Genomic DNA, 115,343 nt, shown 5'->3' with positions numbered 1-115,343 from the left:
CTGTATGCGACGGCGGCGGTACACTTTTTTGAGCTGACGCTGGCTGAATTAGAAAACGAGCATATCGACGCCTGGACGCGCAACAAAGCTTACCAAAAAATGCGCGAATCACGGCGATTCACACCCAAAGAGCAACGTATCATTAGGCAACAAAAAGGAGGACGCCAATGACCAGCAAACCAACCATTTCAGCAGCGGAAATTACCAAAGCACTGGACTTTCGCCATGCCTGCAAGAAATTTGATGCTGATAAAAAGATCTCTGACCAGGATATGGAGCTAATCCTTGAGGCAATTCGCCTCACGCCAACCTCGTACGGTTTTGAGCAATTCGACGTCATCGTCGCCCAAGATCAACAGCTGCGCCAGGATCTGAAAAAATGCGCACCGATTAATAAGCCGCGCTTCGATGCCAGCCATTTCCTCATTTTTACCGCCAAGACGACCGAGGCGCTTGATGGCCACATCGATCACGTGCTCCAGGACGTAAAAGAAATGAATCTGGTCGAGCGCACCGCCTACAAGACCTTCTGGAAGCAGTGGGCCAAGAAAGATTTCAAGCTGATGGACGCGCCTGACGGGCTGCACCAGTGGTCAGCGCACCAGGCGTACATCGCCCTCGGCTTTGCCATGCTGGTGGCAGCGGAGCGGGGGATTGACTCGTGTCCGATTGAGGGATTTGCCATTGATCAAGCGACAGAGGTACTGACAGCCCACCAGCTCATTGACCCAGCCAAAGATCTGCCGGTTCTCATGCTAGCGCTCGGCTACGCCAGTCGTAGCGACCAGCCACACCCGCGCAGCCGCCGGCCACTTGATGAGATGGTACGCTGGTATTAGCTTAGGGGCAGGAGTAATTTTCCTTGTCAGCACCCCTAGCGTTTCCTAATTATCTGTGCTATAATCGGTCAAGATTGTAAATAAACGTAACGAGTAAAGAGATGGCAAAGAAGAAGAAGAACACGAAGCGGAAGTTGATTGGTTTGGTCAGTAATTTGAGCGGCCACCGCACGTACTACACCACGGTCAACACCCAAAACCGTACCACAAAAGGGCAGGGCAAGCTGACGCTCCGAAAGTACGATCCAGTAGCCCGCCAGCACGCAACCTACACCGAGACCAAGAAAAACCTCGGCCGCAACGAAGTCAAGCCGCGTAAGGGCTAATGACATCAAGCGAGAATCACCCCTCAGACAGGGGTGGTTTTTTATTTGCAACACAAATGACCAAATCAGCAGGCCGGTTTAATTTTCATGCGCCGACCTCAGCGCTGCGCCACGATCATATCAAGCAGGGTATTGACATATTCAGCCGAAGCTACCACCGACGACGCGCTATGCTCATTCACCACGCCAGTTTTCATAATGCGCCGCTCACGGATCAAGTCAACGATTCGCTCTGCTCGCACCAGCTCTCCCGTCTCGATATAATATTGCGCTAGCCACAAACTAGCGACCACGCTACTATCTGGATCATCCGCCCGTCGCTTGAACAGACCGTCAACCGCCGCTAATGTTTGTGTCGCCTCACTAACCAATCGCTTGGTCTGATAGGCCTCACTCTCAACACCGAACATATAGGCAGCATATACCGCATCCATCGTCACCTCATCAGCATCACGCCCCGCTAGCTGCGTGCTAATATCGTCAGCGCAGGTTCGCCACTGCACCGCATTGGCTGGGTCGTCATGCTGCTGCGCGAGTTCGCTCGCTTGCTCCAGTGCCGCACGCGACAGCTGCCAAACGAACGCCGCGTCGTCGTCTGCCGCTGGATTGTCCCAATTATCCGTCAAAAATGTCGCTACCTTGGCGGCCACCGATTGATATAGCTGCCGCGAGCGTTCCGCGCCAACTCGCGACGTTGCAAATTGACAGAAGATAAATAGTACCGCCGCCGCGTCCCTCAAGCGCATTGGCGGCCGGTCTTGACGCCACGCAGTATCAGTCGCCACCGGCTCACCATCCGTATAATACGCTGGCGCAAAGTAGCCATCAGTCTCAAATATCCGCCGGCAAGCTTCGAAAAACATCGCCGCCTCATTGCCATACCCCAGCCGGATTAATGGCCACAGCGCGAACGCCGCGTCGCGCAGACGACAATTGCCGGCTGAACCATCAGTCAGTATCAGCCCGTGCTCATCCACGTGGGCTCGCAGTGTCAACAGGGAATTAATAAAGGCCTTACGGTGTGGTAGCGGTAATTTCTGGGCCGCGCGAAAACCGGGACTCAGCCACTTGTGCCAAAAATCCGTCGTCCTCGCCAAGCTCCGTACCAGCCCAACACCGCGTGTCTTTTCATGTAGCCCCAATGCCTCCTTGATCGACTTCCCCGCCGCCAACCAGTAAGTGCAGCGATCCGACGCCAACGCCGCTAGTCGCAGCGAGCAGCCCAGCACCGAGTCGGTCATGCCATACTCATGCGGACAGCCCGCTAGTTCGCCATCCTCCCCGTCACGCCACGCTCCATCAAGGCCAGCGCCAAATCGCCCGACCGTCCACCGATCGAAATCACGCCCATCAAATGCCCGCAGGCCAACAGCAAACGCCCGCCGCCCACGATAATGTAGCAGCGCCCGCGAGGCCTCGACATACTGCGCCGTATCAATCGCTTGACCATCATCGTATAGCTGGAACGCCTGATGCAAAAACAACCTCACCTCACGTGTCTCAGTCCGCAGATTAACCACGTGAATATTACGACCAAATACATTAACCTTGCTATCGACAAAATCATCGCACTCCAGCACCAACCCCAGCCGCTCATGCTTGAACACCGTGTGCGCCACCAGCGCCCCCTGCGGCAGTCGCATCGTCAGCCGCCACGCGCCATCATCAATCCACGAAAACTCGCCGTCCACCCACACGCCGATTCGATGCACGGCTTGATGGTTCTGGACTTCGCGGCCAACGTGCGGGAACGACAGCGAACCCACTCGACCAAATTGATCAAGCTCAACCGCCAACCTGCCATTTGCTAGTAGCACCGACATCAAAATCTCTCGTACCGATGCGCGCTCAGCCGCCAGCGCACATCGCGAATTGCGTTGACATAATAGAGGAAGGCCTCGTACGGCGAATCATACGGGCTGAAATAGGCGTGGACGTCGCCGTCGGTAAACCACTTGGTGCACATATAGTAAAAATGATCAGACGACTGCAGTCGCCGCCAGTCAGTGATCAGCTGCTCATCGCCACTCCTCAGTACATCATCCTCCAGCTCGTACAGATACCGCAGCGCCTCCTTCTGCAAGTCATTGCCATTCCACGCTGTCAAATCGCGCTCGCTATCCGCCCAGGTCACCGTCTCTGGCATGCTGATCTCGCCAACCGGCTGATGGGCCGCCAGCGCTTCCGACACCGTATAAAAGGTATTACCACTAACCCCAAGCCACGAGGCAACAAATTGATCAAAAAAGCTAAAAATACCGCTATCCGACCACTGATGCTCGCCAAAGGTTTCATAATCCATGAACAAATTAACCAGCGGCGCCTCGGCCGTCGCCTCCATCAGCCACGTCCGATATTTTTCCGCCGTCAGTGGCCAGCCCGCCCACGACCGATTACTAAACCGAAAAGCGATATCGTCACTCAGGCGATAATTCTTGAGCAGCAGTCCAATCTTGTCCGTGCCAACCGGCCGATAGACATAATTCGGGCTGCGCCAATCCAGCACGTCATCCCAACCCTCGGCCAGCACGCCGCTAAAGCCAGCCGTCTCCGCCCACTTAGCGAGGTCGTTGTTATACGCTAGCTCGGTATTGGCGAGCACCGTGGTCTCGACGCCAAACAGCTGGTGCAGCTTCTGGCGGTGACGGCAAATTTGCTCCTCAAACTCGGGTCGCGAATAAAAGAACGCCAGGCTATGATGATATGGGCTTGATAATAATTCGACCTTGCCAGTGACAACCAGCCGCTTAAAGCTCTCAATCACCGCTGGGTTAAAGCGCTCCGCTTGCTCAAGGAACACGCCGCTAATGCTCAGCGACAGCTTGAAATCACGATGCCGCCTGAGTAGCTCCTCCAACAGGGCATTCATCCGTAGATACGACTTCTCGGCGACTTTATGAAAAATTAACTCGTTGTTTTGGGCTGAATCATTGGTCTCGAAATAATCATGCCGCGTCGCCACATCAAAAATACTATACCGCCGCACCCGCCACGGCTGATGTACGTGGAGATAGAGGGTGATGCCTCGGCTCATGCCCACCTCCTTTCGGCTGATGCTTGATACAGCGCGACGCACCGCTCCGCAGCATCCTGCCACGACAGCCGAGCGTATTCATCCTTGACATTACGCTTTAATGCCGATTGCAGGCCTGGCGAGCGCGCAATATTGACGATCTCATCTGCCAGCTTATCAACATCCCAGTAGTCAAACCGCATGATGTTATGGAGTACCTCGCCAACACCCGATTGCTGACTGATGAGTAGCGCCGTATCGTGATGCGCCGCTTCCAGCGCCGTCAGCCCAAACGGTTCTGACACCGAACTCATGATGAATATATCAATTAGATAGTAGGCATCGCGCCACTGCTTGCCACGAACAAAACCAGTGAAAATCACCCGGTCGCTCACACCCAGCCGCGCGGCTAACGCCACCAATTCATCCCGCTGCTCACCATCGCCCGATAGCAAAAATGCGATCTTGTCGTAGCGCTCTAGCGCTCTGGCTGCCGCCCGCACAAAATAGGTCAGTCCTTTCTGCACCGTCAGCCGTGTCAACGCACCGACGATGGTATAGCCGTCAGTCTTGAGATCCTCGAGGTATTTATATGTTGTCGTATCGTACTCATGCGGCGGCAGGTCAGCCAGGTCAATCGCATTATATACCACCTCAACTTTATCTGGCGGGATGTGATAATTCTTGACAATCATATCCTTGGTGATACGGCTAACCGCGATAATTCGATCTGCCATCATCAGCCCCTGCTGTTCAATCTCATGCACCAAGGGATTACCCGAATGCTCACCCGAGCGATCAAACTCAGTAGCATGCACATGAACAATCAACGGAGCACCCGACACCTCCTTGGCGATCACGCCGGCCTCCATCGTCAGCCAGTCGTGAGCATGAATGGCGTCCGGTGGATACATCCGAGCGAACTGCCTGACAAACTTGCCATAGCGGCGCTGCAACCGACGCATCGGTTCAAGTTCGTGCCCATCCGTATCCTCGACTTCTGGTGCGACCCCGTGATCATACGCCCCGAGATCATGATAACCCGGCGGTAGCGGCGAGGCCGCGTAAATGTTCATATGGGTAATATTCGGATGCTCGGCCGAGTAGGGCACGACAAAATCAATAGCAATACCATGCGCTGCCAGCGCCTTTGACATCTGGTAACACGCCACACCAAGGCCGCCACAATTGTGCGGAGGAAGCTCCCACCCTAGCATCAAAATTCTCATCTTATTCCCAGTATAGACCGCCGCTTATGCTTTTTCAAGCACATCTGGCAATTTTTTCACGAGATCAAGGCATTATTTTCACAAGCGGTGAATTGATATGCGCTGTCAATTCTACAGCAAGCCATCAAAAAACGACTTTCATCAAGTCGTTACGCCATAAATCGTGGCAGGGGCAGTAGGAATCGAACCTACCTCTGCGGTTTTGGAGACCGCCATTCTAGCCGATGAACTATGCCCCTACACCCCGCGCTAACGGGTTAGCTCATCTATTATACCAGAAAAAGATATTCTGCAAACCAACCCAAACTGACCATTTTGAAAAAATATGATATAAGTTATTGACAAAATAATGCTTGTGTGATAATATTGGGGAAACAACCAGTGAGGAGGATGTTATGAAATTAAGTACAAAGCTTAAGATCGTGGCGCTGTCGCTGGTCGCTGCTTTCGGAGCAGGACTGGTCTACTACGCCAACGCAGAAACAATTGACAATACCCGCGACTGTGACAAGTACGCCGTGGTGTATTGTGGTACCATGTCGGTACAAGAGATGCGCGAACGATATTTCAACAAAGGCGTATCAACAATTTACGGTGCGTTCGGTATTTCCTACGAGATGCTGAGCGGCAACTACGTTAATGGTGCAGTCTACCGTAACGGCGAGGTTCGCCTCGATAACGGCACCGTTGTCGCCACCAACGCACGGACAGCCATCCGTAATATTAGCGGTGGTACACCGATCTCAGGCACCAACGCCAAGGTCGTCCCGGCCAGCCGCATGAGCAGTGCACAGCAAGCTTTCATTCGGCTTGATGAACAGGGTCGCTTTAAGTTCGCCATCATGACGCCATGTGGTAACCCAGTTGTCGCCACCAACGTTGTTGTACCACCAAAACCGAAACCACAGCCAGTGGCTACTTGTAAAGCACTTGACCAGCCAGTCGTTAACCGCGAGACTAACACGGTCGCCCTAAAGGCACATGCAACAGTCGAGAATGGCGCAACTGTCAAGTCATACACCTTTAGCATCACCGATGCTTCAGGCAAGGAAGTCTTCTCACGCAGCAACACTACTTCAGCGCTGACCAGCGAGACCAGCGCTACCATCAAGGAAGCGGGCACTTACACCGCTCGCGTCACAGTCACGACCAGCCTTGGTGATCGCACCAGCAACGACTGTGTCAAGCAGTTCACCATCCAGCCAGAAACGCCGAAGGCTAACCCTGGCATCAAAATCGAGAAAAAGGTTGATGGCGTCAAGCACAAGACCGTCCAAGTTGGCAACGAATTCCCATACCAGGTAACCGTCACCAACACCGGCAACGTTGACCTGAAGAACGCTGTTGTCACTGACAATGCGCCACAAGGCGTCACCTTCCTGCGAGCATCTGAGGGTACCATCCAGAACAATACCTGGAAAGCAACAATCCCTGAGCTCAAACAAGGCGCATCAAAGACCTTTACCATCACAGCAACCATTAAAGAACAAGTTGCCGGTAAAGTCGTCAACACCGCCTGCGTTGATACCCCAGAGATTCCTGGCGACAAAGATAGCTGCGATAACGCAACCGTCGATGTACCAGAAAAAGTTGAAGCATGTAACGTCCAGACTGGTGTCATCGAGAAAGTCGAAAAGGGCAAAGAGAACACGCCACCATACACCACTGATCTGAGTAAATGTGAAAAGATCAAGGTCTGTGACGTCACTACCAAGACAATCCGCGAAGTTACCAAGAAAGAAGCTGAAGACACCAAGCGATTCGTCGGTATTGACAGCGAAGCGTGTAATCCAAAGCCAACCACCCCAACCCCACCAACACCAACCGCACTACCACGAACTGGTATGACCGACATGGTACTCGGTGGTCTGGGCCTCGGTGCACTGGTTACCTCAGCTCTAGCATACGTCGCTAGCCGACGCCACCTGTAAGAGACTGACCGCTCCGAGAATCTAATTCTGAAGCGCGAGGTTTCAGGCGAGAATCCCCCTTGGATAAGGGGGATTTTTTGTGTATACTAACATATATGAAACCTTTGCAACTTTCTTCTCCTCACATCATTGCCATGGTGGGCGTGCCGGGGGCGGGCAAGTCGCAATTCGCGGCTGAGTTTTCTGAGATGTTTCATGCGCCGCATTTGGACTCTGGTATCTTAGCGGCATTATCTGATGACGAGGCGGCTGTTAATTATGCGAGCGGTGCACTACTCAAGGAATTGATGAAGACCCATCAAACCATCGTGTTTGAAGGGGCGACGGAGAAGCGAGCCTGGCGGGTTGAGCTTGCCAAGGCAGCCCGCGCGGCTGGCTATAAGATTCTCTTTGTCTGGGTACAGACTGACCTGGCGACTGCCAAGATGCGCTGGCTCAAGGCCAACGACAATGACGAAGCAACATTTGATGCCAAGATCAAACAATTCTCATCGCCGCACCCCAGCGAGCCATGCGTCGTCATCAGTGGTCGTCACACCTATAACACCCAAGCGCGCACCTTGCTCAAGCGCCTGGCTGACGTTCGCCCGAATACTACAGCCGCTCCGACTCAACCGCAGGCTGCCCAGGCTGATACTCCCAAGCGCCGTCCGCAACGTCCAGTGTTCAGTCGTATTCGCGTTAGCTAGGAGCTATACATGCCAACCATTACCGACGCTGAATTTGGCGATATCACGGTGAGGCGCTCGCACTTGGCGCGTCAGGTGTCACTGAAAGTCGCGCCAAACGGGCAACTGCGGATTAGCTTGCCGACGTACACACCGCTGCTCGCCGCAAAAATGCTCATCAAGTCATCCCGGCCGCGTATTCGCGAGCTCCTGAGCGAGCATCAACAAGGTCACTACTACACGCACGACCAATCAATTGGTAAAAGCCATCACCTGATCATCGAGACGCAGCCTACACTCACCGAACCCACCATCAAATGTTCCGGCACCCGCATCCTCGTCAAGCTACCGCCCGGCACCGACATTACTACTCCAGCCATCCAGCAGCACATTCGCGAAGTCATCATCACAGCGCTACGCAAGGAGGCCAAGAGCTACCTGCCACGGCGGTTGAAATTCCTGGCCGAGGAACACGGCTTTTCCTATCAAGCCGTCAAGCTAACGCACGCCTCGAGCCGCTGGGGCAGCTGCTCGTCGCGCGGCACGATTAGCCTGAATATCGCGCTGATGAACCTGCCGTTTGAGCTGCTTGATTATGTATTGATTCACGAGCTGGCCCATACCCGCCAGATGAACCACTCCGACGCATTTTGGCGAGAGGTCGCAGCTATCGACCCGGCCTACAAAACACACCGAGCGGCGCTGAAAAACCATACACCGCACGTGTAGCATGTGCTATACTAAATCATATGAAACAAGGGATGGGCAGATGGCGCATGGGGCGCAGTCAGCAGCAGCATGCACATGAGAACATGGATGCCGCGCCAGAGCATAGCCAGATGATGACGTTGGTAAACAGCTTGACTGATGCGGTGCTGAGTACCGATGCTCACGGCGTTATTACGATTTATAATGCAGCGATGATCGGCCTGCTGGACACCAATGCCACGCTTCATGGCCATCATATTAACGAGATATTCCAATTACAAACGCTGAGTAAAACGCCGATCAATGTGTTTGAAGAACTGAGTAAGTCGCCGTCAATCCGTACCCGTGATGACCTGATCCTGCCACTCCGCGATGGCGATCAGCTACGGCTGGAGGCGACCTTTGCGCCGATTTTGGGCGGCAGTTCCAGCACTGATGGCTATGTGTTGATTCTGCGCGACGTCACTAAGATAAAAAGTCTCGAAGAGGAGCGTGATGAGTTCATCAGCGTGGTTAGCCACGAACTGCGCACACCGGTGGCGATCGCCGAGGGAGCGCTCGATAACGCTCGACTGCTCGCCGAGAAAGGCTACACCCAAAAGGTGCATGAAGCACTAGTGGCAGCGCACGATCAAGTGATGTTCCTCGCTAAAATGATCAATGACCTTGGCACCCTATCGCGCGCCGAGCGTGGAGCGGCGGACGAGACGGAGACGATTAATCTGATGGAGCTGGCTAGCACGTTACACAGTGAGTTTGCGCCGCGAGCGGCCGAGAAGGGGTTGCGGTTTGACCTCGACGTAAGTGCGCAGATTGGCGTGATCAAGGTTTCGCGGCTGTACTTGACCGAGCTACTGCAAAACTTCATCATCAACGCCATCAAATACACGCCTCGTGGCGAGGTGACGCTACGGATGCACCGGCGTAACGGCGTCGTACAATTTGCGGTAATCGATACCGGGATAGGCATCGGTAAGACTGACCAAAAAAAGATTTTCCAGCGATTTTACCGGGCCGAGGATTATCGAACCCGCGAGACCAGCGGCACCGGACTAGGACTGTACGTTGCGGGCAAGTTGGCGCACAAGCTCGGCTGCACCATCTCTGTCAAAAGCCGACTCAATCACGGCTCGACGTTTAGCTTTGAGCTGGCTGATCCACCCACATCCGCGTGAGACCGCCCTTGCAATCACGGCCCGGACACGCTACAATAGACTTGACAGTCTGCTAAAAAGCAGACTTTTAAATTGGGAGAAACTATGGCTCAAAAAAACGCAGCAGAATCAAAGACGAGGGTTCGCCGCATTACCGCGAAAGATGACGAGACGAAGCAGCCGTCACCACATAAACCAAAATCAACCGCACCCACCAAAAAAACGGTGACAGCGACTGGCACGTCACCCAAACAGCCAAAAACCACGGCCAAAAAATCAGGCGACGTTGGCTACTTCAAGGGCGCGTGGCAGGAGCTCAAATTGGTGCGCTGGCCGACTCGCTCAGCCACCTGGAGCATGACGGCGGCGGTGCTGGTGTTTACGTTGATATTCGTGGTGCTGATATTGCTGCTTGACGCCGGCTTTAACTGGGGCTTTAATCAAATTTTGAAATAGGAAAGGGAATTTATGTCATCAAATCGCTACGATTCAACTCGCTCGTGGTACGCCATTCACACCTACTCGGGCTACGAGGAAAAGGTTGCTGAATCCATCCGCCAGCGCATCAACGGCGTCGACATGGCCGACAAAATCTTTGACGTCATGGTGCCGAAAGAAAAGCAAATTCAGATCAAAAACGGCAAACGCAAGGTTGTCGATGCCAAGATCTTTCAGGGCTATGTGCTGGTCGAGATGAAGCTGACCGACGAGACCTGGTACATTGTCCGCAACACGCCGGGCGTAACTGGCTTCGTTGGTGCTGACACCACGCCAACACCGGTGTCCGACAAAGAAATTACCAAAATCAAAAAGCGCATGGGCGTCGAAGAGCCAAAGCATCAGATCGATTTCTCGGTCGGTGAAGTGGTCTCCATCATTGACGGGCCGTTCAAGGGCTTTGATGGGTCAATCGCAGAAATTGACGCTATCAAGGGCAAGATCAAGGTCATGGTCAGTATGTTTGGCCGCGATACGCCAGTCGAGTTGGACGCACTGCAGGTCAAGAAAGTCTAGCCGCCTGATCATCTGGACGTGCAGCGATACACCGTCAGGCTACCAGACATCTTTGGCTTCAACTACCTCGCTACTTTTGGCGAGGTAGTGTTGCGTAGCAAAGAGGACTAGCGCCACCGTAATCATCCCCAGTAGTACCGCCGCGATCGGCCACTGCCTAGCATCATACATCGCCATGATCAGCACTGGCACCGTCCCGATGCCACACGCCAATATCTTGCCAAATAACAAGGTCGCCAGCGTCACTTGGCTGTGACATAATCGAATGCTGCGCTTCAATAGATACGAGCCGCAGCGCCCCAGCCAATACGGCAGCATCACCACCACACCCAAAACCGCCACTGTCATCACCGACATCAACATCAGCTGCACCACCTGAAGGAGAAACGGTACCGCACGGGGCGTCGTATCGCCCGGCGTAGTGGGCGGGGTGGACGCGGGCTGGACTGTCTCTGGCGATACACCGAGCTGCATGAGTAGGCCACTACGCGCCAGCCACAACAACCCAGCACCGACGATAACCGCATAAGTAAAAATCAACAGGCTGTAAGCGAGCGCCCCAAACATATTGATGAGGCGACGAACTGGCTTGATACTGCGAGCGTTCATGCTTGTATTCTAGCACAATTTTCGTTATAATACAGTGGTTACGCACGGAAAAATAAGAGGAAACTATGGCAAAGAAAGTTATCGGTAATCTAAAATTACGCATCCCTGCCGGACGAGCAACCGCCGGGCCACCAGTCGGCTCAACCCTCGGTCAGTGGGGGCTGAACATGATGGATTTCATCAATCCATTCAACGACGCCACCAAAGATATGATGGGCAAGGACGTTATCGTCCACATTCAGGTGTTCGAAGACCGCACCTTTACGTGGAAGTCGCTTGGTCAGCCAGTCGATGACATGATCCGCGAAAAAGCCGGCATTCAAAAGGGTTCAGGCAAGCCGCACGCCGAGAAAGTTGGCACAATCACTCGCGCACAGCTTCAGGAAATTGCCGAAGCAAAGATGGATCAGCTAAACGCCATCGACATCGAAGGCGCGATGAAAGTCGTTGCTGGTTCCGCTCGCTCAATGGGCGTAGAAGTCGCCGCCTAATTTACACCTGTTCATCCAAAATTGCTCCCTGCCGTGGGAGCAATTTTATTGTGGTATAATCATTTGGTGATTACCAAAAACTTACTTGATACTGCCGTTATCGAGGCGCTACGAGCTGACAAACTCGTCGTGGCACCGACTGACACCATTTATGGCCTGCTCGTTCGAGCTGATAGCCCGAGGGCAGTTGATGAGCTGTACCGCGTACGCCAGCGTGATCATACTAAATCCTGCATCATCCTGCTTAGTAGCGCCGACAACATTCCCGAACTCACCACCAAGCAGCGGCATATCTATGACCAGCTGTACTACGAACGACCGACCACTGTTGCCGCCAAGGTTAGCCCAGACGTTATGCCGCACCTGGTGCGTACTGATGCAACCTTAGCCTTTCGGGTCGTGCCGCCAGAGACAGCATTATCCGAGCTAATTCAATGTGTTGGCCCACTACTCGCACCAAGTGCTAACCCCGCGGGGCAGCCACCAGCCGCCACAATCAACGAGGCGATCGCGTATTTTGGCGATCAGGTGGCTGTCTACGTCGACGGCGGGGAAATTAAGGGGGCAATGCCTTCACGGATCATCACATTTACCAACGACGGGCAAGTGATCACCCTGCGGCAATAATTTCCACTACAGCCAACCAGGCGCCCGACGTCTTGTCTCGTAACCTATGAACTACGACTGCTTGAACGGCCGCACCAGCTCTAGCTCTGGTCGCATCTCGGCGATGCGCATCAGCTCGTTGTACTTGGCGATACGCTCTGAACGCGACATCGAGCCGGTCTTGATCTGACCCGTACCGAGCCCGACCGCCAGATGAGCAATTGTCACGTCCTCGGTCTCACCCGAGCGGTGGCTCATCACCGTATTCCAGCCGGCCTTTTTCGCCATCATCACCGCCTGAATCGTCTCGCTCAGCGTGCCAATTTGATTTGGCTTGATTAAAATCGCGTTACCAGCCTTTTCAGCGATCGCCCGATCCAGTCGCATTACATTCGTCACTAACAAATCATCACCGACCAGCTGCGTCGTCGAGCCAAGCTCCGTCGTCAGCGTCTGCCAGTCGTGCCAGGCTTCCTCATCCAGTCCATCCTCGATTGACACCACCGGATACTCAGTCCGCAACTGCTTGTACATCTTGATCATGCCATTCACGTCGAGCGTGCGATGCTCCGTCTCCAGCCGATACTGGCCATTGCCCTCATGGAATTCGCTCGAGGCCACGTCAAGAGCAAAGGCAAAGTCCTGCTCCAACTTGTAGCCAGCCTGTTGAATCGCCCGTGCCAGCAACTTGACCGGCTCCATATTACCGCCGCGCACATGTGGCGCGTAGCCGCCTTCATCGCCAACAGTCGTCGGGTAGCCCTCGGCCTTGAGTACCTTCGCCAGCGCGTGAAACACCTCGGCGCTCATCCGCATCGCGTCCTCGAACGTCGATGCGCCGACTGGGATGATCATGTATTCCTGAATATCAGTCGCACCGAGCGCGTGCTGCCCGCCGTTCATCACATTGATCATCGGCATCGGCAGGCTCATCGTGCCAGCATTCGCCAGCTGATTGACATAGACGAAAAGCTCAATACCCTTAGACTCAGCCGCCGCCTTGGCAACTGCCAGGCTGACCGCTAGGATCGCATTCGCCCCAAGCCGCCCCTTATTCAGCGTGCCGTCCAGCTGTCGCATCCGCTCGTCAACCCGATGTTGCGCAAATGGATCCATGCCGCGCAGCGCCCGCGCAATCTCGGTGTTGACATGCTCGACCGCCTTGAGCACGCCCTTGCCGCCATACGCCAAGTCGCCATCACGCAGCTCAACCGCTTCGTGCGAACCAGTACTGGCACCTGACGGCACTGCCGCCCGTCCGAATGAGCCATCGCTCAGCCGAACATCAGCCTCCACCGTCGGATTGCCCCGAGAATCTAAAATTTGTCGTGCGTGAATGTCTGTGATTGTGATATTGTTCATGTCTTTAGTATAGCAGAGAAACCGTATGCACCTAAATAAGGTTAACGTAAGCTACGGCGAAAGATGCGGCGAAAGCTAGACAACACGTTACCGAAACCGCTGCGTCGTTGCCCCCTAAGAATGTATGCTTCTTCCCGGCTAAAAGAGCCAGGCTGGTTTACGATATCACTATCACAGAATAAAGCAGTGACCGTACTCCGCCTGCCAGCCCCCGTAGCTGCAACTGGTCCATCACAGACCTGTGTCATATCATCAGCAGTTTTCTGAGCTGCCTCAGCAATGTTTCCTAGTAGTGCTAACTTATTAGCGGCATCTTGACGATCCCTTCCCAATACATTAGCCGCTAGATACTGAGCCTCGGCCGGGAACTGCCCAGCAACCTTGTCCAAACGTTCCTGTGCCTCCATGATCTGCTCCGCCCACGGCTGCAATCTTGACGCGGCATTAGAAAGTTCGGCTTGTAGACGACACAGTGTTGGACAGTTCGAGCAGCGCCTCGGTACACGCAACTCCGGCGGAACAACCCCATCCCCTAGACCAGCACCCTTAACAATCCTCTCGAAATCATTTTCATATCCACCACCCGCGCAATTACTTTCAAATCTACTCATGCTCATACAATATCATATTTAATCTATTTTTACAATATATCCGTCGTACTTCACCGCCCAAGCAGCCTATGCTTGCCTCGATAAAACCAGTAGTATATAACTAATCCCATGGAACACGACCGACTAAAAGCGACCCGAATAGATTTACTCTCAGAGCTGCACAGTCCATCATTTTGGCGCAATGTCGCAAGCATCAACCGAGACCTCGCCGCATATAGCAGTGAAAAACCAGGCGATATACCGCCAGGGTATCACCCCGACAAGCTAACACAAGATTTCTCGACATGTTATTTCGACCCGCAGTACCTCGGCGAAACAGCCACCGTGACAATCGCTCACGAATTACCAGACGGTGGGCTCGGTGTTGAACAGGTGAGTGGCGAGCTAGGACCGTTTACTTATACAACCGTTTCGACTGAAGAGTGCGTTGCCAGTGTCGATATCACCACCGAACAACGCGTCGTCGCACTAGCAATTGGCGAGAGAGCCATCCCGCTGTCACCAGAGACCTTACTACAACTTGATGTCGACAAATTGACCTCAAATGAAAAACCTAGAGATACGCTCTCGTATATTTTGAGCCAAGTCCGTGAAATTGACGTCCTACTAGCGAAACGACGCTATCAGATCGCTTCGCCCGAAGAGCAGGCCATGCTCATCCAAAATACGCTCGACAATATCAACAACTATCTCGACGCCATCGCTAACGATAATACTGTGTCAATCGTAACGCTACACCCCAACCTAAGATATGATAATAACACTATTAGCGCTCAATACATTTCCGTAATAATGGAGGACAATTATCCACATTTTGCAATAATCGACCTCGACGGTGCTTCTCATACTATCTCGCGCGATAATATCATTGACATTGAAATAACTGATGAATCGGTCGACACCAGTGAAAGAATCGACGTTATTAATTTCTTAAATGATGAGGCAGCGCGAAATATAATATATAAAATTGAAGATGCGGCGGCTTATTCTGATGAAGATGATTTTGGCGAACTAATGAAAGACCTCGAGACTGTCGTCGGTAGCGATTTTTGCGAAAACGGTGTATTTTCTGGACAAGGTATTATATACCGACGACTTCCTTCAGGCGATATCCGTGATGAGGTCACCTCATTTACCCAACTGCAATCCGACGGATTTGATATGTTCAAGGTAAATGGCAGGGAGCGACTGGTTATCGTCTTAGAAAATATTGACGACGAATCACCCGACGATTTACTCTTTATCATTCCTGATGACACACACCTCACCAAATGCATTCGTCAGAATAAACCGAATATCGTAACGTCTAAACCCGACCGTGACTTGATTGAAGATCTGCATAACACCGCAGCCCTTGCAACTGAGCTCATTGAAAGCAACGAATTCATCAACGCCCGTCTCGGGCAATAGCAAAAAATGCTCGAGGACGTTATCGACGAGACACGATCAGAGCTAAATCATATTTTTGATACGTTATACCGAGGAAATCTGGTATCCTGTATGGCGAACAAGTATTGGGCAATCGACATCAACGTCTACGAGTCAGGCTCATACTCACCAGAGGAAATCGCTGCACTACCGGCCGCGATGTCTGAACCTAGCGAGGAGCCGTTCGAGGTTTGCGGCGACACCATCAGCCTCGTCATACCAGAGATAGCCGAGCGCGAGGAAAAGATAACTTCAATAGCAGATTTCCCGCTCAGCCAGGGACAGCCAATGCTGCAAATCAAAGACGCGAGCGGTAGGGGACTTGTTTATTTTGTACCGATCGAGAGTGTGTCTGGCATTATGCCTTTCACTTGGAGCGATGAGACAAAAGACTAGCCGCAAACACCTCATTATGCTATAATTTCACTATTATCAAATCAATGCTGGGAGGCAGATTCGCCCGAGATCGCGAGTCGCCGCTTGTACCACAGAAAGGATTAGTATGGCCAAGAAAGCCGAGCTGCTGGAAAAAGCAGCAGAACTACAATTAGCAGTCAGCGACAAGAGCACTATCGCTGAGATTGAGGCAGCGATTGCCGAGGCTGAATCAGGCACGCCTGAGAGCAGTAAGCCGCACGAAACCAAAGACAAAGACGTCATCGCCGAGCGCGAGGCTGTCATTGCCAAGGCCGGCAAACGTAGCCAAAAAGCCCTCGACGAGGCTGCTGAAAAAGCCGAAAAAGAAGCCCGTAAAGAGGCCGGCGACACCACGCCACAGTCCGACGACGCCGAAGCTCATGTTAAGAAAGGCCCGAAGCCAATCACGCGTCCACGCCTGGAGCGCCGCGGTAAGAAGTATCAGGAAGCTGCGAAGAAGATTGAGAAAAATAAACTGTACAGCCTTGACGAAGCGTTGAAACTGGCGACTGAGACCAGCCCGGTCAAGTTCGACGCCAGCGTTGAAATTCACGTTCGCCTGGGCGTCGATCCGCGCCAAGCCGACCAGAACGTCCGCTCGACGGTAGCGTTGCCGCACGGCACCGGTAAAGACGTTCGCGTGGCGGTTTTCGCACCGGAAACCGAACATGCCGCCGCTAAGAAAGCCGGCGCTGACATCATCGGCGATGAGGAATTCCTGAAGCAATTGGACAAGGAAGAATTGAACTTTGATATCTTAGTCGCCACTCCGCAATATATGCCAAAGCTTGGCAAGTACGCCCGGCTGCTCGGCCCGCGCGGTTTGATGCCAAATCCAAAATCCGGCACCGTCGCCACCGACGTCGCTAAAGCGGTGTCCGAAGCCAAAGCCGGCAGGGTTGAGTACCGCGTCGATAAGCAGGCCATCGTCCACTTGGCGATCGGTAAAGTGTCGTTTGGCGCCGACAAACTGGCGGAAAACACCCGCGCTTTCCTCGCCAGCCTGAACACCCAAAAGCCGTCCAGCCTTAAGGGCATTTACGTCAAATCTATCGCCGTTGCCACCACTATGGGGCCGAGCGTAAAGGTTGAAAATTCACTGTAAAACCCAGTTTCTATACAAACGCGCTTCACACCTGAGGCGCGTTTTATATTGCAATAACCGTGTAGTATGGTATAATAATCAAATGAGTGAACTATTACCGAATGCCGAAGCTCAACCTGAAGCTGCCACCAATAACTAGCGTAATGAGGCAAACTGTCTCGGAAGTGACCCAGACATGTTCTTTCCAGACTCTAAAGATAAACGATACGCCAAAGACGCTCTCGCGGTTTGCCGTAAATGCGAGGTCAAGGATGACTGTCTCGATCACGCGATTAAGAACGATGAAAAATATGGCATCTGGGGCGGCATGACACCAGCTGGAAGAGATGCACTATCTAGAACCCGCCAAAATAGACGAACCCGTAGCCGTCTACGTAGAAATCAATAAAAATTAACTCTGAATCGCCTTGCATCCCGTTGTCATTTCTGCTACAATTCTAATGAACATTACCAAAGACAGCGCGCGACCGAGGGGAACTGAGGTATAAAAATGCCGCCGAGGGATGAAACGAACAGTTTTATTTGACGTCTTTGGTAGTGCGAGGATCAAAGACGTTTTTGTTTGCTCGGCTAATGCCCAGAAAACGAGAACCAGATTTTTCACTACCGCACGTTAACAAATCGGTCGAATCACACAAGAACCAATCAAAGAAAGGATTTTTATGGCAATTTCACGCGATAAAAAACAAACTTTGGTTGCTGAACTAACCGAGCTTCTGAAAGACGCCAAAGGTACGGCATTTGCGCGGTACCAGGGGCTGAGCGTGGCTGAATTGCAAGAACTGCGCAAGGCCGCCCGCGAAGCAAACGTCGTCATCAAGGTGGTTAAAAACCGTTTGGTATGCGTAGCATTGCAGGGCGTTGACGACTACAAGGAGGCCGAGACTGACTTATTGGTTGGCCAGTTGGTTTACGCCATGAGCGCTGACGACGAAGTCATGCCAGCAAAAGTTTTGGATACGTTTGCAAAGACACATCCAGCACTGCAGCTGGCCGGTGGCTTCTCAGGTGAAGGCTTGAGTATCAACGAAGCTGACATCAAAGCGCTGGCAGGCTTGCCAAGCAAAGACCAGCTCATCGCCGAAGTGGTGGCGCAACTATTGTCACCAGTCCACGACACCGTGGGCGCACTTGGCGGCAATTTGCACGGGCTCTTGGACGGCATCGAAGCCAAAGCTGCGGCTTAAGTTTAGCAATCAATCATCTCGAGTTATTTGATCTTCATAAGTCTCCGTGTAGCGATTGCAGCCCGAGCGCCCCTGAAGGCGCCCGGCGCGAAAAGAGGAGACGTTGAAGATTGGATAACTCGAGATGATCACTAATTAATAATCTAAGGAGAATACTATGGCTGATATTAAAAAATTGGCTGAAGAACTGACCAAATTGACAGTTCTGGAAGTTAACGAATTGAAAAACCACTTGAAAGAAGAATACGGCATCGAGCCAGCTGCTGCAGCAGTGGCTGTTGCTGGTCCAGCTGCTGGTGGCGAGACTGCCGCAGAAGACGAGAAAACTGAGTTCACCGTCACCCTGAAAGACGCGGGCGCTCAAAAAGTCGCTGTCATCAAGGCAGTCAAGGAAATCACCGGCTTGGGTCTCGGTGAATCAAAGGCCATCGTTGACGGTGCACCAGCACCGGTCAAGGAAAAGGTGTCAAAGGACGAAGCTGAAGCTGCCAAGAAGACGCTCGAGGACGCAGGCGCTAGCGTTGAGTTAAGCTAATTTTTGCGTGAAACGACCGATTGTTTTCGTAGAGAAATGCCGCCCGGAGCTTATACCACGGGCGGTGTTTTATTGGCAAGGGTAAAAATTACCACATTTTTACCTGGCTATCTGTTGTCCTTGTGGAAAGACGAGCCGTTGGCCGATGCGAATCGACTGGCGGGACTTGCACACTCACATAATTAGTGCTATATTACTCTCACGTACTATCAAAAATAGACAAGGAATGCGAGCCATATGTCTGATTTACCGGAAAAGCAAGTGAAGCGCCTCAGGACGCTCATCCAAGAAGCAGAAACCAACTTAGCGGCGGCCAAGGAGCTGCTGATCAGCATCGTTGGTGACGATGGGCAAGTCGTCACGCCAAAAACCTCGTCGGACGATGTTGCCGGCAAGGTGATCGAGGGTGTGTTTGACGGCCAGATGATGATGGGGCCTGATGGCAAGAATTATCCAATCCCGGCGAACTACGCCTCAAAGTCCAAGCTCGTCGAGGGTGACATCTTGAAATTAACCATCGCCGAGGACGGCAGCTTTATCTACAAACAAATCGGCCCGGTCTCGCGCAAACAAGTCATCGGCACGCTCGTCCAGCACGACGGCGTTTACTACGTCGAAGCCAACGGCCGTGAATATCGCATCCTGCTTGCCAGCGTCACGTTCTTCCGCATCGAAGTCGGCGACCAAGTCACCATCATCATCCCTGATGACAATCCGGACGCCACCTGGGCAGCTGTCGAAGCGCCGCTATAGACCGTTTTTGACATTTGAGGCCGTCCCGGGTGGTTACCGGGCGGCTTTTGATATAATGGTGCTATGTCTGGGGAGTTTTTGCTAAGCTACGCCAGCTTTGATACCGAAAACCGGCCATTTCTGGAGTGGCAGGTTGACGGCAAGACTGAGCGTGGTGATGTTTTGGGGCAGGAGTTGTCGCTCGAGTTTGATTTCTCGAGCAAATATTGTACCGGCTGGGTGAATTTTGAGAATCATTGCGGCCAAGCGTGCCCAGAGCAGGCAATAGCGGAGACAAAATATGAGAACTGCATCAAATGCCGTGACCGAAGAGGGTTTAATCCAGCATTTTATCATGCTAACTCGCTGTCAGCCCGGCAGGAAAAGATTAATCAAAACCCGCACTTCGTCTATCTGGCATATTTCGCGCCGGGGGTTATTAAAGTCGGTATCTCGCAGGAAAAGCGCGGCATTCGGCGGCTACTGGAGCAGGGGGCACGGCTGGCGTTGAAATTAGAGACGTTTTCTTCGGCCTTGATTGCTCGGCAGTATGAGGCGAAAATTGCCAGTCTAAGTGGCATCATGGAAACAGTAGCCGCCAGCAAAAAGCTGGGGCTGATCAGACGGCCGCTCAATACTGCGGCGGCGGAGCAGGCCCTAGCTGACACGCTGATACGCATTCAGCAAAAACTGGGGCTGGATTTTCCAAACCGGACGCTCATCATGTGCGAAGATTATTTTCATACGAACGGCCGCGACCTTAGTAGTGTGATTGATATGACGGGGCATAAAACCATGGCTGGCGTCGTCATCAGCGTCATCGGCTCGGTACTCATCACCGACTACGACGGACAGCTACTGGCATACAACGTGAAAAAATTCATCGGCTACCAAGCCCAGGCAGTTGACGGCGCCATTGACATCGCAATACCCAGCACACAGCTGGCGCTGTTTTAATGTGTGTTCGCGAGACAAGTCGTCTTTAGATCAACCGTCAAACGGCTTACTAATTCCGCACTTTGCGCTATAATACATAAGTAATGAGTCAAGCACTGTACCGCAAATATCGCAGTCGCAGCTTGGACGAGGTGTTGGGGCAAGATCACGTGACCAACATTTTGCGCCGAGCACTGGAGCAGGGGAAAATCGCCCATGCGTATTTGCTGACGGGCCCGCGCGGCGTGGGAAAGACCAGCGTGGCACGCATTTTGGCGCATGAGATCAATCAATTGCCGTACGACGAGGATGCCTCGCATTTAGACATCATTGAAATTGATGCCGCCAGCAACAACGGCGTCGACGACATCCGCGCCCTACGTGAAAAAGCCCAAGTCGCACCGGTTTCCGCGCCGAAAAAAATCTACATCATCGACGAAGTCCACATGCTGTCCAAACCTGCGTTCAACGCGCTGCTCAAAACGCTGGAGGAGCCACCAGCACACGTAGTCTTCATCCTCGCCACCACCGACGCCGACAAGCTGCCCGCCACCATTCTCAGCCGCGTCCAGCAATTTTTCTTTCGCCCCATCTCAGTCGACATCATGGCGCGCCAGCTGACGGCCATCGCCGAGAAAGAGGGCTTTACCATCGAGGCAGACGCTGCTCGGCTGATCGCTGAGCGCTCACGCGGCGGGTTTCGCGACGGCATTAGTATGCTTGATCAATTGTCAGCATTAGCCAGCACGGGCAAGCCGCTGAGCGCGTCGGACGTTGCTCAATACCTGGGGTTGAGCGCCACGGAGACGCTGGAGAACCTGCTGGAATTGTATCAGCAGCACGACGCGCCTGAGGCGCTGAACCTGCTGGGCGAGCTAGAGAAGACTGGCACCGATCCGGTCGCCCTATCTCATCAATTATTATCACTGCTGCGAGCACGCTTACATCAGCGGCCAGAGTTAATTACATTGGTCAAGCAGCTGATTGAGGTTGATCGCCATCCGCATCCGGATTTGAAATTATTGACGATATTTATGGATGGAGCTGGGGGTGTAGCTTATAAATCACCCGAGGCCGCACCCACGCCGACCGCGAACCCAGAATCCGCAAACAAACCACCAGTGGTTATTTCTAAACCACCGGTAGAGAAGCCAGAGCCGCCAGCAACTACTTCAAAAGCACCAGCCCCAGCAGCCCAGCCACCAGAAAATTCGCTAAAAACCACCCTAAAAAATAAGCAAGCTAATAACTCTGCAGATAAAACAGCATCAGACGCCGCCCCGGCAGGCAGTCAACCGGCACCAGACAGCCCGCCAAATTCCACCGCCACAGACATCGACTGGGATAAGATTATCGCTCTGGCCAAAGAACAGTCGTTCGCTATTGCGACATTGTTGCAACACTGCAGCTGGCAGCGAAACGGCAACACCTTGACCCTGTACGCCGGTAATGCCTTTACCAAAAAGAAGTTGGATGATGCGAAAAATCGTCCGCTTATTGCGACAATTGTGCAACAAGTCGCCGGTACCGAACTGGATATTGCGACAATCGGACAAAAAGCCCCGCCCAAAGACGCCGAGCTTGCGAAAATTGCCGAGCTAATGGGCGGCGGCGAAGAAGTTAACCTGGAGGAATTATCATGAGCGAAAAAACACAAGCTGATACCCTGGCGGGCAAACTGCCGCCCCAAAACCTGGACGCTGAAAAAAGTCTACTCGGCGCGGTTCTCATCGACGAGGAAGTCCTGGCGGATGCTTCAGAAATCGTCAAACCGAACGACTTTTACGATAAAAACCACGGGCTGATTTTCGCCGGCATGATGCGGCTGTTTGAAAAGCACAAGCCAGTCGACCTCTTGACTCTAACTGATGAATTAAAGCGCAAGGACGAGCTGGAGCTCATCGGCGGCTCGGCGTATTTGACGGAACTCACCAACTACGTGCCGACGGCAGCGCACGCGGCGGCGTACGCCGAAATGGTGGCGCAAACAGCGGTGCGGCGGCGCTTGATCAAGGCCAGCAGCGGCATCACCGAGCTCGGCTACGATGAATCGACGACGACCCAGGAATTATTAGAAAAAGCCGAGGCCGAACTATTCAGCGTCTCCGACCAGTCATTGAAACAGGATCTGGTCAGCCTGGAAAGCATTTTGACCGACAGCTTTGACCGTATCGAGGAGCTTCACCGCAACAAGGGCAGCCTGCGCGGTATGCGGACTGGCTACCGCGATTTGGATACCATGACGGCGGGGCTGCAAAAGTCGGATTTGATTATCCTGGCGGCACGGCCAGCCATGGGTAAGACCACACTGGTGACTAACCTAGCGTACAACGTGGCAACGATCGAGAAAAAGCCGGTGCTGTTTTTCAGCCTGGAGATGAGCAAGGAGCAGCTGACCGACCGCATGCTGGCGGATGCGGCCGGCGTTGATAGCTGGAATATTCGTACCGGTAATTTGAGCGGCGATGATTTTGAAAAATTGTCCGAGGCCATGGGCGAGATGGCAGAGGCGCCGATTTACATCGATGACACGCCGGGCCTCAGTATTTTGGAGATGCGCACCAAAGCTCGCCGCTTGGCACACGAGGGCGAAATCGGCCTGATCATCGTCGACTACCTGCAGCTGATGCAGGCCACTAATAATCACAACGGCAACCGCGTTCAGGAAGTGTCGGAAATTTCCCGTGGCCTGAAGCTAATCGCTCGCGAACTCAACGTACCGCTGATCGCCCTCAGTCAGCTGAGCCGTTCAGTTGAGTCGCGCACGCCGCCAATTCCACAGCTAGCCGACCTACGTGAGTCCGGCTCCATCGAGCAGGACGCCGACATCGTCAGCTTTATCTACCGTCCAGGCTACTACGAACCAGACAACCCAGAAGTCCAAAACATCACCGACCTGATAATCGCCAAGCACCGTAACGGCCCGGTCGGCAAGATTCAGCTCTATTTCCATCCAGAGCGCCTGCGTTTTATGAGCTTGGATCGCAAGCATGACTAGAATTGTGCTATAATCAATACCAATGAAAAAGCACAAACTCGCCGACTCGGCTGTCTATCGCTGGCGCTATTGGCTGGGCTACATGGCGCTGATTGTGCTATTCTGTGCGGCCATCACCGCCGCTAGTTTGTATGCCCCAGGCGGCGTGACCGAGGCGGAAATTGAGGCACTTGATACTACCAATGCCATTTCGCCGAGTCACCTCGGCTCGTTCGCCCAAACCAACTTGCCATTCCACCTCTTGCAGCGTGGATTGTTCAGCTTATTTGGCGTCACCATCTATACCATCAAGCTGCCGTCACTCATCCTGTCGTTCATCGCTGCCATCGCCGTGTTTTTCCTGCTGCGGCGCTGGTTCAAGCCCAATGTCACCATCCTGTCGCTCGTCATCATGACAGTCACTGGCCAGCTGATCTTCTTTGCCCAAAGCTTCACACCGCACATCCTCTACATCACCTACGCCGCACTCATCCTCCTCTTCGCTAGCCTAATCGTCCAGCGCGCTAAGGGCTCGGCCCTGTGGCGGCTGCTACTGGCGGCGACGGTCGGCCTGAGCCTGTTTACGCCGTATTTTTGGTATATTCATCTGACGCTGCTACTGGTAGCGCTGATCCACCCGCATACACGCTACGCACTACTCGCCAAACGCAATCGCTTCAAGTGGCTGCCAGCGATTATCGTTCTCGCGCTCACGAGCGCGCCGGCAATGTTCCTCGCTGCGACGCATCATGATCTACTCAAAGCACTAGTCGGTATTCATAGCCTTAGCTGGGCGCTGGTCGATAATTTGCGGTTACTGCTGTATCATTATCTCTGGGTCAAGCCAACCGTTGTCGGTGGACAGATCGCACCGGTACTCGACTTTTCGGCGCTGTTTCTGATCGTGCTTGGTCTGTTCAAAACCATCCAGCACCACCATACCGCGCGTTCGTACATGATCAGTGTCTGGCTGCTGTTGAGTTTGCCGCTACTGGTGCTGCAGCCATCGATGACCAGCATTATCATCTTGCCGCTATTTATCCTGCTGGCCGTTGGTGTCGAGGCACTGCTCAATCAATGGTATTCGCTATTTCCGCGCAATCCTTATGCCCGCATCACCGGCTTATTGATGCTGATGGCGCTCATCGGCGTGATGGTGCTCTCGGGCCTCGACCGCTTTACCAATGGGTATCGTCATTTTTCAGGTGCAGTACATAAATTTAGCACCGACTTGCCACTACTACAAAAAGCCATCGCCGGCAGGCAAAACGTCGTTCTCGTCGCCAACCCGCACGAGGCGCCGCTCTACGAAACCGTCGCTCGCTATAGCAAGCACAAACTCGCCGTCAATCAACCAACCACGGAGAGCGCTACACTCGTCATCACCCGCGCTGAACAAATGGCTCACCCCAACACTGACGGCTGGACACTCGAGCGCATCGTCACCAATAGCCACGCCGAGCGGGCTGACCGCTTTTACCTCTACAAATTGGCGAAAAAATAGCGTATAATGAAAAAGTAAATTCAAGGAGGAATTAATAATTATGGCGTTTGACCAAGTCAAGATGTTGCAGCAACTGCGCAAGGCCCAGAAACAGCTCGGCAAAGAAATCATTGAAGTAGAGGCCGGTGACGGTGCAGTGATCGTCCAGATCACCGGCGAGCTGAAAATTAAGTCGATCAAGATTAATCCAAAGATGGTTGACCTCGATAATATCGAGCAGCTGGAGCACTGGATCCAAATCGCAATTCGCGACGGTCTAGCCAAAGCGCAGGAAGTTGCTGCCGAGACGATGAAACCGCTGATGGGCGGGCTGGGCAACTTGCCGTTCTAATGAAACCGACGATTTTGCCGGCGGCGCTGACGACGCTAATTGATGAGTTTGGCGGGCTGCCTGGTGTCGGGCCGCGAACCGCCGAGCGCTATGCCTATGCCGTACTTCGGCGTGACGCTAGGCGAGCTGAGCAGCTAGCGCGGGCGCTGGATCGGCTGCATACACGCGTCAAAACCTGTCCGGTCACGTTCGCCTTGATTGATCATGATCAAGAGGTGTCGCCGCTATACCAAGACGAGTCGCGCAATCGCCGCTTGATTTGCGTGGTCGAAGAGCCACTGGACATCGTGGCGCTGGAGCGGACGGGGCAATATAGCGGCACCTATCACGTGCTGGGCGGCGCGATTTCGCCAATTGATGGCATCGGCCCGGAGCAGCTGCATATCCCCGAGCTCATTGAGCGGATCAAGCATGATAACGCCGAAGAACTGATCATCGCCACCAACGCGTCGGTCGAGGGCGAATCAACCGCGCTCTTTTTGCAGCGCTACCTCCAGGAGGCCAGCCTCGCCATCACCATCTCGCGCCTCGCCCGCGGCATCCCCGTCGGCGTCGACCTTGAATACGCCGACCAAATCACGCTGACGCATGCGCTGGAAGGACGACGAACGCTGTAGCTTGCTAAGGCCATCCTGCTTTTGCTACAATACAACCATGAAACCAGAGGTGGGGAAGGTACGCGCTGAGGATATCGCGGCATTTTTAGCGAAATTTGACGATATCGAGGAAGCGATTGACGCAATCCGCAACTTTGCTCAGCCAGCTGTTTCGGCGGGTTTGGTTGATTTACCTCCAACCGCCAAGTCCAGCCTGACTACTAAAACTATTACACCGTATGCTGCCGCGCAAAAACGCTCCAGTAGCTGCCACATCGCCGTAACCGACCTCGCCAAATCTTACCGCGTCGGTCGCCAAACCATTCCAGCGCTCGGCGGCATTAGCCTTGATATTTTCGCTGGCGAATTCGTAGCCATCACTGGTGCTAGCGGCTCGGGCAAAAGTACTTTACTGCAGCTTATCGGCGGGCTCGACAAGCCGTCCACCGGTCAAATCCTCATTAACGACCAGCCGCTCAGCCGCTTGTCTGACCGGCAACTGTCGCGGTTCCGATCGCGTGAAATCGGCTTTGTCTTCCAATCATTTTATCTGCAGCCATTCCTAACCCTGTCCGCCAATCTGGAAATTCCCGCCATGTTTGCCCGCATCAAACCCAAGCAGCGCCGCGCCCGCGCCCAGGAACTCGCCGAATTGGTCGGACTAGCAGACCGGATGCACCATTTGCCGCGCGAACTTTCCGGCGGTCAAATTCAACGCGCTGCCATCGCCCGCGCCTTATTCAATCGCCCGAATATTTTACTCGCCGACGAGCCGACAGGCAATCTGGACAGCGCCAATTCCGACCGCATCATCGACCTGTTTCATCAAATCCGCCGCGAACTCGGCACCACGGTCGTTATCGTTACGCACAATCCAGACATCGCTGCAGCGGCCGATCGTGAAATCCGCCTGAAGGACGGGAGAATAGCCGATGCTTAGAATCACCGATTCGCTGCGGCTGGCTGGCACCAAACTCCGAGTGCGGCGCATTCGCTTGTCCATCACCGTGGTCGTGTCCGGGCTGCTTTTCGCGGCGCTGCTGGCGGGGCTAACTATGCTAATGGGTGCTCAGCGGAGCGTTGAGGAGTTTGATCGAGGCAGCCTGAATAGTCGCTATTTAGTAGCGCAAACCGCCATTCGGCCAAATAATATTGAATTTACCTCAAATCTAACTGCTCGCGCCGAAGCCGAGCGCACGCAAATGATTAAGGACAAGCAGGCGCTGGCTGCCCGCCTCGGCCTGCCATACGACCCCAAATCCGAACCACCAATCATGCAGTCATTTCCTGATAGCCCGCCGTACCCGAACAACCAGAGCGTCATTGTCCAGCGGCTTATTCGCCAGGAGACCGCCAAATTACCGCGCCTCACAGCGGACGCGCAGTGGCAATTTGCCCGCACCCGCGGTGCCGTGCAGCAGTTTAGTATTCAATCAATCGCCGCCAATGGCATGCTAAATTATATGAAGCGGGGAATTGAGTCGTTTGACGACAAGCGCCAGCAAAACAACCAGCCGACCCCGCTGGAAGAATTTAAGCAGCAATTCAGCAGTATAACCGCCATCGACCAATCGCTACTGGGCGGCTATTTGCTGTCTGGCGCCAGCGCCAAACCCAGCGAGATTCCGCTGATCATCCGCTACCAGGACGCTGAAGCGCTGCTCGGCCTCAAGCCGCTGGATAAAAATGCCAGCAATGACACGCAACTAGCACGACTCAAAGAATTGCGCCAAAAAGCCGGGCAGTTGACATTCAGCGCCTGTTATCGCAACCTGGCTTCGCAAGAATTGCTGCAAACCGCCAAACAACAAATCCAAGCCGCCGCCAATCAAGCTAAAAAACCATCCGCCGATTATGTCAAACCAGACCGCGAATACGCCATGCCGTCCGCTGATTCTTGCGCTGCGCCGGCCGTCGTTAAGGATAATCGCTCAGCCGAAGCCAAGCGCACCGAGGCTAACCAGCGCCAATTTGATCAGACCTTCGGCTCAGTCCAGCCCGAACCCGCCCAGGCCAAATTTACTTTCCACGTCGTCGGCCTGATGCCGGACGGCATTGAAGCCGCCCAAAGCGACATCGGCAGCTTCTTACAGCAATTCTTAAGCGCCCGCCTGTCATACACCTGGATCATGCCGCGCGGCTCAATGACCACCGCGGCGCAAACAGCGCTTGAATCAACTATTCAAACCGCCAACAATGATCAAGGCGGCGCCAATAGAGACGAGACACTAGCTATCTACGAATTCAGTGACCCCAACAAAGCTCGCAGCTACCTGGCAGCCGCTTCTTGCGGCGAAGGGAATTCTGGCGGCACGGAAATAACCGATTTATCCGCGCAACCCGAACCCACTGAAGCCTCCAAAACCCAAAAATCTAACAAGTCAATCTGCCTGCCGCACTACGTAGTATTCGCATCGCCCACCGGCAGCAACTCGCTCGTCAATTACGACGCCATGGAACGCCTCAGGCCAATCATCATGTGGACATTCATCGGCGTGACGATCATCGCCGCCTTTATCTTGCTGATTATCATTTCCCGCACCATCGCCGACAGCCGCAAAGAATCCGCAGTTTTTCGGGCGCTCGGAGCAACGCGGCTTGATATAAGCCAAATTTATTTCGTCTACACCATGATCGTGGCGCTGCTCACTGCACTATTCAGTATCACCGCCGGACTAATTGTCGTATATATCGCCGACAATGTGTTCGCTGGTCAAATCACCGCGACGCTGCGCATCGCCATGACGCCGAAAGATTTGGCGACAACTTTCCGATTTTGGACGATTGACTGGATGGTCATCGGCGCGGTCGCACTTAGCATCATCGCTGCTGCCGTGCTAGCGTGCCTGATACCGCTCATCCGCAACACCCGACGCAACCCGATCAAAGATATGCGAGATGAGTAGTCTCACCACACTACCGAAAATCCTATCTGCTATAATAAGACTATGTTTGATACCGCCGAGCAACTCATCCAATCCGCCAATAACATCGTCATCATCCAGGCCGAAAACCCTGATGGCGACAGCCTGGGTTCTAGTTTGGCGCTAGAGGAAGTGCTCAGTGATTTGGATAAAACCGTGACGTTGTATTGTCCGGTCGACATCCCCAAATACCTGCGGTACATCCGCGGCTGGGACCGGGTGGTTGGCGATTTTCCGACCCGTGCCGACCTGGCTATCATCGTGGATACCAGCGCTGACGTGTTGCTCAGCAAGGTCTTAGAAACGCCGGGGGTGCGGCACTTTTTGGAAACACACCCAGTCTTGGTCGTCGACCACCACACCGCCGAGTCAACCCTGAGTTTTGAGCACACCATGCTCTCTGACACCGTGGTGGCAACCGGGGAATTGCTCTACCAATTGTTCACCCACGCTGGTTGGACTATCAACCAGCAAGCGGCGGAGAATTTGTTGATCGCCATCATGTCTGACAGCCTGGGCCTCACCACACCAAACACCACCGCGTCGACCTTCCACACGGCTGGCGAATTGACCAATTTCGGCGCTTCCAACGCCGAAATTGAGGAGCGGCGGCGCGAATTTATGAAAAAGTCGCCGGAAATTCTGGCATACAAAGGCAAGCTAATTGAGCGAATTGAATATTTACTGGACGGACAATTGGCACTGGTACACGTGCCGTTTGAGGAAATTCAAGCCTACAGCGACGCCTACAACCCCGGCGCGCTGATCGGCGACGAACTGCGGCTAGTCGAAGGCGTGGCGCTCAGCTGCGTCATCAAAACCTATCCTGATGGCAAACTAACTGCCCGCCTGCGCGGCAACCTCCCGATCGCCGATACCGTAGCCGGCTACTTCGGCGGCGGCGGCCATCCGTACGCGGCTGGTTTTCGCGTATACGAGGAGTATGACGAGGCCGTGCGGGAGTTGGTGACGGCGACGGATAAGGCTTTGCGAGAAGTGGAGCAGGACTAAAACTTATACGGTTACTATATAACACGCCGCGATCGTAACGGGGGTGATAGAAATATTACACCACATTATTGACAAAAACCCTTGACGTTTTGTTCTCGTATTGATATATATATCAGCCTTTCGTGCAATTTCGCACTGGGTTCGCATTTGACTCGTGCCATGTGTCAAATGTGCCGTTTGCGAGAAGGTCCATTCTCGCCCGACTCCAAAAGGAGTTTACTATGGCAACTGGACGTCCCCAAAAGGGATTGAACAGCAACAGGAACCACCACGACAGCTTCGGCCAGAGCGGCCAGCAGCGATTCGGTGGATCCCCGGGAAGCCTGCCGAAGGTGACCTTCAGCGGGCTCCCCACCTCCAAGTCGTCGACCCCGAAGGCCGACGCTCCTAGGTCGCTGACCAACCGTAGCGACTCAGGAACCTCGAACGACAAGGCTCCGTTCAAGAGCTTCTGAGTTCGAGAAGACTCCGCCCTGGCAGTGCAATCTGTTGGGGCGGAGTACTCACCCTGCTACAATAAACCCATGATCCACAAACTATATTCCGCTTACAACTTGCCAGCCGATCACGATGTTTGCCATTTGTTTGAGCATTTGGTTATTCGGCGGTTCTTACGAGCGGCAGAAAAATCTGGTAATGAGCGCGCCTTTATTGGCGAATTACATGGCACAACATCCGAATCGAGCGTCTTTTTTGACGTCGCGTTCTTTACTCGCGAATCAATTACGTTATTTGAAAAAGTCATCGCTGACGTAAAGCCGTTTGATTTATCCATGATTCACGAATCCGTCGCCCATATCGAGGCGGAGATGAAAGCAAGCGTTGTCATCTGGGATGAAGCCGAATTACGCAAACAACTGGCTCGCTGCCAAAAAGCTTTCGCCAGCCGCCGCTCCGCTAGACCTGACAAAATTACCGAACCAGTCAAAAGCCCGCCGCTAGAGGTTGATGATCAGCCAGATAATTTCATAGACATCACGCTGACGATTGAGGCTCCCGACGCCAGTGAACAGGCAACCGCCGCCTTTTTCTGCATGTATCCGATACTACTCGACCTAGCACGCAATGCGTGCTTTGACCGAGTCTCGGCCTATCCGTCCAGCCATAGCGAATTCACCGCCTACCATGACGGCAATTCGGTCAGCCAAATCTACACCGTGAAAAAATCTTTCGATTGGCAAGGCGCGGGCAAAACAGCGCAAAACTATCTACGAACATTTAACCCCGCGCCGTATGCCGACCACCTAAACAACCTCGCCAAAGCCTTCAAAACCGACCCACTCTACAACCCCGCACCAATTTATTTTTACCAGAAAACCGCCGCGCCGCTGACAAAGCATGAGCTAGCGAAGGCCATCACCGCTGCAAATTTGCGGACGATTTTGAGAGCGATAACGGTGACCATCTCCGCTACGAAAGATCTGGGCGAGTCATGATTAGCGACCCGGCATAGCGCGGGGAGAGCGGAACAGCCACTCACAGAAAGCACCGGCTACTATTTTCTATAAAAAGTTATCTATGATCATAACAGGGGTGAGAGAAGATATTATATCACATTTTTGACAAAATCCATTGACATTTTATTCTATTAGTGATATATATATCAGCTTTCAGCTCAGAGTTTAGTCTAAGGGCGGAAGTCGCCCTTTAGCTTTGAGCTTTCTTACGAGGAGGATGTATGTCCAGATCTGAGCTCGCCGGCTTCGTGATGGGTACCGTTTTCTCCGCCGCCGGCGCCATGTGGGGGTGGTTGGGAGGCTCCTGCGCCGACCTCGACCCCTGCGTGGGAGTGAGAAACTGCACCCAGAATGATAGTTGTTTCGGAACGTGGGTGTTTACCCTAGCGGCCCTAATCGGCGCCCTCGCAGTGTGGACGGAGGTGAGGGAGCGCCTTAAAAAGTAAAGGGCGCCCACCGAAAATAGCTCGCCGACTGGGCTCAAACTGGTTGAGATGCATTACTTGCATTTCCTGGGTTGAGATATATCCAGTTCTGGTTTGAGCTCGTTCGGTGGGCTATTTTCATTGGAGATAATCAGGGATTGGAACTACTCGCCCGCTCATTCTGGGTGGTCCGTCTGTATCCGCTCGTCGGCCGCCTCTACCATATCAGCAAACTTCCGACCAGCGCGGCGGGCCAGCCACCACTGGGCCAGGGCGACGGGAACGACCACGGCGATGCCCGGCCAGAGCAGGGCAACATTTGGCATAGTAAAGTCAAAGAACTGCCTGAGCGGCTCGACACCAAAACTCACCAAGGTAACAAACAACACTCCCGCCATATACAGCATCCGCGCCAGGTGCGCCCGCTTATCGAGGACTACGCCGAGCATCGGCCCGACCAAAAATACCAGATAAATCCCAAAGAACGTCGCCGTCAGAACCGTCATCGTCGCCGCCTCGGCCGCTTGATGTGGGTGCAGCGTTACGCCCGACCAGTAGGTAAAGGCCACGGTGAGGCCCGTCAGCAGCGCGATCGGCGCCACCGCCTGCAGAGTGTCTCGCCAGAAATGCGCTGGATTAACCCGGTGGCGCGGACGCGGCGGAAACAGTGTCCACATGATCGTCGGCATGGTCACCAGGAAAATATTGAGGAACGTGATGTGCCGCGGCGCGTACGGATAATTCAACCCGACCAGCATGGTACTTAGTAGCAGCACCACGCCGTAAATAATCTTATGGAAGAACAGAGTAGCGATCACTTCAATCGCTTGCATGATCCGATTGCCCAGCTTCATGCCAATCGGCAGAGAGGTGAATGAATTATTCAATAAAATGATGTCCGCCACCCGCCGCGACGCCGGAGCGCCCGCGTACATCGCCACGCCGAGGTCGGATTTTTTCAGCGCCAGCGCGTCGTTGACGCCGTCGCCGACCATGCCGGTGAACTTGCCGGACTGCTTGAAATGAGCGATCAGCCGCTCCTTTTGCTCTGGCAGCACACGGGCAAAAATCGTGTGTTCATCAGCAGCCTTGTCGAAGGCTTTGTCGCTGAGACCCGCCAGCGCCGAGCCGAGGATAGCCTTGTCTGGATTATCAATGCCCGCCTGGCGCGCGATGTGCTGAACGGTGCGCGGATTGTCGCCAGAGATCACCCGGATGACTACGCCTTGCTCCTGGAGGAATTTGACCGTATCAATCACGCCGTCGCGCAGGGAATTACGTAAAATCACCGCGCCAATCGCCCGCCCAGAACCATCCGGCAGATCCTTCAACTTCGTCGTTTCGTCATCAAACTCCGCCAGCATCAGCACCCGTAGGCCGCTGTCTGCCCACTCGTCCAGCTGGCGCTGCAACATGGCGTCAACCGGCGCTAGCTTGGCCACAAACTCCGGTGCTCCCATCATCAATGTCCGCACCGTGCCGTCGACCTTGGCCCGGACGCCCGCCATCTTGCGCGCCGAAGAAAAGGCCATCACCTCGATGATGTCTGCGTGCTTGGGCGGCGTGATTTCCGCGAGGATCGCCTGCCCGGTGATATTGCCGCCACTTGTTTCGTGAGCGACGAGGGCAGCGAAAGAGGCAACAGCTGACTCAGAAAAATCCGGAACCCGAGCGACCAACGGGCGCGCGGCGTGTAGCTTTTCTGAGGCAGCTGTCGCCGAGTTTGTCGATACACCCGACTCATCAAACGCCACCACCCGCTCCAGCGTCACCTCGTCGCTGGTCAGCGTGCCAGTCTTGTCCACCGCTAGTAAATTGAGCAGCGCCATTGCCTCAATCGCCGCCAATTTCTGCGGCAATACCTTGGCCTGCGCCAGCCGCAGCGAGCCGAACGCCAGCAGCAGGGAACTAGCCAGCAGCAGCCCTTCCGGCACCACCGTCACCGCCGCCGAAGTAATCGTCTTGAGGATAATCACCACATTATCACCCGACAAATAGTACACGGTAAAAATCAGCGCCGCTAACACAATCGCGCCGTATGTCAAGAAGGTAATTGCCCGCCAAATCGCTCGCTGGAGCGGCGTCAGCTCCGGCTTGTAGCGTTTCAGAACTTGGCTGATGGCGCCGGCTTTTGTCTGGTCGCCGACCGCCGTGACCCGCGCCGTACCTTCGCCCGCCAGCACCGTGGTTGCCGCCAGCACCGTGTCACCAGCCGCTTTCTCGACCGCCGCTGACTCGCCAGTGAGCATGCTTTCATTCAGCTCCAAACCCTTCGACACCGTCACTGTCGCGTCCGCCGGCAGCTCATCACCAGCCCGTAGGATAATCTCATCGCCCACCACCAGCGAATCATATGGCACCTCCACCGCCTGACCATCACGCAGCACCCGCGCCCTGGGCGCACTCATCAGCTCCAGCCGGTGCAGCACCCGCTTGGCACGAATTTCCTGCACGATGCCGATCAGCGAATTGACCACAATCACCACCGAGATAAACCAAGCATCCCGGTACTCGCGCACATAAATCAGTGCCCCGGCCAGCAGGAAAATCGCTAGCACAATCGGCGATAGTAAATTTCTCTTGATAATATCCAGATAATCTCGCATTATATTGCCTCGCTCCTTTTGTAATGTAATCGCGCCCCGACACGATAGCCGCCGCGGGCGTCCGGGTCAAATTGGTATATCTCACCGCGCCTGACCTCTGATATGACGACCAGGGCTGGATTATACGGCACCAGCGTCCGATAATATATCAAGTCATCCGGCGAAGTCACATTCATCCCCGGAAAAACCGCCTGAAACTTCTCGGTCGCCACATCGTCAAAGTAATTCGGCTGGTGTTTTGGCGGTACGAATCGCTCTGGCCGCAGACCCATTCGCCGCACCAACCGCTTGACGTCGCCCAGCGTCATGATGGCCCGCGCTGTGATGTAAGCCAACAATTCACCCGTCCTATCAAGCACCACCGTCGCCTGCGCCGTACGGCTGACATCGCTCATCGGCAGCACAACCGACTGGATATCGACCGTCAGTCCAAACTGATCATCAATCAGCGCCGCGAGTGCCCGTTCATCGTGCATACCTACTATTTTACCATTGTTACCAGCGCCTGTGCCAGCGTGCTACAATTGACTCATGGATTTTGACACTCGCTACGCCACGCTGAACGCCAATCAGCGCCAGGCGGTCGATTATATTCACGGCTCGCTCCTAGTGATCGCCGGGCCGGGCACGGGCAAGACCGAGCTGCTGAGCATGCGCACCGCCCAGATTTTGCGCCAGACTGATACACTGCCGGATAGTATTTTGTGCCTCACCTTTACCGAGAGCGGCGCTGCCAACATGCGCCAACGCCTGCGCCAGATCATCGGTGAGGACGCCTATAAAATTGCCATTCACACTTTCCACAGCTTTGGCACGGAGATTATCAATCAGCACCGGCAGTATTTTTTTCACGGCGCCGATAGTCAGCCGGCGGACGAGCTGACGCAGCACCAAATCGTGACGGGGATCCTGGAGGGGCTTGATTGGCGTAATCCGCTGAGCGTTAAAAACAACGGCGAATTCGTCTACACCAACGAATTAATCCGAGTTATTTCCGAGTTCAAGCAGAGCGGCCTCACGCCGGCGGAACTAAGGCTAGTAATGGCCGATAACCAGCGCGTCATCGCCGACATTACCGCTGACATCCAGCAAGTGTTTGCTACCAAAATTTCTAAAAAAACCGTCGAATTATTTGCACCGCTGGCAGAGAAAATCGCTCATCACGTCGCCGCAACCACTGTAAAAACCTCCGAAAACCCTGCCGGTTCAGCGCCCCGCGACGCCGCGGCCGCCGCCAAAAGTTCCGCTCATTTGCCGCCATCCATCACCCCGTATGCCCAAGTTCTGGCGCTCAGCATCGCCCACGCGGCCCAAGAGGCCATCGACGCCAACTCCACCAAACCGCTGACCGCCTGGAAAAATAAATGGTGCGAAAAAAACGCCGCCGGCGAGTTTGTCCTCAAAGATTTCGCTGCCAGCGAGAAATTATCCGCCGCCATTGACGTCTACGAAGCATACGGCGACGTGCTGGCCGAGCGCTCGCTGTTTGATTACGATGACATGATTTTGTCCGTCATTCAAGCCTGCAAAGCCCACCCGGAACTGCGCGCCAACCTCCAGGAGCAATATCAATTCATCATGGTCGACGAATTTCAAGACACCAACCTAGCGCAGTTGCGGCTGCTGTTTGACCTGACTGGCGATGAGGACAATCCCAACATCATGGCGGTCGGCGACGACGACCAGGCGATTTTCAGTTTTCAGGGCGCGGATGTTGGCAATATCCAGCGCTTCCGCCAGCACTATCACGACCCGAAAATCATCGTGCTGACGGACAATTATCGCTCGGCGGCTGACATCCTGACGGCGGCGCGCGGAGTGATTACCCAGGGGGCGGATCGCCTGGAGAACACCATTGAAGGCCTGTCAAAGCAGTTGACCGCGCATGCGTCTGGTAGCGGCGCGCGGGTTGAAATCCAGGAATTTGCCTCGGTGAGCGAGGAGCGGGCAGGGGTGGCACAGCAAATTGCCGAGATGATCAAACGCGGCGAAGACCCAGCGCACATCACCGTCATCGCCCGCCATCACAAGGAGCTGATCGAGCTGCTGCCGTATCTGTACCGCCAAAACCTGACGGTTAATTACGAGCGGCACGACGATATTTTAGAGCAAAACATCATTCAGGCGCTGGACAAGCTGGCGCGGGTGGTCATGGCGATTCATCAAAACAACCTCGACGCCGCCAACAGCTTACTACCAGAGGTCATCGCCCATCCGGCGTTTGGCTTTTCAGCGCTGGATATCTGGCGATTAAGTCTCCACGCTTATAACCATCGGCAGCTGTGGCTGGAGAGCATGCTGGCGAATAACACTTTTCGACCGTTTGGCGAGTGGCTGCTGGAGCGGGCGAAGGACGTGCCAAATCTGCCGCTGGAGGAGCAGCTGGACAAGTTGTTGGGGCTAGAGATGGGTGCTGGAATTACTCCAATCGACTCCGTGCAGCGACCATCGCCCGAGCGTCCTCAGACGCCCGGCGCGAAAAGAGGAGTCGATAGAGATAGTTCCGGCACTCATTCTAGCAAGGAATTCTTGCAATCAGCCGGCGAAGAGCCTTTGCTGGGACTCTGTACAGCGACCATCGCCCGAGCGTCCTCAGACGCCCGGAGCGAAAAGAGGAGTCCTAGTAAAGGTTCTTCGCTTAATTCTCTCGCCGCCCACTACTTCTCACCTGACAACCTCGCTCAAAACCCCGATGCCTACCTGACCACGCTCGAGAGCCTGCGCACGCTGCGCCAAAAATTACGTGACCGCTCTACCGACGCGGCCCCGACGCTGGCGGACTTTTTAGAGTTCATCGACCTGTACCGCTCGACCAAAACCCGCCTGACGCATATCCGTCCCCAGGCCAGCGCCCTCTGCGGCGCCATCAACCTGATGACCGCCCACAAATCCAAGGGCCTGGAGTTCCCGCACGTCTTCGTCGTCGGGGCAATCGACAGCGCGTGGGGCGAGAAGGTCCGCTCGCGCTCGCGGCTGATTCGCTATCCCGCCAACCTCCAACTCCAACCCGCTGGCGCCAGCTACGACGAACGGCTGCGGCTATTCTTCGTGGCGATGACCCGCGCCAAAACCACCTTGACCATGACCTATTCTCAGACCAACGACGCCGGCAGCGACACCATGATCTCCAGCTTCCTGACCGACCACACGCCGACGATTATCCCCGCCGCCGACACGCCCGCGGCGCAAATTACCGTGGCGCACACCGACTGGAGCACGCGGCTGAGCACACCGATTACCGCGGAGCTCAAGGATGTACTAGCGCCAACCTTAGAAACCTACAAACTTTCCATCACGCATCTCAATAATTTCCTCGACGTCTCGCGTGGCGGCCCGCAGAACTTTTTGTTGAATAATCTGCTGCGCTTTCCGTCCGCCAAAAGCCCCGCCGCCAGCTATGGCACCGCCATTCACGCCAGTCTTCAGCAGCTGCACAATCTGCTGCGCGCCGACCACCGCCTACCGCCTACCGAGCGCATTCTCCACTATTTCCGCACGTCGCTCGAGGCCCAGCACCTGCCGCCCGACGATTTTGCGCTATATCTGGACAAAGGCACGGCGGCGCTGACGGCGTTTCTGGACGCCAAATCGTCCGATTTTCATGACACGGAGCTGGCGGAACTCGATTTCGCTCATCAAGGCATCGTCGTTGGCGGCGCGCGCCTGACTGGCAAGCTGGACGTCGCTGATATTGATAAGAATAATAAAACCATATTCGTGACCGATTACAAGACCGGCAAGCCGTCGCACTCCTGGAAGGGCATATCTGACTATGAAAAAATCAAGCTTCACAAATACCGCCAGCAGCTGATGTTTTATCAACTCTTGGTCACGTCATCACGCGATTATGGCAATTTCACCTTCACCGGCGCCCGCCTGCAGTTCGTCGAGCCGGACATAAAAACTGGCGATATCCTCAGTTTGGAAGACACATTCTCTGAGGAAGCATTGGCTGAATTTGCGCGGCTTGTCGGCATCGTCTGGCGGAAGATCACCACTCTGGAACTGCCGGATATTTCTGAGTATTCGGCGGATTATAAGGGGATGGTGCAGTTTGAGAATGATTTGTTGGCAGAGGCAGAGTAGGCAATTATGATAAAATGGTATTGACATTTCTTGATTTTATTGATATAAATAGAATCACTCTCGAGCAGAGTCTGTTGCATGTCGGATACGTGCAACCTTGTTTTGCTCAGCACGAGAGCAAAGCACGAAAAGACTCCGCCGACAACCCGCCCGCTGGAGAGTCCAGCGGGGAGCCGCATGTCTGCGGCAGAGGGGAGGTGGGAATTTATGGCCAGCGTACATGCCGCCTCGCGAGCGGTAGCTGCCATACCTCCGTCTCAAAGGACTGCCGATGACTGGAAGGTCATCAACCTCGGGGACAAGGAGACTCGTAACGCGGACTTCAAAGCCCGCGAGCATGAACGAGTATACGGCAGAAAGTAAGTAGTGCTTCTTGTCGATGACGGTCGGGTTACGTGCACCCCGAAACCCGCCGAACCACGCGTTCGGCAAAGGGCGTCCGTCCGCCCTCGGCCTGATTCGCCGACCGGTAGTCCGGAAAAGAATCAAGGGTGTGCTGGGTCAGGAGGCAAGGTTTTAAAAACCGCCGAGCCTCGCGGGTTCGACTCCCGCCACATCCACTGAGGGTAATGCGTCGCTCAATAGCGCGCGGCGTATGGCAGACTGACAGCCCCCACAGCCTGTCAGTTTGTTGCGAGAACAACGTTGTTTTCCACCTTCACTCTTCCCAGGAAAGTCCCGGGAAGGATCCCCCCGAAAGGGGGAGAAAGGAGGTATCTATAAGATAGGTAACCTCCGCCCCGCGACCAGTAACTCCGGGAGAACGAACAATTCACCTGGTCGCGGGGCCTTAAATCCTCAGGACTCGCGAGCTTCACTCGTGTAGCAGCCCTCCGGGCCGCTCCGAGCAGAACCGCTTGAGTCCACCACCCCCGCGTCAACGATGACGCGGGGATTTCACCTTTTGGCGGTGATTGTCGGGCAGGGGTAGCCACTTGTATATCCAAAAGACCCTCGCCACCATACCATCAGACTCCTAGCAAACATCGTGCTATTTGACAAACATCATGATGTTTTGGTAATATCACGACATGAACGCAGCGCAATTACTCCAAGAAATTCTGGTGCGGACAGGCCTCACCCAAGAACAACTGGCACGTCGCTTAGATGTGCCGGTGCGTACACTCAACGCCTGGGTACACCAACACATGTCGCCGCGCGCCAAAAACCTGGCGAATATTCAGCTATTACATCAAGAGATGATCGGGCAGGACACCATCGACGAGGCGAAGCGCCTCGCTACTGAACGTGCCGCCCAGGCCAGCCGCATGACGATCCGGACACTCCTGGCGAATCAAGAACTACTTGACATCCTGACGCTCCACTTGACCTACCACACGAACACGATCGAGGGTAGCACAATGACCCTAGCAGACGTCGCAGAGGTGCTGAACGATGATAATCGCGTTCTCGCCAACAAGACAGCGCGCGAACAGATAGAGGCCCGTAACCACCGTACTGCGCTCTATTTTCTGCTGGATGCCTTACACAAAGAGGGAGCACATTTTACGTGGAGCGAAGAGCTGATCTTGCAAACGCACGTCCGACTGATGAATACGCTGGTGTCTGACGCCGGACTCTACCGCCGGCACGGTGTGCGCATCATGGGTAGTCGCGTCACAACAGTAAACCATCTGCGCATCACTGAAGCAATGTCCGAGTGTATTGACGAAATGAACAAATCGCCCAAAACAGAGTCGATAGAATGGCTAGCCCGCACTCATGCGACATTTGAAAAAATCCATCCATTTAGCGATGGCAACGGTCGCACCGGGCGACTCTTGCTCTTTGTCCAGGCCCTGCAACTGGGGTTGGTGCCACCCCTCGTCGCCAAAGAGCGCAAGCGAGCGTACTATACCTATCTAGAGCGAGCGCAGGTTCGCGGCGAGCTGGAGGCACTACGTCTATTTATCGCGGAAAGTATATTGTTTAGCAAAGGACTGGTGACGTGAACATGACATGCTGGGACAATCTACCGCAGCCATTTTTCATCTTGGCGCCCATGGAAGCCGTCACTGACGTAGTGTTTCGCCATGTCGTGAAACAGGCGGGCGCGCCCGACGTGTTTTTCACCGAATTCGCCAATGCCACCGGTTGGGTGCACGCTGGTGACAAGGCCATCGCCGGGCGGCTGGTCAAAACCGATGATGAGCATCCACTAGTCGCCCAAATCTGGGGCGGCGAGCCGGGTGATATGGAGCAATTTGCCAGCCATTGCGCCAGGCTCGGTTTTGACGGCATCGACATCAATATGGGTTGTCCCGCCAAATCTGCTATCAAGTCAGGCGGGGCCGCACTGATCCGTCGTCCAGACATCGCCGTAGCTGCCATCCAAGCCGCCAAAACCGCCGGGCTGCCGGTCAGCGTCAAAACCCGCCTAGGTTACAGCCAGGTCGACGAGTGGCACGACTGGATTGCAACATTGTTACAACAAGACCTCGCCAACCTAACTATCCACTTGCGCACCAAAAAAGAAATGAGCAAAGTCCCAGCGCACTACGAGCTCATCGACGATATCATCGCCTTACGCAACGACATCGCCCCGCAAACGCTGCTAACCATCAACGGCGACATCCGCGACCGAGCCCATGGTCTAGAACTAGTCCGTCAACATCCCGGTGTCAACGGCATCATGATCGGGCGGGGAATTTTCAGCGATCCGTTTTGCTTTGCCTGTACCGGCGCTTGGACATCTCAGAAAATAATCCGGGACCCACGTAAAGTTGCCCAGATTTTTTCTGAGATGCCGCTCGCGCCAGATGTACCAGCACCGACGACACGCTCACGCCAAATCTCCGGTGGAGATTTAAGCGAAGAAAAGTACGCTTCAAATCAGAACGATACGCCGTTCACCAATGCTTTAGAACACAAATCTGAACTAATCGCCTTATTACATTACCATCTCGACCTCTTTGACCACTACCAACCAACCCTCGGCCACCCCTTTGAAACCCTGAAACGCTTCTTCAAAATCTACATCCGCGACTTCGACGGCGCCAAGGAGCTACGCGACCAATTAATGCACACCAAAAACACCGACGAAGTTCGCCAGATACTTGAAAAATATAATACTTATGATATAATAGAAACATGAGTGAAATGAGCAGAGTTCCACTATCATCTATTAATCCCGAGCAAACAACAAAAGGTTTAACACCCCGATTACAGCAGCTACCTACAGATCATCTGTTATTAGTCTCTGACAATAATGAGATCATAGCCTCTTCGGCGACAGCCGCCGCACTTACCTCAAGAGAAGATTATAAAGTAGGACGCGATGATAGCTTGCAGAAAGTACATTTTGCAGATCTATCTGCACTAGGAGAAAATGAAACTCTCAGTACCCAGCCCATAGCCATTAAACCTTTTGATGTTGAATGGCTAGCCACCCGTGATTATCGTACAGCAGTGCAACTTAATAAAGATGGACATATAACGTTCGAACCAATCGGCTTTTTACGAGAAGAATACGAACAGGGCAAGAATAAAATCTGCACCATAACAAAGTTTGAACAAGGCGTGACAAGCTGTGATAATATTCTATGGGGAAGCAACGAACACCAAAGACCTGCTGATTCTAGCATGTCTCTAGCACTTAGTATAGCAGCACAAAGCCTCATAATACTGCACGACAAAGGATTGCATCATGGTGATTTTCAAGTTAAGAACACAGCCTATGACATAACCCAGCAGCCGCGCATTATTGACCTAACTGATGTCAAAAAACAGAGCGACCCGTACAAATTTGGCGAGGATTTATCATTGTATCTAAGCTCGTTATCACGATATGGCAAGCAAATACCCTACCCAACAGAAGAGCAGGTTGAAAGTCTATTCTTGCGGCCATATCATGATCAAATTGACAATATATTTCCTCACAGCAAAAGACAGACAATGCGTGAAATCATCGCCTGCCTAGCCATCAACATCAGTGATGTCATGAACGATCGCTACTAATGCTGTCGTCGCTTGCGCCGATGCAAATCCGCTACCTTTAGCCGCACCATGTGCCGGTCGATGAGCTGTTTGGCTTTTTCGCGCTCGACTTGGTCGCCGGCTTCGTCGCGGGCCTTGATGGCGCGCTCCAGGGCCGCCTGCGTTTCCGCCTCGATGATGTCGTCGCCATGATCCGCTTCGTCCACCAGGATCTGCACCGATGAATAATCAATTTTCACCACGCCGCCGGAGATTGCGAAATACTCCAACTGATTGTCGGGGTCTTCTTGACGCCGGCGTACGGTGATCACGCCGTCCTTGGCCACCGTCACCAGCGGCTCGTGGCTCGGCAGCACCGAAATCTCGCCATCAATCGTCGGAATAGTCACCGAATAGACCGCTTCTTCCAGCTTGACACCACCGAGCGTTACCAGCTTTAGATTCATCAGACTAATCCTTCTTTGCCTCTGGTTGCTTTGCACGTTCGGCATCACGGGCGACTTGATCGCTCAAAGTACCTTGCACCATGTAGAACCAGCTTTCTGGCTTGTCATCGTATTTACCAGCCAAGATGTCAGCTGCGTCGCGGATGGTGTCCTCTAACTTGACGTACACGCCAGGGTTGCCAGTAAATTTCTCGGCCACGTGGAATGGCTGCGCCAAGAAACGCTGGATGCGGCGAGCCCGAGCAACGATTTGCTTCTGGTCGTCTGACAATTCTTCCATACCAAGGATGGCGATAATGTCCTGCAATTCTTTGTACTGCTGCAGCACTCGCTGAACTTCGCGTGCTACGCGGTAGTGCTCCTCGCCAACGATTTCTGAGTCGAGCGAACTAGAGCTGGAGTCCAACACATCAACAGCTGGGTAGATACCAATTTCCGTCAAAGCACGGTTCATCACGATGGTCGCATCCAGGTGGGCGAAGGTCGTCGCTGGCGCTGGGTCGGTCAAGTCGTCGGCTGGCACATACACCGCCTGAACAGAGGTAATCGAACCCTTTTTCGTCGAAGTAATGCGCTCCTGCAGAGCACCCATTTCTTGCTGCAAGTTTGGCTGGTAACCCACCGCACTTGGCAAGCGACCCAGCAACGCCGACACCTCAGCACCAGCCTGGGTGTAGCGGTAAATATTATCGATAAACAGCAGCACGTCTTTGCCTTCGTCACGAAAGGCTTCGGCCATCGCCAGACCCGACAATGCCACGCGCAAACGTGCTCCAGGTGGCTCGTTCATCTGACCAAACACCAGCGAGGTCTTGTCCAGCACGCCGGCTTCTTCCATCTCATAGTACAGGTCATTTCCTTCACGAGTACGCTCACCAACACCGGCAAACACCGAGTTACCAGAGTGGAACTTGGCAATGTTGTTGATCAGCTCGGTGATCAGGACGGTTTTACCAACACCAGCGCCGGCGAACAGACCAGCTTTACCACCTTTGGCTAGCGGCGCGATGAGGTCAACAACCTTAATTCCAGTTTCCAAAATCTCTGTCTTGTTCGATTGCTCACTCAGATCTGGAGCGGGGCGGTGAATCGGCGCGGTTTTACCCTTTGGTTGGGGTTTCTCGTCAATCGCTTCACCAACCACGTTGAACATGCGCCCCTGAGTCTCGGCGCCCACCGGCACAGAAATCGGCGCACCAGTCGCCACCACTTCCGCACCGCGAGCCAAGCCGTCGGTCGACGACAGAGCAATCGTCCGCACGGTGTGCTCGTCGAGGTGCTGCGCTACTTCCAACACCAGCGTCTCTTTATCATTCTTGACATGCAACGCGTCATAAATTGCCGGCAATTTAACATCGCGTGGAAACTCCACATCGACCACCACGCCAACGATTTGAATAATTTTTCCTAGTGTTTTACTCATCAATTTTTCCTCCACACTTCCTTTGTATTAATCTCACTTTTCATATTGCGTCTACGCCTCCTGATAATCCATAATTATATCCAAAGAATAACTCTTATCCGACAGCGCTCGACGAGCTGGTTCTATCATATCATCAGGAAAACGCAAGTTTAGCTTCTCTAAAGCCTCTAACGTCACGAGGTCAACCTGCTGGATTCCTTCTTCGCGCGGGGCAGGATAATCATCGGCAATGTGTCCCAGAAAAAACACAACCAGCGAGCTGCCAGAATCAGTATTTTTCAACAGCACCGACAGAACACCGTCAATTGCAACTGTGTAGCCAGACTCTTCCTTCGCTTCGCGTACCGCCGCCTCCACCAAGCCTTCGCCCGGCTCGACATGTCCCGCCGGAAAATTCCACGTGCCTAATTGCCCGTAGTTATCTTTGCCCTCCTGAACAACCAATAGCTTGCCGTCTTTTACGACAACAGTACTGACGAATAGGGTTGTGTTATTCATCATTGTTCCATCGCCTCCACGCCACCGGAAATTTCTGCCAACTCCTGAGTGATCGCACCTTGGCGAGCTTTGTTCATCGCCAAGGTCAGATCATCCACCAGGTCAGAAGCATTATCCGTCGCATTCTTCATAGCCATCATCCGCATAGAGTGCTCACTGGCGCGAGCGTCCAGCAACGCTTGCAATAATCGCGCGCCCGTCAAACGATTCGCCACGGCGTCCAGCACCTCTGGAATGCTCGGCTCGTACTTGGCATCAGAAACCGTGTTCGAGACTTCACTTGGGTCGATCAAGGCTTTAGTACCCGCCGGCAGCAAGCGCGACAGCTCCGCCGTCTGCACCATACTATTGACAAACCGCGTGTACACCAGCGTCACCGCGTCAACCTCGCCATTCTCAAACATGCTAATGGCGGTATTCAAAATCGTGTGAAAGGTGAGTCCAGACGGCTGATCTGGCAGGTCCTCGTACGTACCGATAATCTTCGTATCCTTCAGGCGCGAGGCAAATTGCGAAGCCCGACGGCCGATAGTCAAGGTCAAGTTCTCGATGCCGCGCTCATCATCACGCTTCAGCAGCTCCAGATATTTCTTCAAAACATTGGTGTTATATGCGCCAGCCAGACCCTTGTCGCTGGCAATGACGATGATTAGACGCTTGGTAATTTTGCGGCGTTTGAACAGCGGATGATTATCCGTCGCACCTTGACTCGCCAAGTAGCTCAGCAGCTCCTCGGCTGCCATAGTGTAGGGAGCCGAGGCCTTGTCCGCTTCTTGCGAACGACGCATCTTGCTGGCGGCCACCAACTGCATCGCCTTGGTGATTTGCTTGGTCGAGTCCACCGAGCGAATACGATTTTTCAGCGCACGAGTACTCGGCATGAATTACTCCTCAAACCCTTTCGCTGCCACTTGGGTTGCCTCGTCAATGACCCGGAGTTGCTCGTCGGTTGGCTTGGCGCCCTTGTTGAGTTCGCGCATGGCGTCCTTGGCATTGTTCCAGAGGTACGTTAGCAGACCAGCCTGCGCTTCCTTAATTTTAGCGACCGGCACACTATCAAACGCGCCGCTAGTCACCGCATGAATACTGACAAATTGCTCCCAGACACTCATCGGCTGATACTGCGGCTGCTTGAGCAGTTCAGTCAGGCGTTGACCGCGGTCAATTTGCGCCTTGGTCGCGTCATCCAGGTCCGAGCCAAACTGCGCAAACGACGCCAACTCACGGAACTGTGAAAGACCGAGCTTCAAGTTACCACCGACCGACTTAACCGCCTTCGTCTGAGCAGCACCACCAACACGGGAAACTGATAGACCGGCAGAGATAGCTGGGCGAATACCTTGATAGAACAAATCGGTTTCCAGGAAAATCTGACCGTCGGTGATGGAAATCACGTTGGTTGGAATGTACGCCGAGATGTCGCCAGCCTGCGTCTCGATGATCGGCAGGGCAGTTAGTGAGCCAGCACCCAATTCGTCCGACAACTTGGCTGAGCGCTCCAACAGGCGAGAGTGCAGGTAGAAGACATCACCAGGATAGGCCTCGCGTCCCGGTGGACGACGGAGCAAGAGCGACATCTGGCGGTAGGCCACGGCGTGCTTGGTCAAATCGTCATAAATCATCAGCGCATGGCCGCCGTTGTCACGGAAATATTCACCCATGGCCGTACCAGCATATGGCGCCAAGTATAGCAGGGAAGCTGCATCCGACGGACTGGTCGCCACCACGATGGTTTGCTCCATCACGCCTTCTTCTTTCAGGCGGTCAACCAACCGCGCAATCTTTGATAATTTCTGTCCAATCGCCACGTAGACGTTGACCACGCCAGTTTTTTGCCGTGCCTGGTTGATCATGGTGTCGATAGCAATGGCCGTCTTTCCCGTCTGGCGGTCACCGATGATCAGCTCGCGCTGCCCGCGACCGATTGGGAACATGGCGTCAATTGACATGATACCGGTCATCAGCGGCTCGTGCACCGACTTACGACCCATCACGCCGATGGCTGGGCGCTCAATCAGCCCGCGCTGCTTCGTCTTGATAGCTGGTCCGCCATCTAGCGGCCGACCTAGCGGGTCAACCACCCGGCCGAGCAGCTCCTCGCCAACTGGTACGTCCAACACCGCACCCTTGCGGCGGACACTGGCGCCAGCCTTGACTTTTTCTTCGCCGCCGAGGATCACCGCACCGATTTCATCTTCCATCAAGTTCAGGGCAAACGCTTCCACCACGCCACCATCAGTCTCAATCTCTAGTACTTCGCTATAGCCAGCTTTACTGAGGCCGTGCACCCAGGCCACGCCGTCACCAACGCGGATAACTACACCAGCGTCCTCTAGTCCTTCCGTCGCCTCCAGCTGCGCGATTTTTTCCCGCAGGCTTTTGGCTAGTTCTGTCACATCAATCTTGCTCATTTTTCCTCCTAGATTTTCTTCGCCCGCAAGTCGTTTAATTTCTTGGCAATTGTCGCGTCCAGCGTTGCGGTTGGCGTCCGCAGTTTAAAGCCGCCGATGAGCGCCTGGTCAATTGATTCACGCAGCAACACGTTAATATCTTGGTTGCTGGCGTTTGTTTTAGACGACAATAGATTTTTAATCTTATCCTTTGTTACCGTGTCCAACGGTGTCGCGCTCTCCACCGTCGCCACAACCGTCCCACGCTCAGCCAATTTCGCCTCAATATCCTGCACCAACAGATCAACCTCTCGCTCGCGCCGCTCGGCTATGATCAGCGCCGCTAATTCATCAATCACTGCTGCGTCACCCGCCAGCAGCCGCTCGGCCGCATGCTGCGCCAACTTTCGCCGAAGCGTCCGCGCCATGACTAGGCGACTTCCTTGACCGCAGTTGCGATCAGCTTGGCGTCCGCCTTAGCATCAACCTTTTCGTGCAAAACCTTGCCAGTCGCCTCGGCTACCAATTCCAGCGTTTCATTGTGCAACGCTTTCTTAGCCTGCTCAACTTCCTTAGCAATTTCTGCCTGCGCCGCGCTAACGATGGTCTCAGACTTGGCAGTCGCCTTAGCGGCGGCCTGCTCGACGACCGAGGCCGCCTCCTCGCGCGCTGCCGCCACGATATCACTGGCCTCCGCCCGAGCTTTTCGCATCAACTCGTTGGTCATTTTTTCAGCCTTATCAGCGTTATCACGCGCCGACTGCGCTGCCTTTTCGGCTGTGCGCATGTCTTTTTCGCGCTTGTCGAGCATCGCTGCCAGCGGTGGATATACCCACTTGCGCAGAATCACCAGCAAGATCAAGAACGCCACCGTCTGCAAGATCAGCAGCTTCCAGTCAATGCCCAGCGAACTGAACAGGTCAGCCTTTTCGGCCGCGTGTGCTTCGGCACTTGCAAATTGTGTCAATATAGTCTCCACAATTTACCTCTCAAATTACATAACTTTGCCGACGATAGCCGCCACGAAACCGATGATCGCCAGGGCGTCAATGAACGAAATACCGAGGATCATCATGGTGCGTAAATCGTTAATTTTCTCTGGGTTGCGGCCAGCCGCGTTCATCGCTGCCGCGCCGACGATACCAGCGCCGATCGCTGCCAGCGCAGCTGGGATGGCGTAGGTGAGTGCAAATGCTAATTCTTTCATATAATTTCTCCTTTATTTAATACTTTACTTTTCTAATCATTCGCCGCCGCGAGTTTCGTCGTATCAGCAGGTGAATGAGCATGATCAGTCGGCTCGTGCGTGTCGTGGTGAGCCAGCCCCAGTGAAATAAATACCGTTGACAGCATAAAGAAAATGTACGCCTGAATACCACCGATGAACAGCTCAAACAGATAAAATGGCTGGAGCGCCGCCGGGGAAATAAACTGCGTCAAAAAGGCGATCATAATCAGCAGCACCTCGCCCGCCAGCACATTACCAAACAGACGGAAGCTCAGCCCCAGCAGGCGCGAGAACTCCGCCACCAGCTCCAGAATGCCGACAAACGCCATGATCGGATCGCGCAGTGGATTAACAAAGTAGCGACCCATATTACCCCTAAAGCCAAGGTATTTGAAGGCGTACACTTGTGCGGCGATAATGGTCACGATAGCCAGGCCAAACGTCATATTCAGATCAGCCACGCCACCACGAAACAGCGGCGTACCATGACTACCCACGGTGATCGGCCCGACAATCGGTAGCAGTCCCAGCCAATACTGCGCCACCACGAAAAAGAATATAGTGATGCACAGCGGCGCCACTCGACGCGCCCATGTCTGGTCTGGGATGACTTGGCGAACCGTGTTATACAGCCCATCAAATGTCCAGTGAATCAACTTCGTTGCGAAAGTATGCTTTTTCTTGCCCAGCGCTGCCGCCCGCGTCCGAAACATCAGCCACACCAAAACGATCAGCCCCAGCGCACCGAGCATGTGCGAGTTGGTGATCGACACACCTAAAACATTCGCTACTTCATCAGCCTTGACTGAAATGTGCGGACCGGCACTGGCAAATAGTTGCATCATATCTTTTTACGCTCCTTTTTTCGTTTCACACGCCCCAGCTGCTTATTCACCAGTAGATACGCGCCCACAAAGCCAAGTACCACGCCAGCAAACATCAGCCACGGCTTCAAGCCAAACACACTATCCAGCCACACACCCAGCAGCGTACAGCCGATGCTCGGCACAAACATCCGCCACGTTGTGTCGCCGATCGTCCCGAGAATAACCCGAGCCGCCGCCACTTCCGTCGCTGTCGTCACGCCATTCTCAATATCTGGTCTCTCAGCCATTACTCTGTCACTATAGCAACATGCTATACTCTTGACAAGATGCCACGGCGAAATTACCCGAAAAATCAACCAAAATCAGCCCGAACGTTCGTCAAGCCGATACTGCCGATCACCGATCATGACACGTGCCGGCGCAAGCGTCGCTTCGCCACCGAGCAGATCGCCAGGCGAGCGGCTGATACGCAGGAGCTGATGTCACCAAAGCTGGAACTAGACGTGTATTATTGCCGGGGGTGTGACGGCTGGCACTTAACGAGTCGGGTGTCCCGAGACTAGATAGCATTGCCGAGGCACCGATGCTTATGCTACAATAGAGAAAAGCCATAAGGAGGGAAGTTATGAGCGAAGATAACACGGCCAATCACCAAGACGCTAAAGTCACCGTCTACAGCACCAGCTGGTGCGCATTCTGCCACACCGAGATGGAGTGGCTAAAAAAACTCGGCATCGATTTTGTCGCCAAGGACATCGAGGCTGATCCAAGCGCCAAGGAAGAATTGCTCAGTAAAAACGGCGGCAATTTCCAGGGCGTACCAGTGACTGATGTTTGCGGCGAGGTCATCCTGGGATTCGACCGGCCGAAGCTTCAGGATGCGCTGAAGAAGAATGGTTTGATGAGCGAGTAAATATCACTGATTGACGCCAAAAAACCTGCTGCCTAGGAACTTACTGGCAGCAGGTTTTTCATTAGCACACTCCTTATACTGCACCGATTTGTACCACCTCACCACCGATTTCTTGGCGGAAATAGTTGTCGTGACTGACATAGAGGATGGCGCCAGAATATTTCGCCAGCGCCGTCTCCAACTCCTCAATGCTTGGTAAATCAAGATGGTTGGTTGGCTCGTCCAAAATCAGCAGCTGCGGGTCATTCGCCAGCATGGTAATGATCTGAAAGCGCGCTTTCTGGCCACCCGACAGGCGCGCTAATGGCGTCATCCGATCTGCTTCGGTAAACAGATAATCGGCTAGCAATTGGCGAATTTTGGTATCAGAAATCGGCAGGTCGCGGCTAAGGTATAATTTCTCAATCGCCACTTCCAGCGGATCCGCCAAATACCGCTCATCAATTTCTTGCTCATACACACCCACCCGCACCTGCGGGTCGAGGAAGAGGTTGCCGGAGTAGAGGATAGGGGCAGCAGCCGCGACACCTCCTCCGCCAGAGACTGTGAAACGTTCGCGAGGAGCGGACGTTTCAGCCGAACGCTCGCGAGAAATCTCCAGTGGAGATTTGAGCGAAGAGTGTACTCTGGCGGCGGACGGTGGAGCGGCTGCTGCGGTTCGTTTTCCAGCCGTCTCCTCCAAGTCGAATGCATCCGGCAACGCCGTCTGCAGAACTATCGACTTGTCGGAGAGACTAGAATCCGAACCTCCTCGCTGCCCCAACAACATCCGAATCAGCGTCGTCTTACCAGCGCCATTACGGCCGCGCAGCTCCACCGCTTCACCCTCACGCAGATCAATATTCACGCCCTCAAACAATAGCCGCTCGCCAACCCCAACTGCCGCATCCTCAACTCGCACCAGCACATGCTGACTGCGACTGGCCGCATCCTTCATCGAGAGCCGAATATTGCGCGCCTTGAACTTGCCGTAGCGCTCAGCCGATTTATAATCAAGCTGCTCAGCCGAATCCTTATCAATCCAAAACGTCGGCTTGTCCATCTCTGATAATTCCGCCAGCTCGGCCCGCGCCTCATTCTCCAGCCGCTTGAACTTTTGGATGGTGCCGGGGTTGCGCGACTTTTCCTTTAGCCGCTGATAATCCAGCACCTTTTGCCGAAGGTTAGTCATCCGCTTCTCGACCTGCTCAAAATTATTCATGCCCGCCGCCGTCGCCTGAGCGTTCTGTTTGAGATAGGCATCATAATTACCGCGGTAGCTGACCGCTTGGCCGTCTTTAAGCTCAATAATCCGATCCACTCGACCCAGCACATCGCGGTCGTGCGTGATGATCAGCATGGCCTGGCGCGGCTGCGAGCTCATCCAGTCGATGAACTGCTGCTTGGCCACATAATCCATATGATTAGTCGGCTCGTCAATCAGCGCCAAATGCGCCTCCGCATGCATAATCTTCACAATCTCCACCAGCCGCTTCTGACCGCCCGACAGGGAACCAAGCGGCCGCTCGCTGCATCCGCTCAGCTGAAAATTATCAAGCTCCCGCTCAATCTTCTCCTCAATCTGGTAAAACCCTTTCTGGTCAAATCGCTCCAGCGCCTGGGTGTACTCCTCGATTTTGCGCATATTATCGCCCATGGTCTCGGGATACTCGTCAATGATTTTCTTTAAGGCCGCATATTCTGGCAGCCCCGCCAAGATGTAGCTCAGCACCGTCTGATCGCCCAAACCATGATGCTCCTGCGCCGTACTAGCCACGGTGATGCCGCGGCGAAAAATCACCTCGCCAGTATAATCAGTGTCCGTACCCGCCAAGATGCCAAACAACGTCGACTTACCGACGCCATTGCGGCCGACCACGCCGACCTTCTCGCCGTCATCCACACTGAACTTGACGTCGCGCATCAACGTCTTGTCGCCAAAACTCTTCTCGGTGATGTGAATGTCGGCTATCATGCTTGGGATATTGTAGCATATCGCGATGTGAATCATTGACTTTTCTGTAATTACATCGTATTATTTAACACATGCCAAGAACAGAAGCAGACCACGGCAAGGCCAGAATTATACCATTCAAGACCATTGCCGGAGATCGCGCTATACCACCAGTATCAGACATGGAAGTACCACCAAGTCACAATGAAGCTAATGTAGCTGCCACCGAAGGCGTAATCATATCACTGACAGAAGCCTACATCCAACGATCAGAAAGTAGCAGCCTCCTTAGTTACCAGCGCCTCAACGAAAAGTTCCGCGCCGCCACCAACCAGCTCGAAAACCTCGACGAGACTGTCGATATTTGTGATATTCTTGAGAATATTGCGAATATAGCACACTTACTCGAGAAACACCCAGAGTTTAAGCCAGACCTTTCTGTATTACGACTCGTTAATACAATCGAGAGGTCTGCTAACCAATCAGTTATTATGAATCACATCGACAATTACCCCTCATTAGTACGGCTACTTGGCTGGGCTATCAGAGGCAAATGCCACCATCCAGCAGTCGGAGAACTCGGCCATAATGCCCTGACTCTCGTATGCCAGTGTCAGCATAATGCCAAATGGGACTTCACGACCGGTGAAGTACACGAGCTTGAATAAGACAAAGTAGTGGCCAAGTCTTGCATTTATACTTAAACAATGTTATAGTATAGAACTATGAATAGAGAGACGACACCACAAGCACCACATACTACGATTATCCCTCCTGAAGAGGAGGCAACCCCCGAGAGCCAGAGTGCCAATATTTATGAACTCTGCCATGATATAGATCTCCAAACCCGCAAATATGCAGATAATCTGAGGTTGATCCGGTCAAACCTCAATATTCTGATAAAGGTAGTGCGCCGGACTGAGCAAGGGATTATCGCACGGTACACTACTAAAGATGCTGAACAGGGATTTACTAGCGATAGAGTTGGATTAGACGATGCATACGATGCACTCTGCGACTATGAACATAGCGAGGGTTTCCAAGATCAATTATACACTCTCGTTGACGCGCAAATGGAAGAAATACTATCTGGTACTAGCACTGACGAGAAGCGTCGTGAGCAACTTCACGACCTAACTAACTTGCTGCTTGATTGTAAGGGTCGCATTCAGCACACATTAGACGAATTATCAAAGCAGTCGCATAACGATTCCGAAAAATGACCCTATTGAGCCGTATATAGATTGGAGCCTCACTGAAGCCCCAGCTCACATGTTACAATAATCACGCGACCAAGCCCACCAAGACCAAAAAACGCTCAGAGGCGAATGCCACTATTCAGCGGCCGCGGAAACTCGGCCACAATGTCCTAGCCCTCGTATACAGGCCAAATATGACTTCACAAACAGTGAAGTGCACGGGCTAGAATAAGATAAAGTAATAACAAGGTATTGCATTTATATATAATCAATGTTATAGTATGAAAATATGAGTATGGAAACAATACCACAAGCATTGCCAGAAGAAACTGATAAAATACACCTCCCAGCCAGCGGCACTAGCGTTGGTGCACCGTCTGAACACGAACTTGATATAGTTACTCCGGACGAAATTGAGAAGATTAACGCTCCAGACAAGCTCAACCTGATTAGGCGGCAAATTCTAAACCCTGAACAGGGAATGCCACATCCTGTTGGCGCGGAGATTGTCATTGAAGCTATCCAAAGTACCCTCGAAAGCGAGCTAGCTGGACTACGAGGCGATGCGGCATCAAAATATCGCCTTGCACATCAAGCATTGTTAGACGAAGCAGGGCTTCCATCCCCCCTTCCGACCGTCCTTAGATTAGACAAGTCAGGGTTACTTCGTCAATTATATGACGAGGCTCTGGCTCGTATTTGCAGCATATGTGATGATAATGAATTAGATGTGTCACAAAAGCAAGCAGCCCTGGGAGCAATCGCAGACGTCATGAATAAGTTACAGAATAGTATGATGATTCTAGCAAAAGAGGAAATTGCAGCGCCAGAAGATCCCAATGAAAGACTTTTCTCGCCTCTAGATTAGATGTAACGGGACGCGGTCTAGACAGACCAATCATCTTCTAGCTAAGGCTCCAGCCTACATGCTACAATGATCAAGTGACCAAGCCCACCAAGACCAAAAAGTCATCCACTCACGCCGTCGTGAATCGCCGAGCGCGATTTGACTATGAGTTGGGCGAGGAAGTTGTGGCCGGACTGGTGCTGACGGGCATGGAAGTGCGCGCTGCCAGAGAAGGGCACGTGCAGCTAAAGGGGGCGTTCGTCAGTCTGCGAAATAGTGAATTGTGGCTAAATAACACTAGTTTTTCGCTACGGCTGAACGTTCGCGGTCAAGCCAACGCCCGCAGCATTGACACCTCGGCGCGGAAATTATTAGTCAGCAAACGCCAATTAGCGCGCTTTTCTGAGGCCAAACAGCAAGGCATGACCATCGTGCCAACCAAATTACTAACCAGCGGCAAATTCATTAAGGTAGTCATCGCCCTCGCCAAAGGTAAAAAAACCTACGACAAGCGCGAGACCATCAAGCGGCGCGATCAAGATCGCGAGACGCGGCGGCAGCTTTCTGGGCGATAACCCGACGGTATAATTTCTCTAATTTGCGGACCTGGCGGCGCTCGGTGAACGTGGCCGCTAATTTTTTGCTCTCAGCGCCAAACCTCGCTCGGCGAGCCGGCGAACGGAGCAGTGTGATGATAGCATCCGCCATACCCTTGGGCCGATTTTTTACGAAGATACCGTTCACGCCGTCACGCACTACCTCGGATACTTGCGTGTCAATGATGATAATTGGTTTGCGGGCGTGCGCCGCTTCGTGTAGCACCCAGCCCTGCGTATCCTTGAGCGACGGGAAGCAAAACACATCCAGCGCCTGATACGCTACGCCTAATTCCTCGCGCGGCAGGGCACCGGTAAAAATGATCCGATCAGCGTACTTGCTCTCGGCCGCCATCTCCTCAAGCTTTTTGCGGTACTCGAAATCGCCAACGAACAGCAATTTAGATTTGGGGCGAGCCTTGGCGACGTACTTGTCAAAGGCCTGGATCAGAATCGGTAAGTTTTTCTCTTCGCCCAGCCGCCCAATGAAGCCAAATACTTCATCAGACACCCTGAGGCCCCACTGCGCCCGAAAGGCCTTGAGCTGAGCCGCCGACGGCCGCGGCAGAGCATTGACACCATTTGGTAGCAATGTCAAATCATACAGATGATCGTCGTCCTGCCAACCACTGAGCTGGGCGACGCTTTTGCGACTGAGGGCAATGACGGCATCGGCTTTGCTGTAGAGAATAGTGATGACGCACTCGATGATGGCCCGGTTCCATTTGGTGATACCACGCGGCCGATATAGCTTGACCAGTTCAAATAAGTCACGGCCCCTGAGCTTAATCGACAGAGGTAGCACCACGCCAGCCAGCGTCAAGATCCCCGGCAGCACCGCCGGATAATGCTCAGCAAACTCGTACATGTCGGTACAGTGCTGGATGACGAGGGGAATCTGTTGCTTGTGCGCTACGCTGACGCCAACCAGCCCGATTTGCGACGGCGTAAAAATATGCACGATGTCCAGCTCCAGCTCTTTGATGCGGCGCTGCACCGCCGGCGGGAAAAACACCGACGTATCGTAATCATCAAAAAACGCACCCTTGATCGATGGAAAGCGGACGATGTGCGAATCCGGATCTTCGTTAAGCAGCTCGGCTTGCTTGGCAGGATTTATTGACTTGGCGGGGCAGAATACGTAGACGTCGTGGCCCAGCGCCTCGAGCTCACGCTTGAGCGATTCGACCACAAAAACGATGCCGTTAATCGACGGCCGATAGGTATCGGTGAATAAACCTACGCGCATACAATTCTGTCATTATATCACGAAATGGTATAATGGGGTAAGTTATGAGGAGACAGCAGCGACTGCGGATCGCATTGGTGACTGACGATTTTTATCCGGCATCCGGCGGCATCGGACGATCAATCCAGACGCAAATTAGCGAACTGGTTAGCTTGGGGCACGAGGTGACATTGCTCGCGCCGCGGTATTTTTTGGAGCGGCCAACTGGCTGCAAAACCGTTGTCGTCCCCTCATTCTACATCCCGGGCACACCCTCGCACATGTGCGTCCTCAAATGCGGCCGGCGCAGTGCACGGCGTATCTGCCTCCAGCACCGCTTTGATATCATCCACAGCCAGACGGAGCGGGGCGGCCTGATGTTGGCAGCGCGCATCGCCAAAGAGCAGGGCATCCCCCACATTCACACCTTTCACGCCAATCTCGCCGGCACTCACACGTCGCAGCCATTCGGTGCGTTTTGGGGGTCGATGGCGTATCTATTTTTGATCAATCCAATGATTTCGATGATCGCCGACAAACGACTCAACCAGCCAGTATTCTTTGCACCGAAAAGCCCCGACGCACCGGGGATCTTGGCCCGATTTGACTGGCACACCATGGCGACCGTCGCCTCGCGCGTCGATGCGTTCACCGCGCCGGCTGATTTTATGACCCAGCGAATTAGTGACTGCGCATCGTGGCTGGACGAGCGCTCGCACATCGTACCAACCGGTGTCAATCCTACTCTCAGCCACGCCATTGCCCATACAGAACGCCACCGCACCGACCGTACCATCCGCTTTTTGAGCGTCTGCCGCCTGGCACCCGAAAAGCGCGTTGACGCCATCATCCGTGCCTTTGTTCAAGCCGACCTGCCAAACGCCGAGCTGCACATCATCGGTGACGGCAAGCAGCTCAAGCTCCGACTGCTCGCCGAAAAACACCAGGGCATTATCTTTCACGGGCATGTCTCGTGCGTCAAGCAGATGGCCGAGGCATTCGTCAACGCCGACGTCTTTGTCCTGGCGTCGCACGGCTTTGACACCCAAGCCATGACCATCGGTGAAGCGGTGACTGCAGGACTGCCGATCATCTACTGCGACCCGCGGCTGACCGTCGGCACGACAAAGGATAACAGCATCCTAGCCCGCGACCCGTCAGTCGAGCAGCTGGCGGCGGCGATGCGTCAGATGGCCGACGATACACGGCGCCGTCAGATGGCCCGCGCCTCATCCCGCCTAGCGTCCGAGCTCAGCCCAGAACACATGACAAGCCAATATCTAACAATTTACCGCGACTTGATAGCACGTACGGTATAATAGGCGTATGCGATTATTTTCTTGGAACGTCAATGGCATCCGCGCCGTCATCAACAAGGGCGAGTTTGCCCGCTTCCTGCAGACGTACGATCCAGACATTATATGCCTCCAAGAAACCAAGGCCGCCCGCGACCAGGTGGAAATTGACCTGCCAGAGTATCACGAGCATTTCTATTCAGCTGCCAAAAAGGGCTATTCCGGTACGGCAATTTTCTCAAAAATCCGGCCGCTGCATTGGCGCGACGGGCTACCGCCGGCTATCATCGAGCGGTTTAATTTGACCGGCGATCAATACGGCAACCCGGCGGACGAGGGGCGCATCATCACTGCCGAGTTCGACGATTTTTGGGTAGTGACCTGTTATACGCCAAATTCGAAAGGGGATTTGAGCCGGCTGAGTCTGCGTCATGAACAATGGGATCCGGCAGTGCTAGCCTACCTGGAGGAATTGGAGCTAGTCAAGCCAGTACTATACTGCGGCGATATGAACGTGGCCCACCAAGCGATAGACCTGGCGAACCCCAAGGCCAACGTTGGCAAGCACGGCTTTACCGACGAGGAGCGGGAAGGCTTTCAGAATTACCTAGACGCTGGATTTACTGATACCTTCCGGGCAGCTTTCCCTGAGAAGACCGAAGCTTACACCTGGTGGACGCACTGGGCCAACGCCCGGGCGCGCAATGTCGGTTGGCGGATCGACTATTGGCTGGCATCGCGCGAAATCGCTGAGCGTGTCGCTAACCCACAGATTCACGCCGAACAAATGGGCAGCGACCACTGCCCGGTAAGCATTGAGGTTGAGGTATGAAAATCGCCAAACGCTCAGGGAAACGTAATCTGCTCATCGGCCTGGGTGCCGTGCTGATCATCGCCAGTAGCGCCGTAGTGACTTATTTCACCCTCCGTCATTTCAACCCACCGCACACCACCGCCCAGCAGCCAATTAGCAAGGAGCAGCCCGCGCCAGCACCCAAAGAAAAAGCTCCCGACAGCCAGAAACCTCCAGTGCCAGCTGCGCCGGGCCTTGCTCTGCCAAACGCTACGCCGATCCCCGCTCGCATTGTCAACAGTGCCGATGACGCCGATCTCTGGAAAATTGCTAACAAATCCCGAGCCTTCGCCAATCCTCGCTACCAGCCCAGCGACCTCCGCCCAGTCAGCGTGCCGACACTACCCGGCCGCAGCCAGGATGAGCGCTCGCTCCGCGCCGTCCTCATGCCTGATCTCGAGAAGTTAGTCGCCGCTGCTTGGGCCGCTGGCGTTACTCTCCGCGTTGGTTCAGGCTACCGCAGCTACGCCACCCAAGCCTCGCTCTTCGCTAGCTACGTCCGCCGGCACGGCGAGGCCGCAGCCAGCCGCTTTAGCTCCCGCCCCGGCCACAGCGAGCACCAATCAGGCCTGGCGGTTGACTTCGCTGGCGCCGACCAAACCTGTTGGGTTGATGATTGTTTCGAACGAACCGCCGCCGGTAAATGGCTCGCTGCCCACGCCCACGAATACGGTTTTATTCTGCGCTATCCGAAGGGTAAGGAAAAAATTACTGGCTATCAGTACGAGCCATGGCATTTTCGCTATGTTGGGCGGGAACTAGCGGGCGCTCTGCATCAGTCGGGCTTGACGATGGAGGAGGCTTGGTCGTATATTGAAGAGGCAATGACCAAACTCAAACAGCGAGGAACACAATAAATGAAGCACGGGGTGGGACGCGCAGTCGTGGCCATGGTTTTGGCAGCCTGGACGACACTGACACTACTGATGATCAATGGCGGCACGCAGCTCGTCAACCAAACGTCGGCGTCAGTCGCTAATTCGCCGCTGTATAATTTTCAGCCAGTCACCATCCGTCTTGACCGGACCAATCGCGACTTGACCTTTCCGTCGTGGAAGTATTTACAAACTGGGAAAATCTGGTCTTATGTGTCAGGCAAGCAGGGCATCGACCCAGCATTTGAGCCGCCGCTGACTGATATCACTGATGGTACGCCGAGCTGGATAGAGGATAAGCGCGTGCAGCCGATGGTCAAAGAACCGCTAGAACAACTACGTCAGGCCGCGGCCAAGGCTAAGCTACCGATCCTCATCTCGAGCGCCTACCGCTCCGGTACTGCCCAAGCCAAAGTCCGTACTGAAACCACCGCCAAAAACGGCGCCGCCCACACTGACGAATACGTCGCCAAGCCTGGCCACAGCGAGCATCAGCTGGGCCTAGCGGTTGACTTAACCAGCTTTTCTGAGAAATGCAAGGCCCGCTTCAGCGACTGCGCGCTTGATCCAAAAACCGCCGGCTGGCTAGCCGCCCACGCTCACGAATACGGTTTTATTCTGCGCTATCCGAAGGGTAAGGAAAAAATCACCGGTATCGCTAACGAAGCCTGGCACTTCCGCTACGTCGGAAAAGACCTGGCCAGCCTCATCCACGAATCAGGCCTGACCTTTGACGAAGTGTACCAAAACATGGTCAAATTACGCGACAATACATCAGTTGCTAAGTCATCTACTTCATGATATAGTAGGCTCATGGTAGAGCTCACCCCCCCCACGATCACTAAACTAGCTATCGAAGCGTCGCCTGGCACACGATGCCAAGAAGCGACTATTACCTTTCCTGTTAGGGATAACGAAGTGCTACTCGGCATGAAAAAGCGTGGGCATGGCGTCAATTATCTCAATGGGTTCGGTGGCAAACTTCAGCCGAGGGAGACTCCACTCGACGCCACCGTCCGTGAGCTCAAAGAAGAATCCGGTCTCGAGGCAGACCCCAGTGCTATTGAACCGACGGGCATCTTGACCGTTATGGGAAGTGGCAAGCCGATGGTCATTTACTTGTCGCGCTGCCTCAGTTGGCAGGGAACGCCCGAGGAGACAGAGGAGATGCGGCCAGCATGGTTTACTGTCGGCCATAAGCTCGCAAACGGAACACTCGTCAACCACTTGCCCCTGGAAACAATGTGGCCAAATGACAGGCTTTGGATCATCGCGGCTATCCTTGGACGCAAAGCTTGCTATGACCTCACCATAACCGACAGCCTGGCAACACTTCAGACTGCACGGCCTCACGCTGATGATCCATGGCAGCCTCATCAGCCTCGGCTACCAGAGAGCATACATCAAACCCTATCAATGCAGCGCGCCAGCTAAGTTGCCAAGAAGCCAAAAATACGAGATAATCAAGCGATGAAGCAGCAGAAATTCGCAGTTTTTGATATCGATGGTACGCTTATTCGTGGCGGGCTGTACCGGCAGTTGGTGCTTGGACTGATTGATGCTGGCGCCATCCCCGAGGTCCACGCCTCGATCATTCAGCAAAAATTGCTCAGCTGGAAACGGCGAGAGTCAAAAGACGCCTATGATGAGTACGAACTGAGTTTGGTCAACGCTATTGCCAGCTCGCTCGCTAACATCCCGACCGCAGTGTTTGACGAAGTGGCAAGTAGCATCGTCACGAAAGAGCTCGACCACGTTTACACGTACACGCGACATCGCCTGCGCGAGCTAAAGCAAGCGGGCTACTTTCTGATCGCTATCTCTGGCTCGCAGCAAGAATTAGTCGAGCCATTTGCTAAAAAATACGGCTTTGATGCCTGGGCGGCTCAGGTTTATGAACGGCAGGGCGATGCCTTTACTGGCACAATTACCGCCAAAACGTACACCAATAAAGATAAAATCCTCCAAAGAATCATCAATAAGCACGGGCTAACGCTCGCTGGCAGTTATGCCTTTGGCGACAGCGAGGGCGACCGGCACCTCCTGGCGATGGTTGAACATCCCGTCGTCTTTAACCCGACGGAAAAGCTGCTCGAAATTGCCAAAACCAACGGCTGGCCGATTGTCCTGGAGCGTAAAAGCGTGGTGTTTGAACTCGAGAAAGGCGAACATGGATACCTTTTGGCGCAAGCAGGAAAAATCTAAGCCGCTGTTTCCCGACATTGAATGGAATCGGCCAGAGCGCCGCGACCAAGCCGGGCGGCTAGGGATCGTTGGCGGTAACAAGCTCGGCTTTGCGGCGGTGGCGACCAGCTACCAGGCAGCACGTGACGCCGGGGCAGGCGAGGTGCGAGTCTTGCTACCTGACACACTGCGCCGCACCGTGCCAGCGGCGATGACCGACGTTCTATTTGCACCAACCAATCCGTCCGGCGGCCTCAGTGGCGCGGCGGCAGGCGAATTGGCCACACTTGGCGAGTGGGCTAAGGTCATACTGCTGATCGGCGACGCCAGCAAAAATAGCGAAACGGCCGCGCTGTACGAGCAGTTTGTGCGCCAGTACCACCGGCCGATCGTACTAAGCCGCGACGCCATCGACCTGGTGCAAAACAGCTTTCCCGCCATCCTCGACAATCCCCACGTCGTCTTTGTCGCCTCGTTCGCCCAAGTACAGAAACTGTTTCGCAGCGTCTACTACCCAAAAATCCTGACATTCAGCATGCAGCTGGCGCAGTTAGTCGAGGCGCTGCACAAATTCACCATCACCTATCCGGTCACATTAGCAGTTTTTCATGCCGATCAATTGGTCATCGCACGGGGCGGGGAAGTCATCACTCAAGCCTGGACCGAGCCAATGCAGCTGTGGCGCGGACAAACCGCCACGCGCGCCGCCAGCTACCTCTTATGGTCACCGGAGGCACCGCTGGCAGCCATCAGCACCAGCATGGCCGCTAGCGTATAAACCAGGGCGGTTCCCACCAGCTCTTGACGATTTATAAACTGCGCGGTATAACAAGGATAGCTATTGCCTGATTTACCATCCTGTGGCTGAATTTCCTCTGTCAGATCCAGATTTTACTCAAGAGATACAGGAACGATTTAGTAGACTGAATGACAACCCCATAAAACCAACGCAACCCGAGGAGCGTCATCTTACTATCCTAGGCGCACGAGAATACCCAAAGGTCCTACATCCATCTAGACTGCGCATTCATCTACCAGAGCAATCACAAAAGAGCCTTGAGCTCAACGTAGTTGGTGCTCGTATGTTAGGAGAGTGTGCACTCACTCTGGTATTCAACGACCTCAGCCAAACTTTACCGCGGGAAGAAAGACGACGTATCAAGCAAGCATTTATAGAAGCAGAGGCTACCACTCCTCACCATAAAAAATTCAAGCCACACGTCACCATTGCCAAGATTCCTAGAGGAGTTAGTCGACGACAAGTAATCCACTGGACAGAAAATATGCTACCAACAGACCCAACCATCATCGTTGGCGGCATCACGCAGAACAATCTCTCGGGGAGAGAATTTAACGAACAGTCCCTCATCGAGTTTGATTTTAGTAATGAGGGTCATTTTCTCGATCTACAGGTTGCTGACTGTAATGCTTCTGCCGCCACTAAAACAAAAGCCAGAGAAGAAAGGGTGCGGACATCATTCTCATTCTTAACATTAGCTTCTCGTAAGGTATTGCCATCAATAAAATTCCCGCTACAAAAACGGGAATAAAATTAAACAAACTGAGGCGACCTCTGGTACCGCGGGCCGGACTTGAACCGGCACGAGCGATTGCTCACCAGATTTTGAGTCTAGCGCGTCTACCAATTCCGCCACCGCGGCACGAGAGAACGCCCCAAGTCATCCAAGGGTAATTATACCACGGCCGCTACCACATCAGCAAGAGCCCGGACGCTTTATCTTTCCGGCGTTTTCCCGTATAATAAGAGGTGATGAATCCACATGACGATCAGTTTGGCAGGCGAGTGGGGGCGCCAATCTCGAGTCAACCTCGTCCGCTTACGCCACCACCACGTGATTATTCCGGCTCGCAAGCTGCCGCCGCCAATGTTATTCGTGATCAAATCAATGCTATTTACGGCGGTCGCGGCACCGAATCAACGCCACACACCACACCGGTGGTTCAACCGCGCCCTATAGAGCAGCCGCATCCAGAACCGACCGAGCGCACCACTGTCACGCCGCCACCGCGCACGCCAAGCCCACACGCCCTGAACACCGCGCCACCGGCAGCTCAACCGACCCAGCCGTCCGCAGCGCCAGCTCCCGCTCACATCACCGAGTCACCCCAGCCCCAACCAGGGAACAGGTCAACGGACAAGCCTACCGCCATGCCGCCAACCACACAGCCGCAACCGGCCGCCCCGGCCAAAACTCCCACTCATCAGCCGCAAATCACCGCCGATCAGTGGAAGCAGTACCACAGCTCGTGGCAAAAATATTACCAGATGCACTACGAGCGCTATTATGCCTCGCACCTTGATCAAAAGCAACAGGAATTTGACCGGCTGGTCAAGTCTGCTCGCGACGCCAACACCGCCGCCGCGCCGGCCATGACCGATATGTTGTCCGCCCAAAGCCCCATCAAGCGCCTCCGTGCCCAGATCCAGCAGACCGTCCGCGACAAGGCCAAAAAAGTCACCAAGTCACGCCACTTCATCCCAGCACTGGCGGGCGTATTGGTGCTGCTAGCGTTCGTCTTTTTGCAGTACAACCGCGTTCTGTTTGGCATCGCCGCTGCCTACACCACCCCAGGCAATGTTGATCCACAAAACATCATTGTCAATCCAGCAAGCAACGCCGCTGTCGGCCCCGACCCACGGCTGATCATCCCCAAGCTCAACGTTGATGTACCGGTCATTTATGGCGTTAACGCGGCCGACCATAACGCTCAAATGAAAGCAATGGAGAAGGGTGCTGCTCACTTCGCGATCGCTGGCGCTAACGCCGTGCCTGGCCAAGTTGGTAATGCCGTCTTCTCGGCACACTCTTCTAACGATGCCTTCGCTGCCGGTGACTATAAGTTTGTCTTTGCCCAAAACGAAAAGCTGGTCAAAGACGACATCATCTACATGCACTACCAGGGCAAGCGCTACACCTACGCCGTCACCAAGAAAGAAGTTGTCCTGCCAAACGAGGTCAGCCGCATCCAGATCCAGACCGACAAGCCGATACTCACCCTGATCAGCTGCGTGCCGCTCGGCACCGCCGAAAAACGCCTCTTGGTCTTTGCCGAGCAAATCAGCCCCGACCCATCTGGCGCTACCAAATCGACCGAGCCAGTCACCACGCAGTCCGGCGCTATCCCGGGCAAGCCGTCGCCAACACTGCTTGAGCGATTATTCGGCGCTAAAGAATAAAAGACTACAAAAGATCAAAGGGTCAAAGGCGAGCAATCAGAAGATGGCGTTAGTTAGCGCTTGATCGTCATTCGCAGTCGTGACATTGTCACCGCACCATTGTCGGCTCGGCGAAAGGCATATAGCCAGTCGCCGTCGTGCGATAGTGACGCATCAAACCCTTCGCTGGCCTCGAGCATCGTTGACTGATTAGCGCCGTCAAATTCGCGCATCACCACCTTGCCGCCCTCAACACTCCACACGTGATAATCATCCAGCCAATCAAGCACCGTTCCCGTCGGCAGCGCCGTATCGTGCGACACCGATTGCCGCTCAATATCATAGCTCATAAAGCCAGCCCCCGTTCGCATCAAGACAAACCGCCCAGTACCGCTTAGATCTAGTTCAGTCAGTTGCTCGCCGGCGGTGATCGACTTGACGCGGCTGAGTAATTTTGATGCCGACGAGCTCGACCCGTCCAGCGCCGCGCCCATGTGCAGCGTCACGGCTGAGCCAACGCCAACCACCAGTACGTCTTTATTATCATAGCGCGAAAACTTAATCATCAACGGCGTCGAAGCCTCCGCCTCAGTCTGTCGTCGCACGACCACTGGCTCAGTCCAACCCTTGCGCCAAATGCCCGCCAGCTGCAGCTTGCTCGTGCCATTCGTCCCGACGTAGGTGATATAATCCGTGCCATACACCGAGAATGACTGTACATGACTGATCAGCGGCGCAGAAATCGTCGCTGCGTTCAGGTCCGCTCGCCGCAGTTCGCCGCTCGACTGCAGTACATAGAGTTCATTGCCGCTCTCACCAAGGAAGCGCACGTCTTTTAGTTCCAGCCCGATCACTTTCGCGATATCAACCACTGTTTTATTCTCGCGGTCGACCTTCAGCCACTGGACTTTTTCGCCTTGGCCTTCGACCACGTAGGTGTGTTTGAGAATGGCGTAGCGATTACCGGAATCCCACTCAACAATCTTAAACGTGTGCGCCGTCGCTTGGCCGCCGTAACCTGCCACCACCGACGTATCCAGTGTCACCTCGTTAAACTTTGGCTTATCCGAATCGCGCAAATCGCCCCAGACGATCTTCGGCGCATCGGTCGCTTGCATCACACCCAGCATGAACCGCCAATTTGGCGAAAATCGTACTGAGGCCAGCGACGAAAATTCCTTGACCGAGCTCACCACCCGCTCACTCGGCACTAGCCGCGCGTATGATAGCCAGGTCAGTGTCCCGGCCTTGACCTCGACAACTTTGCGCCACTCGTCATAGCCATCCAACCGCATGGAAAATTGATGCTGCCCCTCGGGAAGCATGCCCTTGATATGTGTCTTGCCAAGCTCCATGCCATCGACAAACACCCGTGCGCCTTGCGGCCGCGAATCATACTGCACCAGCGCCCGCTGCTCAACCGTCTGCGTCTTGAGATCCAGCTGATAGCCAAGCGTATGAAAAATCAAAATAAATGCCAGCGTACACACCGCCAGTACCATAATTGTGTAGATCAGCGTCCTGCGAGCAAGTTCTAGGCCGCGCTTTTGCTTCCGATACATCATGAGAGATTATACCACATTTCGCCCCTTGCAAAAAGCATGTCCTCTTTGTACAATAAAATATAAGCATTAGGAATACGAGGGGTTCATGAACAAACAAATCATCCATAAAACCGTCCACAAAACTGCCGGCCAAAAATCAACGACGCTCAGTCGCCGTCACGTCGCCGCGCCATCGCACGCCAAGCGTCGCCTGGCCAGCCGCCCCGACATTACGCGCGACACCTCCGTCCCGATAAGTGTCCATGTCAATAAATTTGCACCGTCCGCGCCAAGCGTCCTGCCACAACCAACTAAGCGCGATCGTCCAGCCGAACCACACCCGACCGTTGTGCGTGCCCAAGCTCGCATTGCCCAGCAACCTCAGACCGTCCGGACTACGACTCGCCACGTCCCGGCCACACCGCCTCATCACTCGACGCGTATTATCAAGCCAAACCACCTGCCGGCCAAACAACACACTGCCGCCCTCGCACCCAAGCCAGCCGCCGTTCTCAAAAACGAGGCCATCACCGAAGCACTGCAGCGCGCCACTACTCCAGAAAAAGCGCCACGCCGCAGCAAAAAACCAAAGAACCGCATCGGTCGCTGGCTGCAAATCGCCTCTGTCGGCTTGGCCATCATGCTGATCGGCGGCTACTTTACCTACCTCGGCATGCCTAACATCTCCACCCGTATCGCCGCCATCCAATCTGGTGTTAACGCCAAATACCCCGGCTATCGACCGACCGGCTATGCCCTCAGCGGCCCGATTACCTTCAAGAGCGGGGAAGTCCGCATGAAATTCGCCTACGCTGACGACGGCCAGTCCTACACCATCACTCAGCAAAAAAGCTCGCTCAATTCCGCCGCCCTCAAAGAGACCCTGACCGCTGACGGCGGCGACGTCCAAACCACCACTGCTGGCGGTCTGACTATTTACAGCACCGACCGGACGGCCACCTGGATTAATGGCGGCGTCCTCTACCAAATCACCCTCGGCGGGGCACTGTCAAGCGAGCAAGTCACCAAAATCGCCACTAGTTTATAATCACCCCCGCAAGCACCGCAGGCACCCCTCACGTTTACCAGTACTGCAGCCTCGTGCTATAATCACCCCATGACTACACGCACTCGTTTCGCACCCTCGCCAACAGGGTTCTTGCACGTTGGCGGTATTCGCACCGCACTATTTGCTTTTCTCGTCGCCCGGCAGGCCGGTGGGCAATTTATCCTGCGCCTCGAGGACACTGACAAGGTTCGCGAAGTTGCCGGCAGCCGCGAGCATCTGATCGCCAGCCTCAAGGCCCTGCACCTCGACTACGACGAAGGGCCAGACATTGGTGGGCCACACGGACCGTACGTCCAAAGCCAGCGGCTTGAGCATTACCGCCAGTGGACACAAACATTAATCGACGCTGGCCGCGCCTACGCCGATCCGTACACGCCCGAGCAAATTCAAGCCTTTCGCGACACCGCCCAGGCCGAGAAGCGTGCCTTTCGCTACCGCGACCATCGCCCCGACAATCCACCAGCTTGGGATGGCACCACGCCGCTGCGGTTCAAGGCTGAGCCCAAAAGCTACACCTACCACGACGAGGTCATGGGTGACGTCACCACCAGCCCCGAGGTCGTTGACGACTTCATCCTCATCAAGTCTGACGGCTACCCGACCTACAATTTTGCCCACATCATCGACGACGCCGAGATGAATATCACCCACGTCATTCGCGGCCAAGAGTTCATCTCGAGCATGCCAAATTATCTGGCACTCTACGAAGCACTCGGCTTGCCGCGGCCGGTTTTCGCACATCTGCCTCATATCATGAACGAGCAGGGCAACAAGAAATTAGGCAAGCGCGACGGCGCCAAAGACGTGCTGGATTATATCCGTGACGGCTATCTACCAGAGGCGCTGGATAGCTTTATCGCCACCATGGGCTGGAACGATGGCACCGAGCAAGAGACCTTCACCATGAGCGAATTGACCGCCAAATTCAGCCTCAGCCGCGTGCAGCGCTCGGGCGCTCGCTTTGACGAAAAGCGGCTGCTGTGGACGAATGGACAGTTTATCCGCTCGCTCGCGCTGGATGATTTAGCCGAGCGGGTCAATGATTTTTGGCCGGACAGTGCCGCCGGAGCGGACGAGGGGTATCGCCGGCACGTCCTAGCGCTGGCGCAAGACCGCGTAAAAACCCTGCGTGACCTCGGTGGATTTGGCTACTTTTTTGCGGAGCCCGAGATCAACCTGGAACTTATTGACGGCAACAAGCAGCTCAAGAAGTTATCTGAGAGCGAACGGCGCAGGCTGCTAGAGACTGCCCACCACGAACTCACCACGCTCACCGATTGGACACCAGACACAATTCAAACTCGGCTAAACGAACTGCTGGAAATCACCGGCCAAAAGCCCGGCATTCTCTTTAGTCTCATCCGCATCGCCATCACCTGGGCGCCGTTCAGCCCGCAGCTGAATGATACACTGGCACTGATTGGCCGCGAGCGCACGCTGGCGCGGCTTGAGCGGGGAATTACCGCGTTCTCGGTGGGCGTGAGTCTATCATAATTGCTACGCCATAGACACCAACCGGCCAGCACATCGCTCCGTTTACCGGACACGCCGCTTATGCTATACTAAACCCATGCACATCAAGAATCCTCGCCCAGCCACCGCGGCCCAAAAACCGACGGTAAAATCAGCTAAACTTGAGCCGGCATCACCAAACGCCCCGGCCAAAAAACGCTCGCTTGCCCAGTGGTGTAAAAAGCACTTGTGGGCGATTGTCCTCATCACCGCCTCGCTGGTTATCGCCGGTATTTTCATCGTCGCTATCAATTCTGTCCAGCACGACGGTGGTCTGCCGTTTTTCGCCGCTAAGAAAAAGCCAACCAAATTCTACTCACCACTCACCGGCCTTGAAGTCGCTGATGAAGCAGCCACCAAGCAGCCCGTCACCGCCGTCATGATCGAGAACAGCCCCGACGCTCGCCCGCAGTCCGGCCTTTCGGGAGCCGGCATCGTCTACGAGGCGGTTGCCGAGGGCGGCATCACCCGCTTTCTCGCCGTTTATCAGGGCGCCAAGCCCGGCCTCATCGGCCCAGTTCGTAGCCTCCGCCTCTATTACCTCAGCTGGGGCGCACAGTATCAAGCCTCCATCGCCCACGTCGGCGGCAGCCCGAACGCTCTCGATACCGTTCGCAGCGGCAGTTACCGCGACATCGACCAGTTCTTTAACGGCGGCAGTTATTGGCGAGTTAGCGACCGCCGTGCCCCACACAATGTCTACACATCCGGTGAGAAACTTGATGCCCTCAACGCCAGCAAGGGCTTTAAAGAATCATCATTTACCGGCTTCAAGCGTGGCGATGGCAAACCGGCCGAAACACCGAACGCCACTACCATCCAGCTCAATTTTAGCAGCGGCACCTACAACACCGCCTATGCTTATGACAAAACGACCAACACCTACAAACGCTCGCTAGCTGGCGCACCGCACGCCGACCGGGAAGGCGGCCAGATCGCCCCGCGCGTTGTCATCGCCCTCGAAGCGCCCGTCGAGCGACGCGTCGGTCCGGACGGCTACGAGGACACTGTCACCATTGGCTCAGGCAAGGCAACCGTCTTCCAAAACGGTACTGCTACCGCCATCACCTGGAAGAAAGACAGTCTCACCGCACCGCTCAAACTGCTTGACGAAAACGGCAAAGACTTTACCCTGAATCGCGGCCAAACATGGATCGGCGTCTTTACGCCCGGGCGGGGATCCGTCACGTGGCGATGACAGCTGGCGGCACATCGATCTGTAACTTTCGACGATATCACCGGCGCATGTTGTTCGCTTGTGCACTAGCCGGGCAGATGGCGGTGGCGCTCATCGGCGGTGTCGTCCTTAGTATCACTGGTACTACTTCATGGAATCACCCAGCGTTCTGGTTAATTACTGGTACGATTTTCATCGTCGGCAGTCTTTTTTCGACCATGTTGATCATTATTGCCGGCCGGCCGCTTGATGATATCTTGACTGCGCTGATCCATAAACGCGGCGAGCGCACCACCACGCCGCTACCAAATCCAAACGCCGAGCAGCACGCCAAGACCGGCTTCAAGACCGTCCTTGAACTTATCTACGACGAGCCGACTCAACCCGCACCACCGCCAAGCCCCGACGCGCTACTAACCCAAGCGCTCAATCACACCAGCTGTGGCATCGTCGTCCTCGATCCCACCAAACGTATCATCTCCGCTAACAAGGCCGCACCAATTGCCACTGACGCCGACGGCCAGCCGTATCTGGCGCTGGATTTTCTCAACGAGCAGTCGCTCGACGCCTGGCTCAGCGACGCCGACGCCCGCCAGCTCTCCGCCGAGCGTACCTGGCGCCATGTCGCCACTACCAACGGTGCCTTCAAAAAAACTCGCTTCTTTGACATCATCGCCTCCTACCAAAAAGACGCACCCGGCGAGACCGTCATCGTCCTCATCGACCGCTCAGCCCAGTATCTGCCCGAGGAAGAAGACCTCAATTTCATCTCCTTCGCCGCCCACGAACTCCGCGGCCCAATCACCATCATCCGCGGTTATCTCGATGTCCTCGCCGAGGAGCTAGCCGGCCGCCTGAAAGGTGACGAGCCACAGCTACTGGCGCGGCTGACGGTTTCCGCTAACCGCCTGTCTGGCTATATCAATAACATCCTCAACGTCGCCAAGTTCGACCGCCACCACCTCAGTATCCACCTTGCCGAGGATTCGCTCGCTGACATCTATGGTTCAATCGCCGACGACATGCAACTGCGCGCATCGACGCAGCACCGCTTGCTCAACATCAGCATACCAAGTGATCTGCCAACCGTCGCCGCCGACCGCTCCAGTATCAGCGAGGTCATCTCTAACCTCATCGACAACGCCATCAAATACAGTTTCGAGGGCGGCACTGTCTCTGTCAGCGCCGAACAAAAGGGCGATGTTATTGAAGTCTCCGTCGCTGACAATGGCGTCGGCATGCCGCCGAGCGTCGTCAAAAATCTATTTCACAAATTCTACCGCTCGCACCGCAGCCGCGAAACCGTCTCTGGCACCGGCATCGGCCTCTACATCTGCAAGGCCTTTATCGAGAGTCACGGCGGCCACATCACCGCGCGCTCCAAGGAAAACGAAGGCTCAGTCTTTTCGTTTACCGTGCCGGTGTACGCCGCCGTCAAGGATAAACTGCTCGAGGACGGACAGCTCAATCGCAATCTGATCCGCCAGGGCGGTGGCTGGATAAAAAATCACGCTATGTATCGAGGATAAGAGGAGGGAAGTATGGCGATCAAAACAATCTTGTGCGTGGAGGACGACCGCTTTATCGGCGAGATGTATGTACGCAGCCTGCAAAAAGCTGGCTATGACGTGACATGGGTGGTCGATGGCAACGACGGGCTGGTCATGGCCCGGAGTCAGCCATTTGACTTGATCATCCTTGATTTAATGCTGCCCGAACAGCGCGGCGACCAAATTTTGGACGCGCTGCGCTCTGATGATACCGACCTGATTCCCAACAGCAAAATCCTCATCATGACTAACTTTGAACAGGACGACGCCACCAAATCCGCCATCATGAACCGCGTCGACGGCTACCTCATCAAGGCCGACATCACGCCCCGCAAGCTGATCGACGTCGTCAACAAGATGGGCTAGACGCCCCCAGCTAACCATGCTATAATGACCCGGTGGCTTACGCGGCCCTATCGTCTAGCGGTTAGGACACTGGGTTCTCATCCCAGCAACCCGGGTTCGATTCCCGGTAGGGTCACCAAACCTTTTCATACCTGCACTTGGGTGATATAAGATTATAATCGCCCGTTTTCTTTGTAAAAGTTTCTGAGTCGTAATGTATAGTGACAGTAAGAGAAAAACATTTCTCAAAAAATGAAAGGAGAACAGCTATGAAAAATGAGGTCATGAAAGTATTTAATGCTTATACAGAAGCATTATCAAAGGGAGACGTTGAAGCAGTTTTTGAAACGATGTCCGATGATATTGTATGGCACATGGGAGGAGAGGGTCCACTTTCAGGAATTGTTAAAGGAAAACAGGCGCTAGGAGAGCGTCTAGGAGAATTTATCAAAAGAAGTAATGGTACATTTAGAGTAATTACAAATTGGGCTGCAAGTAATGACTGTTTTGTGGCTGCCAGTGTCGTTTCTTTAGCTGAAAAAGAAGGTGAAAAACTAAATGACCCGGGTATTGACCTATTCAAAATAGATAATGGCAAGATACAAGAAGTGTGGACTTTTGCAGAACAACAAGACGAAGAAGATAAGTTTTGGGAATAAATCAAATTCATCCCTAGTAAAACAATTAAAAAATTATATACAATGATATAATAATTGATTTTTGCTAAAGAATAAAAATCAAATCGTTCTAGTTAGGTGAGCCTTTTTAGCGACAACATGAGTTTTGCCATTGATACTCCACCATAGTATGATTTCATTATGACAATCCGCCCCTTCCACCCCAAAGACCGTACCGCAATCGATGAGCTGGCGATCAAACTGCACGCACATTTTGCGCAGGTTGACGATACAGCGGAATCGCTGCCGTTCGCTAACCTGCGAGACGCGCACGGCTATATGCAGCGGATGATCAGCGATAGTGAGGATATGGACGGCGCGATATATGTTGCCGAGGAGAACGGCCAGGTGGTCGGCTTTATTCAGGGCGTGATTATCGATCATCAACCTGGTCAGGACGCTGTTTTCGATGCGGTGCATGAGCCACGAAAAGATGGCTGGATCGGACTGCTCTATGTTGAGCCAGAACAGCGCGGCAGCGGTATCGGGCGAGCCTTGCTGGATGAAATGAAGCGCTATTTCCAGAGTAAAAATTGCGATACCTTGCGGTTAAAAGTACTGAGCGGCAACCAGCCCGCCATAGCGTTCTATGAAAAATATGGTCTTACGGCCCGCGAAGTAGAAATGATAACAAAACTGTGGTAGGTTTTTCGGGATCTCGGCTTGAAGCGGCGCCCCACCGCGCGCTATACTGATACTATGGCCCGCGAAATTCTTACCATTGAGCATCTCAGCAAGACGTACGGTTCGGGTGATAGTGCCACGCGTGCGCTCAAGGACGTCAGTTTTTCGATTCGTCACGGCGATTTTCTGATGATCACGGGGCGCAATGGTTCGGGCAAATCGACCTTTATGCATCAGGTGGCGATGCTAGATCGCCCTGATAGCGGCACGATTTGGTTTGATAGTAGGGGTGACGAGACACCGGCGATAGAGATCACTCAGCTACCAGAAAAACAGCGAATTGAACTGCGCCTGCGCCAAGTTGGCTATATTTTTCAAGAGTACGCCCTGATTCGTGAGCTCACCGCCCTAGAAAACGTCATGTTGCCGCGGCTGATGTGGTGCTCGGCGAAGATTGCCCGACAAAAAGCCTTGCACGAACTGGATCGTGTTGGTTTGAAGGACAGAGCGCGCCATCTGCCATCGCAATTATCTGGCGGCGAACAGCAGCGCGTGGCGATTGCCCGGGCTCTGGTCAATGAGCCGCACATTATCTTTGCCGACGAGCCGACGGCTAACCTAGATACGGTTGCCTCAACAAATGTCATGGAAACATTGAAGGAAATTAATGCCAGCGGCATAACCTTGGTGATGATCTCGCATGAAGCTGATGAGCTAGCCTATGCCAAGCGGCAAATCGTGTTTGAAAACGGCAAACTAAAAGGCGAGCGCAAACCTTCAGCCGGGAGGCTACTATGAGCCAGTCCCGCAAAACGCAGGAAACGCAAACGCCGCAGCCCAAGAACAATCTGTGGCGCGAGTTCTTGCTAGGCTGGCGATTGATGCGGCAGTACATCGTGCGCGGCCGTAAGTGGACGCTGGGCCTGACGACGCTGCTAGTGGCGGTGGCGTTCATTAATCTAGCCTTCATATCGTCGCTGCTAGCTGGCGTCACGTCGGCGATTGAATCGCAGATCAAGAACCTGATGGTCGGCGAGGCCTATATCGATGTCAAAAAGCCCGGCGAGTACATCACCAATGTCGATGACAAGCTGGCCGAGATCAAACGCATCGACGGCGTGACGGCGGCTGACAAAATCCTGGCTGTGCCGGCGGTATTAGGATATAACGATGACAAGCAAGTACAGGCTCGGATCAATGTCGTTAATCCGCGAGACTTTCGCCAAACCCTGGAGGTCGCTAACCGCGTGTCGGACGGAACGTTTTTGGCGGGCGACGATGAGATCGTCCTGGGTAGCCGGCTGCTCGAGAGAGGTTCGCTCGAAGGGGTCAAAGTTGGCGACCGGGTAACGATAAGTATTAACGGTAAAAAGGTCGACGTTAAAGTCGGCGGTATTACCTCGACAAAATTTTATAATGCAGATATTCAAGCGTACATCTCGCGCGGTTTATGGCGCAAGCTCACCAGCGGCATACCGAGCCGTTTGGCAGCTGGCGAGAACGATGCCAGCATGATCGTCGTGCGCACCAGCCGCGGCAAGGAGGCGTCGGTGCAACGAGCACTTACTGACCTGAACTATCCCGGCCTGCGCGTTCACGATTGGCGCGACGGAGCGACGGTTATGGATACGATTACCGGTAGTTTTCAGTCGCTCAACGCTATTATGCTGATAGTCGGCATTATCATTGCGGCGGTGACGATCTTCATCGTGATTTACGTTGACATCATCAACAAGCGGCGGCAAATCGGCATTCAGCGGGCGATTGGCGTCAAGCCGCGAGTGATCGTCTTTAGCTATGTCCTACTAGCGCTATTTTATGCGATGTGCGGTATAGCGGTCGGCTTGGCAATTTTCCTCGGCGGGCTAGTGCCGTATGTAGTGGCACATCCGTTCAGTCTACCAATTGCTGACGTGACACTCAACATATCGTGGTGGGAATTGCTATTCCGTGCTGAGGTTGTGCTAGTGGTCGCCATCATCAGTGGTGCCATCCCCGCCATCATGGCCTCGCGAATGAAGATGCTCGAGGCGATTTTAGGGAAGGGCTGAGCGCGCGCCTCGAGGCAGCTGAATACGCACCTGCCGTGACGTGGCTCAATGTGGGTATCATTTTTGCTCGTCTCGGTCTATAATACAAGCATGAAGTGGGCGGGGGATGTTTCGCAAGTCGGTGAATTGTCGCGATTTTGGCTGCGGCGCCTATGCGAGGCGGCCTTGTTCGTCGGGCTGGTCATCGTCCTCCTCTATGCTTGGGCGCGCTTTATCCCGACCGGCTACCGGCTACCCATCGGCGAAGCCATCACTGACCTCGCCGCCGCCATCAGCGCCCTCGTCAGCCTCGCCGCCCTCATCCTCTGTCTGTGGCTACCGCGTCGAGCCATCACCGCCGCATCCATCGCCGTCTACGGCCTGATCATCCTTGCCGTCGGCTCGCTGGTTGCTACTAGCGGCTTTCTGGCATCGCCATTCGCCGCCGCCTGGCTCAGCGCCGCGGTATTCGCCGGCTTCTTTGGCTGGCCCGTCGTCCTCGGCACCAGCCTCCTCGTCATTACCGCCATCACCACTGCCGCCATCACCCAGCACGCCAGTCTCATCGCCACGATCGGCGCGCTATTTTTTGGCCTGGCACCCTTAGCTCTTGGCTTTATCATCTGGCGCCATCAGCCGCGCGTCAGCAAGCTCGGCGACATCTCTGAACTTCGCACCAAGCTATCCACCGCCGAGGGCACCTCTGACATTGTCATCAATACTATCGACGACGGCGTGCTGGCCATCTCGCGCGAGGGCAATATCGAGCTAATCAACCCCTCGGCCCAGCGGATCATCGGCTGGAACCAAGGCGACGCCCTCGGCCTCAAATGGCAAAGCGTCATCCAACTAGTCACCGCCGACGGCAAGGACGTCACTGTTACCGAAAACCCGGTCATGCAGTCACTGATCAATAATCGGCCGGCACACTCCGACAAATTACTCCTCCGCACTGCCTCTGATAAGCAAATCCTCGTCTCCATCGTCGCCTCACCGGTCGGTAAAGACAACGAGGGTATCATCGTCGTCTTTCGCGACATCACCAAAGAAAAAGCCGAGGAGCGCCAGCAAGCCGAATTCATTTCTACCGCCAGCCACGAAATGCGCACACCCGTTGCCTCCATCGAGGGTTATCTCGGCTTGGCCCTCAACCCAGCCACCGCCCACATCGATGACAAGGCACGCGACTTCATCACCAAGGCCCACGCCTCAGCCCAGCACCTGGGTCGGTTATTCCAAGATCTGCTCGACATCAGCCGCGCCGAAGACGGCCGCCTCAAGAATGAGCCACAGATTATCAATATCACTACTTTCGTTGGCGAGATTTTTGAGGGCTTGGCGCCACGCGCCGCCGAAAAAGGCCTCGTCTGCACCTTCCGTCCGGACGCCGCCGCCACTGTCCAGCCAGCATACTACGCCAACGTCGATGCCGATCACCTCCGCGAAGTTGTTTCTAACTTGATCGAAAACGCTATCAAGTACACACCCGACGGGGAAGTAGTCGTGGACATCACCGGCGATGACAAAACGATCACCATCAGCGTCCAAGACAGCGGCATCGGTATCCCCGCCGAAGATGTACCGCACCTCTTTCAAAAGTTCTACCGCGTCGACAATTCCGACACCCGCGAGATCGGTGGCACCGGCCTCGGCCTGTATCTCAGCCGCCGCTTGACCGAGGCAATGTCCGGCCGCCTATTCGTCATCAGCGAATACCGCAAGGGCAGTACCTTCTTTCTCGAGATTCCTCGCACCCGAACCGACGAGGCCATGCGCCAACTACCAACCATCCCCGCGCCGGCTGCTCCACCACTGACCACCGAACCGCCAATCGCTGTCGCTGTCCAGCCGACCGTCCCGATCAACGCTACCCAGCCGGACGCCGCCGATACCGTCCTAACTAAGCCGGCCACGCCGCCGGTGCCGCCGCCCAACTTTAGCCCGCTGCCGCTAATGCCCGCACCACCACCCGAACCAACCACTCCCGCGCCCGCCATGCCATCCACACCGCCCAACCCAGCCCCCGAGCCTCTTGCCACACCCACACCGCCTGAGCCAACCGCTACGCCCACGCCATCAACACCACTCGCTATCCCAGAACCAGATGCTGCCCAACAAAAACCATAACCACTATAGTATTTTGGTGCAAACTTCGGTATAGTAGAGGTAGTTATGACAAAGATTTTACTAGTAGAAGACGACAAAAGCCTGCGCGAGATTTACGGCGTCAGGTTGCTAGCTGAGGGCTACGACATCGTTTCGGCGGGCGACGGTGAAGAGGCCTTGGCTATGGCTATCAAAGAACGCCCGGCCTTGATCGTCAGTGACGTGATGATGCCCAAGATTTCTGGCTTTGACATGCTGGATATCTTGCGCTCGACCACCGAGACACGCGACGTCAAAGTCATCATGATGACCGCGCTGTCATCCGAAGACCAGCGGCAACGTGGTGAAGCCCTCGGCGCTGATCGCTACCTCGTCAAGTCACAAGTCGGCATCGAAGACGTGGTGCGCACGGTCCACGAAGTACTGGGTGATGCGCCAGCAGCCGCACCAGTCGAATCAGCTCCGGCCGCAGAACCCGTAGCAGCTGGCGCGCCGTTGGCGGCACCGGCCACCCAGCAAGACGCTCCGGCAGTCACCTTGCCATCACCGGCAGAGATAGCAGCCGCCGACGCGCAGGCTCGACAGTTTTTAGATGAAATTTCCGCCGTCCCCGTCGAGCAGCGCACAGTCCTCGAAAGCGATAAATTCGCCGGGCCAATCGCCACACAAGTTGTCACCCCGGCACCAACAACTCCACCGACTCAGGATGATTCAGCCATCGCACCCGCTCAAGCTAGCCCAGACAATTCGACCCCTCCAGCAACCGACCCAGCACCGTTCGTCCTGCCGAGCGCCGCGCCGACGCCGGCAGCTCCATCCGCACCGCCTGAGCCAACCGCCGGCGAGCCAGTGACACCAACCGACCCAGCGCCAACTCCAGCACCCGAGGTAGAGCAACCTCCGGTCTCTGACCCAGCGCCGTCCCCTGAGCCAGCACCAACGCCACCGGCCGACGCCCTGCCAGAGCCAACAGCACCGTCCTCATCACCATCGCCGCAGCCGACCAGCCATGGTGGTGAGCGGGTGATCCAGCCACTGAGCCAAGAACCACAGCCCGACATGTCCAAGATGATGGAGCAGGAGCTCAGCGACCAGCTCGAGTCTATGCAGGCCTCGCCGCAGCCGGCGCCAGATTCAAACGACTTCACGCTGCCGACGCCTGATGCTATGGCCAAGCCGCACGGCGACCTGACGCTTGATGCACTCGAGCCGCTACCGACGCCAGCTGATGACCAGCCGCTCGATACTGGTACCGCGATCAATGCCGAGCTCGCCAACGCGGCATCATCACAACCACAAAATGATGATACGCCATTCGTCCTACCCACCCCGGCACCGATGCCGACCGACCCAGCTCCAGCGTCCGAGCCAGAGCAGACCTCAACCCCTGAAGGAGAGCCATCGCCCACAGCACAGCCAACGACACCCCAGCCACCGACCAACGCCTTTCCGCCGCAGCCACCGGTAGCTTCCTAGTATGACGACACCAACGCAAGCATCCGATTCTACCAATTCATCTGCCCAGCGCCTCAACAAATTCGTGGCGCTGGCACTCGGCGTGTCGCGCCGCCAGGCTGACGAACTGATCGAGCAGGGCAAGGTCACGGTGAATAACCAGCCCGCCAAGCTGGGTCAACGCATCACTACAATCGACATCATTCGCCACGGCAACAAACGACTCACCGCCCAAATCCACCAACTCATTCTCCTCCACAAACCCATCGGCTACCTCTGTTCGCGCGCCTCTCAGGGCGGGATACCAACCATTTACGAATTATTGCCAACCAGTCTCCATCACCTCAAACCCGTCGGTCGCCTCGACAAAGACAGTTCGGGCCTCATCCTCCTCACCAATGACGGGGACTTCGCCCACCAGATGACACATCCGTCGTTTTATAAAATGAAGCGCTACCTGGTGACGCTCGACCAGCCGCTCCAACCGCTCCATCGGCAAATGATCAATGACTTTGGCGTGCAGCTGCCTGACGGGCCGAGCCGCTTGACGCTGGAACGTCAGCACGAGGGCGACGACCACCGCTGGATCGTTATAATGAGCGAGGGCCGTAACCGCCAAATCCGCCGCACCTTCGCCGCTCTCGGCTACACTGTCACCAAACTTCACCGCACAGACTTTGGGAATTACAGCCTCGGCAGTATCAAGCGCGGGGAATTTAGTGAAGGGCCACTGACTCACTAGACCTCCCCAGGCGCCAAAAATGCATATAATACCACATTTTTGACAAAATCCATTGACATTTTATTCTATTAGTGATATATATATCAGCTTTCAGCTCAAAGTTTTCGATAAAGAGCGGGAAGTCGCCCTTTAGCTTTGAGCTTTTTCTTCTACCGAAAGGAAAGATTGTGAATCAGTTTGCGCCGATGATCATTATGATCGCGATCCTCCTTGTGGGGGCGACCATCGCGGCAACGGCCGCGGTCTGCACCGTCACCGACGAATTGAGATTCCGGGGAGCGGGGATCCTCTTTTGGTTCGCGGCCACACTATTCCCGCTACTCCTCGCCACCTGGGCAAGAGGGTGGGGGTTCGTCATTGCGATGACGATCTACATCGTCATCGTGATCGCCCCTGCGGGGGTGATCACGATGCTGAGTCTCTTCGACATCAAGAGAAAGGAGGCTTCAAAGAGATAGGGCTAACGCCCACCGAAAATAGCTCGCCGACTGGGCTCAAACTGGTTGAGATGCATTACTTGCATTTCCTGGGTTGAGATATATCCAGTTCTGGTTTGAGCTCGTTCGGTGGGCTATTTTCATTGCCTCCCACCAAAACCCCGTGCTATACTACCACCATGTGTATGCCTGCTGTTAATCCATTTTCACCTGGTGTTCCGTATCACTGGAAGGAAAGCTACGTAGATTTCGACCACCCGTTCGCTCATCCACAGGATTTCGCGATGTTCATCATCACGCCGGTTCGCGAGCGCAAGGTCTGCCTGCTTGACAAAACACAAGCCTACATCGCCGAGCCGCACGTTATCCCGCTGGGTCAGGAGCCAAAGTTCGGACTGAATTTGTATGCATTAGGCATTGAAGTCGTCATCTTGGCTGGACTCATACTATTCGCCATCCTCGCCCGGCGTCAGGCAAAACGCACCAAGAAATCCTCCACCAAGCACGCCTGGCGCGGCAGCAGCTACCTGGCATTCGTTCTGGCAGCCCTCTTCGTCGGCTGCATCATCTATTATTCGCTATATCGCCTCGGTCTGGTCGGACCCAGCATATAGCGCTCATCCTCGCCAAATCCTCACGCCTCTGGTATAATAGGCGTAATTATGTCTCATAAATTACCTACCGTCGCCATCATCGGCCAAGCTAACGTTGGCAAAAGTTCATTGTTCAACCGCCTGACGCGCGCCCGCACCGCCATCGTCGCCCGCGAAGCCGGCACCACCCGCGACAACGTCGTCGGTAAAGTTTCGTATAAGCGCCGCGCTTCATCTCCTGATGAGGCAAGCCAGGCTGAGTTCTGGCTCATCGACACCGCCGGCCTCAAACCCGCCGAAGACGAATTCGAAGCCACCATCCAAGACCAAATCGCCGACGCCTCCGCCGCTGCCGACGTCATCCTCGTCATGGTCGATTCCACCGTCTACCCATCAGACGCCGACCGTCAACTCGCCAAAAAAGCCTTAAAAAGTGGCAAACCCGTCCTTCTCATCGCCAATAAAGCTGACCTCAAAGGCTCGCTCCACACCGACGAATTCAAACGACTTGGCATCAAAACCATCATCAAAACCTCCGCCGAACACAACATCGGTATCTCTGAGCTGCTCGACAACATCGCCGAACTTATCCCGCCAGCTACCGCCACCGTACCTGACGACATCATCCGCGTCGCCTTGATCGGCCGGCCAAACGTCGGTAAAAGTAACTTGTTCAATACCTTGGCGGGCAAGCAGCAAGCCATCGTCGCCAACGTTGCCGGCACCACCCGCGATGTCAACCGCGTCCAAGTCCGCTGCCACAGCCAAACCATTGAACTACTGGACACCGCCGGCATCCGCCGCCAGGGCAAACAAGAAACCGGCATCGAAAAGTTCTCCGTCCTCCGCACCATGCAGGCCATCAACGAAGCCGACATCTGTTTTCTCTTGATGGACGTCAATGAATTAAACGTCGGACTAGACCAACGCCTGGCCGGCATCATCGACGAAGCAGGCAAGGGGCTAGCCCTGGTCGTCAGCAAATGGGACTCCGTCGAAGGCAAAGACGCCTATACCCGCGACGAACTAGCGCCGCAAATCAGCTATCATTTCAAATTCACACCCTACGCACCGCTGATTTTTACCTCATCAGTCACTGGCCAAAACGTCGCCAAATTGTTCGACCTAGCCCTCGACATTTATAAGCGCCGCCACCAAGAGTGCAAAACCCGCATCCTCAACGACCTCTTGCAAAAAGCCGTCGCCGCTCATCCGCCAGCCGGCCTAAAGAGCTCGCATCCAAAGCTCCGCTACATCGTCCAGACCGACATCGCCCCGCCGTGGTTCGTCGTCTACGGCAGCAACCTCAAATTCGTCCACTGGAGCTACAAACGCTACCTCGAGCGCACCCTGCGCGAAGCCTTCAACTTCGCCGGCACGCCAATTAAACTATCTTTCCGCGACGAAAAGCAGCTGAAAGCCAACCGCGAACGCATCGCCCGCGGCCTAGAACCGGTCACCAAGGCTTACAAACAAGCCAAAAACGCTGAAAAAGACATATGATACCACATTGTTGCCTCAATTTCATTGACATTTTATTCTATTAGTGATATATATATCAGCTTTTGTTGACGAGTTGAGTGAATCCTTGTCCGAAAGTGTAGTTTGACAAGCAGATGCCAAACGAAACGAGGTACAGCAGCTACAACGACAGCACAAGGTGATTAATACTAACTCTTGGAGCAGCAGTATCTCGTTTCGTGACAGAGTTAGCTAAACGGAGGCTAACCGCGAAGTGAGAGATTGTCTTGAAAGGAAAGATATCGTGGCGCAAATTACACGCAAGGATATTGATAGATACCGCGATGACCAAGAAAAATACGAAGCCCAGCAGCTTGCCGAGCGGCGGCGCCAGCAAGAGGCCTTCCTGAAGAAGGTCGGGAAGGAGGCCACCAATCTCGGGCAGCAACTAAAGTCGAGCCCTAGATGGATGCGAACAATCGAAAAACTCCGTAGCGAGGTGCTACACACCCTTGCTACAAACACCCTTAAAGGGGTGAAGACTGTAACTACAACAATTCTACTGTCCGACATGCCATGGTGGTGGAGACGGAAGTGGAGCCGTCTTGTGGATAGATGTTGTAGCTCCAACGCCGCCTCTTCGGTGTTGGAAAAGGGCCTCCTGGAGGGAGGCCTGAAAAACTGTCTGGAGACTATCCTACCCCTGAACCGTGTGTACTGTCACAGAACAGGAAGCACAAGGTGGGAACTTGTTGTTGAGTTCTTGCCCCCGAAAAACTAACCTCCTGCGAACCTCTGTCAGCTCTGCTTGTCATGTTCGCTCCATAGATGCATGTCTATGCTGATGAGTCGGAAACGACGAAAGCGAACTCGATATAGAAAATACCGTAAATCTAGGCCGGCTTTAAGCGAGCGGGGGCGGCCAATACATGTCTATATCTCTCGATAATCCGCCTCGGTGGCAACTCGCGTGATTTTTTGGACAGCCTCAACCATAGGGGCAACTGTCTCAATCTTTGGTTCAAACCGATCTAACTCACGTAGGTTCACCCACCGATATTCAGAATACTCATCATTGAGCATAATTTCACCGCCAATAAACCGGGCATAATAGTGCGGCAGCACCATGGCCTGTCCATTAGTTTTGACAAAATATTCATTAACGCTGATGTTCGTCACCACCGCAATTTTAGCAGCCGAGCCAATTTCCTCATTTTTCTCCCGCCGAAGACCATTCACCAGGCCACCATCCGTCGACTCCAACTTACCGCCAATAAACGAGAACACGCCATCATAATCAGCCTCCCCGCGGCGCCTAGCGAGCAGCACAGCAGAGCCGTCTTGATTGAATAGCACTATTTTTTGACAGTACTGAAACAATGTTGTATCCATATATCACCTTTCTCGCCTTACACTTCCTAGGATCATCATACCATAGGCACGGGTAGATCCTACAGCCACCCAGATAACGACTGGGATACGGGGGTAGCGCTCAGTTGCGACGGGGCAGGGCCGCTCGCCAATCTCTGCTTTTTCCTGTAAAATAAGAGTAATGAAGCTCCATAACACCCTCACTCGCCGTAAAGACAAACTCCAGCCGCTCGACGGGCAGACGGTTCGTATGTACACCTGCGGGCTGACGGTGTATTCACAGCCACACATTGGCAACTGGGTTGGTTATATCTACTGGGATGTGTTGGTACGATTGCTGCACTGGCAGGACATTCCAGTGATTCGTACGCAGAATATCACCGACGTTGGGCATTTGACCAGCGATGATGATGGTGGTGAGGACAAGATGGAGAAGGGCGCCCGCCGCGAGGGCACAACCGCCTGGGATGTCGCCCAGCAGTACATCGCCATTGCTGAGCACGAAGCCTACGAAGTGCTGAAGCTGGTGCGGCCCGACCATTTGGTGCGGGCAACGGACTATATCCAGCAGCAAATCGACTTTGCTCGCGGGCTAGACGAGAAGGGATTGTTATACAAAATTGACGGCGACGGCATGTATTTTGATACGTCGCGGCTGCCGGATTATGGCAAATTAGCGCGGCTGGACGTGGCGGGCCTAGAAGCGGGCGCGCGGGTCAGCGTGGCAGGCAAGCGCAACATCACCGACTTCGCTGTCTGGAAATTTTCACCAACCAACACCAAGCGCGACATGGAATGGGACAGCCCATGGGGCGTCGGTTTTCCGGGCTGGCATTTGGAATGTTCGACCATCGCCCGGGAAACGCTGGGCGATACAATCGACATTCACACTGGTGGCATTGACCACATTCCGGTGCATCACGTGAACGAAATTGCTCAGAGCGAGAGCTTGACTGGGCAGCAATTTGCCCACATCTGGCTGCACAATAACCACATCAAAGTCGATGGTCACAAGATGAGCAAATCGCTTGGCAACATCATCACCCTTAGCGATATCACCACCCGTGGCTTTAGTCCGATGGCTTTCAAGCTGGCAATTCTCAGCAAGCATTACCAAACCGAGGGAAATTTTACCTGGGACATTCTGGAAGCGGCCCAGGCGCGGCTGGATCATTGGCGCGGCTATGCGACGCTGCGACACCAGACGCACGACACGCTGGATGATGACGATGAGAAAGATGAGCAGGAGGGCACGGTGTCGCTATTAGCAGCGCGGCAGGCGCTAATCGAAAAGCTGAATGATGATTTGGATACACCAGGGGCCTTGGCGCTGATTGACGAGGCCTTTTCGCGGCTGGATCATGCGCCACTGGAGAATATTCACCGTGGTGGTTTGCTGCAGCTACTCGAGGTAATTGACGAGGTTTTGGGCCTAGGGCTGATGGACGCCACGCCAGACGTTGATGATGAAGCAAAGCGACTCATCCTCGAGCGTCAGCAAGCTCGCCGCGCCAAAAACTGGCAGACTGCCGACGATATTCGCGCTCAACTCGACGAAAAGGGCATCGCCCTACGCGACACCCCGTCTGGTCAAGTTTGGTCATACCGATAATCTCTCGGCCACTCACTCAGCTGGCTTCGTCTCAGCAGCTTTTTTGAGCGCCTTTTTTAGCGGCGAGCGGCGCGGCGGCGCCTGCGGCTCGCGATTATGCGCCAGATAATCGTCCATCAGCACCTTGAGCGATCCAGCGATCGGAATGGCCACCACACCACCGACCAAGCCGCCAACATACAGCCCGACCGTCACCGCCACCAAGATCGCCAGCGCCGACAGCTCGACTTTCTTGCCCTGAATGACTGGCGCGATAAAATTATTCTCAATCTGCTGGTAGATCACGAAATAGATGAGATAGATGACGCCCGCCGACACGCTATTGAGCATCAGCATCAGTCCCACCACCACACCAGCGATCGTTGCCCCAAACATCGGGATCAGGCTGAGTAGGAACACCAGCAAAATCGTCGGCATCGCCAAGTTGGCTGCGATCTCCGGAATGAACCAGCTCATGCCAAACACAAACGCCCCGGCGCACAGCGAGCCGATCCCCGACACCGTCAGCTGCCCGACGATGTAGCCAGTCACCACGTTATAAATCTTGCCAACCAGCATCTTGTGGTGGTCGCGCCGCTGCTCATCCCGATACAATCGCCACAGCCGCTCCATCCATTCCTGACCCTCCAGCAGCATCAAGAACGTCAGCACCAGCACCAGAAAGGCCGATGCCAAAAATGACGCCAGCGAGCCGATACTACCAAGGATATTCGCGCCGAAACTCGCCGCCCAACTGGATGCCTGGCCGCGGATATTATTCATCAGCGAATCAATCTGCGGCTGCAAGCCATTCTGCTCAACGAAACCCTTCAGCCCGTGCCACTGCTCGTTAACACCATTGACCAACCCCGGCAGCGTCTCGGCAAACTTGGCCGATTGCTGCACCAATGGCGGCACCACGAACCAAATCACACTAGTCAAGATGATAATCAGCAGCATAAACGCCAGCGCCGTTCCACCCAGCCGACTCTTGCCGGGCAGCCACGACGCCAACTTACGCACCGGCGCGTTCAGTGCCAGTGCCAGAAACAACGCCGTCCCGAGCACCATCAGCGCATCCCGCGCCGAATAAATCATCAGCCCCGCCAGCCCAAAGCCAATCACCACCAGCCAAAACCGCACAAACGTTTTGGTGTCTATTTCAATGCGTACTTTCATACCCTAAACTTTATCAGCTTTTCGCTTCATCCGCAACGCCGACAGAGATAACTTGCTGTCATAGGACATCGCACCGTAGCGGAAAATCCGCACCGCCAGCATCATGATCAGTACCGCAGACACCACCAAGACCGCTACGCCGATCAAGGCCTCAATGAGCGACAAATTGCCGACCGTATTCCTAATCATCAACGGAATTGGTGCCGTAAGCGGGAAGTACGACATAACCATTGAGAAGGTTGACTCTGGGTATGAAACGAATACTGACGCGGCGTACAGCGGCCCAAATAGCAATATCATCACCAGGCCAACCCACGAACTCGCCTCCTTGGCGGTCGGCATCATTGCCCCCATAGCTACCAACAGACCAGTCAGCATGGTAAAGCTCGCACCAAACAGCGCAACAGCAACAGCGATTCTCGTCGGATCAAACACAATTTGCGATAGATCAAAGTTAGACAAGTGCAGCTGCGAACCAAATCCAAAATAGCCAATCAACACCGGCACAACGATAACCATCCCCTGAATCAGCGATAGAGCGATCAACGCCCAAATCTTGCCGATAATCAACGTCCTGGCCTGCACCGTTGTCAGCAACATCTCCACAGTGCGGTTTTCTTTCTCCTCGACAGTACTCGTCAGCATCTGATTACTAAAGAAGGCAACGAGCATATAAAACAGCACCAGGAAGAACCCTGGCACGATCATCTCGTTCACACCGCCGCTTTCTTTACCGTCTTTATAGGTCTTGAGTGACGAATTAATTTTCTGCTTGATCACTGCCGCTTCCGATCCGGTGACCCTACTATCAACCGACTGATTCAGTAGTGTGCGGACAACCGCCTCGTACTTATTGTTTTCAAAAACCCCCGTATCTTGGCCGTATATCCTGATCGTGTCCTTCTCGAGATTCTTCGGTATATAGAAATAAGCATCCGTCTGACGGCGTTTAACTTTTTCGATACCTTCAGCTTCGGAGTCAACTGATTGGACTTTCATCACCGCTGCGACTTCCGGCTTGATTAGCTTTGAATGATCTGTCATAGTAATGCTAAATTTTTGTTCTTGAAGCTTATCGGCCGCCTCTTTAGTCGCCTGATTTGACCAAAGAACAATACCGAAAATCAATCCGATCATAACCGGAAAACCCAGCGCTATCAGCCAGAAGGTCGGTTTTTTCAGAGTGCGCAGCACTTCAAATTTGAACACCATTCCCAAATTATGCATCTTACTCATGACGTACCTCCTGCTTCTCGCCGCCATAAACCTTGACGAAAATATCATCCATTGACGCACCGCCGAACTGCTTTTTCACTTCTGCTAGCGTACCGTACGCCGCCGCTCGACCGTCTTTTAATAGAATCAGCCGATCACATAGCCGTTCAACCTCTTCCATCTGGTGGGTGACAAATATCACCGTCGCGCCAGCCTTACGTCGCTCTTCGACGATGTTCATTAGTAGTCGGCGATTGACTGGGTCAAAACCCTTAGTCGGCTCATCCAAAATGAGTAACTCTGGGTCGCCCATGATGGTCACGCCCAGCTGAATTTTTTGCTGCTGGCCGCCTGATAATTTATCCAGCCGAGTTTTTGCCTTGTCGCTCAAACCAACTCGCTCCAAATAATTCATGGAGAACGTGCGCGCTTCTTCTTTGCCGAGTCCCTTCAATCGGCCAAAATAAATCATAGTGTCGATGACTTTTTCTTTTTTGTACAAGCCGCGCTCCTCCGGAAGATAGCCTAGCTTGACGCTATCCTCAACCGTGTACGGTTTGCCGTCAACCAGTAGTTCGCCGGCCATCGGCTCGTATAGCCCCAACAGCGCTCTAAGCGTCGTCGTCTTTCCCGAGCCGTTGCTACCTAAGAATCCGAACACCTCGCCACGTCGCACCTCAAAACTGAGGTCCTGGATGACCGTTTTGTCACCAAACGCCATCTGGAAATGACGAATCTCGACAATCGGCTGCTGCTGTTTTGCTGTATCTCGTCCCATATGTCTCCCTTCTTTCTGCTTATTATACACTATGTGGGTGGAGCAGGGGGCATAAGGCACTATATCTTATTTTCGCTCTACTCCCTCGGCGCTCCGAGTTATCGCCGCTACAACTTCACGCTCTACTCCGTAATGCATAGCTATACCAACCGCGCAGCGCATGACGTCCTGAATCTCTTTGATGAGATTATCATACTGCGGCTGGCCGTGTTTGCGGCACTTGACGCCCATACCTTCAAGGTGGTTAACGGCGCTAGCGAGCTCGCCACTCTCCTCGCACAGCCGCGATACGCGCTGGAATATGTCAGCACCATGAGGGAACTTCGCATCAAGAGCCTGACAAATGATTAGTAGATTGGTAAATGTTTTATCGTCCAGGTGCATTGATTATAATTATAAGCCTATATACTGTGTTGAGCAACTCCAGGTATGAGATGCTCACTATACACACTAGCAAAATATTTTATATAATATACTCATGCGCCTCCTTATCATCGAAGACGAACGAAAGATTGCCCGGATCATTGCTGAGGCGCTGCGGCGTGAGCATCATGCCGTGGACGTGACGCATGACGGAGATGAGGGATTGAATATGGCGATGAGCGAGCCGTACGATCTATTGGTCGTTGATCGGATGCTACCGGGACGGAGCGGCACGGACATCGTGCAGGATTTACGCGGGCAGGGCAAGGATATGCCGATTTTGCTGTTAACGGCGCTGGGGACGACCGAGGACAAGACGTTCGGCCTGGACAGCGGCGCTGATGATTATCTCGTCAAACCCTTCGCCATCGCCGAACTCACCGCCCGCGTGCGAGCGCTCCTTCGCCGCCCGCCGATTCAGCAACCAGACACGCTTCAGATCGCTGATCTCGTAATTGACCAGACAACGCAATCCGTCACTCGCGCTGGCACCGCGATCGACCTGACCAGCAAGGAGTACGCGCTCCTTGAATACCTAGCGCGCCACCCCGGCCAGACGCTTAGCAAAGACAAATTGATCGCCCATGTGTGGGATTTTGATGCCGATATATTACCCAACAACGTCGAGGCCTACATCAAGCAGCTGCGCAAGAAAATAGACAAGCCATTTCGCCGGCCGCTGATTCACACGGTGCGCGGCTTTGGTTATAAATTGGAGGCTGGCGAGTGAAATTATTTTTTTCAGCAACGCTCAAGCTCGCCGGCTGGTACTTGCTCATTCTGATGACCGTCAGCTTGCTATTTAGCGGCATCATCTTTCAAGTTGCCAGCTCCGAGCTCGACGTCCAGCTGAATAATTGGAGTAAGCATCACAAAACCGACGGCCACACCGAAACGACCATCATCCGCGACCATCCGTCAATTTCAACCACCAATTTGCTGATCAGCCTCGGCTATCTCAACCTCATCGTACTGCTCGGCGGCGGTGTGTGTGCCTATATACTGGCCCGACGGACGCTTGAGCCGATCGAGGCAGCACATGACGCCCAGTCGCGCTTTACCGCCAACGCCAGCCATCAGCTGCGCACGCCGCTGGCTGTCATCAAGGCTGAGGCCGAGCTGGCATTGTCCGACCAGCGCGCCAGCAAGGCATCGCTTCGCCAGACGCTCCAGAGTACGCTCGAAGAAACTGACCGCTTAACGCAACTGACCGAGACGCTGCTCAAATTGTCGTCTGCTAATCGACAGTTAGAAACCACCACCGAGACCTTTGACATCACCGACCTCACCAGAAAGCTGATCACTGAACGCAAAGCCGAGGCGCGCACCGTACTGATCACCGACGAGGCCATCACCCTGACCAGCCATCGCCTCATCGTCCGCGAACTCATCGCTATCATCCTCGACAACGCCCTGCGTCACAGCCCGCGTAAGTCTCGCGTCCAGGTTGACATCAAGGCTGCCCATCACCGTATCACTGTCTGCCTGACGAACGATGGTCAAATCGCGGCGCGCGACTTACCGCATATTTTTGAGCGATTTTTCTCTGGCGATCAGCGAACTGGCGGCTACGGCCTTGGCCTCAGCCTCGCCAAGCAACTGGCCGGCGCCCTCGGCGGCCAACTCACCGCCGCCAGCCGCAAAGGCACGACAACGTTCACCATTTCGCTGCCAAAAACTCTGTAATTCACCTCTGGTGGCGTGACTTTTTTTAACATTTTTACAATTTTTCAGCTAATTTTCAGAATGCCATGGTGTAATAAGTTACGGTGAGGTGAGCCTCACCAGAAAGGGTAAGGATGAATACGACAACATATCTCAGTAAAAAAGGCTTCAAAGAATTACACAAGCAGATCAACGAACTCGAAATCCGCGAAAAAGCACTCTTGGCTGAACTACGTGACATCGGCCGTGCTAAGTCTCGCGACGACAAACTCCGCCGCAGCGACATTATCATGAATCTCGAAAACGTCCATGGCAAGCTCGCCGAGAAACGCACTGCGCTCAAGACCGCCAAGCCGCTGCCGCGTAAGCGCGATCGGCTACGCATCGCCATTGGCTCAGTGGTTGATCTCATTGATCAGCAAGGTCAACTCTTTCGCTACACCCTCGTTGATAGCCTTGAGGCTGATCCGTCTGACGGCCGCATCTCGGTCGATAGTCCCCTCGGACAAAGCCTCCTCAACCGCCACGCCACCGAAACCATCTCTCTCGGTCTCGGTCGCACCACCCGGCGCCTGCAAGTGGTCGGCGTCCGCTGATACGACCCAAGCGTCCCAATTTGACGCTGACCACGCGCCCCATGCCGCTCGTTTACCACGGGCGGCATTTTCGGTATACTACTTATATGACATCAACGATTCTTATTGTTGAAGACGAGCCCACCTTACGCACTGGCACCGAACAATTCCTCCGCCAGCGCGGCTTTACGGTACTGACGGCGACCAGTGGCGAGGAAGCACTGGAAAAATTTGCTGGGGTGGATGTGATTATCCTCGACATTATGTTGCCGGGGATGAGCGGTATCGAGACGCTGCGCCAAATTCGTCAGACTAGCGACGTGCCGGTACTGATGTTGACGGCGCTACATGATGAGCCGACGCAAGTTGCTAGTTTTGACGAGCTGGCAGATGACTATATGAGTAAGCCGTTTTCGCTGGTGATTTTAGAGAAGCGAATTAGGGCGCTACTTCGTCGCCAGCAGTCTGTCAAAAAAACCTTGTGGCAGCGCGGCCTGGCCTCGGTGGATTTTATGGCCTATCAGGGATTTTATGATGATGCTGACGCACATCTCAAGCCCAAGGAAGTGCAGCTCCTCAAGCTGCTGGTGGATAATCCAAACATGGTCTGGAGCCGGCAGGCTATCATTGATAAGTTATGGCGCGATGACGAGGTGCCGTTCGACCGGGTGATCGACGTTTACATCAAAAACCTGCGCAAAAAATTGCACCTGGATTGCATCACCACGGTAAAGGGAGTAGGCTACCGCTATGAAGAATCTTAAATTATTCCCCAAAACATTTTTGGTATCAATCGGCCTATTCGCAGCAGTAATCATCCTGGCGCACGCACTAGTCTACACCTTGATGCCACAATTTTATCTGCAGCAAAAAGAGCGCCAGGCAGCAAATAACCTAGCAATGCTGACCACCGAGCTGCGCGGCAAATCGGCTGAGGAAATGCGCCGCCTCAGCCAGGAATTTGCGAGTATGAAAAACGTCAATATCACGCTAACGATTGACGGGCGTGATCAGTATTTTCAAGGCTTTCAATCCGTCAATATCGTGACAGACAGTGGTAAACCGGTCGATACCAGCGTGGTGAAAATCGCTGACGGACAAACGGTCGATCCGCGCTCGGTGATTTTGCGGCAGGGTAGTGTGACGGATAACCAAGGACGAAAAATTACAGTCAAGCTGCTGGCCGACGTGGCGCCTGTCACTCAGGCCAAGCTCGCCACCTTGCACATATTGCCATATACCATGCTCGGCTCGCTGCTAGTGGCGTTGCTATTTTCTTACATCTACAGCCGTTTTGTGACGCGGCCGATTCGCCAGATGGCGGCGGTGACGACGACGATGCAGCGACTGGAAAAGGACGTGCACTACCCGGTGAACAGCCATGACGAGATCGGCGTACTAGGGCGAAACATTAACGAGTTATACCAAAATCTGTGGCAGACGATTCGCTCGCTGGAGCATGAAAATAAGCGGATCACGCAGCTCGAGAAAGAAAAAATCGCCTTCCTCCGTGCAGCCTCGCACGAGCTGAAAACGCCGTTGGCGGCCCTCAGGATTATGCTCGAAAATATGCAGCTGAACATCGGCGAGTATAAAGACCGTGATCAGTACCTGGCGAAATCGGTGGTACGGGTTGATCAATTGACAACGATGGTGAACGACGTCTTGCGCTCTGGAAACGTGGCCGAGCAGGCTCTGCGTCAGGAGAAACGACTGAGGATTGACAAGCTAATCGCCGAGGTGGTTGCTGACTATACACTGCTGGCAAAAACGCGCGGCATGACTTTCGCGGTTGACGCACACCCAACGACCGTGCGTGCTAACCGCGACATGATGCGCCACGTCATCTCGAATCTGGTGTCAAATGCGGTACGCCATGGCGACGCCGGGAGCGTGATAAAACTTACCTGCGACCAGCATGAGCTGGCCATCGAAAACGCCTGCAAACCACTCACTAAACAACAGCTCCAGCACGTCTTCGACCCGTTTTATCGCAGTTCTGACGGCACGAAGCAACATACCGACAGCAGCGGTATCGGCCTCTACACTGTGAAAATGCTGCTCGACGCCAAGAGTCTGGATTATGAGTTTGTGCCACACGGGCAGGGTATGCGGTTTGTGGTGAGATTTGAGTAGGAGGATGTAATGGACAGAGAGCTAGAGAAAATGAGTTTGGAAGAATTGTGGCAATTATTCCCCATATTTCTTGTAGAACACAATAGAGAATGGGCACGCTGGTATGATGAGGAAGTGAAAGCCATCTCCTCATTGGTGCCAGAAAAATACATAACACAAATATCTCACATTGGTAGCACGGCCATCCCAAATATACAGGCAAAGAATATAGTAGATATATTGCTTGAAGTCCCGTCGGAAAAAGAATTAGAGCCTGTAAAAAATATCCTTGTTGAAAATAATTGGTTGTGCATGAGTGAGAAAGTAAAACGAATCTCATTGAATAAGGGATACACCAAACAGGGCTTTGCGGATAAGGTATTTCATCTCCACATTAGGGTTGTGGGGGATAATGATGAGATCTACTTTAGGGATTATCTAATTGAGAATGGAGACATTGCCAAACAGTACGAGAAATTGAAACTAAAGCTTTGGAAGGAATTTGAGCATGATAGGGATGGGTATACTGATGCAAAAAGCGATTTTATCAGAAAGTATACTAAAATAGCTAGAGAAAAATACGGGTCCAAGAATAGGTCTTCCTAAATTGTGCATATTAAAGTCGTCAAACAGACTCTCAACTCCTGCTTTACATAAAGATTCCGCCGTCAGCATATCATGCTGAAGCGCTGGCTGTCTGTGCTAAAATCAAACCATGAATGAATTCATTTTAGTAGCAATAAAATTATTGATTGGCTTTTTCGCGCTGACGATAATCATCAACGTTTCCGGAAAAGGCAATCTGTCGCCGTCATCTGCCAGCGATCAAGTGCAAAACTATGTACTGGGCGGTATCATTGGAGGCGTCATTTATAACAATAGCATTCAGATTTTGGATTACATCGGCATTTTGTGTATATGGTGCGCGCTGGTGCTGACGTTGAAATGGATAAAACAGTATAACGTGAGAGCAAAGCAGCTGATAGACGGCAAGGCGTTGATAATCATTGATAATGGAAAAATCAACATTGAAAATTGCAAAAAAGTTGGCTTGAGCGCTCATGATGTATCGTTCAAGCTGCGAACTCATCATATCTATTCAACGAGAAAAGTGAAAAGAGCCGTGGTGGAACAAGACGGCGAATTAATCATTACCCACGAAGGAGAAGAAAACCCGAAATTCCCATTGATAACAGACGGGCAGCTGCAAACTGATATTTTGCAGGTAATTGGCGAGGATGAAAAATGGCTGCTGAAAGAAATGAAAAAGCAGGGGCTGAAGTCTTATAGCGATGTATTTTTGGGAGAGTATGTGGACGGTAAGTTAAACTTGACGGCTTATTGATAATAATATTTACGCTATCAATTGCTGAGTGGGAATATGCTGCGGCACAGCAGACACGTACCCATCCCGCTTATTCGTGCTACAATTGAATTATGAAGAGTATTGACGGCTCGACCCAACAGTGCTCCAGCAAATTATCGATATCATCGCCGGAGTCGTTCATGAGTGAACACATCTTTGATCGGCAAAAGTGGCAGAGCTTAACGATATTCGAACAAATGGGCAACATCGGCTCAGAGGTCGGGCGAGCATTTGCCGCCCAGCGCCGCGGCGATACGGCTGCAATGACTGGCGCCTGGCAGCGCGGCTTGGACTTGTTAGACGCCACCGCCGAGCAACTCGCCCGCCAAAAATCGCCAAAACTCCGCGAAGTCCTGCGCGCCCGCGAACTATTCGCCGGCATGGAGGATGAATCGTTGGAGGGCTACTTTATGTGGTTTGTGGTGGCGGCGCGGAGAGACGAGTAGATGTAACGATATGTTTTTCCCTCATGTAAAGGTAAGTTTTGTATTTACACCCTTATATCTCATCTGTTACAATAACGACACTAGACTTCTATTTTGATAGCCGACCGCGTAGTAAAATTAATACCAGGAGGGGAAGTGAAAACTATCTACATTGATATCGGATCGTCAACTATCAAAGTGTACGCTGTCGAAGAGAAAGCCGTAAAGCTCCAAGAAACGAAAAGTCTACCGTTTAAAAAAGAAATTTCTCCCGACGCTGGCCTATCAGAGAATCTCAAGAAAGAATTAATTGACTATGTCAACTCAGTTAAAGATAAATATGAAGCTGATAGAATCAAGGTTTTTGCGACTGCCGTCTTTCGCAAACTAAGTATGCCAGCCTATCGACACCTAGCAGACGACTTCTTTGAGCAAACTGGTTTATGCTTTACCGTCGTTCAGCATGAACTTGAGGGGTTTTATTTAGAGCAGGCTTTGTCTTCTGAGTATATATCGAACACGCCACTGTTGCTAATCAACATTGGAGGCGGATCGACGGAGCTAGTTGTCAAAGAAAGCGGAAATATCGTTGAGCGATATAACTTAGATATTGGCGTTGGCACTGTATTGCAAGATTTTCCATTTTTGAACGAAAAGCACTCGCAGCATAGTTTGCGTGACGTTGTTGATAGCATAAAAAATAAGTTACCAATCATCGAAAGCACTACTCCAGTGGCAATCTATAATGGTGGTGAATTAACTTACATGAAGCTGGTCGGATATAATTTAAAGCCTAATGATGTATTTGATGATGCAGATCACCCAAGCATGATCACTCCAACCGATTTTGCAGCAAAAAATGAGGAGGTGTATGCAAGGATATCTATCAATGATCTCGAAGCTTTGATGCCAGACGATCCATTATGGATGCATGGCGCACGAGCCTGCTCGGCAATCGCACAGGCAGTAATTGAACAGTTTGGCGCTGAAAAACTAGTACCTTCGGATTCTAACATGATTCACGGTACCGCTAAGCAAGAATATCGTTCAGTTGTTCTATCTGGCAGTTTCCGCAAGCATCTGCCGCACATTCTGGAAATTAAGAAGACGTTATCGAAACGTGGAGTTGAAATTCTCAGTCCAAGGTTTGAAGAGCCAAAAAATCCAGGCGAGGAGTTTGTTACATTTTCGGGCGAAGAGGGAATGTCCCCACTTGAACTAGAGCGATATCATCTAGACATGATAGACAATTGTGATGCACTGATTGTTTGTTCTGTTGGCGGCTATGTCGGTGCGTCAGCACTGATTGAAATCGGCTATGCACAGGCAATAGGAAAAAGGATTATATTTACCGAAAAGCCAGAAGAGTTCATGTTGCAAACCTTGCCTGCTGAATTTGGTTTATGAGAGAGGCATACGTTGTAGGATTTGGCGGCGCTGCTGGTAGCGGTAAAACAACAGCCGCCAACATGTTGGCAGAAGTTGCTCAGCCAATGCAATCAGAGCACTTTGAGTTTTCAGACTCTATTATGCAAATCGGGAGATCACTACTTGCTGATATATCAAATAATCAGAACTCTCGGCCAGAAGACTACAAGGATATATTATCAGGTAAACTAAGTGAATACGGGATGAGTGTATCGTCCGACCAAAATATTCCACAATTATCAGATGCTTATATAAAATCTCTACGCTCTGGTGAATTAGCTGAGCTAACGCATGAGACAAAGAATCAACACCGTCCATTGCTGGAGTGGCTCGGCAGAAGCGCCATCGTTATGGTTTCTCCAACGGTTTGGGGAGATATTTTAAGATACAATGTAGATACCTCCCTACAAGCAGGCAACAGACTTATCACGATTGGCGGTGTACGGACAATGGCAGATAGGGCTTTAATACGTGAACTCTCTGGAGCGATGGTCAGAATGGTCAGAGATCTTCCGGGAAAGGTACAGCTTGATACAGAATATCAATTATCAGAATGGTCAGCAGACTATACTGTCTTTAATGAAAACACTAAAGATGAATTATTTGAAGAAATCAGTCGAGTTTGGGTTGATATTGTTGAGAATAATACACAGGATATCGCGTAATAAATCAAATAACACAATCGTCCTAGTGTTATCTATCAGCATATCACACATCTAGACCCGCATCTATTGTGTATGCTAAAATAAAACCACAAACAACATCCGCGCGCTGTTTCGCGACAAGAGTATATTCGTAATCTGAGAGAAGTCGCTTGTATTCACTCCATCATTTTATACGACCAGATCAATACATCTGGTCGCTCTTGGTGTTATGATATAGAAAGGATTATTCATGACAAAAAGTAAAACGATTTACTTCATCACCTCCAACCAGCGCAAGTTCGCCAGCCTCCAGAGACTTCTTCAACCGCTTGATATTGATCTGCAGCAGCTAGACCATGATTTTGACGAGGGGCGGGGACTGGATATTCAAACAATTGCCAAGAGTAAACTATCTCAGGCCAAGAAAACTTTTCCAAACAAGCGCCTGATCGTTGATGACCGCGGTTTTTTCATCCCAGCGCTGAAAGGCTTTCCAGGGCCGTTTGTCAAATTGTTGCTGGATAGTTTTAGCTATCCCGGCATCATCAAACTAATGCAAGGTGAAACTGATCGTAGGGCTATATTTTCTTTTGCGGTTGGCTATTTTGACGGCGAAAAAGACCACATTTTCGTAGCTGATGAAGAGGGATTTATCATTGACGAGCCGCGCGGCGATAACTTACATGGCTGGACGGAATTGTTATACATTTATGGACATCCGAGCTTTCCTGGCCGTAGTTTGGCAGAATTGAATGATGAGGAGTGGAAAGCGTACTTGGCTGCAATTGAGGCGGTTGATGGATTTGTGATGGTGAGGGATTATTTGGCAAAAACATAAGACGCCCCAGCGCCGAAATCAGGAACATAAACCACCCAAAAGTAATGGGTGAGGCGGAATGTTTCATGCCTTAGTAGTGGTTACGGTCTGTGCTTGCACCAATTTGACTAGCCATAAATTACGCATGTGTAGCAATAGATAACTTGTATTATTATATAGGGTATAAGACAATAAACTCATGCACCGATATAAGAAATCGTCAGTCACTGTGAATATCCGTAAGGCTAAAACAGGCGATTTTGATTTCGTTTTTCGCCTGATGACAGAAGCGCTTGAACCATTTTACGATGGCGATCATCAAGCTCATGCACAGCGGATGTTTACCGCGCATATCAATAATAACGTCGATTCTGTCGGGCAGTTTTCACTTCTACAATACATATTTATCGCAGAAGTCAATCATCATCCTGCCGGAATGATTCATCTAGTTGTCAAGAAGCAGGGAACAGTTAAAATTAGTCCGCTCATCGTTGCGCCAGAATATCGCGGCCAATTTGGCATTGGTAGTAAGTTGCTTCGTCATGCCGAGGATTTTGCTCGCAAACACCACGCTCGGCAACTCTACTGTACAGTAGCTGCCCAAAACCAAGCCACGCTCAAGTTTCTATTGCGCAAAGGATTTCATCTGGCCGGCAAGGCGCAAGATCATTATAAACCTGGCGTCGACGAATGTATGTTGTACAAGCCGCTGAATCAGAGTGCAGCTCCTGATTTGTCAGACATTTCAATCGTCCCGTTTGACGAGAAAAAGCACGCTGCAGCGGCGCGCCAACTGATCCTATCGCGAGTGGACAGTGACTTTAATGGCGTGGATGATGCATGGGTAGATGCGCTATTTGCTAGCTACCAACGACGTGAGAGCCGAGACGTCAACGCTAAGTATAAGCTCATTTTCATCGCCGAGCAGGATAGAAAGGTCGTTGGCGTTGTCGTCGCAACGCCGAAGAAAGGTCGACCAATTAAAATCATGCCATTAGTAGCAAAATCAGAGGCTGTTTTCGAAGCACTGGTAGCTAACTTGCCACAATTATTAGCTGGTTATGGTCGCAAGCTGTACATCCATATGGTTCCTGAGCCGTGGCAGATTGCCTGCCTCCAGCGCCACGGCTGGACGATTGAAGGCATGTTCCCAGGAGGGTACGCACCAAACAGTGTCGTTCAACAGTGGGGAATCAGCCTCAACAGGAAAGGAGTGCCTATGCGTAAGATGCGCATCAAGCGGCCGTACTACGACGCAATCATGTCAGGCCGCAAGACTTTAGAAGTCCGCATCGGCTACAACAGCATCAAGCGCCTTAAGGAGGGTCAGCCGTTGCAGCTGGAAAACGGACATGCGTCCGGTGTGGTGCGAATCAAGTCAATTCGAATCTACAGTAAATTCGCCGACATGCTGGCGGCTGAGTCATGGCAGCAGATCGTGCCGCAGGCGAAAAGCAAAGAGGAAGCGCTTCGCCTCCTTCACAAGATCTACCCGCCGCACAAGGAACGTCTCGGCGTTCACGTCATCGAGGTTCAAAAGTAGCACCATCTCTATGCATATTGCCGCAAAAGCTGAGCTTGAGAAGAAATAAGCAATCACAACTTAAAAATGTCATCATCCATTAAGACATTTTGTCCTGAAGTATAATGACAGACTAAGTAACTCTAAGGTGTTAAATTAATATTTTTGTCCTCATCTATTGATTAGTGAAAAATAATCCGTTGTGATTACATCGGCAATTTCACATTCCCTTCACACACCCCTGCTAAACTGACATAGAACCAAGAAAGGAGATCTATGTCATTTGTACAACGTGCCTGGTTGTATATCACCAGGAAAAAACTCAAAACGCTGATTTTGCTGGCGATTTTGCTGTGTATGTCGACGATTATGCTGAGTGGATTTGCCATCAAGCATTCGACCGATGCGGCAGCGCAGTCGCTGGACAAAACGCTCAAGGCCGGCTTCACGCTGGGCAATAATCCGCGCACCAATCCGGGAACAGCCCGCGGCTCAGGAACGGTATCAAACAAAGACATCGACGCGGTGAAGAACCTGGAGGGTGTGACGGACTATGTCAAGCGCCAGAACGCCACGGTCGATTTTATCAATACCAAACTGGTGCCACTACCAAGCGGCGGCAGCGGCTATGATGCCCAAAAAGACAAACAATTTGGCAACGCCGCCACCATCATCGGCGTCAATAAATCTGAGTCCGAGAAGAAGTTCCGGGCCGAGTCGCTCAAGCTCATCGCTGGCCGGCACATCACCGAGAACGATTCTCGCAAGATTTTGGTGCACGAAGACTTCGCCAAGGCCAACAACCTGAAACTTGGCAGTAAAATTAAGTTAAAGGCTAACCAGTATGACACCGACAACGAGCATCCATCCAAGGACGAGGTTGAAGTGGAAATCGTCGGTATATTTAACGGCAAGAACCCAAAGCAGGCGACGTATCAGGTGGAGCTGTTCGAGAATTTGTTCTTGACCGACCTCGCGACGACCCGCCAGTTGAATGCCTATACCGAGCAAAATGAGATTTACCAGGACGCTACGTTCTTTACCAAGGGCACCAAACAGTTGGATGAGGTGATGGCGCGGGCAAATAAATTGCCGGTCAATTGGCAAAAGTATCAATTGAATAAGAATAGTCAGGAACTGGCTGGCGTGACTGGTGCGGTGAACGGCGTGTACGGCCTGATCGACGGCATGTTGTGGGCGACGGCGCTGGTCAGTGTCGCAGTGATTGGCATGGTGCTGTATTTGTGGATGAACGAGCGCAAGCGCGAAGCGGGCGTACTCTTGGCGACGGGCGTGCCGCAGTCAAAGATTGTGCTGCAATATATTGCTGAGCTAGTGATGATCGCGGTGTTGAGCTTTGGTGCGTCGTACTTTACCGCAGGGCTGATTGCTCAACAAATGGGCGATCACGTGGTATCGCAGGCGGCGCAGAATGCCACGCGTCAAGCTGGCAGCTCCTTGAACGGTGCGTCGCTCGGTGCTGATGCTGATTCGGTGACGTCATCACGCACGCTCGACAAGGTGACGGTTGGCGTGCAACCGACGGATCTGCTGGCGGTGTGGGGCGCTGGACTAGCGGTGATTATCATTGCGGTATTACTGGCTTCGCGACCGATTACCCAATCAACGCCAAAAGAATTACTAACCGAAGTGGACTAGGGGCGAATGATGACGATTATCAAACGAGCCTGGACGGCTGTGACGCGTAAACGGCGTCGCAGCCTGACCATCGCCCTAATTATGACGCTGATTTTCACACTGCTCATCGGCACGCTGACGGTGCAGCAGACGATGGCGCAGCTGAAGCAATCGGTCGAGCGGAACATCCGCGCCGGCTTTAGCATCGCCAGCAAGCAGCCATCGGGCGAGGTGCCGATGGAAATGGCACGACAGGTGCAGCACCTAGACAAGGTCAAAGCGCACAATTTCCAGGCAGAAACCACTGCGGGACTGCCGGGTAAGCAATTGGTTGACGTAGCAGGCAGCGGCGTGCAGCTGGACGCTAATGTGGCTGGCGAAGCAAAAGTTACGGGAGCGACACAGAGCAATTTGCTCGGCGAATTCACCGGTCGATTTTACCAACTAGAGCAGGGTAAGCATCTGGGGGCGAACGATCAAAACGCGGCGCTGGTTCACAAAACGTTTGCTGAGAAAAATGACATCAAGCCAGGCGACAAGCTGGACATTACCAAAGACGGCCGGCGGGTGACGGTGACTGTCATGGGCATCTTCAGCGGCAAAGGCGAAAAGCCAGCGGTCTTGCAGTCCGACATGGCGGAGAATCATCTCATCACCAACTTGGCTGCAGCGCAGCAGCTGACGGGTAGCCAGCAGTTGACGCGGGCGACATATTTTGCCGAAAATCCGCACCAGCTGAAGTCGCTAACGGATCGTGTCAAAAGCCTACCAAACGTCGATTGGCAGAAATTCAGCCTGACCGACAACGGGGCCGTGTTTGCTGGCGTCCTCCAAAACATCACTGGCATTCAAAACGTGTTGACGATTGCCACCATCGGTGCAGCTGTGGCAGGGCTAGCGGTGTTGTCACTAGTGCTGGTGTTCTGGGTGCGCGGCCGCTTGCATGAAATTGGCATCTTGCTGTCTATCGGCACGTCGAAGCGGCAGATTATCGGGCAGTTCTTGGCAGAGCTGGCGATCATCGCCGCAGTCAGTTCGATGTTCGCGCTCGGTATCGGCTCGGTCACCTCATCGCAAATTTCTACTGCCCTGACAGCGCAAACTGACCAAAGCCAGCGCATAGAAAAGACTGCGGTGCAAGCCGCGCCAGTAGCGACCTACCTAGAGGCTTTCGCCTTCGGCTACATGGTCGTTCTGCTATCAGCCATCGCTGCCACCGCGCCGATTATGCGCCAATCACCAAAGCAAATTTTAGCAAAATTAAGTTAGGAGTTATTATGTCAATACTTACGTTACGCGATATCATCTATTCATACGCCGACGGCACTAGCAATGTGCTCAACGGCATCAATTATCAATTTGAAAAAGGCAAATTCTACGCCATCGTCGGTAGTTCTGGCGCTGGTAAATCGACACTGCTGGGGCTGCTAGCCGGGCTGGACACACCGACCGACGGGCAGATTTTGTTCAAAGATCAAGACATCGCCGAGCAGGGTTATTCGCATCATCGCAAACACAATATCTCGCTGGTGTTTCAGAATTATAATCTGATCGATTATCTGACGCCGCTGGAAAACTTGAAATTGGTTAATTCCAAGGCTACCAACGAAACGCTACACGCCATGGGCCTGGACGACGATCACATTCACCGCAACGTCATGAAACTTTCTGGTGGACAGCAACAGCGCGTGGCGATCGGCCGAGCCCTCGTCTCACATGCACCGATCATCTTGGCAGACGAGCCGACTGGTAACCTGGACGAAACCACCGCCGCTGACATCATCGACATCCTGCGTCGGGCTGCCCACGAAAACGACAAATGTGTCATCGTCGTCACTCATAGTAAACAGCTGGCCAAGCAAGCGGATGTAGTATTGAAGCTGAAGGATAAGAAGCTACGGGCATAGCGTCAGGCCTGGTGCGGCCCACGTCACTTACGGTACGTGGAGCGACCGAATCGACTGACGATGATAGAATCATAAAACCCCCATCTCAAGCAAGAGGTGCGCGAGGCAAAAGCCGGAGGCGCACCTTTTTGCCTGTAATTAACTGTTGCAGAATAGCGGCCTCAACTATAACTAGGTACGATGATTACCCACCATTTCAAGCTATACCCCAAGCCATTTACTACCATTTCCTCCAAGCCGCACTTCACGCTATAATAACCATATGCATTTTTATCAATCATCAAGCGACGAGGTACTGCGGCGACTGGGTTCCTCGAGTAGCGGCCTGAGTGCGGCCGAAGTCCAGCGCCGCCAAAAACGCTACGGCCTCAACGTCATCAAAGTCCAATCCGAACCGCTCTGGCGTATCATCCTCGAGCCATTTCTCGATATCTTTATGCTCGTCCTGCTCATCGCCGCCATCATCAGCCTCTGGCACGGCGAGGCCATTGACGCCATCATCATCTTTGTCATCGCCGCCATCTCGGCCGTTATTTTCTACATTCAGCGCTTCTCAACTGACCGCGTGCTGCGCAGCCTGTCCCGTCACGACGCCCAAAAAGTCGACGTCCACCGCGTCAATCGCACCACGCGCATCGACGCCAGCCAGCTGGTTCCGGGCGACGTCGTTTCGCTGGCTGAGGGCGAGAAAGTCCCTGCCGACATCCGCCTCCTCCGCAGCGCCAACTTGCGGGTGGACGAGGCGCAGCTGACCGGCGAATCACTGCCAATCTCCAAACAAACCGACGCCCTCACCGGCAATAAAGAAATATACGAGCAAACCAACATGCTATTTCAGGGCTCATTCGTCGTTAGCGGCACCGGCACCGGCGTGGTCGTTGCCACCGGCAATCAGACCGAGTTCGGTAATCTCGCCATGCTCTCCAAACGCGAATCGACCCAAAGCCCAGTCCAGCGAAAAATCGACACCCTGATCACCAGAGTCATCGCCGCTGTCTCGGCCATCGCGCTCGTTGCTTTTGGGCTGAGCTTGCTGCGCGGCATGGATGTGCTGGAGAGTCTGCGTTTTGTCATGGCCCTAGCGGTGAGCGCCGTGCCGGAAAGCTTGCCAATTGCGATTTCCGTGGTGTTAGTCTTAGGAATGCGGCGGATGGCCGCCAAAAAGGCGCTGGTGCATCAAATGCGCGCCATCGAGACCATCGGCGTCATCACCACCATCGCCACTGACAAGACGGGTACCCTGACCAAGAACAAGCTGACCGTTCAGCAAACGTGGACGCCGGACGAGGCGACAGAGAACATTGACCGCATCATCGGGCTGGTGGTCAACCGCGCTCACGCCAAGAGCCACGATCCGCTGGACATCGCCCTCAATGAGTACGCCCGCAAGCAGAGCGCCAGCCCGCGCCACGTACCAGTTCGTGACCTGCCATTCAGTCAAGCCCATGCCATGTCCGCCACCATCTGGCATCACGGCCGGCAGTTTCGCTTGTATGTCAAGGGTGCGCCCGAAGCCATTCTGGCAGCGTGCCGCGTGTCGGCTCGCACCAAAAAGCGCGCCCAGCAGATGCTTGATGAGATGACCGCCCGCGGCTACCGAGTGATTGGGCTGGCGACGGGCGAGCTAGACGAGATAATTGATGGCTTTGATCAGCTCGGCAAGCTGACATTTGCCGGCTTCGTGGCCGTGGCCGATGTGCTGCGACCAGAGGCGCCGCGGGCCATCCGAGCGGCTCTGAAGGCGGGCGTGTCAGTACGGATGATCACCGGCGATCATTTCGAGACGGCCTATCAGATTGGCCGGGAACTTGGCATGGTCGAGAGCCGCGATGAGGTGTTTGACTGCCGTGACATGGCTAAGCTGTCCGATGATCAGCTGGACGCCATCGTCACCAAAACCAAGGTCTTCTCCCGCGTCATCCCCGAGCAAAAATACCGCCTACTGACCATTCTCAAAAAGCACCACATCACCGCCATGACCGGTGACGGCGTCAATGACGTGCCGGCGCTGACCAACGCCCATGTCGGCGTGGCCATGGGTTTGGGCTCGCATATCGCCAAAGACGCTGGCGACATCATCCTGCTCAATGACAATTTCAAGACCATCATCGACGCCATGCGCGAGGGCCGCACCATCATCGCCAACATTCGCCGCATGCTGTTTTATCTACTGTCGACTAACACTGGCGAGCTGATCACTATGCTCGGCGCACTGCTCATCGGCATCAAGACGCCGCTGGAGCCAGTGCAGATCCTCTGGGTTAATCTGGTGACCGACACCTCGATGGTCATTCCGCTTGGCCTGGAGCCAGGCGAAAAGCAGGCCATGAACCGCCCGCCGGAGCGCCCCGACGCACCGATTCTCAGCCGCCAAATGATCTGGCGGATGGTCATCGTCGCTGCCACCATGTCAGTCATCGCGCTGGCGGTCTACATCTTTTTCGAGAAGCATTACGGCCACGACTACGCGCAGACGCTAGCCTTTATCTCGCTGGTGGTCAGCCAGTGGGCCAATGCCTTCAACGCCCGCTCCGACAGCGAGTCAATCTTCACCCGCCTCAAGGTCATGAATGCCAGTTTTTACGCTGGCATCGGCCTGTCGGTCATGTTACAGCTACTCGTCTTCTTCGGCCCGCTTGGCACAATCCTCCACATCACACCGATCAACTTCTGGCACGGCGCACTCATCGGCCTCGCCTCGTTCGTCATCCCGATCATCACCTGCGAGATACACAAATGGCGGAGCAGGAGGAATGACCATGCCTGAGCTCAAACATATCCGAGCCGCCTATCGCGTGTCAGTCAAGGGACTGATCTATGAGGACGGAAAGTTACTATTCGTCCGCGAGAGGAGCGATACATGGGATTTACCCGGCGGCGGGCTGGAACACGGCGAGGGCATAGCCGAGGCCTTGCGGCGTGAGTGCCGAGAAGAGCTGGGAGCTGAGATAGAAATCACAAACGCAGCACCAATCATCATCCCGACATGGAGCAAAAAGTTCGACATCCCAGTGCTCATTATCGCCTACCAGGTTCGCCTCGTGTCGCCACCCACAACCACGCCAGATGTCAGCGAGCTGCGGTATATTGGGGCCGATGAACTAGGGCAGGTTAAACTTGACTCGACACTGTCGGCCGTTATAGATCAGTTTTATATATAGAAACGACCCGTGGTAGCCGGCGTAATAATGTACGGCGTCGATTGAACCGGAAACCAGAGGAGATTTAGAATAATTAGAATAATTACGTGTCTTTGCCTATCTCGCTTTTACGAGTCTACTCGTAAATGGCTGGGCCGGAGGGATTCGAACCCCCGAATGCCAGGACCAAAACCTGGTGCCTTACCACTTGGCGACGGCCCAATACCAAGGATTAGTGTAGCATAATAATCACGCAATTACCAGCCTTGCGATCGGGCTCAAAACGCGCTACAATCGTCATATGCATAAGCAGCATGGCTTTACTATCGTCGAGGTTATCATCATTATCGTGGTTATCGCGATCCTCGCTACCTTGGGCGGTCTCGTGTGGCGCAATACGTATAACACCGCTCGCGACAATGAGACCAAGTCAAATATTTCGATGCTCAAGGAAGCAATCGAGAAATATCGTTCGGACAACGGCGAATATCCATGGCCGACGAGCGCCTGCACTGTTTATAACACCGCTAATATGAAGATTTGTAATGGTGGCGAACTCGGCGCACTCCTCATTCCACGCTACATCAAGCAGCTGCCAAAAGACCACGAAGGCCGTGATTATTGGTATCTCGCAGCCACTGACACGACCCACGCTTCCAGCGTCGTGCCGACCCGCTACGCCATAAAGGTACCGCTCTCAGATGGCACCACCTGCCGCACTGGCCGCAATATGCAGAACGGCTGGTTTGGCGGTGTGCCAGAGTGCAACTTCTAATCTGTTATAATAGCTTTGATGAGACGGCAGAGTTTCGAGACGCTGACACTAGAGAAAATCGTTGGCGGCGGGCAAGCACTAGGGACGCTGGCCGATGGCCGCAAATGTTTCGTATGGGGCGGATTGCCCGGCGAGACGGTTACTGTTCGCGTTACCAAAAAGAAATCACACTTCATCGAGGCGATTGTCGAGGAGGTGATCTCGCCAAGCCCCGACCGTATCCAGCCGCGCGATCCGGATAGTTATCTTTCGACCAGTCCTTGGCAGATTATGCCGCTCGAGATAGAGCAGATATACAAAAGGCAACTGATTGACGACGCCTTTACACTGCACAATGTTGCATTACCGGCAGCGATTGATATTTATTGCAACAATATTGCATATGGTTATCGCAACAAAGTTGAATTTAGTTGGTATAGTGAAGCCAGAGAGTATGGTGATACGCTTGATTTAGCGTTTTTCCACCGCGGCAGCAAGGGTAAGATTGTCGTCGATGGCACGAGCTTAGCGCACCCTGCAATCAATAACCTGGCGCGTGCAATCCGCGACTTGCTGCACCATAAACGCGTCGCGGCTCGCCAGCTCAAGACCTTGCTCGTCCGCTGCGATCAATCGGGAAGTTGCGTATGGCAGTTGTATGTTAAAGATCGCTTGCCCGAAATCATCACCGCTGATGAAGCCGCCAAATTACCGGCTCAGGGCGGGGAAGTCATCTACTCCGACCCGCGCTCACCAGCCAGTCGCATCACTGAGCGACTGGCGCGTTTCGGCAACACTACCTTGACCGACACCATTCTTGGCGTGCCATTCCGCTACGCCTGCGAAGGCTTTTTCCAAGTCAACATCCCGGTTTACGAGCAGGCGCTGCGCGATATGCGGGAATGGGTACCGTACAATAAGGCGCGCCAAGAGCGCCAGCTGGATCAGTTAGCGGCACATGACAACACCGATAGTCAACAGCGAGCAATATCTCAGAAAAAATCTGGGCTGGCTTTAGTGGGTCCCGGATTATTTTCTGATGATATTCGAGCTGTCAAATTATCAACCATCGACCTCTACGCTGGCGTCGGCACCATCGGCCTGACCATTGGCGGCGACAACATCACGCTGGTGGAAAGCAACGCCGACGCCGTCCGCGAAATGCAGCGCAACATCACCGAACTTGGTCGCACCGACGCCCGCGCCATTCTCGCGCCCAGCGAACAAGCCCTCGACCACATCACCGGTAGGGAAATCGTCATCGTCGACCCACCACGCGCTGGCTTACATCCTGACGTTATTGCGACATTGTTGCAACAGCTGCCGCCGCGCATCCTCTATCTCAGCTGCAATCCTGTCACCCAAGCCCGCGACGTTACCTTACTCCAACAGCACTACCGCATCGCTTGGCACCATGGCTACAACTTTTTCCCGCGCACACCGCATATTGAGCACTTGGTCGTTCTTGACAAGAAATGAACTAACTTGACGGCGTAGTAACAACTGGAGCTGAATTCTCAAAAATTGACATAGTGTTGTACTGCTGATATAATCTCAGCACACTAAAATCCATACGAGAGGAGTTATAGCTATGCCAGGAATACCAAAGCCACCTGAGAGAATGCTGAGCGAAGAGCAAAATAATTCTACAACCCCCTGGGGCATGCTTCAGGAAAATTCTGCGGGTATCAAGGAGGAAGTTCAGGCAGATCCAGAAACACCTGTTGGCACTGACGGCTCTACCGAAGTCACCCCTGAACCTAGCGAACCTGAAATGTATAGCGGTCCGCTGGAAAAAGCCCCATTGCTTGAGTTGGGCAACGACCTTGCTGATGCCAGAATATTTTTCTCTGATGCAGTAGATATAGCCAAATATGCTATCAGTAACGGCCCAGAAGCACCAGAAGAAGGCCAGCCGGTACTACTTATTTTTGGTGGTGTTTGTGTTCCCGTATATGAAAATTCTGATCCCGAAAAACTAGAGGCAGCTTGGGCGCGAGTTATGCGCGGACACTGTGATCAGCAGATAAAAGTTCCTGATCCGTATAGCGAGCATCCTGTAATGGCAGAGACATATCCACTCGTGATAAAAACTCTGGACGATATACCAGAAAAAGTCCTTGCCGCTGAGGCGCGGGAAGATGAAGCTCGGCGCAACGATGAAGACGATTATGATATTCAGCGGGCAGATACCATTATCAACAGAAAAGAAAAATATGAGGGGCTAAAAGAAAAACTCTGGGACGTAGAAATACGCCTTGCTGGAGCAGCGGCGGCGCAGCTACCACCTAATATCTATGGCGACAGAGATAACCCAATACAAGCAGAGCCATTTACGAGTGAGTTTGAGGCAAGAGGAGTCATGTACAGCTCTTACACATTCCTATTGGCAAAGCTCATGCAAGATCATCTCAACAATAACGAGACTGCAACCGTAGCAGATATTGCCGAAGAGGCCCTAAAAATATTGGATATCAGGGTAAATACCTCAGATCCATTGTTTAATGCAGTAACTGGTTATTTATTACCAGACTCAGCGTGGGACTGGGATCATGGTCAAGAGCTATTAGGATGGTATAACGAAGTACGCGAGCGACAAAGTGGATACCGCTCACCTCTTCCGCCTGAAGCCCAGTAACAATTGTACGCTTGATATCAAGTGTTTCTAGGCTATAAGAATCCTAACAAAACGCCGACGTACTTATGTACTTGCCGGCGTTTTGATGTTCTTGAAATACCCACATTCCGACCCGTTCTTATCATGCTGCGCCAAGTTACTGTTATCAGAAAGCACCGGCTACTATTTTCTATAAAAAGTTATCTATGATCATAACAGGGGTGAGAAAAAATATTACACCACATTATTGACAAAAACCCTTGACGTTTTGTTCTCGTATTGATATATATCAGCTTTTGTTGACAGATGTTTGACGTTTTGTCCAAAAGTGTATTTTGACAAGCAGTTGAGAATAGAGCAAGGTGAGATTTTATGGCGTTATTTTAGCGGAAGCAAAATAGTGTCATGAAACCTCATCTTGCTCAAGCGCCATCCGGGCGCCAGGGCAGTGTTTTTTGTAAAACACGAACAGTTCCGTTCGGATGAGGAGAGAGGCTCGCCATGAGCTACGACACCAGAGGAGAGGCTGGCAACATCGCCAGCGACCTCCTCTTTATCATCATCGACATCCTCTTCGGAGGATTCGTGACGATGATCCTCTGGGGCTGGTTTATCAGTCCCACATTCGACATCAATAGGCTGAACCTGGTCCAGGCCATCGGGTTGAACATCTTTGTGAGTTTGTTCACCGCCCGATCCAACCCCGGGGACGACCAGTTTAGTCGACGAGTCATTTTCTTTTTGACCCTTCTCGTGGCACTGGGACTCGGGTGGATCGTCCAACTGTTCATGTAGGCCACACACTGGACTGGCAAGCCGCCGAATATTTTGGTGGTCATCTCCGCCATGTGTAAATATTCTCCTGCTTGTCAGTTCGCTCCATAGATGCGTGTCTATGCTGATGAGTCGGAAACGACGAAAGCGAACAATTTATTCAAACATCACTAGTTGCACCGCCAAAGCTTCACGGGTAATCTCATCCGCCCGTTCGCCGATGAATACGATTTTTGCCGCCTCCTCAGGCCTGGCATTAGTTAGCTGAATCTGCTGCTCGGTTGCCTCCACATGCTGGCGCGCGCCGTTGTCGTTGATGAAGCAGCCCTTCATTCGCCGCAGGCCATACGCCGCAAATAATTCCGGCCATATTTTTTCCAAAGTCGCTGCCGTAATTTTCATGCCTGAAACGTCCAGCACCGCATAAGTCGGATTATCCGGCACCGCCAGTTCGCCGTCATACGTATCAAAAAACGCCAGCAGTCCCGATGGCGTGGTTAATTTACTGAGGTCAAACCGACCGTGCGGTGCGCTTAAAACCTTGGCGTAGGGCAGGGCGCGCCGTTTCATGTCATATTCAGCTCGCTCGCTATCATTCAGCAAATCTTCCTTAGTCACTAAAATTACGTCTGCTGCCTGCAGTTCAACCTCGTGCGCCGGCTCGACACCGTTAAGAATCTCGTGCGCATCGATCACGTAAAAACTCTGCATCAACTCATACTTATTGAAGATTTGTGCATTAATCAATTTCTCGACCAAGTTCATCGTTCGCGCCACGCCCGTCGCCTCGATAAACACTGGCGCTGGAGAATTCCGGCAAAAGTCCAGCAGCATCCGCGTCAACGCATGCTTCGACGAACAACAAACACAATCGCCAGCCAGCGTCGTCACCATCTCCGCCAGCCCTTCTAGCCGATAGCCGTCGACATTTTCATTGGCATATTCATTTTCAATCACCCGCGCACCCTTATAGTCACTTTGTTGCAATAAGAATTCCAGCACGCTGGTCTTGCCGGCACCCAGCGAGCCGTTCACCAAATAAAGCGGCACCTTGTCAATAACCGCCCGCGCTTCGTCAAACGCCGCATTAACACTAAATTCCAAATCGTCATCGCGTTTCGCCATACATCTATTATACGTCATCCTGGCCAAAGTGATATACTAAGGCTATGAAAGTCATCCTAGCCCTCGGTAATCCTGGCGACAAGTACACCTACACCCGGCACAACGCTGGCTTTCTAGTAGTTGACCAGTTGGCAGCAGGGCAGAGTGCACAATTTAGCAATAAGCCCAAATTCTTTGCGGATATTGCCGAGCTAAATAGTGTCAAGCTAGCCTCAACTGCTGACGCAAAGTCGTCAACCGCTAGTCCGCAGGAAAAAGTTCTCTTGGTCAAACCAACGACGTACTATAACGAAGTTGGCGTTGCCGCGCGGGCACTCATGGATTTTTATAAATTGACGCTGGATGATTTACTGGTTATTCATGACGACACTGACCTTGATTTTGGTAAAATCCGTGTCCGCAAGGGCGGCCGCGACGCTGGCAGCAACGGCTTAAAATCGCTTCATACTCATATCGGCGCTGATTTCTGGCATATTCGTATCGGTACCGACAATCTACTGCGACGGCAAGTCTCAACCGACCGTTTTGTTATGATGAATTTTAATAGCGATGAATTAACTATTTTGAAAAATTGGGCCATCCCAACGGTGCGAACAATGATTCATGACTTTTTATCCGATCAAATTTCAGCCATAAGCGTCAAATTATAACCCCCGACATATCACTACATCATTGCACCTGCGAAATTAAAAATGCTTATTGCAACAATGTAGCAATAAGCAAGCGATATCGCCCGAAACAAAAAGCCACAAATATCAATTACCGTCGCCTCCGCGGCACAATTTTCGCCGCGCCGTGCTTCAACCGCTGCTCAGCACTATGCAATTTCGCCGCGGCTGCTTCTTGCAAATTAATCGCTCGCGCCTCCAGCATGCTACTCCCAACCGCCAAGCTCACAAACAATAGCCCCAAGCCTCCCGTCGCCCATTCCGGCAGCTCCAGATGAAATAGCTTGGCGATCATCATCATACCCAGCGCCATGATCGCCCAGTGCGCGCCATTTTCCAGATATTTATATTTGCTGAGCATGCCCGTCCGCAGCAAATACACCGTCAGCGACCGCACCCAAATCGCTCCGGCGCCGAGCCCCGCCACGATCAGCAACACACTGCTGGTGATGGCAAAAGCGCCAATCACGCCGTCAAAGCTAAAGCTGGCGTCCAACACCTCCAGATAGAGCAGGCTAGCGAAGGCTGCCCAGCCGGTCTTGACCTTGACCGACTTGGCATCATCCTCATGAAAGAATGAGCCGAACAATTCCAGCCCGATGTGCAGTATAATTCCCAGTACCGACGAGATCAGTACCAGCGCCCGATGCGGCGGCTCAACCGTAAAGTACAGCACCGCCGCCACGCTCAGCATCAGACACACCTTGAAATTCTCGAACCGCCCAGCCTTGGCCAGCCACGGCTCGACATGCCGCATCCAATGCACGCGCTTGTTATAATCAATGAAATAACTGAGGCCGATCATAATCAGAAACGCGCCGCCAAAGGCATCAATCATCGGCGAGGCTTCGTGCAAAATATGACCGTATTCCGCCGGCTTATGCAGCGCCAAATCAACCACTTCCATAAAGCCATGGCCGCTCGCCACCATCACGATGATAATCGGCAGCACAAACCGCACCACGAATACCGCCACAAAAATCCCAACTGTCAAAAACACCTTCTGCCAAACCTGGCTCATGCCGGCTAACACCTTGCTGTTAATCACCGCGTTGTCAAAGCTAAAAGTCACTTCCAGCACCACCAGAATCGCGAATAACCACAAGCCGCTCGCGCCGAAATGTCCGAAAATCAACCCGCCCAAAGCCAGCGTCAACAACGCCGAAAACCAAAAAATCCGAAATGGGTGATGCGAATGCCAGAGATGTTTCATAATGATTTAGTATAGCATGCTAGGCGGGGAGTAGTATAATAGAAACTATGCCGTCACTACAGACAATATATCAGCGCGCTGGCACCTGGTTCAAAAACCACAGCGATGCAATCCGATGGACTATCGTCGGCTTGTTTGGGATCATTGTCATGCAGTATGGTTTACAAATCGACCTCTGGCTAATCGCGCATCCGCCGCACACGTGGGCCGAAACGCTAGCACCGCTGGCACAAGATTTTCTGACGCTAACCTGCAGCGTCATCGTTGAGGCCACGCCGTTTCTAATCATCGGCATCATCGTTTCTGCTCTCATTCGCCGCTTCCTACCGCCAGACCGACTACTTAAAATCCTCCCCAAGCACACGCTCATTCGTCGCATTCTCCTCTCGCTCGTCGGCATCGCGCTGCCAGTCTGCGAGTGCGGCAACGTGCCAGTCGCCCGCAGCCTCCTAGCGCACGGCCTCAAGCCCGCCGACGTCATCAGCTTTCTCTTAGCCGCGCCGATCCTCAATCCGATCACTATCATCGCCACCATGACCGCCTTTAGCTTTGAGCCACGCATGGTCTGGTGGCGCATCGGCTTTGGCTTTCTAATCGTCCAGCTGACCGCTCTGATCGTCAGCTTTATTCACCCGAGGCACGTCCTCCAGCCGTCATTCGCTGCTTCTTGCACCGACCGTCATCCAACGACCTTTCGCCACATCCTCGCTGATTCCCGCAACGAATTCTGGCAGCTCACCACCATGCTGGTCCTTGGCGCCATGATCGCTGCCGCCACCCAAGTCTTCGTTCCGCGCTCCATCATCAACGCCGTCGGCGGCGACATCATCCTGTCGGTCATCGCCATGATCGGCCTCGGCTTCGTCGTCTCTATCTGCTCCAGCGTCGATGCCTTTTTTGCGCTGGCTTACGCCCGTATCTTCACCAATGGCTCTGTCCTCGCTTTTCTGCTGACTGGCCCGATGATCGACATCAAACTGATTCTCCTCATGCGAAGCACCTTCCGTCCGCGATTTATCCTGCTGGTTATGCTCATTATTTTCAGCCTGTCGCTGGCGACAGGGATCGGAGTCAATCTCTATGCGCGCTAAACTCGGCCCACTACTGCGCGCTGGCGGCGGGCTACTCGCCTGTGGCTACATCATCCTCATCGCCGTCCGCGGCCAGCTCGGCTTTTACATTCATCCGCGCTACCATTTGCTCGCCGTCGTGGCGACCGTGGCTGGTGGCATGTTACTCCTTATCGATATTGTTCTACAGCTGCGCCATAACCTAGCAGGGAAGCGACGAGCCTCCGCCCGCCCGGCACCCACCAAGCATCCAAAAAAGCCGCGACGCACCATCCCCATACTCTCAATCGTCACCGCTGGTATCCTCGTCCTGTCCAGCATCCTGCCACCGCGTCCACTGTCCTCGTCCAGCGCTGCCAATCGCGCCACGTCCGGGCCGACCAGCACGACCGGCCGCTGCGACAAACCAGAGCCGCTTAATGGTAAGCCCGTTTCCATGAACCGCTGGCGCAGCGCGTTTGATGACTGTCCGAATGACAGCTTTTTTGACGGCGTAACCATTGACGTCACCGGCTTTGTGGCGCGCGACCCAGGCGGCTTTTACGACAACCGCTACTTCGAGCTCTCGCGCTTCGTTATCAGCTGCTGCGCCGTTGACAGCACCCCGGTCAGCATCCTCGTTAAATCCCCAGACGCCGAGCGCTACCGCGATAATCAATGGCTACAGATACGCGGACAGATCAAACGCGAGCTATCCGGCGGCAAGGCCGTCTATGTGCTCACTAACCCCACCATCACCCCAACCACCGAACCAACCAATCCATACGAATTCCTCGGCGTCTAGCTATATATCATTATTGCGACAATGTATCAATTAGTGCTACACTTCGTTACTGCACGGGCTTGTACACGAAGACTGAATTAATAATATCATCGGTCGGATGGTATTCCTCCATCAACTGCACGCCCTTCATGGCATCAGCATCAAACCCTGGATAGAGCAGAGTACGCGCCCCATACGCCCCGCGCGCGAGCAGTCGCCCGTCTGGTGTAAGTGCTGGTCGTACATGATCAACAATTGCTTGCTTTTCCGCCAGCGTTTCGCCAGCCAGTCCCGCTACATATATCACATCATATCGCCCCTCATCCAGCGCCACCGACTGACCCAGACCAGTCACAAATTTACCCGGCCAATCAAGCGCCGTGGCAAGGCCGCGCGATAACTCAATTGCCTCGTCCGACGCATCAACATGCGTAATCCGCGCTCCCGTTAGCCGATGTAGCCACCATCCCGTCAGCGGCAACGGCCCACTACCAATCATCGCCACTTCCGACGAACAACCACATAGCTGCAGCCCAGTCCGTCCCAGCAGCCCAATCTCACGCCGCGTCAA

General features: G+C 53.6%; 117 protein-coding genes, 4 tRNA genes and 1 pseudogene (2 of these 122 cut by a window edge). 91 read left to right on the top strand and 31 right to left on the bottom strand.

Annotation, left to right across the window (positions count from 1 at the left end):
* The 3 genes from FBF24_02055 to rpmG all read left to right on the top strand — a co-directional run.
* On the top strand, positions 1–171 hold the final stretch of the coding sequence (locus tag FBF24_02055) for a DNA alkylation repair protein (GenBank protein ID QCT40670.1). It extends 528 nt beyond the left edge of the window; 171 of the gene's 699 nt are visible here — the last part of the coding sequence; its start codon lies beyond the left edge, outside the window; it ends in the stop codon at positions 169–171.
* Positions 168–839 (top strand): NAD(P)H-dependent oxidoreductase, encoded by a 672-nt coding sequence (locus FBF24_02050; GenBank protein ID QCT40669.1) that lies wholly within the window; start codon positions 168–170, stop codon positions 837–839. Before FBF24_02055 ends, FBF24_02050 begins: the two co-directional genes overlap by 4 nt.
* 101 nt (positions 840–940) lie before the next feature.
* Complete coding sequence (rpmG, locus tag FBF24_02045) at positions 941–1,165, top strand: 50S ribosomal protein L33 (GenBank protein QCT40668.1); 225 nt, start codon at positions 941–943, stop codon at positions 1,163–1,165.
* 98 nt (positions 1,166–1,263) lie between these two features.
* Here rpmG and FBF24_02040 read toward each other — a convergent pair whose 3' ends face one another.
* From FBF24_02040 to FBF24_02025, 4 genes are all read right to left on the bottom strand, one after another.
* Positions 1,264–2,988, bottom strand: a complete 1,725-nt coding sequence (locus FBF24_02040) for a hypothetical protein (GenBank protein ID QCT40667.1) — start codon at positions 2,986–2,988, stop codon at positions 1,264–1,266.
* Positions 2,988–4,205 (bottom strand): alpha-amylase, encoded by a 1,218-nt coding sequence (locus tag FBF24_02035; GenBank protein QCT40666.1) that lies wholly within the window; start codon positions 4,203–4,205, stop codon positions 2,988–2,990. The genes FBF24_02040 and FBF24_02035 overlap by 1 nt, the downstream gene beginning before the upstream one ends.
* On the bottom strand, positions 4,196–5,407 hold the full coding sequence (locus tag FBF24_02030; GenBank protein ID QCT40665.1) for a glycosyltransferase family 4 protein: 1,212 nt from the start codon (positions 5,405–5,407) through the stop codon (positions 4,196–4,198). The genes FBF24_02035 and FBF24_02030 overlap by 10 nt, the downstream gene beginning before the upstream one ends.
* A gap of 164 nt (positions 5,408–5,571) precedes the next feature.
* Positions 5,572–5,646, bottom strand: a tRNA-Trp gene (locus tag FBF24_02025).
* Positions 5,647–5,802: 156 nt separating this feature from the next.
* On the opposite strand from FBF24_02025, the gene FBF24_02020 reads away from it, so the two are divergent.
* From FBF24_02020 to nusG, 6 genes are all read left to right on the top strand, one after another.
* Positions 5,803–7,338 (top strand): DUF11 domain-containing protein, encoded by a 1,536-nt coding sequence (locus tag FBF24_02020; GenBank protein ID QCT40664.1) that lies wholly within the window; start codon positions 5,803–5,805, stop codon positions 7,336–7,338.
* A 95-nt stretch (positions 7,339–7,433) separates the two neighbouring features.
* Positions 7,434–8,027 carry an ATP-binding protein gene (locus FBF24_02015; protein ID QCT40663.1) on the top strand — a complete coding sequence of 198 codons (594 nt, stop codon included), beginning with the start codon at positions 7,434–7,436 and terminating at the stop codon, positions 8,025–8,027.
* 9 nt (positions 8,028–8,036) lie between these two features.
* On the top strand, positions 8,037–8,735 hold the full coding sequence (locus tag FBF24_02010) for a M48 family metallopeptidase (GenBank protein ID QCT40662.1): 699 nt from the start codon (positions 8,037–8,039) through the stop codon (positions 8,733–8,735).
* A gap of 20 nt (positions 8,736–8,755) precedes the next feature.
* Entirely contained in the window at positions 8,756–9,889 is a 1,134-nt protein-coding gene (locus tag FBF24_02005) for a hypothetical protein (GenBank protein ID QCT40661.1), read from the top strand.
* Positions 9,890–9,973: 84 nt separating this feature from the next.
* Entirely contained in the window at positions 9,974–10,324 is a 351-nt protein-coding gene (secE, locus tag FBF24_02000) for a preprotein translocase subunit SecE (GenBank protein ID QCT40660.1), read from the top strand.
* 12 nt (positions 10,325–10,336) lie between these two features.
* The gene (gene nusG / locus FBF24_01995) at positions 10,337–10,882 is read left to right on the top strand and encodes a transcription termination/antitermination protein NusG (GenBank protein QCT40659.1); all 546 of its coding nucleotides are present in this window, start codon (positions 10,337–10,339) and stop codon (positions 10,880–10,882) included.
* A 39-nt stretch (positions 10,883–10,921) separates the two neighbouring features.
* Here the strand turns inward: nusG and FBF24_01990 are convergent, their stop codons facing one another.
* Complete coding sequence (locus FBF24_01990; protein QCT40658.1) at positions 10,922–11,491, bottom strand: hypothetical protein; 570 nt, start codon at positions 11,489–11,491, stop codon at positions 10,922–10,924.
* Between the two features lie 65 nt (positions 11,492–11,556).
* On the opposite strand from FBF24_01990, the gene rplK reads away from it, so the two are divergent.
* Entirely contained in the window at positions 11,557–11,982 is a 426-nt protein-coding gene (gene rplK, locus FBF24_01985) for a 50S ribosomal protein L11 (protein ID QCT40657.1), read from the top strand.
* 21 nt (positions 11,983–12,003) lie between these two features.
* Entirely contained in the window at positions 12,004–12,609 is a 606-nt protein-coding gene (locus FBF24_01980) for an L-threonylcarbamoyladenylate synthase (protein ID QCT40656.1), read from the top strand.
* Positions 12,610–12,660: 51 nt separating this feature from the next.
* Here FBF24_01980 and FBF24_01975 read toward each other — a convergent pair whose 3' ends face one another.
* Positions 12,661–13,950, bottom strand: coding sequence for a phosphopyruvate hydratase (locus FBF24_01975; GenBank protein ID QCT40655.1), 1,290 nt, complete (start codon positions 13,948–13,950; stop codon positions 12,661–12,663).
* A 41-nt stretch (positions 13,951–13,991) separates the two neighbouring features.
* Entirely contained in the window at positions 13,992–14,561 is a 570-nt protein-coding gene (locus FBF24_01970) for a hypothetical protein (GenBank protein QCT40654.1), read from the bottom strand.
* Between the two features lie 108 nt (positions 14,562–14,669).
* Between FBF24_01970 and FBF24_01965 the strand changes: the two genes are divergently transcribed.
* The 18 genes and pseudogenes from FBF24_01965 (at position 14,670) to FBF24_01880 (ending at position 31,680) form a co-directional block, all read left to right on the top strand.
* Positions 14,670–15,971, top strand: coding sequence for a hypothetical protein (locus FBF24_01965; GenBank protein ID QCT40653.1), 1,302 nt, complete (start codon positions 14,670–14,672; stop codon positions 15,969–15,971).
* Between the two features lie 90 nt (positions 15,972–16,061).
* On the top strand, positions 16,062–16,385 hold the full coding sequence (locus FBF24_01960) for a hypothetical protein (GenBank protein ID QCT40652.1): 324 nt from the start codon (positions 16,062–16,064) through the stop codon (positions 16,383–16,385).
* 106 nt (positions 16,386–16,491) lie between these two features.
* The gene (locus FBF24_01955; GenBank protein QCT40651.1) at positions 16,492–17,511 is read left to right on the top strand and encodes a 50S ribosomal protein L1; all 1,020 of its coding nucleotides are present in this window, start codon (positions 16,492–16,494) and stop codon (positions 17,509–17,511) included.
* Between the two features lie 82 nt (positions 17,512–17,593).
* Positions 17,594–17,899: pseudogene (locus tag FBF24_01950) on the top strand (WhiB family transcriptional regulator).
* 274 nt (positions 17,900–18,173) lie between these two features.
* Positions 18,174–18,698 carry a 50S ribosomal protein L10 gene (locus FBF24_01945; protein ID QCT40650.1) on the top strand — a complete coding sequence of 175 codons (525 nt, stop codon included), beginning with the start codon at positions 18,174–18,176 and terminating at the stop codon, positions 18,696–18,698.
* Between the two features lie 157 nt (positions 18,699–18,855).
* Positions 18,856–19,233, top strand: a complete 378-nt coding sequence (locus FBF24_01940; GenBank protein QCT40649.1) for a 50S ribosomal protein L7/L12 — start codon at positions 18,856–18,858, stop codon at positions 19,231–19,233.
* Between the two features lie 237 nt (positions 19,234–19,470).
* The gene (locus tag FBF24_01935) at positions 19,471–19,986 is read left to right on the top strand and encodes a hypothetical protein (protein QCT40648.1); all 516 of its coding nucleotides are present in this window, start codon (positions 19,471–19,473) and stop codon (positions 19,984–19,986) included.
* Between the two features lie 63 nt (positions 19,987–20,049).
* Positions 20,050–20,922: a DUF2797 domain-containing protein gene (locus FBF24_01930; protein QCT40647.1), complete on the top strand. Its 873-nt coding sequence runs from the start codon at positions 20,050–20,052 to the stop codon at positions 20,920–20,922.
* An 83-nt stretch (positions 20,923–21,005) separates the two neighbouring features.
* On the top strand, positions 21,006–22,544 hold the full coding sequence (gene dnaX, locus FBF24_01925) for a DNA polymerase III subunit gamma/tau (GenBank protein QCT40646.1): 1,539 nt from the start codon (positions 21,006–21,008) through the stop codon (positions 22,542–22,544).
* Positions 22,541–23,899, top strand: coding sequence for a replicative DNA helicase (gene dnaB / locus FBF24_01920; protein ID QCT40645.1), 1,359 nt, complete (start codon positions 22,541–22,543; stop codon positions 23,897–23,899). The genes dnaX and dnaB overlap by 4 nt, the downstream gene beginning before the upstream one ends.
* Positions 23,900–23,921: 22 nt before the next feature.
* Entirely contained in the window at positions 23,922–25,382 is a 1,461-nt protein-coding gene (locus tag FBF24_01915; protein ID QCT40644.1) for a glycosyltransferase family 39 protein, read from the top strand.
* A gap of 40 nt (positions 25,383–25,422) precedes the next feature.
* Entirely contained in the window at positions 25,423–25,713 is a 291-nt protein-coding gene (locus FBF24_01910; GenBank protein ID QCT40643.1) for a YbaB/EbfC family nucleoid-associated protein, read from the top strand.
* Positions 25,713–26,330, top strand: a complete 618-nt coding sequence (recR, locus tag FBF24_01905; protein ID QCT40642.1) for a recombination protein RecR — start codon at positions 25,713–25,715, stop codon at positions 26,328–26,330. The genes FBF24_01910 and recR overlap by 1 nt, the downstream gene beginning before the upstream one ends.
* A gap of 37 nt (positions 26,331–26,367) precedes the next feature.
* Positions 26,368–27,249: an ABC transporter ATP-binding protein gene (locus tag FBF24_01900; protein ID QCT40641.1), complete on the top strand. Its 882-nt coding sequence runs from the start codon at positions 26,368–26,370 to the stop codon at positions 27,247–27,249.
* The gene (locus FBF24_01895) at positions 27,242–29,215 is read left to right on the top strand and encodes an ABC transporter permease (GenBank protein QCT40640.1); all 1,974 of its coding nucleotides are present in this window, start codon (positions 27,242–27,244) and stop codon (positions 29,213–29,215) included. Before FBF24_01900 ends, FBF24_01895 begins: the two co-directional genes overlap by 8 nt.
* A 42-nt stretch (positions 29,216–29,257) precedes the next feature.
* A complete protein-coding gene (locus FBF24_01890) occupies positions 29,258–30,244 on the top strand; it encodes a hypothetical protein (GenBank protein ID QCT40639.1) in 987 nt (328 codons plus the stop codon).
* A gap of 221 nt (positions 30,245–30,465) precedes the next feature.
* Entirely contained in the window at positions 30,466–30,699 is a 234-nt protein-coding gene (locus tag FBF24_01885) for a hypothetical protein (protein ID QCT40638.1), read from the top strand.
* Positions 30,700–30,768: 69 nt separating this feature from the next.
* Positions 30,769–31,680, top strand: a complete 912-nt coding sequence (locus tag FBF24_01880) for a hypothetical protein (protein QCT40637.1) — start codon at positions 30,769–30,771, stop codon at positions 31,678–31,680.
* Positions 31,681–32,302: 622 nt separating this feature from the next.
* Here FBF24_01880 and FBF24_01875 read toward each other — a convergent pair.
* Both FBF24_01875 and FBF24_01870 read right to left on the bottom strand, forming a co-directional pair.
* Entirely contained in the window at positions 32,303–34,732 is a 2,430-nt protein-coding gene (locus FBF24_01875) for an HAD family hydrolase (protein ID QCT40636.1), read from the bottom strand.
* Positions 34,732–35,208 carry a hypothetical protein gene (locus FBF24_01870; protein QCT40635.1) on the bottom strand — a complete coding sequence of 159 codons (477 nt, stop codon included), beginning with the start codon at positions 35,206–35,208 and terminating at the stop codon, positions 34,732–34,734. The genes FBF24_01875 and FBF24_01870 overlap by 1 nt, the downstream gene beginning before the upstream one ends.
* A 55-nt stretch (positions 35,209–35,263) precedes the next feature.
* Between FBF24_01870 and FBF24_01865 the strand changes: the two genes are divergently transcribed.
* The 4 genes from FBF24_01865 (at position 35,264) to FBF24_01850 (ending at position 42,775) form a co-directional block, all read left to right on the top strand.
* The gene (locus FBF24_01865) at positions 35,264–38,818 is read left to right on the top strand and encodes an ATP-dependent helicase (GenBank protein QCT40634.1); all 3,555 of its coding nucleotides are present in this window, start codon (positions 35,264–35,266) and stop codon (positions 38,816–38,818) included.
* A gap of 1,031 nt (positions 38,819–39,849) precedes the next feature.
* Positions 39,850–40,770, top strand: coding sequence for a hypothetical protein (locus tag FBF24_01860; GenBank protein ID QCT40633.1), 921 nt, complete (start codon positions 39,850–39,852; stop codon positions 40,768–40,770).
* Between the two features lie 2 nt (positions 40,771–40,772).
* On the top strand, positions 40,773–41,912 hold the full coding sequence (locus tag FBF24_01855) for a tRNA-dihydrouridine synthase family protein (protein QCT41167.1): 1,140 nt from the start codon (positions 40,773–40,775) through the stop codon (positions 41,910–41,912).
* Complete coding sequence (locus FBF24_01850) at positions 41,909–42,775, top strand: hypothetical protein (protein ID QCT40632.1); 867 nt, start codon at positions 41,909–41,911, stop codon at positions 42,773–42,775. Before FBF24_01855 ends, FBF24_01850 begins: the two co-directional genes overlap by 4 nt.
* On the opposite strand, the gene atpC is transcribed toward FBF24_01850, so the two are convergent.
* The 10 genes from atpC to FBF24_01800 all read right to left on the bottom strand — a co-directional run bounded on the left by atpC (position 42,772) and on the right by FBF24_01800 (position 49,853).
* Positions 42,772–43,200: an ATP synthase F1 subunit epsilon gene (gene atpC / locus FBF24_01845; protein ID QCT40631.1), complete on the bottom strand. Its 429-nt coding sequence runs from the start codon at positions 43,198–43,200 to the stop codon at positions 42,772–42,774. The two genes, FBF24_01850 and atpC, sit on opposite strands and share 4 nt — an antisense overlap.
* A gap of 4 nt (positions 43,201–43,204) precedes the next feature.
* Entirely contained in the window at positions 43,205–44,623 is a 1,419-nt protein-coding gene (atpD, locus tag FBF24_01840; protein ID QCT40630.1) for a F0F1 ATP synthase subunit beta, read from the bottom strand.
* A 51-nt stretch (positions 44,624–44,674) separates the two neighbouring features.
* Entirely contained in the window at positions 44,675–45,124 is a 450-nt protein-coding gene (locus FBF24_01835) for an NUDIX domain-containing protein (protein ID QCT40629.1), read from the bottom strand.
* Positions 45,121–46,002 (bottom strand): ATP synthase F1 subunit gamma, encoded by an 882-nt coding sequence (gene atpG, locus FBF24_01830; GenBank protein ID QCT40628.1) that lies wholly within the window; start codon positions 46,000–46,002, stop codon positions 45,121–45,123. Before atpG ends, FBF24_01835 begins: the two co-directional genes overlap by 4 nt.
* Positions 46,003–46,005: 3 nt before the next feature.
* The gene (locus FBF24_01825) at positions 46,006–47,532 is read right to left on the bottom strand and encodes a F0F1 ATP synthase subunit alpha (protein ID QCT40627.1); all 1,527 of its coding nucleotides are present in this window, start codon (positions 47,530–47,532) and stop codon (positions 46,006–46,008) included.
* An 8-nt stretch (positions 47,533–47,540) separates the two neighbouring features.
* Positions 47,541–47,939 carry a F0F1 ATP synthase subunit delta gene (locus FBF24_01820; protein ID QCT40626.1) on the bottom strand — a complete coding sequence of 133 codons (399 nt, stop codon included), beginning with the start codon at positions 47,937–47,939 and terminating at the stop codon, positions 47,541–47,543.
* Between the two features lie 2 nt (positions 47,940–47,941).
* On the bottom strand, positions 47,942–48,493 hold the full coding sequence (gene atpF / locus FBF24_01815; GenBank protein QCT40625.1) for a F0F1 ATP synthase subunit B: 552 nt from the start codon (positions 48,491–48,493) through the stop codon (positions 47,942–47,944).
* Positions 48,494–48,505: 12 nt separating this feature from the next.
* Positions 48,506–48,718 (bottom strand): ATP synthase F0 subunit C, encoded by a 213-nt coding sequence (locus FBF24_01810; protein QCT40624.1) that lies wholly within the window; start codon positions 48,716–48,718, stop codon positions 48,506–48,508.
* Between the two features lie 32 nt (positions 48,719–48,750).
* Positions 48,751–49,491 (bottom strand): F0F1 ATP synthase subunit A, encoded by a 741-nt coding sequence (locus FBF24_01805; GenBank protein QCT41166.1) that lies wholly within the window; start codon positions 49,489–49,491, stop codon positions 48,751–48,753.
* 89 nt (positions 49,492–49,580) lie between these two features.
* Complete coding sequence (locus FBF24_01800; GenBank protein QCT40623.1) at positions 49,581–49,853, bottom strand: AtpZ/AtpI family protein; 273 nt, start codon at positions 49,851–49,853, stop codon at positions 49,581–49,583.
* A 39-nt stretch (positions 49,854–49,892) separates the two neighbouring features.
* Between FBF24_01800 and FBF24_01795 the strand changes: the two genes are divergently transcribed.
* Together FBF24_01795 and FBF24_01790 are read left to right on the top strand one after the other, a co-directional pair.
* A complete protein-coding gene (locus FBF24_01795; GenBank protein ID QCT40622.1) occupies positions 49,893–50,129 on the top strand; it encodes a hypothetical protein in 237 nt (78 codons plus the stop codon).
* Positions 50,130–50,191: 62 nt separating this feature from the next.
* A complete protein-coding gene (locus FBF24_01790) occupies positions 50,192–50,479 on the top strand; it encodes an NrdH-redoxin (GenBank protein ID QCT40621.1) in 288 nt (95 codons plus the stop codon).
* A 73-nt stretch (positions 50,480–50,552) separates the two neighbouring features.
* Here FBF24_01790 and FBF24_01785 read toward each other — a convergent pair whose 3' ends face one another.
* Entirely contained in the window at positions 50,553–52,469 is a 1,917-nt protein-coding gene (locus tag FBF24_01785; GenBank protein QCT40620.1) for an ABC-F family ATP-binding cassette domain-containing protein, read from the bottom strand.
* A gap of 35 nt (positions 52,470–52,504) precedes the next feature.
* Between FBF24_01785 and FBF24_01780 the strand changes: the two genes are divergently transcribed.
* From FBF24_01780 to smpB, 4 genes are all read left to right on the top strand, one after another.
* Positions 52,505–53,080: a hypothetical protein gene (locus tag FBF24_01780; protein ID QCT40619.1), complete on the top strand. Its 576-nt coding sequence runs from the start codon at positions 52,505–52,507 to the stop codon at positions 53,078–53,080.
* A gap of 57 nt (positions 53,081–53,137) precedes the next feature.
* Positions 53,138–53,635 carry a hypothetical protein gene (locus FBF24_01775; protein ID QCT40618.1) on the top strand — a complete coding sequence of 166 codons (498 nt, stop codon included), beginning with the start codon at positions 53,138–53,140 and terminating at the stop codon, positions 53,633–53,635.
* Between the two features lie 271 nt (positions 53,636–53,906).
* Positions 53,907–54,479 carry a hypothetical protein gene (locus FBF24_01770; protein ID QCT40617.1) on the top strand — a complete coding sequence of 191 codons (573 nt, stop codon included), beginning with the start codon at positions 53,907–53,909 and terminating at the stop codon, positions 54,477–54,479.
* A 74-nt stretch (positions 54,480–54,553) separates the two neighbouring features.
* Positions 54,554–55,033 (top strand): SsrA-binding protein SmpB, encoded by a 480-nt coding sequence (gene smpB / locus FBF24_01765; GenBank protein ID QCT40616.1) that lies wholly within the window; start codon positions 54,554–54,556, stop codon positions 55,031–55,033.
* On the opposite strand, the gene FBF24_01760 is transcribed toward smpB, so the two are convergent.
* A complete protein-coding gene (locus tag FBF24_01760; GenBank protein QCT40615.1) occupies positions 54,981–56,303 on the bottom strand; it encodes a glycosyltransferase family 4 protein in 1,323 nt (440 codons plus the stop codon). The two genes, smpB and FBF24_01760, sit on opposite strands and share 53 nt — an antisense overlap.
* A gap of 44 nt (positions 56,304–56,347) precedes the next feature.
* Here FBF24_01760 and FBF24_01755 point away from each other — a divergent pair, with 44 nt between their 5' ends.
* The 8 genes from FBF24_01755 to FBF24_01720 all read left to right on the top strand — a co-directional run bounded on the left by FBF24_01755 (position 56,348) and on the right by FBF24_01720 (position 63,039).
* A complete protein-coding gene (locus FBF24_01755) occupies positions 56,348–57,601 on the top strand; it encodes a glycosyltransferase family 4 protein (GenBank protein QCT40614.1) in 1,254 nt (417 codons plus the stop codon).
* A gap of 7 nt (positions 57,602–57,608) precedes the next feature.
* Positions 57,609–58,409 (top strand): exodeoxyribonuclease III, encoded by an 801-nt coding sequence (gene xth, locus FBF24_01750; protein QCT40613.1) that lies wholly within the window; start codon positions 57,609–57,611, stop codon positions 58,407–58,409.
* On the top strand, positions 58,406–59,287 hold the full coding sequence (locus tag FBF24_01745) for a D-alanyl-D-alanine carboxypeptidase family protein (GenBank protein QCT40612.1): 882 nt from the start codon (positions 58,406–58,408) through the stop codon (positions 59,285–59,287). Before xth ends, FBF24_01745 begins: the two co-directional genes overlap by 4 nt.
* Complete coding sequence (locus FBF24_01740) at positions 59,288–60,106, top strand: D-alanyl-D-alanine carboxypeptidase family protein (GenBank protein ID QCT40611.1); 819 nt, start codon at positions 59,288–59,290, stop codon at positions 60,104–60,106.
* Positions 60,107–60,118: 12 nt separating this feature from the next.
* Positions 60,119–60,739: an NUDIX domain-containing protein gene (locus FBF24_01735; GenBank protein ID QCT40610.1), complete on the top strand. Its 621-nt coding sequence runs from the start codon at positions 60,119–60,121 to the stop codon at positions 60,737–60,739.
* A 36-nt stretch (positions 60,740–60,775) separates the two neighbouring features.
* Positions 60,776–61,510, top strand: a complete 735-nt coding sequence (locus FBF24_01730) for an HAD-IB family hydrolase (protein ID QCT40609.1) — start codon at positions 60,776–60,778, stop codon at positions 61,508–61,510.
* Positions 61,476–62,267 carry a hypothetical protein gene (locus FBF24_01725; protein ID QCT40608.1) on the top strand — a complete coding sequence of 264 codons (792 nt, stop codon included), beginning with the start codon at positions 61,476–61,478 and terminating at the stop codon, positions 62,265–62,267. Before FBF24_01730 ends, FBF24_01725 begins: the two co-directional genes overlap by 35 nt.
* A 304-nt stretch (positions 62,268–62,571) precedes the next feature.
* Complete coding sequence (locus tag FBF24_01720) at positions 62,572–63,039, top strand: hypothetical protein (protein ID QCT40607.1); 468 nt, start codon at positions 62,572–62,574, stop codon at positions 63,037–63,039.
* A 24-nt stretch (positions 63,040–63,063) separates the two neighbouring features.
* Here the strand turns inward: FBF24_01720 and FBF24_01715 are convergent.
* Positions 63,064–63,150, bottom strand: a tRNA-Leu gene (locus FBF24_01715).
* Between the two features lie 110 nt (positions 63,151–63,260).
* Between FBF24_01715 and FBF24_01710 the strand changes: the two genes are divergently transcribed.
* Positions 63,261–64,688: a sortase gene (locus FBF24_01710; GenBank protein QCT40606.1), complete on the top strand. Its 1,428-nt coding sequence runs from the start codon at positions 63,261–63,263 to the stop codon at positions 64,686–64,688.
* A 53-nt stretch (positions 64,689–64,741) separates the two neighbouring features.
* Here FBF24_01710 and FBF24_01705 read toward each other — a convergent pair whose 3' ends face one another.
* Entirely contained in the window at positions 64,742–66,232 is a 1,491-nt protein-coding gene (locus FBF24_01705; GenBank protein ID QCT40605.1) for a PEGA domain-containing protein, read from the bottom strand.
* Positions 66,233–66,317: 85 nt separating this feature from the next.
* Here FBF24_01705 and FBF24_01700 point away from each other — a divergent pair, with 85 nt between their 5' ends.
* The 17 genes from FBF24_01700 to FBF24_01620 all read left to right on the top strand — a co-directional run bounded on the left by FBF24_01700 (position 66,318) and on the right by FBF24_01620 (position 82,770).
* Entirely contained in the window at positions 66,318–67,259 is a 942-nt protein-coding gene (locus FBF24_01700; GenBank protein QCT40604.1) for a DUF4367 domain-containing protein, read from the top strand.
* 69 nt (positions 67,260–67,328) lie between these two features.
* Entirely contained in the window at positions 67,329–68,774 is a 1,446-nt protein-coding gene (locus FBF24_01695; protein ID QCT40603.1) for a glutamate--tRNA ligase, read from the top strand.
* Between the two features lie 76 nt (positions 68,775–68,850).
* Positions 68,851–69,990, top strand: coding sequence for a DUF3048 domain-containing protein (locus FBF24_01690; protein ID QCT40602.1), 1,140 nt, complete (start codon positions 68,851–68,853; stop codon positions 69,988–69,990).
* Entirely contained in the window at positions 69,942–71,498 is a 1,557-nt protein-coding gene (locus FBF24_01685; GenBank protein ID QCT40601.1) for a HAMP domain-containing histidine kinase, read from the top strand. Before FBF24_01690 ends, FBF24_01685 begins: the two co-directional genes overlap by 49 nt.
* A 12-nt stretch (positions 71,499–71,510) precedes the next feature.
* Positions 71,511–71,885: a response regulator gene (locus FBF24_01680; protein ID QCT40600.1), complete on the top strand. Its 375-nt coding sequence runs from the start codon at positions 71,511–71,513 to the stop codon at positions 71,883–71,885.
* A 43-nt stretch (positions 71,886–71,928) separates the two neighbouring features.
* Positions 71,929–72,003, top strand: a tRNA-Glu gene (locus FBF24_01675).
* Between the two features lie 130 nt (positions 72,004–72,133).
* Entirely contained in the window at positions 72,134–72,523 is a 390-nt protein-coding gene (locus FBF24_01670; protein QCT40599.1) for a nuclear transport factor 2 family protein, read from the top strand.
* 159 nt (positions 72,524–72,682) lie between these two features.
* Positions 72,683–73,186 carry a GNAT family N-acetyltransferase gene (locus FBF24_01665; GenBank protein ID QCT40598.1) on the top strand — a complete coding sequence of 168 codons (504 nt, stop codon included), beginning with the start codon at positions 72,683–72,685 and terminating at the stop codon, positions 73,184–73,186.
* A gap of 54 nt (positions 73,187–73,240) precedes the next feature.
* A complete protein-coding gene (locus FBF24_01660; GenBank protein ID QCT40597.1) occupies positions 73,241–73,963 on the top strand; it encodes an ABC transporter ATP-binding protein in 723 nt (240 codons plus the stop codon).
* Positions 73,960–75,216 (top strand): ABC transporter permease, encoded by a 1,257-nt coding sequence (locus FBF24_01655; GenBank protein ID QCT40596.1) that lies wholly within the window; start codon positions 73,960–73,962, stop codon positions 75,214–75,216. The genes FBF24_01660 and FBF24_01655 overlap by 4 nt, the downstream gene beginning before the upstream one ends.
* Before the next feature lie 48 nt (positions 75,217–75,264).
* Positions 75,265–77,322, top strand: a complete 2,058-nt coding sequence (locus FBF24_01650) for a PAS domain-containing protein (protein ID QCT40595.1) — start codon at positions 75,265–75,267, stop codon at positions 77,320–77,322.
* Positions 77,323–77,367: 45 nt separating this feature from the next.
* Positions 77,368–78,777 (top strand): response regulator, encoded by a 1,410-nt coding sequence (locus FBF24_01645; protein QCT40594.1) that lies wholly within the window; start codon positions 77,368–77,370, stop codon positions 78,775–78,777.
* A gap of 1 nt (position 78,778) precedes the next feature.
* Complete coding sequence (locus FBF24_01640) at positions 78,779–79,498, top strand: rRNA pseudouridine synthase (protein QCT40593.1); 720 nt, start codon at positions 78,779–78,781, stop codon at positions 79,496–79,498.
* Positions 79,499–79,665: 167 nt separating this feature from the next.
* Positions 79,666–79,956, top strand: a complete 291-nt coding sequence (locus tag FBF24_01635; protein QCT40592.1) for a hypothetical protein — start codon at positions 79,666–79,668, stop codon at positions 79,954–79,956.
* A gap of 158 nt (positions 79,957–80,114) precedes the next feature.
* Complete coding sequence (locus tag FBF24_01630) at positions 80,115–80,549, top strand: hypothetical protein (protein ID QCT40591.1); 435 nt, start codon at positions 80,115–80,117, stop codon at positions 80,547–80,549.
* Positions 80,550–80,597: 48 nt separating this feature from the next.
* A complete protein-coding gene (gene der / locus FBF24_01625; protein ID QCT40590.1) occupies positions 80,598–82,031 on the top strand; it encodes a ribosome biogenesis GTPase Der in 1,434 nt (477 codons plus the stop codon).
* Positions 82,032–82,293: 262 nt separating this feature from the next.
* Positions 82,294–82,770, top strand: a complete 477-nt coding sequence (locus tag FBF24_01620) for a hypothetical protein (GenBank protein ID QCT40589.1) — start codon at positions 82,294–82,296, stop codon at positions 82,768–82,770.
* Between the two features lie 152 nt (positions 82,771–82,922).
* Here the strand turns inward: FBF24_01620 and FBF24_01615 are convergent, their stop codons facing one another.
* The gene (locus FBF24_01615; GenBank protein ID QCT40588.1) at positions 82,923–83,381 is read right to left on the bottom strand and encodes an NUDIX hydrolase; all 459 of its coding nucleotides are present in this window, start codon (positions 83,379–83,381) and stop codon (positions 82,923–82,925) included.
* Between the two features lie 160 nt (positions 83,382–83,541).
* Between FBF24_01615 and FBF24_01610 the strand changes: the two genes are divergently transcribed.
* Positions 83,542–84,972 carry a cysteine--tRNA ligase gene (locus FBF24_01610; protein QCT40587.1) on the top strand — a complete coding sequence of 477 codons (1,431 nt, stop codon included), beginning with the start codon at positions 83,542–83,544 and terminating at the stop codon, positions 84,970–84,972.
* Between the two features lie 12 nt (positions 84,973–84,984).
* Here FBF24_01610 and FBF24_01605 read toward each other — a convergent pair whose 3' ends face one another.
* Genes FBF24_01605 through FBF24_01595 form a run of 3 tightly spaced genes read right to left on the bottom strand, consistent with a single transcriptional unit; the run spans position 84,985 to position 88,066 of the window.
* Positions 84,985–86,130, bottom strand: a complete 1,146-nt coding sequence (locus FBF24_01605) for an AI-2E family transporter (GenBank protein ID QCT40586.1) — start codon at positions 86,128–86,130, stop codon at positions 84,985–84,987.
* Positions 86,131–86,133: 3 nt separating this feature from the next.
* Entirely contained in the window at positions 86,134–87,414 is a 1,281-nt protein-coding gene (locus FBF24_01600) for an ABC transporter permease (protein ID QCT40585.1), read from the bottom strand.
* The gene (locus FBF24_01595) at positions 87,359–88,066 is read right to left on the bottom strand and encodes an ATP-binding cassette domain-containing protein (GenBank protein ID QCT41165.1); all 708 of its coding nucleotides are present in this window, start codon (positions 88,064–88,066) and stop codon (positions 87,359–87,361) included. The genes FBF24_01600 and FBF24_01595 overlap by 56 nt, the downstream gene beginning before the upstream one ends.
* Positions 88,067–88,255: 189 nt before the next feature.
* Here FBF24_01595 and FBF24_01590 point away from each other — a divergent pair, with 189 nt between their 5' ends.
* The 18 genes from FBF24_01590 to FBF24_01505 all read left to right on the top strand — a co-directional run bounded on the left by FBF24_01590 (position 88,256) and on the right by FBF24_01505 (position 105,809).
* The gene (locus FBF24_01590; protein ID QCT40584.1) at positions 88,256–88,474 is read left to right on the top strand and encodes a hypothetical protein; all 219 of its coding nucleotides are present in this window, start codon (positions 88,256–88,258) and stop codon (positions 88,472–88,474) included.
* Positions 88,475–88,601: 127 nt separating this feature from the next.
* Positions 88,602–89,276, top strand: coding sequence for a response regulator transcription factor (locus FBF24_01585; GenBank protein ID QCT40583.1), 675 nt, complete (start codon positions 88,602–88,604; stop codon positions 89,274–89,276).
* Positions 89,273–90,232, top strand: coding sequence for a HAMP domain-containing histidine kinase (locus tag FBF24_01580; protein ID QCT40582.1), 960 nt, complete (start codon positions 89,273–89,275; stop codon positions 90,230–90,232). Before FBF24_01585 ends, FBF24_01580 begins: the two co-directional genes overlap by 4 nt.
* Before the next feature lie 113 nt (positions 90,233–90,345).
* Complete coding sequence (locus FBF24_01575; protein ID QCT40581.1) at positions 90,346–90,807, top strand: hypothetical protein; 462 nt, start codon at positions 90,346–90,348, stop codon at positions 90,805–90,807.
* A gap of 86 nt (positions 90,808–90,893) precedes the next feature.
* Complete coding sequence (locus FBF24_01570) at positions 90,894–91,550, top strand: response regulator transcription factor (protein QCT40580.1); 657 nt, start codon at positions 90,894–90,896, stop codon at positions 91,548–91,550.
* Entirely contained in the window at positions 91,537–92,922 is a 1,386-nt protein-coding gene (locus FBF24_01565) for a HAMP domain-containing histidine kinase (protein ID QCT40579.1), read from the top strand. Before FBF24_01570 ends, FBF24_01565 begins: the two co-directional genes overlap by 14 nt.
* A gap of 9 nt (positions 92,923–92,931) precedes the next feature.
* Positions 92,932–93,507, top strand: a complete 576-nt coding sequence (locus FBF24_01560) for a GrpB family protein (GenBank protein ID QCT40578.1) — start codon at positions 92,932–92,934, stop codon at positions 93,505–93,507.
* Between the two features lie 109 nt (positions 93,508–93,616).
* Entirely contained in the window at positions 93,617–94,246 is a 630-nt protein-coding gene (locus tag FBF24_01555; protein QCT40577.1) for a DUF421 domain-containing protein, read from the top strand.
* A 92-nt stretch (positions 94,247–94,338) separates the two neighbouring features.
* Complete coding sequence (locus FBF24_01550; protein QCT40576.1) at positions 94,339–94,713, top strand: hypothetical protein; 375 nt, start codon at positions 94,339–94,341, stop codon at positions 94,711–94,713.
* A gap of 90 nt (positions 94,714–94,803) precedes the next feature.
* Positions 94,804–96,099, top strand: a complete 1,296-nt coding sequence (locus tag FBF24_01545; protein ID QCT40575.1) for a hypothetical protein — start codon at positions 94,804–94,806, stop codon at positions 96,097–96,099.
* Entirely contained in the window at positions 96,096–96,785 is a 690-nt protein-coding gene (locus FBF24_01540) for a hypothetical protein (protein ID QCT40574.1), read from the top strand. Before FBF24_01545 ends, FBF24_01540 begins: the two co-directional genes overlap by 4 nt.
* A 229-nt stretch (positions 96,786–97,014) precedes the next feature.
* On the top strand, positions 97,015–97,602 hold the full coding sequence (locus FBF24_01535) for a hypothetical protein (GenBank protein ID QCT40573.1): 588 nt from the start codon (positions 97,015–97,017) through the stop codon (positions 97,600–97,602).
* Between the two features lie 178 nt (positions 97,603–97,780).
* On the top strand, positions 97,781–99,124 hold the full coding sequence (locus FBF24_01530) for a GNAT family N-acetyltransferase (protein QCT40572.1): 1,344 nt from the start codon (positions 97,781–97,783) through the stop codon (positions 99,122–99,124).
* A gap of 255 nt (positions 99,125–99,379) precedes the next feature.
* Positions 99,380–100,762 (top strand): ABC transporter permease, encoded by a 1,383-nt coding sequence (locus FBF24_01525; GenBank protein ID QCT40571.1) that lies wholly within the window; start codon positions 99,380–99,382, stop codon positions 100,760–100,762.
* 6 nt (positions 100,763–100,768) lie between these two features.
* A complete protein-coding gene (locus FBF24_01520; protein ID QCT40570.1) occupies positions 100,769–102,010 on the top strand; it encodes an ABC transporter permease in 1,242 nt (413 codons plus the stop codon).
* Positions 102,011–102,018: 8 nt separating this feature from the next.
* Positions 102,019–102,648: an ABC transporter ATP-binding protein gene (locus FBF24_01515; GenBank protein ID QCT40569.1), complete on the top strand. Its 630-nt coding sequence runs from the start codon at positions 102,019–102,021 to the stop codon at positions 102,646–102,648.
* A gap of 262 nt (positions 102,649–102,910) precedes the next feature.
* Entirely contained in the window at positions 102,911–105,415 is a 2,505-nt protein-coding gene (locus FBF24_01510; protein ID QCT40568.1) for a cation-transporting P-type ATPase, read from the top strand.
* On the top strand, positions 105,402–105,809 hold the full coding sequence (locus tag FBF24_01505; protein QCT40567.1) for an NUDIX hydrolase: 408 nt from the start codon (positions 105,402–105,404) through the stop codon (positions 105,807–105,809). The genes FBF24_01510 and FBF24_01505 overlap by 14 nt, the downstream gene beginning before the upstream one ends.
* Before the next feature lie 126 nt (positions 105,810–105,935).
* On the opposite strand, the gene FBF24_01500 is transcribed toward FBF24_01505, so the two are convergent.
* Positions 105,936–106,010: transfer RNA gene (locus tag FBF24_01500), tRNA-Gln, on the bottom strand.
* 79 nt (positions 106,011–106,089) lie between these two features.
* On the opposite strand from FBF24_01500, the gene FBF24_01495 reads away from it, so the two are divergent.
* From FBF24_01495 to FBF24_01480, 4 genes are all read left to right on the top strand, one after another.
* Positions 106,090–106,563, top strand: a complete 474-nt coding sequence (locus tag FBF24_01495; protein QCT40566.1) for a prepilin-type N-terminal cleavage/methylation domain-containing protein — start codon at positions 106,090–106,092, stop codon at positions 106,561–106,563.
* Between the two features lie 18 nt (positions 106,564–106,581).
* The gene (locus FBF24_01490) at positions 106,582–108,021 is read left to right on the top strand and encodes a class I SAM-dependent RNA methyltransferase (GenBank protein QCT40565.1); all 1,440 of its coding nucleotides are present in this window, start codon (positions 106,582–106,584) and stop codon (positions 108,019–108,021) included.
* Between the two features lie 112 nt (positions 108,022–108,133).
* On the top strand, positions 108,134–109,180 hold the full coding sequence (locus tag FBF24_01485) for a hypothetical protein (protein ID QCT40564.1): 1,047 nt from the start codon (positions 108,134–108,136) through the stop codon (positions 109,178–109,180).
* A 480-nt stretch (positions 109,181–109,660) separates the two neighbouring features.
* Entirely contained in the window at positions 109,661–109,954 is a 294-nt protein-coding gene (locus tag FBF24_01480) for a hypothetical protein (GenBank protein QCT40563.1), read from the top strand.
* A gap of 135 nt (positions 109,955–110,089) precedes the next feature.
* On the opposite strand, the gene FBF24_01475 is transcribed toward FBF24_01480, so the two are convergent.
* A complete protein-coding gene (locus tag FBF24_01475) occupies positions 110,090–111,076 on the bottom strand; it encodes a hypothetical protein (GenBank protein ID QCT40562.1) in 987 nt (328 codons plus the stop codon).
* Positions 111,077–111,102: 26 nt separating this feature from the next.
* On the opposite strand from FBF24_01475, the gene FBF24_01470 reads away from it, so the two are divergent.
* On the top strand, positions 111,103–111,708 hold the full coding sequence (locus FBF24_01470; GenBank protein QCT40561.1) for an aminoacyl-tRNA hydrolase: 606 nt from the start codon (positions 111,103–111,105) through the stop codon (positions 111,706–111,708).
* A 109-nt stretch (positions 111,709–111,817) separates the two neighbouring features.
* On the opposite strand, the gene FBF24_01465 is transcribed toward FBF24_01470, so the two are convergent.
* The gene (locus FBF24_01465) at positions 111,818–112,939 is read right to left on the bottom strand and encodes a DUF475 domain-containing protein (GenBank protein QCT40560.1); all 1,122 of its coding nucleotides are present in this window, start codon (positions 112,937–112,939) and stop codon (positions 111,818–111,820) included.
* A gap of 47 nt (positions 112,940–112,986) precedes the next feature.
* Between FBF24_01465 and FBF24_01460 the strand changes: the two genes are divergently transcribed.
* Together FBF24_01460 and FBF24_01455 are read left to right on the top strand one after the other, a co-directional pair.
* Positions 112,987–114,030 carry a permease gene (locus tag FBF24_01460; GenBank protein ID QCT40559.1) on the top strand — a complete coding sequence of 348 codons (1,044 nt, stop codon included), beginning with the start codon at positions 112,987–112,989 and terminating at the stop codon, positions 114,028–114,030.
* Positions 114,020–114,793, top strand: coding sequence for a TIGR03943 family protein (locus FBF24_01455; protein ID QCT40558.1), 774 nt, complete (start codon positions 114,020–114,022; stop codon positions 114,791–114,793). The genes FBF24_01460 and FBF24_01455 overlap by 11 nt, the downstream gene beginning before the upstream one ends.
* A gap of 46 nt (positions 114,794–114,839) precedes the next feature.
* On the opposite strand, the gene FBF24_01450 is transcribed toward FBF24_01455, so the two are convergent.
* Positions 114,840–115,343, bottom strand: partial view of a hypothetical protein gene (locus tag FBF24_01450; protein ID QCT40557.1) — the 3' portion only. 267 nt of this gene lie beyond the right edge of the window; the window shows 504 of its 771 coding nt (coding positions 268–771); the start codon falls outside the window, past its right edge; it ends in the stop codon at positions 114,840–114,842.

Source organism: Candidatus Saccharibacteria bacterium oral taxon 488 (assembly GCA_005697215.1).
Lineage (GTDB): Bacteria > Patescibacteriota > Saccharimonadia > Saccharimonadales > Saccharimonadaceae > Nanosynbacter.
Note: the sequence above shows the minus strand (reverse complement) of the source record. Positions and strands in the feature narration are given on the sequence as shown.

Excerpts from the sequence above, each read along its gene's own strand:
- FBF24_01475 (QCT40562.1), bottom strand. The coding sequence starts at position 111,076 with ATGACGTATAATAGATGTATGGCGAAACGCGATGACGATTTGGAATTT.
- FBF24_01745 (QCT40612.1), top strand. The coding sequence starts at position 58,406 with ATGAAAATCGCCAAACGCTCAGGGAAACGTAATCTGCTCATCGGCCTG.
- FBF24_01465 (QCT40560.1), bottom strand. The coding sequence starts at position 112,939 with ATGAAACATCTCTGGCATTCGCATCACCCATTTCGGATTTTTTGGTTT.
- FBF24_01740 (QCT40611.1), top strand. The coding sequence starts at position 59,288 with ATGAAGCACGGGGTGGGACGCGCAGTCGTGGCCATGGTTTTGGCAGCC.
- FBF24_01600 (QCT40585.1), bottom strand. The coding sequence starts at position 87,414 with ATGATATTTTCGTCAAGGTTTATGGCGGCGAGAAGCAGGAGGTACGTC.
- FBF24_01935 (QCT40648.1), top strand. The coding sequence starts at position 19,471 with ATGTCTGATTTACCGGAAAAGCAAGTGAAGCGCCTCAGGACGCTCATC.
- secE (QCT40660.1), top strand. The coding sequence starts at position 9,974 with ATGGCTCAAAAAAACGCAGCAGAATCAAAGACGAGGGTTCGCCGCATT.
- FBF24_01585 (QCT40583.1), top strand. The coding sequence starts at position 88,602 with ATGCGCCTCCTTATCATCGAAGACGAACGAAAGATTGCCCGGATCATT.
- FBF24_01630 (QCT40591.1), top strand. The coding sequence starts at position 80,115 with ATGTGTATGCCTGCTGTTAATCCATTTTCACCTGGTGTTCCGTATCAC.
- FBF24_01900 (QCT40641.1), top strand. The coding sequence starts at position 26,368 with ATGAAACCAGAGGTGGGGAAGGTACGCGCTGAGGATATCGCGGCATTT.
- FBF24_01485 (QCT40564.1), top strand. The coding sequence starts at position 108,134 with ATGCCAGGAATACCAAAGCCACCTGAGAGAATGCTGAGCGAAGAGCAA.
- FBF24_01860 (QCT40633.1), top strand. The coding sequence starts at position 39,850 with ATGAACGCAGCGCAATTACTCCAAGAAATTCTGGTGCGGACAGGCCTC.
- FBF24_01785 (QCT40620.1), bottom strand. The coding sequence starts at position 52,469 with ATGATTCACATCGCGATATGCTACAATATCCCAAGCATGATAGCCGAC.
- FBF24_01850 (QCT40632.1), top strand. The coding sequence starts at position 41,909 with ATGAGTGAAATGAGCAGAGTTCCACTATCATCTATTAATCCCGAGCAA.
- FBF24_01510 (QCT40568.1), top strand. The coding sequence starts at position 102,911 with ATGCATTTTTATCAATCATCAAGCGACGAGGTACTGCGGCGACTGGGT.
- FBF24_01550 (QCT40576.1), top strand. The coding sequence starts at position 94,339 with ATGAAGAGTATTGACGGCTCGACCCAACAGTGCTCCAGCAAATTATCG.
- FBF24_01560 (QCT40578.1), top strand. The coding sequence starts at position 92,932 with ATGGACAGAGAGCTAGAGAAAATGAGTTTGGAAGAATTGTGGCAATTA.
- FBF24_01565 (QCT40579.1), top strand. The coding sequence starts at position 91,537 with ATGAAGAATCTTAAATTATTCCCCAAAACATTTTTGGTATCAATCGGC.
- FBF24_01730 (QCT40609.1), top strand. The coding sequence starts at position 60,776 with ATGAAGCAGCAGAAATTCGCAGTTTTTGATATCGATGGTACGCTTATT.
- FBF24_01885 (QCT40638.1), top strand. The coding sequence starts at position 30,466 with ATGGCAACTGGACGTCCCCAAAAGGGATTGAACAGCAACAGGAACCAC.
- FBF24_01855 (QCT41167.1), top strand. The coding sequence starts at position 40,773 with ATGACATGCTGGGACAATCTACCGCAGCCATTTTTCATCTTGGCGCCC.
- FBF24_01525 (QCT40571.1), top strand. The coding sequence starts at position 99,380 with ATGTCATTTGTACAACGTGCCTGGTTGTATATCACCAGGAAAAAACTC.
- FBF24_01880 (QCT40637.1), top strand. The coding sequence starts at position 30,769 with ATGATCCACAAACTATATTCCGCTTACAACTTGCCAGCCGATCACGAT.
- FBF24_01825 (QCT40627.1), bottom strand. The coding sequence starts at position 47,532 with ATGAGCAAGATTGATGTGACAGAACTAGCCAAAAGCCTGCGGGAAAAA.
- atpD (QCT40630.1), bottom strand. The coding sequence starts at position 44,623 with ATGAGTAAAACACTAGGAAAAATTATTCAAATCGTTGGCGTGGTGGTC.
- FBF24_01535 (QCT40573.1), top strand. The coding sequence starts at position 97,015 with ATGACAAAAAGTAAAACGATTTACTTCATCACCTCCAACCAGCGCAAG.
- FBF24_01645 (QCT40594.1), top strand. The coding sequence starts at position 77,368 with ATGACAAAGATTTTACTAGTAGAAGACGACAAAAGCCTGCGCGAGATT.
- FBF24_01810 (QCT40624.1), bottom strand. The coding sequence starts at position 48,718 with ATGAAAGAATTAGCATTTGCACTCACCTACGCCATCCCAGCTGCGCTG.
- FBF24_02040 (QCT40667.1), bottom strand. The coding sequence starts at position 2,988 with ATGTCGGTGCTACTAGCAAATGGCAGGTTGGCGGTTGAGCTTGATCAA.
- FBF24_01505 (QCT40567.1), top strand. The coding sequence starts at position 105,402 with ATGACCATGCCTGAGCTCAAACATATCCGAGCCGCCTATCGCGTGTCA.
- FBF24_01690 (QCT40602.1), top strand. The coding sequence starts at position 68,851 with ATGCACATCAAGAATCCTCGCCCAGCCACCGCGGCCCAAAAACCGACG.
- FBF24_01820 (QCT40626.1), bottom strand. The coding sequence starts at position 47,939 with ATGGCGCGGACGCTTCGGCGAAAGTTGGCGCAGCATGCGGCCGAGCGG.
- FBF24_01755 (QCT40614.1), top strand. The coding sequence starts at position 56,348 with ATGAGGAGACAGCAGCGACTGCGGATCGCATTGGTGACTGACGATTTT.
- rpmG (QCT40668.1), top strand. The coding sequence starts at position 941 with ATGGCAAAGAAGAAGAAGAACACGAAGCGGAAGTTGATTGGTTTGGTC.
- FBF24_01470 (QCT40561.1), top strand. The coding sequence starts at position 111,103 with ATGAAAGTCATCCTAGCCCTCGGTAATCCTGGCGACAAGTACACCTAC.
- FBF24_02005 (QCT40661.1), top strand. The coding sequence starts at position 8,756 with ATGAAACAAGGGATGGGCAGATGGCGCATGGGGCGCAGTCAGCAGCAG.
- FBF24_01725 (QCT40608.1), top strand. The coding sequence starts at position 61,476 with ATGGATACCTTTTGGCGCAAGCAGGAAAAATCTAAGCCGCTGTTTCCC.
- FBF24_01495 (QCT40566.1), top strand. The coding sequence starts at position 106,090 with ATGCATAAGCAGCATGGCTTTACTATCGTCGAGGTTATCATCATTATC.
- FBF24_02015 (QCT40663.1), top strand. The coding sequence starts at position 7,434 with ATGAAACCTTTGCAACTTTCTTCTCCTCACATCATTGCCATGGTGGGC.
- FBF24_01870 (QCT40635.1), bottom strand. The coding sequence starts at position 35,208 with ATGCACGATGAACGGGCACTCGCGGCGCTGATTGATGATCAGTTTGGA.
- FBF24_01970 (QCT40654.1), bottom strand. The coding sequence starts at position 14,561 with ATGAGTAGATTTGAAAGTAATTGCGCGGGTGGTGGATATGAAAATGAT.
- FBF24_01685 (QCT40601.1), top strand. The coding sequence starts at position 69,942 with ATGGATCGGCGTCTTTACGCCCGGGCGGGGATCCGTCACGTGGCGATG.
- FBF24_01910 (QCT40643.1), top strand. The coding sequence starts at position 25,423 with ATGGCGTTTGACCAAGTCAAGATGTTGCAGCAACTGCGCAAGGCCCAG.
- FBF24_01930 (QCT40647.1), top strand. The coding sequence starts at position 20,050 with ATGTCTGGGGAGTTTTTGCTAAGCTACGCCAGCTTTGATACCGAAAAC.
- FBF24_01455 (QCT40558.1), top strand. The coding sequence starts at position 114,020 with ATGCGCGCTAAACTCGGCCCACTACTGCGCGCTGGCGGCGGGCTACTC.
- FBF24_02010 (QCT40662.1), top strand. The coding sequence starts at position 8,037 with ATGCCAACCATTACCGACGCTGAATTTGGCGATATCACGGTGAGGCGC.
- FBF24_01650 (QCT40595.1), top strand. The coding sequence starts at position 75,265 with ATGTGGGTATCATTTTTGCTCGTCTCGGTCTATAATACAAGCATGAAG.
- FBF24_01890 (QCT40639.1), top strand. The coding sequence starts at position 29,258 with ATGTTTGATACCGCCGAGCAACTCATCCAATCCGCCAATAACATCGTC.
- der (QCT40590.1), top strand. The coding sequence starts at position 80,598 with ATGTCTCATAAATTACCTACCGTCGCCATCATCGGCCAAGCTAACGTT.
- FBF24_01480 (QCT40563.1), top strand. The coding sequence starts at position 109,661 with ATGAGCTACGACACCAGAGGAGAGGCTGGCAACATCGCCAGCGACCTC.
- FBF24_01790 (QCT40621.1), top strand. The coding sequence starts at position 50,192 with ATGAGCGAAGATAACACGGCCAATCACCAAGACGCTAAAGTCACCGTC.
- FBF24_01940 (QCT40649.1), top strand. The coding sequence starts at position 18,856 with ATGGCTGATATTAAAAAATTGGCTGAAGAACTGACCAAATTGACAGTT.
- FBF24_01800 (QCT40623.1), bottom strand. The coding sequence starts at position 49,853 with ATGGCTGAGAGACCAGATATTGAGAATGGCGTGACGACAGCGACGGAA.
- FBF24_01960 (QCT40652.1), top strand. The coding sequence starts at position 16,062 with ATGGCGAACAAGTATTGGGCAATCGACATCAACGTCTACGAGTCAGGC.
- FBF24_01655 (QCT40596.1), top strand. The coding sequence starts at position 73,960 with ATGAGCCAGTCCCGCAAAACGCAGGAAACGCAAACGCCGCAGCCCAAG.
- FBF24_01610 (QCT40587.1), top strand. The coding sequence starts at position 83,542 with ATGAAGCTCCATAACACCCTCACTCGCCGTAAAGACAAACTCCAGCCG.
- FBF24_01520 (QCT40570.1), top strand. The coding sequence starts at position 100,769 with ATGATGACGATTATCAAACGAGCCTGGACGGCTGTGACGCGTAAACGG.
- FBF24_01595 (QCT41165.1), bottom strand. The coding sequence starts at position 88,066 with ATGGCGTTTGGTGACAAAACGGTCATCCAGGACCTCAGTTTTGAGGTG.
- FBF24_01760 (QCT40615.1), bottom strand. The coding sequence starts at position 56,303 with ATGCGCGTAGGTTTATTCACCGATACCTATCGGCCGTCGATTAACGGC.
- FBF24_02030 (QCT40665.1), bottom strand. The coding sequence starts at position 5,407 with ATGAGAATTTTGATGCTAGGGTGGGAGCTTCCTCCGCACAATTGTGGC.
- FBF24_01700 (QCT40604.1), top strand. The coding sequence starts at position 66,318 with ATGAACAAACAAATCATCCATAAAACCGTCCACAAAACTGCCGGCCAA.
- FBF24_01945 (QCT40650.1), top strand. The coding sequence starts at position 18,174 with ATGGCAATTTCACGCGATAAAAAACAAACTTTGGTTGCTGAACTAACC.
- FBF24_01915 (QCT40644.1), top strand. The coding sequence starts at position 23,922 with ATGAAAAAGCACAAACTCGCCGACTCGGCTGTCTATCGCTGGCGCTAT.
- FBF24_01975 (QCT40655.1), bottom strand. The coding sequence starts at position 13,950 with ATGAACAATATCACAATCACAGACATTCACGCACGACAAATTTTAGAT.
- rplK (QCT40657.1), top strand. The coding sequence starts at position 11,557 with ATGGCAAAGAAAGTTATCGGTAATCTAAAATTACGCATCCCTGCCGGA.
- FBF24_01530 (QCT40572.1), top strand. The coding sequence starts at position 97,781 with ATGCACCGATATAAGAAATCGTCAGTCACTGTGAATATCCGTAAGGCT.
- FBF24_01605 (QCT40586.1), bottom strand. The coding sequence starts at position 86,130 with ATGAAAGTACGCATTGAAATAGACACCAAAACGTTTGTGCGGTTTTGG.
- atpG (QCT40628.1), bottom strand. The coding sequence starts at position 46,002 with ATGCCGAGTACTCGTGCGCTGAAAAATCGTATTCGCTCGGTGGACTCG.
- FBF24_01615 (QCT40588.1), bottom strand. The coding sequence starts at position 83,381 with ATGGATACAACATTGTTTCAGTACTGTCAAAAAATAGTGCTATTCAAT.
- FBF24_02050 (QCT40669.1), top strand. The coding sequence starts at position 168 with ATGACCAGCAAACCAACCATTTCAGCAGCGGAAATTACCAAAGCACTG.
- FBF24_01780 (QCT40619.1), top strand. The coding sequence starts at position 52,505 with ATGCCAAGAACAGAAGCAGACCACGGCAAGGCCAGAATTATACCATTC.
- FBF24_01865 (QCT40634.1), top strand. The coding sequence starts at position 35,264 with ATGGATTTTGACACTCGCTACGCCACGCTGAACGCCAATCAGCGCCAG.
- dnaB (QCT40645.1), top strand. The coding sequence starts at position 22,541 with ATGAGCGAAAAAACACAAGCTGATACCCTGGCGGGCAAACTGCCGCCC.
- FBF24_01660 (QCT40597.1), top strand. The coding sequence starts at position 73,241 with ATGGCCCGCGAAATTCTTACCATTGAGCATCTCAGCAAGACGTACGGT.
- FBF24_01895 (QCT40640.1), top strand. The coding sequence starts at position 27,242 with ATGCTTAGAATCACCGATTCGCTGCGGCTGGCTGGCACCAAACTCCGA.
- FBF24_01540 (QCT40574.1), top strand. The coding sequence starts at position 96,096 with ATGAGAGAGGCATACGTTGTAGGATTTGGCGGCGCTGCTGGTAGCGGT.
- FBF24_02020 (QCT40664.1), top strand. The coding sequence starts at position 5,803 with ATGAAATTAAGTACAAAGCTTAAGATCGTGGCGCTGTCGCTGGTCGCT.
- FBF24_01955 (QCT40651.1), top strand. The coding sequence starts at position 16,492 with ATGGCCAAGAAAGCCGAGCTGCTGGAAAAAGCAGCAGAACTACAATTA.
- FBF24_01590 (QCT40584.1), top strand. The coding sequence starts at position 88,256 with ATGCATAGCTATACCAACCGCGCAGCGCATGACGTCCTGAATCTCTTT.
- FBF24_01680 (QCT40600.1), top strand. The coding sequence starts at position 71,511 with ATGGCGATCAAAACAATCTTGTGCGTGGAGGACGACCGCTTTATCGGC.
- FBF24_01515 (QCT40569.1), top strand. The coding sequence starts at position 102,019 with ATGTCAATACTTACGTTACGCGATATCATCTATTCATACGCCGACGGC.
- xth (QCT40613.1), top strand. The coding sequence starts at position 57,609 with ATGCGATTATTTTCTTGGAACGTCAATGGCATCCGCGCCGTCATCAAC.
- FBF24_01835 (QCT40629.1), bottom strand. The coding sequence starts at position 45,124 with ATGATGAATAACACAACCCTATTCGTCAGTACTGTTGTCGTAAAAGAC.
- FBF24_01705 (QCT40605.1), bottom strand. The coding sequence starts at position 66,232 with ATGATGTATCGGAAGCAAAAGCGCGGCCTAGAACTTGCTCGCAGGACG.
- FBF24_01665 (QCT40598.1), top strand. The coding sequence starts at position 72,683 with ATGACAATCCGCCCCTTCCACCCCAAAGACCGTACCGCAATCGATGAG.
- recR (QCT40642.1), top strand. The coding sequence starts at position 25,713 with ATGAAACCGACGATTTTGCCGGCGGCGCTGACGACGCTAATTGATGAG.
- FBF24_01575 (QCT40581.1), top strand. The coding sequence starts at position 90,346 with ATGAATACGACAACATATCTCAGTAAAAAAGGCTTCAAAGAATTACAC.
- dnaX (QCT40646.1), top strand. The coding sequence starts at position 21,006 with ATGAGTCAAGCACTGTACCGCAAATATCGCAGTCGCAGCTTGGACGAG.
- FBF24_01775 (QCT40618.1), top strand. The coding sequence starts at position 53,138 with ATGAATAGAGAGACGACACCACAAGCACCACATACTACGATTATCCCT.
- FBF24_01695 (QCT40603.1), top strand. The coding sequence starts at position 67,329 with ATGACTACACGCACTCGTTTCGCACCCTCGCCAACAGGGTTCTTGCAC.
- FBF24_01965 (QCT40653.1), top strand. The coding sequence starts at position 14,670 with ATGGAACACGACCGACTAAAAGCGACCCGAATAGATTTACTCTCAGAG.
- nusG (QCT40659.1), top strand. The coding sequence starts at position 10,337 with ATGTCATCAAATCGCTACGATTCAACTCGCTCGTGGTACGCCATTCAC.
- FBF24_01990 (QCT40658.1), bottom strand. The coding sequence starts at position 11,491 with ATGAACGCTCGCAGTATCAAGCCAGTTCGTCGCCTCATCAATATGTTT.
- FBF24_01735 (QCT40610.1), top strand. The coding sequence starts at position 60,119 with ATGGTAGAGCTCACCCCCCCCACGATCACTAAACTAGCTATCGAAGCG.
- FBF24_01710 (QCT40606.1), top strand. The coding sequence starts at position 63,261 with ATGAATCCACATGACGATCAGTTTGGCAGGCGAGTGGGGGCGCCAATC.
- FBF24_01875 (QCT40636.1), bottom strand. The coding sequence starts at position 34,732 with ATGCGAGATTATCTGGATATTATCAAGAGAAATTTACTATCGCCGATT.
- FBF24_01720 (QCT40607.1), top strand. The coding sequence starts at position 62,572 with ATGTTAGGAGAGTGTGCACTCACTCTGGTATTCAACGACCTCAGCCAA.
- FBF24_01640 (QCT40593.1), top strand. The coding sequence starts at position 78,779 with ATGACGACACCAACGCAAGCATCCGATTCTACCAATTCATCTGCCCAG.
- atpC (QCT40631.1), bottom strand. The coding sequence starts at position 43,200 with ATGAATCTAAAGCTGGTAACGCTCGGTGGTGTCAAGCTGGAAGAAGCG.
- FBF24_01770 (QCT40617.1), top strand. The coding sequence starts at position 53,907 with ATGGAAACAATACCACAAGCATTGCCAGAAGAAACTGATAAAATACAC.
- FBF24_01490 (QCT40565.1), top strand. The coding sequence starts at position 106,582 with ATGAGACGGCAGAGTTTCGAGACGCTGACACTAGAGAAAATCGTTGGC.
- FBF24_01570 (QCT40580.1), top strand. The coding sequence starts at position 90,894 with ATGACATCAACGATTCTTATTGTTGAAGACGAGCCCACCTTACGCACT.
- FBF24_01805 (QCT41166.1), bottom strand. The coding sequence starts at position 49,491 with ATGCTCGGTGCGCTGGGGCTGATCGTTTTGGTGTGGCTGATGTTTCGG.
- FBF24_01670 (QCT40599.1), top strand. The coding sequence starts at position 72,134 with ATGAAAAATGAGGTCATGAAAGTATTTAATGCTTATACAGAAGCATTA.
- FBF24_01795 (QCT40622.1), top strand. The coding sequence starts at position 49,893 with ATGCCACGGCGAAATTACCCGAAAAATCAACCAAAATCAGCCCGAACG.
- FBF24_01460 (QCT40559.1), top strand. The coding sequence starts at position 112,987 with ATGCCGTCACTACAGACAATATATCAGCGCGCTGGCACCTGGTTCAAA.
- FBF24_01555 (QCT40577.1), top strand. The coding sequence starts at position 93,617 with ATGAATGAATTCATTTTAGTAGCAATAAAATTATTGATTGGCTTTTTC.